The sequence below is a fragment of the Clostridioides sp. ZZV15-6597 genome, assembly GCF_020657815.1.
Lineage (GTDB): Bacteria > Bacillota > Clostridia > Peptostreptococcales > Peptostreptococcaceae > Clostridioides.
Genome location: NZ_JAGWCT010000001.1, coordinates 1 through 115,343 on the forward strand (window position 1 = coordinate 1; position 115,343 = coordinate 115,343).

The 115,343-nt window shown below is 26.9% G+C and carries 136 protein-coding genes (1 of these 136 running past the window's edge); 63 read left to right on the forward strand and 73 right to left on the reverse strand.

What is annotated here, in order from left to right:
• Window positions 1-303 precede the first annotated feature (303 nt).
• The 3 genes from KGF52_RS00005 to KGF52_RS00015 all read left to right on the forward strand — a co-directional run bounded on the left by KGF52_RS00005 (window position 304) and on the right by KGF52_RS00015 (window position 6,188).
• Window positions 304-2,181: a site-specific DNA-methyltransferase gene (locus KGF52_RS00005; protein ID WP_227838696.1), complete on the forward strand. Its 1,878-nt coding sequence runs from the start codon at window positions 304-306 to the stop codon at window positions 2,179-2,181.
• Between the two features lie 17 nt (window positions 2,182-2,198).
• Window positions 2,199-5,162: a DEAD/DEAH box helicase family protein gene (locus tag KGF52_RS00010; protein WP_227838697.1), complete on the forward strand. Its 2,964-nt coding sequence runs from the start codon at window positions 2,199-2,201 to the stop codon at window positions 5,160-5,162.
• A gap of 312 nt (window positions 5,163-5,474) precedes the next feature.
• The gene (locus tag KGF52_RS00015; RefSeq protein WP_227829035.1) at window positions 5,475-6,188 is read left to right on the forward strand and encodes a LytR/AlgR family response regulator transcription factor; all 714 of its coding nucleotides are present in this window, start codon (window positions 5,475-5,477) and stop codon (window positions 6,186-6,188) included.
• 462 nt (window positions 6,189-6,650) lie between these two features.
• Here the strand turns inward: KGF52_RS00015 and KGF52_RS00020 are convergent, their stop codons facing one another.
• Window positions 6,651-7,004 carry a helix-turn-helix domain-containing protein gene (locus tag KGF52_RS00020; RefSeq protein WP_227838698.1) on the reverse strand — a complete coding sequence of 118 codons (354 nt, stop codon included), beginning with the start codon at window positions 7,002-7,004 and terminating at the stop codon, window positions 6,651-6,653.
• 179 nt (window positions 7,005-7,183) lie between these two features.
• Between KGF52_RS00020 and KGF52_RS00025 the strand changes: the two genes are divergently transcribed.
• The 5 genes from KGF52_RS00025 to KGF52_RS00045 all read left to right on the forward strand — a co-directional run bounded on the left by KGF52_RS00025 (window position 7,184) and on the right by KGF52_RS00045 (window position 9,183).
• Window positions 7,184-7,354, forward strand: a complete 171-nt coding sequence (locus KGF52_RS00025) for a hypothetical protein (protein ID WP_227838699.1) — start codon at window positions 7,184-7,186, stop codon at window positions 7,352-7,354.
• Window positions 7,347-8,153: a phage antirepressor KilAC domain-containing protein gene (locus tag KGF52_RS00030; RefSeq protein ID WP_227838700.1), complete on the forward strand. Its 807-nt coding sequence runs from the start codon at window positions 7,347-7,349 to the stop codon at window positions 8,151-8,153. The genes KGF52_RS00025 and KGF52_RS00030 overlap by 8 nt, the downstream gene beginning before the upstream one ends.
• A gap of 63 nt (window positions 8,154-8,216) precedes the next feature.
• On the forward strand, window positions 8,217-8,441 hold the full coding sequence (locus tag KGF52_RS00035; protein WP_018112640.1) for a hypothetical protein: 225 nt from the start codon (window positions 8,217-8,219) through the stop codon (window positions 8,439-8,441).
• A 23-nt stretch (window positions 8,442-8,464) separates the two neighbouring features.
• Window positions 8,465-9,001 (forward strand): hypothetical protein, encoded by a 537-nt coding sequence (locus tag KGF52_RS00040; RefSeq protein WP_227838701.1) that lies wholly within the window; start codon window positions 8,465-8,467, stop codon window positions 8,999-9,001.
• Window positions 9,002-9,009: 8 nt separating this feature from the next.
• Window positions 9,010-9,183: a hypothetical protein gene (locus tag KGF52_RS00045; protein WP_227838702.1), complete on the forward strand. Its 174-nt coding sequence runs from the start codon at window positions 9,010-9,012 to the stop codon at window positions 9,181-9,183.
• Here the strand turns inward: KGF52_RS00045 and KGF52_RS00050 are convergent.
• Window positions 9,163-9,540: a DUF2513 domain-containing protein gene (locus tag KGF52_RS00050; protein ID WP_227825719.1), complete on the reverse strand. Its 378-nt coding sequence runs from the start codon at window positions 9,538-9,540 to the stop codon at window positions 9,163-9,165. The genes KGF52_RS00045 and KGF52_RS00050 overlap by 21 nt on opposite strands.
• A 136-nt stretch (window positions 9,541-9,676) precedes the next feature.
• Here KGF52_RS00050 and KGF52_RS00055 point away from each other — a divergent pair, with 136 nt between their 5' ends.
• The 47 genes from KGF52_RS00055 (at window position 9,677) to KGF52_RS00280 (ending at window position 38,307) form a co-directional block, all read left to right on the forward strand.
• Window positions 9,677-9,910, forward strand: coding sequence for a hypothetical protein (locus KGF52_RS00055; RefSeq protein WP_227825718.1), 234 nt, complete (start codon window positions 9,677-9,679; stop codon window positions 9,908-9,910).
• 167 nt (window positions 9,911-10,077) lie between these two features.
• The gene (locus KGF52_RS00060) at window positions 10,078-10,383 is read left to right on the forward strand and encodes a hypothetical protein (RefSeq protein ID WP_227825717.1); all 306 of its coding nucleotides are present in this window, start codon (window positions 10,078-10,080) and stop codon (window positions 10,381-10,383) included.
• Window positions 10,384-10,593: 210 nt separating this feature from the next.
• Window positions 10,594-10,809 carry a hypothetical protein gene (locus KGF52_RS00065; protein ID WP_227825716.1) on the forward strand — a complete coding sequence of 72 codons (216 nt, stop codon included), beginning with the start codon at window positions 10,594-10,596 and terminating at the stop codon, window positions 10,807-10,809.
• Between the two features lie 136 nt (window positions 10,810-10,945).
• Entirely contained in the window at window positions 10,946-11,347 is a 402-nt protein-coding gene (locus KGF52_RS00070) for a DNA ligase (RefSeq protein ID WP_227838703.1), read from the forward strand.
• Between the two features lie 99 nt (window positions 11,348-11,446).
• Complete coding sequence (locus KGF52_RS00075; RefSeq protein WP_227838704.1) at window positions 11,447-11,950, forward strand: hypothetical protein; 504 nt, start codon at window positions 11,447-11,449, stop codon at window positions 11,948-11,950.
• 103 nt (window positions 11,951-12,053) lie between these two features.
• The gene (locus KGF52_RS00080; RefSeq protein ID WP_227838705.1) at window positions 12,054-14,234 is read left to right on the forward strand and encodes an adenosylcobalamin-dependent ribonucleoside-diphosphate reductase; all 2,181 of its coding nucleotides are present in this window, start codon (window positions 12,054-12,056) and stop codon (window positions 14,232-14,234) included.
• Between the two features lie 37 nt (window positions 14,235-14,271).
• A complete protein-coding gene (locus tag KGF52_RS00085; protein ID WP_227821947.1) occupies window positions 14,272-14,646 on the forward strand; it encodes a hypothetical protein in 375 nt (124 codons plus the stop codon).
• Between the two features lie 12 nt (window positions 14,647-14,658).
• Complete coding sequence (locus KGF52_RS21315) at window positions 14,659-14,790, forward strand: hypothetical protein (RefSeq protein ID WP_021425183.1); 132 nt, start codon at window positions 14,659-14,661, stop codon at window positions 14,788-14,790.
• Between the two features lie 35 nt (window positions 14,791-14,825).
• Window positions 14,826-15,233, forward strand: coding sequence for a hypothetical protein (locus KGF52_RS00090; protein WP_227838706.1), 408 nt, complete (start codon window positions 14,826-14,828; stop codon window positions 15,231-15,233).
• Between the two features lie 22 nt (window positions 15,234-15,255).
• On the forward strand, window positions 15,256-15,792 hold the full coding sequence (locus KGF52_RS00095; RefSeq protein ID WP_227838707.1) for a hypothetical protein: 537 nt from the start codon (window positions 15,256-15,258) through the stop codon (window positions 15,790-15,792).
• A 20-nt stretch (window positions 15,793-15,812) separates the two neighbouring features.
• A complete protein-coding gene (locus tag KGF52_RS00100; protein WP_227838708.1) occupies window positions 15,813-16,211 on the forward strand; it encodes a hypothetical protein in 399 nt (132 codons plus the stop codon).
• Between the two features lie 53 nt (window positions 16,212-16,264).
• On the forward strand, window positions 16,265-16,486 hold the full coding sequence (locus KGF52_RS00105; protein WP_227838709.1) for a hypothetical protein: 222 nt from the start codon (window positions 16,265-16,267) through the stop codon (window positions 16,484-16,486).
• A 51-nt stretch (window positions 16,487-16,537) separates the two neighbouring features.
• Window positions 16,538-16,861 carry a hypothetical protein gene (locus KGF52_RS00110; RefSeq protein WP_227828928.1) on the forward strand — a complete coding sequence of 108 codons (324 nt, stop codon included), beginning with the start codon at window positions 16,538-16,540 and terminating at the stop codon, window positions 16,859-16,861.
• Between the two features lie 441 nt (window positions 16,862-17,302).
• Entirely contained in the window at window positions 17,303-17,713 is a 411-nt protein-coding gene (locus KGF52_RS00115; protein WP_227838710.1) for a hypothetical protein, read from the forward strand.
• Window positions 17,714-17,743: 30 nt separating this feature from the next.
• The gene (locus KGF52_RS00120; protein WP_227838711.1) at window positions 17,744-18,010 is read left to right on the forward strand and encodes a hypothetical protein; all 267 of its coding nucleotides are present in this window, start codon (window positions 17,744-17,746) and stop codon (window positions 18,008-18,010) included.
• Window positions 18,011-18,025: 15 nt separating this feature from the next.
• On the forward strand, window positions 18,026-18,169 hold the full coding sequence (locus tag KGF52_RS00125; RefSeq protein WP_227838712.1) for a hypothetical protein: 144 nt from the start codon (window positions 18,026-18,028) through the stop codon (window positions 18,167-18,169).
• 1 nt (window position 18,170) lies between these two features.
• Complete coding sequence (locus tag KGF52_RS00130; protein ID WP_227838713.1) at window positions 18,171-18,368, forward strand: hypothetical protein; 198 nt, start codon at window positions 18,171-18,173, stop codon at window positions 18,366-18,368.
• A 26-nt stretch (window positions 18,369-18,394) separates the two neighbouring features.
• A complete protein-coding gene (locus tag KGF52_RS00135) occupies window positions 18,395-18,745 on the forward strand; it encodes a hypothetical protein (protein WP_227838714.1) in 351 nt (116 codons plus the stop codon).
• Between the two features lie 11 nt (window positions 18,746-18,756).
• Complete coding sequence (locus KGF52_RS00140) at window positions 18,757-19,209, forward strand: hypothetical protein (protein WP_227838715.1); 453 nt, start codon at window positions 18,757-18,759, stop codon at window positions 19,207-19,209.
• 99 nt (window positions 19,210-19,308) lie between these two features.
• Window positions 19,309-19,593: a DUF5052 family protein gene (locus tag KGF52_RS00145; protein ID WP_227838716.1), complete on the forward strand. Its 285-nt coding sequence runs from the start codon at window positions 19,309-19,311 to the stop codon at window positions 19,591-19,593.
• Between the two features lie 11 nt (window positions 19,594-19,604).
• A complete protein-coding gene (locus tag KGF52_RS00150) occupies window positions 19,605-19,772 on the forward strand; it encodes a hypothetical protein (protein WP_227838717.1) in 168 nt (55 codons plus the stop codon).
• Between the two features lie 178 nt (window positions 19,773-19,950).
• Window positions 19,951-20,277 (forward strand): hypothetical protein, encoded by a 327-nt coding sequence (locus KGF52_RS00155; protein ID WP_227838718.1) that lies wholly within the window; start codon window positions 19,951-19,953, stop codon window positions 20,275-20,277.
• Between the two features lie 51 nt (window positions 20,278-20,328).
• Window positions 20,329-20,970 carry a class I SAM-dependent methyltransferase gene (locus tag KGF52_RS00160; protein WP_227838719.1) on the forward strand — a complete coding sequence of 214 codons (642 nt, stop codon included), beginning with the start codon at window positions 20,329-20,331 and terminating at the stop codon, window positions 20,968-20,970.
• Window positions 20,971-20,984: 14 nt separating this feature from the next.
• Window positions 20,985-21,194 (forward strand): hypothetical protein, encoded by a 210-nt coding sequence (locus tag KGF52_RS00165; protein WP_227838720.1) that lies wholly within the window; start codon window positions 20,985-20,987, stop codon window positions 21,192-21,194.
• 54 nt (window positions 21,195-21,248) lie between these two features.
• Entirely contained in the window at window positions 21,249-21,494 is a 246-nt protein-coding gene (locus tag KGF52_RS00170; protein WP_227838721.1) for a hypothetical protein, read from the forward strand.
• A 28-nt stretch (window positions 21,495-21,522) separates the two neighbouring features.
• Window positions 21,523-22,434: a PHP domain-containing protein gene (locus tag KGF52_RS00175; protein WP_227838722.1), complete on the forward strand. Its 912-nt coding sequence runs from the start codon at window positions 21,523-21,525 to the stop codon at window positions 22,432-22,434.
• 46 nt (window positions 22,435-22,480) lie between these two features.
• A complete protein-coding gene (locus tag KGF52_RS00180; RefSeq protein WP_413927379.1) occupies window positions 22,481-24,595 on the forward strand; it encodes a hypothetical protein in 2,115 nt (704 codons plus the stop codon).
• Window positions 24,596-24,697: 102 nt separating this feature from the next.
• The gene (locus tag KGF52_RS00185) at window positions 24,698-24,949 is read left to right on the forward strand and encodes a hypothetical protein (RefSeq protein WP_227828934.1); all 252 of its coding nucleotides are present in this window, start codon (window positions 24,698-24,700) and stop codon (window positions 24,947-24,949) included.
• Window positions 24,949-25,260, forward strand: a complete 312-nt coding sequence (locus tag KGF52_RS00190; protein WP_227838723.1) for a hypothetical protein — start codon at window positions 24,949-24,951, stop codon at window positions 25,258-25,260. The genes KGF52_RS00185 and KGF52_RS00190 overlap by 1 nt, the downstream gene beginning before the upstream one ends.
• A gap of 127 nt (window positions 25,261-25,387) precedes the next feature.
• Window positions 25,388-25,948 (forward strand): hypothetical protein, encoded by a 561-nt coding sequence (locus KGF52_RS00195; protein ID WP_227828936.1) that lies wholly within the window; start codon window positions 25,388-25,390, stop codon window positions 25,946-25,948.
• A gap of 11 nt (window positions 25,949-25,959) precedes the next feature.
• Window positions 25,960-26,628 carry a hypothetical protein gene (locus tag KGF52_RS00200; RefSeq protein WP_227828937.1) on the forward strand — a complete coding sequence of 223 codons (669 nt, stop codon included), beginning with the start codon at window positions 25,960-25,962 and terminating at the stop codon, window positions 26,626-26,628.
• Between the two features lie 45 nt (window positions 26,629-26,673).
• The gene (locus KGF52_RS00205; protein WP_227828938.1) at window positions 26,674-27,567 is read left to right on the forward strand and encodes a hypothetical protein; all 894 of its coding nucleotides are present in this window, start codon (window positions 26,674-26,676) and stop codon (window positions 27,565-27,567) included.
• A gap of 39 nt (window positions 27,568-27,606) precedes the next feature.
• Window positions 27,607-28,164, forward strand: coding sequence for an ERF family protein (locus KGF52_RS00210; protein WP_227828939.1), 558 nt, complete (start codon window positions 27,607-27,609; stop codon window positions 28,162-28,164).
• Window positions 28,165-28,225: 61 nt separating this feature from the next.
• Complete coding sequence (locus tag KGF52_RS00215) at window positions 28,226-28,759, forward strand: hypothetical protein (RefSeq protein WP_227828940.1); 534 nt, start codon at window positions 28,226-28,228, stop codon at window positions 28,757-28,759.
• Window positions 28,759-30,333, forward strand: a complete 1,575-nt coding sequence (locus KGF52_RS00220; RefSeq protein ID WP_227838724.1) for a DnaB-like helicase C-terminal domain-containing protein — start codon at window positions 28,759-28,761, stop codon at window positions 30,331-30,333. Before KGF52_RS00215 ends, KGF52_RS00220 begins: the two co-directional genes overlap by 1 nt.
• Before the next feature lie 9 nt (window positions 30,334-30,342).
• Window positions 30,343-31,407 (forward strand): CHC2 zinc finger domain-containing protein, encoded by a 1,065-nt coding sequence (locus KGF52_RS00225; protein WP_227838725.1) that lies wholly within the window; start codon window positions 30,343-30,345, stop codon window positions 31,405-31,407.
• The gene (locus KGF52_RS00230) at window positions 31,404-32,174 is read left to right on the forward strand and encodes a phage regulatory protein/antirepressor Ant (RefSeq protein ID WP_227838726.1); all 771 of its coding nucleotides are present in this window, start codon (window positions 31,404-31,406) and stop codon (window positions 32,172-32,174) included. Before KGF52_RS00225 ends, KGF52_RS00230 begins: the two co-directional genes overlap by 4 nt.
• 14 nt (window positions 32,175-32,188) lie before the next feature.
• Entirely contained in the window at window positions 32,189-32,443 is a 255-nt protein-coding gene (locus KGF52_RS00235; protein WP_227838727.1) for a hypothetical protein, read from the forward strand.
• Window positions 32,427-32,693, forward strand: a complete 267-nt coding sequence (locus KGF52_RS00240) for a hypothetical protein (RefSeq protein ID WP_227838728.1) — start codon at window positions 32,427-32,429, stop codon at window positions 32,691-32,693. The genes KGF52_RS00235 and KGF52_RS00240 overlap by 17 nt, the downstream gene beginning before the upstream one ends.
• Window positions 32,686-32,904, forward strand: a complete 219-nt coding sequence (locus KGF52_RS00245; RefSeq protein WP_227838791.1) for a hypothetical protein — start codon at window positions 32,686-32,688, stop codon at window positions 32,902-32,904. The genes KGF52_RS00240 and KGF52_RS00245 overlap by 8 nt, the downstream gene beginning before the upstream one ends.
• Window positions 32,905-32,979: 75 nt before the next feature.
• Window positions 32,980-33,819 (forward strand): PD-(D/E)XK nuclease family protein, encoded by an 840-nt coding sequence (locus tag KGF52_RS00250; protein ID WP_227838729.1) that lies wholly within the window; start codon window positions 32,980-32,982, stop codon window positions 33,817-33,819.
• A 29-nt stretch (window positions 33,820-33,848) separates the two neighbouring features.
• Entirely contained in the window at window positions 33,849-34,634 is a 786-nt protein-coding gene (locus KGF52_RS00255; protein WP_227838730.1) for a DNA methyltransferase, read from the forward strand.
• Window positions 34,635-35,207 carry a guanylate kinase gene (locus tag KGF52_RS00260; protein WP_227838731.1) on the forward strand — a complete coding sequence of 191 codons (573 nt, stop codon included), beginning with the start codon at window positions 34,635-34,637 and terminating at the stop codon, window positions 35,205-35,207.
• On the forward strand, window positions 35,198-35,692 hold the full coding sequence (locus tag KGF52_RS00265; protein ID WP_227838732.1) for a crossover junction endodeoxyribonuclease RuvC: 495 nt from the start codon (window positions 35,198-35,200) through the stop codon (window positions 35,690-35,692). Before KGF52_RS00260 ends, KGF52_RS00265 begins: the two co-directional genes overlap by 10 nt.
• Window positions 35,693-36,916 (forward strand): hypothetical protein, encoded by a 1,224-nt coding sequence (locus tag KGF52_RS00270; RefSeq protein WP_227828949.1) that lies wholly within the window; start codon window positions 35,693-35,695, stop codon window positions 36,914-36,916.
• A 212-nt stretch (window positions 36,917-37,128) separates the two neighbouring features.
• Window positions 37,129-37,638 carry a deoxyuridine 5'-triphosphate nucleotidohydrolase gene (locus KGF52_RS00275; RefSeq protein ID WP_227828950.1) on the forward strand — a complete coding sequence of 170 codons (510 nt, stop codon included), beginning with the start codon at window positions 37,129-37,131 and terminating at the stop codon, window positions 37,636-37,638.
• Between the two features lie 9 nt (window positions 37,639-37,647).
• Window positions 37,648-38,307 carry a hypothetical protein gene (locus KGF52_RS00280; protein ID WP_227828951.1) on the forward strand — a complete coding sequence of 220 codons (660 nt, stop codon included), beginning with the start codon at window positions 37,648-37,650 and terminating at the stop codon, window positions 38,305-38,307.
• A 74-nt stretch (window positions 38,308-38,381) separates the two neighbouring features.
• On the opposite strand, the gene KGF52_RS00285 is transcribed toward KGF52_RS00280, so the two are convergent.
• The gene (locus KGF52_RS00285) at window positions 38,382-39,560 is read right to left on the reverse strand and encodes a zinc ribbon domain-containing protein (RefSeq protein WP_227825685.1); all 1,179 of its coding nucleotides are present in this window, start codon (window positions 39,558-39,560) and stop codon (window positions 38,382-38,384) included.
• Between the two features lie 503 nt (window positions 39,561-40,063).
• Here KGF52_RS00285 and KGF52_RS00290 point away from each other — a divergent pair.
• The 4 genes from KGF52_RS00290 to KGF52_RS00305 all read left to right on the forward strand — a co-directional run bounded on the left by KGF52_RS00290 (window position 40,064) and on the right by KGF52_RS00305 (window position 43,965).
• Entirely contained in the window at window positions 40,064-41,176 is a 1,113-nt protein-coding gene (locus tag KGF52_RS00290) for a tyrosine-type recombinase/integrase (RefSeq protein ID WP_227838733.1), read from the forward strand.
• 43 nt (window positions 41,177-41,219) lie between these two features.
• Window positions 41,220-43,064: a hypothetical protein gene (locus KGF52_RS00295; RefSeq protein ID WP_227838734.1), complete on the forward strand. Its 1,845-nt coding sequence runs from the start codon at window positions 41,220-41,222 to the stop codon at window positions 43,062-43,064.
• Window positions 43,065-43,246: 182 nt separating this feature from the next.
• Window positions 43,247-43,387 (forward strand): hypothetical protein, encoded by a 141-nt coding sequence (locus KGF52_RS00300; RefSeq protein ID WP_021383152.1) that lies wholly within the window; start codon window positions 43,247-43,249, stop codon window positions 43,385-43,387.
• Between the two features lie 200 nt (window positions 43,388-43,587).
• A complete protein-coding gene (locus KGF52_RS00305; protein WP_227838735.1) occupies window positions 43,588-43,965 on the forward strand; it encodes a BlaI/MecI/CopY family transcriptional regulator in 378 nt (125 codons plus the stop codon).
• 400 nt (window positions 43,966-44,365) lie between these two features.
• Here KGF52_RS00305 and KGF52_RS00310 read toward each other — a convergent pair whose 3' ends face one another.
• The 21 genes from KGF52_RS00310 to KGF52_RS00410 form a co-directional block, all read right to left on the reverse strand.
• A complete protein-coding gene (locus tag KGF52_RS00310) occupies window positions 44,366-45,025 on the reverse strand; it encodes a hypothetical protein (protein ID WP_227838736.1) in 660 nt (219 codons plus the stop codon).
• 1,061 nt (window positions 45,026-46,086) lie between these two features.
• Entirely contained in the window at window positions 46,087-47,214 is a 1,128-nt protein-coding gene (locus tag KGF52_RS00315) for a homing endonuclease associated repeat-containing protein (protein ID WP_227838737.1), read from the reverse strand.
• A 13-nt stretch (window positions 47,215-47,227) separates the two neighbouring features.
• Complete coding sequence (locus KGF52_RS00320; RefSeq protein ID WP_227838738.1) at window positions 47,228-48,163, reverse strand: tyrosine-type recombinase/integrase; 936 nt, start codon at window positions 48,161-48,163, stop codon at window positions 47,228-47,230.
• Between the two features lie 33 nt (window positions 48,164-48,196).
• Window positions 48,197-48,508: a hypothetical protein gene (locus tag KGF52_RS00325; RefSeq protein ID WP_227838739.1), complete on the reverse strand. Its 312-nt coding sequence runs from the start codon at window positions 48,506-48,508 to the stop codon at window positions 48,197-48,199.
• Window positions 48,509-48,760 (reverse strand): phage holin family protein, encoded by a 252-nt coding sequence (locus tag KGF52_RS00330; RefSeq protein ID WP_009895116.1) that lies wholly within the window; start codon window positions 48,758-48,760, stop codon window positions 48,509-48,511. It abuts the gene before it with no gap.
• Window positions 48,761-48,771: 11 nt separating this feature from the next.
• Window positions 48,772-49,389 carry a glucosaminidase domain-containing protein gene (locus tag KGF52_RS00335; protein ID WP_227838740.1) on the reverse strand — a complete coding sequence of 206 codons (618 nt, stop codon included), beginning with the start codon at window positions 49,387-49,389 and terminating at the stop codon, window positions 48,772-48,774.
• Window positions 49,390-49,399: 10 nt separating this feature from the next.
• Entirely contained in the window at window positions 49,400-50,215 is an 816-nt protein-coding gene (locus tag KGF52_RS00340; RefSeq protein ID WP_227838741.1) for an N-acetylmuramoyl-L-alanine amidase, read from the reverse strand.
• A 114-nt stretch (window positions 50,216-50,329) separates the two neighbouring features.
• Entirely contained in the window at window positions 50,330-50,467 is a 138-nt protein-coding gene (locus tag KGF52_RS00345; protein ID WP_227838742.1) for an XkdX family protein, read from the reverse strand.
• Window positions 50,467-50,796 (reverse strand): hypothetical protein, encoded by a 330-nt coding sequence (locus tag KGF52_RS00350; RefSeq protein WP_227838743.1) that lies wholly within the window; start codon window positions 50,794-50,796, stop codon window positions 50,467-50,469. Before KGF52_RS00350 ends, KGF52_RS00345 begins: the two co-directional genes overlap by 1 nt.
• Before the next feature lie 20 nt (window positions 50,797-50,816).
• Window positions 50,817-52,868: a hypothetical protein gene (locus KGF52_RS00355; protein ID WP_227838744.1), complete on the reverse strand. Its 2,052-nt coding sequence runs from the start codon at window positions 52,866-52,868 to the stop codon at window positions 50,817-50,819.
• Between the two features lie 32 nt (window positions 52,869-52,900).
• Window positions 52,901-53,083 (reverse strand): hypothetical protein, encoded by a 183-nt coding sequence (locus tag KGF52_RS00360; RefSeq protein WP_227838745.1) that lies wholly within the window; start codon window positions 53,081-53,083, stop codon window positions 52,901-52,903.
• Window positions 53,083-53,376 carry a hypothetical protein gene (locus tag KGF52_RS00365; protein ID WP_227838746.1) on the reverse strand — a complete coding sequence of 98 codons (294 nt, stop codon included), beginning with the start codon at window positions 53,374-53,376 and terminating at the stop codon, window positions 53,083-53,085. Before KGF52_RS00365 ends, KGF52_RS00360 begins: the two co-directional genes overlap by 1 nt.
• A 13-nt stretch (window positions 53,377-53,389) precedes the next feature.
• A complete protein-coding gene (locus KGF52_RS00370) occupies window positions 53,390-55,081 on the reverse strand; it encodes a glycine rich domain-containing protein (protein WP_227838747.1) in 1,692 nt (563 codons plus the stop codon).
• Between the two features lie 14 nt (window positions 55,082-55,095).
• Window positions 55,096-55,635, reverse strand: a complete 540-nt coding sequence (locus KGF52_RS00375; protein ID WP_227838748.1) for a hypothetical protein — start codon at window positions 55,633-55,635, stop codon at window positions 55,096-55,098.
• Window positions 55,636-55,713: 78 nt separating this feature from the next.
• Window positions 55,714-56,034: a CD1375 family protein gene (locus tag KGF52_RS00380; protein ID WP_227828964.1), complete on the reverse strand. Its 321-nt coding sequence runs from the start codon at window positions 56,032-56,034 to the stop codon at window positions 55,714-55,716.
• An 11-nt stretch (window positions 56,035-56,045) separates the two neighbouring features.
• A complete protein-coding gene (locus KGF52_RS00385; protein WP_227838749.1) occupies window positions 56,046-60,830 on the reverse strand; it encodes an RCC1 domain-containing protein in 4,785 nt (1,594 codons plus the stop codon).
• 15 nt (window positions 60,831-60,845) lie between these two features.
• Window positions 60,846-62,915 carry a BppU family phage baseplate upper protein gene (locus KGF52_RS00390; protein WP_227838750.1) on the reverse strand — a complete coding sequence of 690 codons (2,070 nt, stop codon included), beginning with the start codon at window positions 62,913-62,915 and terminating at the stop codon, window positions 60,846-60,848.
• An 11-nt stretch (window positions 62,916-62,926) separates the two neighbouring features.
• The gene (locus KGF52_RS00395; protein ID WP_018112698.1) at window positions 62,927-63,082 is read right to left on the reverse strand and encodes a hypothetical protein; all 156 of its coding nucleotides are present in this window, start codon (window positions 63,080-63,082) and stop codon (window positions 62,927-62,929) included.
• A gap of 1 nt (window position 63,083) precedes the next feature.
• Window positions 63,084-65,006, reverse strand: a complete 1,923-nt coding sequence (locus KGF52_RS00400; protein ID WP_227838751.1) for a tail fiber domain-containing protein — start codon at window positions 65,004-65,006, stop codon at window positions 63,084-63,086.
• A gap of 1 nt (window position 65,007) precedes the next feature.
• On the reverse strand, window positions 65,008-66,723 hold the full coding sequence (locus KGF52_RS00405) for a phage tail protein (protein WP_227838752.1): 1,716 nt from the start codon (window positions 66,721-66,723) through the stop codon (window positions 65,008-65,010).
• A 517-nt stretch (window positions 66,724-67,240) separates the two neighbouring features.
• Complete coding sequence (locus tag KGF52_RS00410; RefSeq protein WP_227838753.1) at window positions 67,241-67,396, reverse strand: hypothetical protein; 156 nt, start codon at window positions 67,394-67,396, stop codon at window positions 67,241-67,243.
• Between the two features lie 258 nt (window positions 67,397-67,654).
• On the opposite strand from KGF52_RS00410, the gene KGF52_RS00415 reads away from it, so the two are divergent.
• The gene (locus tag KGF52_RS00415; protein ID WP_018112694.1) at window positions 67,655-67,816 is read left to right on the forward strand and encodes a hypothetical protein; all 162 of its coding nucleotides are present in this window, start codon (window positions 67,655-67,657) and stop codon (window positions 67,814-67,816) included.
• Between the two features lie 200 nt (window positions 67,817-68,016).
• Here KGF52_RS00415 and KGF52_RS00420 read toward each other — a convergent pair whose 3' ends face one another.
• The 6 genes from KGF52_RS00420 to KGF52_RS00445 form a co-directional block, all read right to left on the reverse strand.
• On the reverse strand, window positions 68,017-74,220 hold the full coding sequence (locus KGF52_RS00420) for a hypothetical protein (protein ID WP_227838754.1): 6,204 nt from the start codon (window positions 74,218-74,220) through the stop codon (window positions 68,017-68,019).
• A gap of 584 nt (window positions 74,221-74,804) precedes the next feature.
• The gene (locus KGF52_RS00425; protein ID WP_227838755.1) at window positions 74,805-75,083 is read right to left on the reverse strand and encodes a hypothetical protein; all 279 of its coding nucleotides are present in this window, start codon (window positions 75,081-75,083) and stop codon (window positions 74,805-74,807) included.
• A 267-nt stretch (window positions 75,084-75,350) separates the two neighbouring features.
• Window positions 75,351-75,488 (reverse strand): hypothetical protein, encoded by a 138-nt coding sequence (locus KGF52_RS00430; RefSeq protein ID WP_227838756.1) that lies wholly within the window; start codon window positions 75,486-75,488, stop codon window positions 75,351-75,353.
• Between the two features lie 575 nt (window positions 75,489-76,063).
• Window positions 76,064-76,237, reverse strand: coding sequence for a hypothetical protein (locus KGF52_RS00435; protein ID WP_021387274.1), 174 nt, complete (start codon window positions 76,235-76,237; stop codon window positions 76,064-76,066).
• A 290-nt stretch (window positions 76,238-76,527) separates the two neighbouring features.
• The gene (locus tag KGF52_RS00440; RefSeq protein ID WP_227838757.1) at window positions 76,528-77,838 is read right to left on the reverse strand and encodes a phage tail tape measure protein; all 1,311 of its coding nucleotides are present in this window, start codon (window positions 77,836-77,838) and stop codon (window positions 76,528-76,530) included.
• Between the two features lie 62 nt (window positions 77,839-77,900).
• Window positions 77,901-78,914: a CFI-box-CTERM domain-containing protein gene (locus KGF52_RS00445; protein WP_227838758.1), complete on the reverse strand. Its 1,014-nt coding sequence runs from the start codon at window positions 78,912-78,914 to the stop codon at window positions 77,901-77,903.
• Window positions 78,915-79,130: 216 nt separating this feature from the next.
• Here KGF52_RS00445 and KGF52_RS00450 point away from each other — a divergent pair, with 216 nt between their 5' ends.
• A complete protein-coding gene (locus tag KGF52_RS00450) occupies window positions 79,131-79,343 on the forward strand; it encodes a hypothetical protein (RefSeq protein WP_227838759.1) in 213 nt (70 codons plus the stop codon).
• On the opposite strand, the gene KGF52_RS00455 is transcribed toward KGF52_RS00450, so the two are convergent.
• The 8 genes from KGF52_RS00455 to KGF52_RS00490 form a co-directional block, all read right to left on the reverse strand.
• Window positions 79,333-79,482, reverse strand: a complete 150-nt coding sequence (locus KGF52_RS00455) for a hypothetical protein (protein ID WP_227838760.1) — start codon at window positions 79,480-79,482, stop codon at window positions 79,333-79,335. The two genes, KGF52_RS00450 and KGF52_RS00455, sit on opposite strands and share 11 nt — an antisense overlap.
• Before the next feature lie 61 nt (window positions 79,483-79,543).
• Window positions 79,544-80,077, reverse strand: coding sequence for a type III toxin-antitoxin system ToxN/AbiQ family toxin (locus KGF52_RS00460; protein ID WP_227838761.1), 534 nt, complete (start codon window positions 80,075-80,077; stop codon window positions 79,544-79,546).
• 369 nt (window positions 80,078-80,446) lie between these two features.
• Entirely contained in the window at window positions 80,447-81,901 is a 1,455-nt protein-coding gene (locus tag KGF52_RS00465) for a zinc-ribbon domain-containing protein (protein WP_227838762.1), read from the reverse strand.
• Between the two features lie 108 nt (window positions 81,902-82,009).
• Window positions 82,010-82,783 carry a hypothetical protein gene (locus KGF52_RS00470; RefSeq protein WP_227825787.1) on the reverse strand — a complete coding sequence of 258 codons (774 nt, stop codon included), beginning with the start codon at window positions 82,781-82,783 and terminating at the stop codon, window positions 82,010-82,012.
• Between the two features lie 20 nt (window positions 82,784-82,803).
• Window positions 82,804-83,991 (reverse strand): ATP-binding protein, encoded by a 1,188-nt coding sequence (locus tag KGF52_RS00475; protein WP_227825786.1) that lies wholly within the window; start codon window positions 83,989-83,991, stop codon window positions 82,804-82,806.
• A gap of 320 nt (window positions 83,992-84,311) precedes the next feature.
• Window positions 84,312-85,100, reverse strand: a complete 789-nt coding sequence (locus tag KGF52_RS00480) for a BRO family protein (RefSeq protein WP_227825785.1) — start codon at window positions 85,098-85,100, stop codon at window positions 84,312-84,314.
• 121 nt (window positions 85,101-85,221) lie between these two features.
• Window positions 85,222-85,392 carry a ribbon-helix-helix protein, CopG family gene (locus KGF52_RS00485; RefSeq protein WP_227825784.1) on the reverse strand — a complete coding sequence of 57 codons (171 nt, stop codon included), beginning with the start codon at window positions 85,390-85,392 and terminating at the stop codon, window positions 85,222-85,224.
• Between the two features lie 130 nt (window positions 85,393-85,522).
• On the reverse strand, window positions 85,523-86,353 hold the full coding sequence (locus KGF52_RS00490; protein ID WP_227825783.1) for a phage antirepressor KilAC domain-containing protein: 831 nt from the start codon (window positions 86,351-86,353) through the stop codon (window positions 85,523-85,525).
• A 260-nt stretch (window positions 86,354-86,613) separates the two neighbouring features.
• Between KGF52_RS00490 and KGF52_RS00495 the strand changes: the two genes are divergently transcribed.
• Window positions 86,614-87,024, forward strand: a complete 411-nt coding sequence (locus tag KGF52_RS00495; RefSeq protein WP_227825782.1) for a helix-turn-helix domain-containing protein — start codon at window positions 86,614-86,616, stop codon at window positions 87,022-87,024.
• Between the two features lie 112 nt (window positions 87,025-87,136).
• Here the strand turns inward: KGF52_RS00495 and KGF52_RS00500 are convergent, their stop codons facing one another.
• From KGF52_RS00500 to KGF52_RS00525, 6 genes are all read right to left on the reverse strand, one after another.
• Window positions 87,137-87,850 (reverse strand): BRO family protein, encoded by a 714-nt coding sequence (locus KGF52_RS00500; protein ID WP_227828975.1) that lies wholly within the window; start codon window positions 87,848-87,850, stop codon window positions 87,137-87,139.
• Between the two features lie 577 nt (window positions 87,851-88,427).
• Window positions 88,428-88,586, reverse strand: a complete 159-nt coding sequence (locus KGF52_RS00505) for a hypothetical protein (protein WP_227828976.1) — start codon at window positions 88,584-88,586, stop codon at window positions 88,428-88,430.
• A gap of 169 nt (window positions 88,587-88,755) precedes the next feature.
• Window positions 88,756-89,028 carry an STAS-like domain-containing protein gene (locus KGF52_RS00510; RefSeq protein ID WP_022620941.1) on the reverse strand — a complete coding sequence of 91 codons (273 nt, stop codon included), beginning with the start codon at window positions 89,026-89,028 and terminating at the stop codon, window positions 88,756-88,758.
• 14 nt (window positions 89,029-89,042) lie between these two features.
• Window positions 89,043-89,960 (reverse strand): hypothetical protein, encoded by a 918-nt coding sequence (locus tag KGF52_RS00515; RefSeq protein WP_022620940.1) that lies wholly within the window; start codon window positions 89,958-89,960, stop codon window positions 89,043-89,045.
• Between the two features lie 492 nt (window positions 89,961-90,452).
• The gene (locus tag KGF52_RS00520; protein WP_227828977.1) at window positions 90,453-90,626 is read right to left on the reverse strand and encodes a hypothetical protein; all 174 of its coding nucleotides are present in this window, start codon (window positions 90,624-90,626) and stop codon (window positions 90,453-90,455) included.
• Between the two features lie 119 nt (window positions 90,627-90,745).
• Window positions 90,746-91,033, reverse strand: a complete 288-nt coding sequence (locus tag KGF52_RS00525) for a hypothetical protein (protein ID WP_227828978.1) — start codon at window positions 91,031-91,033, stop codon at window positions 90,746-90,748.
• A 183-nt stretch (window positions 91,034-91,216) separates the two neighbouring features.
• On the opposite strand from KGF52_RS00525, the gene KGF52_RS00530 reads away from it, so the two are divergent.
• Window positions 91,217-91,468, forward strand: a complete 252-nt coding sequence (locus KGF52_RS00530) for a hypothetical protein (RefSeq protein ID WP_227828979.1) — start codon at window positions 91,217-91,219, stop codon at window positions 91,466-91,468.
• 59 nt (window positions 91,469-91,527) lie between these two features.
• Here the strand turns inward: KGF52_RS00530 and KGF52_RS00535 are convergent, their stop codons facing one another.
• From KGF52_RS00535 to KGF52_RS00675, 29 genes are all read right to left on the reverse strand, one after another.
• On the reverse strand, window positions 91,528-92,589 hold the full coding sequence (locus KGF52_RS00535) for a CFI-box-CTERM domain-containing protein (protein ID WP_227828980.1): 1,062 nt from the start codon (window positions 92,587-92,589) through the stop codon (window positions 91,528-91,530).
• A 198-nt stretch (window positions 92,590-92,787) separates the two neighbouring features.
• Window positions 92,788-92,991 (reverse strand): DUF4236 domain-containing protein, encoded by a 204-nt coding sequence (locus KGF52_RS00540; protein ID WP_227828981.1) that lies wholly within the window; start codon window positions 92,989-92,991, stop codon window positions 92,788-92,790.
• An 86-nt stretch (window positions 92,992-93,077) separates the two neighbouring features.
• A complete protein-coding gene (locus KGF52_RS00545; RefSeq protein WP_227838763.1) occupies window positions 93,078-94,112 on the reverse strand; it encodes a YHYH domain-containing protein in 1,035 nt (344 codons plus the stop codon).
• Between the two features lie 89 nt (window positions 94,113-94,201).
• Complete coding sequence (locus KGF52_RS00550; protein ID WP_227838764.1) at window positions 94,202-94,660, reverse strand: hypothetical protein; 459 nt, start codon at window positions 94,658-94,660, stop codon at window positions 94,202-94,204.
• A complete protein-coding gene (locus KGF52_RS00555) occupies window positions 94,661-95,110 on the reverse strand; it encodes a hypothetical protein (RefSeq protein WP_227838765.1) in 450 nt (149 codons plus the stop codon). It abuts the gene before it with no gap.
• 14 nt (window positions 95,111-95,124) lie between these two features.
• Window positions 95,125-95,913 carry a phage tail domain-containing protein gene (locus KGF52_RS00560; RefSeq protein ID WP_227838766.1) on the reverse strand — a complete coding sequence of 263 codons (789 nt, stop codon included), beginning with the start codon at window positions 95,911-95,913 and terminating at the stop codon, window positions 95,125-95,127.
• The gene (locus tag KGF52_RS00565; RefSeq protein ID WP_227838767.1) at window positions 95,897-97,306 is read right to left on the reverse strand and encodes a hypothetical protein; all 1,410 of its coding nucleotides are present in this window, start codon (window positions 97,304-97,306) and stop codon (window positions 95,897-95,899) included. The genes KGF52_RS00560 and KGF52_RS00565 overlap by 17 nt, the downstream gene beginning before the upstream one ends.
• A gap of 133 nt (window positions 97,307-97,439) precedes the next feature.
• Window positions 97,440-98,255, reverse strand: a complete 816-nt coding sequence (locus KGF52_RS00570) for a hypothetical protein (protein WP_227838768.1) — start codon at window positions 98,253-98,255, stop codon at window positions 97,440-97,442.
• Between the two features lie 41 nt (window positions 98,256-98,296).
• Entirely contained in the window at window positions 98,297-99,097 is an 801-nt protein-coding gene (locus KGF52_RS00575; protein WP_227838769.1) for a hypothetical protein, read from the reverse strand.
• Window positions 99,097-99,591, reverse strand: coding sequence for a hypothetical protein (locus KGF52_RS00580; protein ID WP_227838770.1), 495 nt, complete (start codon window positions 99,589-99,591; stop codon window positions 99,097-99,099). Before KGF52_RS00580 ends, KGF52_RS00575 begins: the two co-directional genes overlap by 1 nt.
• Window positions 99,592-99,606: 15 nt before the next feature.
• A complete protein-coding gene (locus tag KGF52_RS00585; RefSeq protein WP_227828989.1) occupies window positions 99,607-100,599 on the reverse strand; it encodes a hypothetical protein in 993 nt (330 codons plus the stop codon).
• Entirely contained in the window at window positions 100,592-101,227 is a 636-nt protein-coding gene (locus KGF52_RS00590) for a hypothetical protein (RefSeq protein WP_227838771.1), read from the reverse strand. The genes KGF52_RS00585 and KGF52_RS00590 overlap by 8 nt, the downstream gene beginning before the upstream one ends.
• A 44-nt stretch (window positions 101,228-101,271) precedes the next feature.
• Window positions 101,272-101,865 carry a hypothetical protein gene (locus KGF52_RS00595; protein ID WP_227828991.1) on the reverse strand — a complete coding sequence of 198 codons (594 nt, stop codon included), beginning with the start codon at window positions 101,863-101,865 and terminating at the stop codon, window positions 101,272-101,274.
• A 24-nt stretch (window positions 101,866-101,889) separates the two neighbouring features.
• A complete protein-coding gene (locus tag KGF52_RS00600; protein ID WP_227828992.1) occupies window positions 101,890-102,861 on the reverse strand; it encodes a hypothetical protein in 972 nt (323 codons plus the stop codon).
• 69 nt (window positions 102,862-102,930) lie between these two features.
• Entirely contained in the window at window positions 102,931-103,389 is a 459-nt protein-coding gene (locus KGF52_RS00605; RefSeq protein WP_227828993.1) for a hypothetical protein, read from the reverse strand.
• A gap of 39 nt (window positions 103,390-103,428) precedes the next feature.
• On the reverse strand, window positions 103,429-104,817 hold the full coding sequence (locus KGF52_RS00610; RefSeq protein ID WP_227828994.1) for a hypothetical protein: 1,389 nt from the start codon (window positions 104,815-104,817) through the stop codon (window positions 103,429-103,431).
• 12 nt (window positions 104,818-104,829) lie between these two features.
• A complete protein-coding gene (locus KGF52_RS00615; protein WP_227828995.1) occupies window positions 104,830-105,057 on the reverse strand; it encodes a hypothetical protein in 228 nt (75 codons plus the stop codon).
• Window positions 105,020-106,504 carry a hypothetical protein gene (locus KGF52_RS00620; protein WP_227838772.1) on the reverse strand — a complete coding sequence of 495 codons (1,485 nt, stop codon included), beginning with the start codon at window positions 106,502-106,504 and terminating at the stop codon, window positions 105,020-105,022. The genes KGF52_RS00615 and KGF52_RS00620 overlap by 38 nt, the downstream gene beginning before the upstream one ends.
• A complete protein-coding gene (locus tag KGF52_RS00625) occupies window positions 106,473-108,248 on the reverse strand; it encodes a terminase large subunit (RefSeq protein ID WP_227838773.1) in 1,776 nt (591 codons plus the stop codon). The genes KGF52_RS00620 and KGF52_RS00625 overlap by 32 nt, the downstream gene beginning before the upstream one ends.
• A complete protein-coding gene (locus tag KGF52_RS00630) occupies window positions 108,238-109,065 on the reverse strand; it encodes a hypothetical protein (protein WP_227828998.1) in 828 nt (275 codons plus the stop codon). The genes KGF52_RS00625 and KGF52_RS00630 overlap by 11 nt, the downstream gene beginning before the upstream one ends.
• A gap of 197 nt (window positions 109,066-109,262) precedes the next feature.
• Window positions 109,263-109,448, reverse strand: a complete 186-nt coding sequence (locus tag KGF52_RS00635; RefSeq protein ID WP_227838774.1) for a hypothetical protein — start codon at window positions 109,446-109,448, stop codon at window positions 109,263-109,265.
• 117 nt (window positions 109,449-109,565) lie between these two features.
• The gene (locus KGF52_RS00640) at window positions 109,566-110,405 is read right to left on the reverse strand and encodes a hypothetical protein (protein ID WP_227838775.1); all 840 of its coding nucleotides are present in this window, start codon (window positions 110,403-110,405) and stop codon (window positions 109,566-109,568) included.
• A gap of 156 nt (window positions 110,406-110,561) precedes the next feature.
• Window positions 110,562-110,840 (reverse strand): HU family DNA-binding protein, encoded by a 279-nt coding sequence (locus KGF52_RS00645; protein WP_227838776.1) that lies wholly within the window; start codon window positions 110,838-110,840, stop codon window positions 110,562-110,564.
• A 120-nt stretch (window positions 110,841-110,960) separates the two neighbouring features.
• The gene (locus KGF52_RS00650) at window positions 110,961-112,403 is read right to left on the reverse strand and encodes a hypothetical protein (RefSeq protein ID WP_227838777.1); all 1,443 of its coding nucleotides are present in this window, start codon (window positions 112,401-112,403) and stop codon (window positions 110,961-110,963) included.
• A gap of 2 nt (window positions 112,404-112,405) precedes the next feature.
• Window positions 112,406-112,633 (reverse strand): hypothetical protein, encoded by a 228-nt coding sequence (locus KGF52_RS00655; protein ID WP_227829004.1) that lies wholly within the window; start codon window positions 112,631-112,633, stop codon window positions 112,406-112,408.
• 104 nt (window positions 112,634-112,737) lie between these two features.
• Window positions 112,738-112,968, reverse strand: a complete 231-nt coding sequence (locus KGF52_RS00660) for a hypothetical protein (RefSeq protein WP_227829005.1) — start codon at window positions 112,966-112,968, stop codon at window positions 112,738-112,740.
• A gap of 192 nt (window positions 112,969-113,160) precedes the next feature.
• The gene (locus KGF52_RS00665; protein ID WP_227829006.1) at window positions 113,161-114,015 is read right to left on the reverse strand and encodes a hypothetical protein; all 855 of its coding nucleotides are present in this window, start codon (window positions 114,013-114,015) and stop codon (window positions 113,161-113,163) included.
• Window positions 114,016-114,376: 361 nt separating this feature from the next.
• Window positions 114,377-114,649: a hypothetical protein gene (locus tag KGF52_RS00670; protein WP_227829007.1), complete on the reverse strand. Its 273-nt coding sequence runs from the start codon at window positions 114,647-114,649 to the stop codon at window positions 114,377-114,379.
• Between the two features lie 12 nt (window positions 114,650-114,661).
• Window positions 114,662-115,343, reverse strand: the 3' portion of a protein-coding gene (locus KGF52_RS00675) for a ParM/StbA family protein (protein WP_227829008.1). Its footprint extends 233 nt past the window's final position; only the last 682 of its 915 coding nucleotides appear in the window; its start codon lies beyond the right edge, outside the window — the gene reads right to left on this strand; its stop codon occupies window positions 114,662-114,664.

The window sequence follows — 115,343 nt, forward strand, 5'->3', positions numbered from 1 at the left end:
CTATGTTGCAGTAACTATATTGTACAGATTTTTATTATTATCTAATTATTGATTTTAATTTATGTTCTTAATTACTGTTATTAATTTCTAATTTAAATTCCTATAACTATAGTGTTTTATCAAATATATCTCAAAAACAATTTATTTTTATGGTAATACTTGGAAATTATTTGTATCAAATATGCTATAATAAATAATGTTTAAATTTAAAAACTCATAAAAAATAGATTCTAATTTAAAAAATATAAATTAATTTTATTTAAATAAGAAATTCAATTAATGATTAAAAAGGAGGAAATTGCAATGACTGAATTGAATGGCCAAACACTTGATATTTTAGCAAAAAATATAGAAGAAATAAAATATTTATTCCCAGATGTATTTACAGAAAATAAAATTGATTTTGATAAATTAAAACAAATTTTAGGAGAATATGTAAATGATAATGTTGAACATTACAATTTTTCTTGGAACGGAAAAGGGAAAGCATTACGACTTGCACAATCACCATCAACTGGAACCTTGCGTCCAGATAAGGAAGAAAGTGTAGATTGGGATAACACAAAAAATTTGTACATAGAAGGTGATAATTTAGAGGTTTTAAAACTTCTTCAAAAAAGTTATTATGGTAAAATAAAAATGATTTATATTGATCCTCCATATAATACAGGTAAAGACTTTGTATATCCTGATAATTATCAAGATAACTTGGAGAATTATTTACATATTACTGGACAGTCTGGAGAAAATGGATCAAAAATTTCAACTAATACAGAAACTAGTGGTAGATATCATACAAATTGGCTTAATATGATGTATCCTAGATTAAGACTAGCAAGAAATTTATTATCAGATGAAGGAGTTATTTTTATCAGTATTGATGATATAGAAGCTGCTAATTTAAAAAAAATATGTTGTGAAATATTTGGAGAGGATAATTTTGTAGCAGATCTGATTTGGCAAAAGAAATTTTCACGATCTAATGATGCAACATATTTTTCTACTATGCATGATCATATTTTTTGTTTCTGTAAATTGAATATAAAAACAAGTGAAAATGGATGGAAATTAGGTTTACTGCCAAGAGGTTCAGAAATTCCTGATGGATATTCAAATCCTGATAATGATTATAGAGGGGTATGGACATCAGTAGTTTTATCAGCTAAATCTGGTTCGGAGAAACTTATTTATGATATTATAACTCCAAGTGGACGAGTGTGTATACCTCCAAGTGGACGATTTTGGAGTGTAAATAAAGAGAAATTTGATGAACTGGTAAAGGAGAATAGAATTTGGTTTGGAACAAAAGGAGACAGCATACCACGTTTAAAGACATTTTTATCTGAAGTCCAAGATGGATTACGACCAAATACAATTTGGTTTCATAATGAAGTTGGACATAATCAAGAAGGTAAACAAGAAACAAAAGAAATCTTTGATGGAGTAGGAGTTTTTGATAGTCCTAAACCAGTAAGATTGTTAAAATACATGTTAAAAATAGCTAATTTGAATAGTACAGACTTAGTTCTTGATTTTTTTTCTGGTTCATCTACAACTGCTCATGCAGTGATGCAATTAAATGCAGAAGATAATAAAGATTGTAGATTTATTATGGTACAATTTCCAGAATGTACAGATGAAAAAGATGAAGCATACAAAGTAGGATATAAAAATATATGTGAAATAGGAAAAGAGCGTATTCGACGTGTAGGTATAAATATAAAGAAAGAAGTAAATCTCTTAGACAAAAATATTGATGTCGGATTTAGAGTATTTAAGCTTGATACTTCTAATATTCGGAAATGGCAACCTAATTGTGAAGATTTAGAACAAAGCTTAATAAATTACATAGATAATTATGTAGAAGGTCGTTCTGATATAGATGTTATCTATGAAATTATGTTAAAGATGGGATTAGATTTAAATTACTTAGTAAAGGAAAATTATATTGATGGTAAGAAAGTTTATTGTATTGAACAGGGCAAATTGATAGTTTGTTTAGATGGTTATATTACTACTACTATCGCTGAAGGGATAACCAAACTTTATAACAAACAACAATTGAGATTATGGAAGATTGTCTTTAAAGATAATGGCTTTGTAAATGACAGTATAAAGGCCAATGTGTGTGAAATTTTAAAGTGTGCAGGTCTAGATGATGATTCATTTATTACACTATAGAAGGAGAGATTAATTTTATGAAACTACAATTTGACGCACATCTTGAATATCAAGAACAAGCTATTTCTTCAATAGTTGATATTTTCAAAGGTCAAGCACAGAATCAATTAAACTTTACTATTTCTTATAGTGCTGGGCAATGTGGTATATTTGACAGTAAAAATGGTGTTGGAAATAATTTGGAAATAAGTAATAAAAAAATCCTCGAAAATATTCAAAATATACAACTTCGTAATGGCATAGCTCAAATAAAAGAGTTGAATTCAATGGATTTTGATATTGAAATGGAAACTGGAACAGGAAAAACATATGTATATCTACGTACTATTTTAGAATTATATATGAAATATGGTTTTTTAAAGTTTATAGTTGTAGTCCCAAATATTGCAATAAAAGAAGGCGTTTACAAATCTCTACAAATTACAGAAGAACATTTTAAAAAAGTATATAATAATGTGATATATGATTATTTTATTTATGATAGTAATAAATTAGAACAGGTAAGAAATTTTGCAATAAGTGATAATGTTCAAATTATGGTTATAAATATTGATGCTTTTCGTAAAAGTTTTACAGATCCTACAAAACAGAATAAAGCTAATATAATTCATAGAAGTAATGACAAATTAAATGATATAAGACCAATTGACTTAATAAGAGAAACAAAACCATTTGTTATTATTGATGAACCTCAATCTGTAGATACTACACCAAAAGCAAAAGAAGCCATTAAATCATTAAATTCAACCGCAACTTTTCGCTATTCTGCAACCCATGTGAATAAACACAATTTAGTTTATAAACTAGATGCAATAGATAGTTATGATTTGGGGTTAGTAAAACAAATTGAAGTAGCAGGTTTTGTATCAAAGGAATCTCACAATAATGCATATATTAAATTTTTATCTGTAAATAATAAAAAAACTCCTATTAAAGCGAAATTAGAAATAGATAAAAATATAAAAGGCATTGTTAAGAGAGTAACTATAACAATTAAAAAAGGTGATGATTTGTATGAAAAATCAGGTGGACGTGATATCTATGAAGGATATATTATTAATGAAATATTTTGCGAGGAAGGTAAAGAGTATGTAAATTTTACAAGCAAACCTGAAATACTAAAGATTGGAAAACCTATAGGTTATGTTGACGATATAGTTATTAAAGAACAACAAATTCGTAAAACAATTGAAGAACACTTGAATAAAGAATTACTATTAAATAGATATGGAATTAAAGTATTATCATTATTCTTTATTGATCATGTAGCAAATTATCGTTATTATGATGAAAATGGAATACCACAAAAAGGTATTTATGCTAAAATATTTGAGAAACATTATAAAGAGCTTATATGTTTACCTAAATATAAGGCACTTTTTAAAGATATTGATTTAGATATAATAGCTCAAGATGTTCATAATGGTTATTTTTCAGTAGATAAAAAGGGTATATTAAAAGATACAAATGGTACAACAAATGATGATAATAATGCGTACAACTTGATTATGAAAGATAAAGAACGTCTTTTATCATTTGAGACTAAACTAAAATTTATTTTCTCACATTCAGCACTACGTGAAGGGTGGGATAACCCAAATGTATTTCAAATATGCACACTAAATGAAACAAATAGTGAAGTAAAAAAACGTCAAGAAATTGGAAGAGGTTTACGTTTGTGTGTAAATCAACATGGAGAACGTCAACATGGATTTGATATTAATACTCTTACTGTAATGGCAAATGAAAGTTATGAAGATTTTGTTTCTAAACTGCAAAAAGAATATGAAGAAGAAGAAGGAATTCGTTTTGGTGTACTTGAAACACATTCTTTTGCAAATATTCCTGTTAAAACTGTTGATGATAGTTTTGTCTATCTAGGTCAAGAAAAATCTGAACAATTATATAAATATTTTGAAATGAAAGGATATATTGATACTAAAGGAAATATTAAAGAGAATTTGAAAAAAGATATTAAAAATAATGAAGTCAGTATTCCTAATGAATTTGATTTATGTAAAATAAGTATTATTGATTTGTGTAAAAAAATTAGTGGAAATCTTAATATTAAAAATAATAAAGACAAGAAGAAAGTTAATTTAAATAAGCAAGTTTTTATTAGTGAGGAATTTAAAGAATTGTGGGAACATATAAAATATAAAACTACATATAATGTTGATTTCAATAGTGATACATTAATAAGAAAATGTTGTGATGAGTTACAAGAGTCATTAGTTGTAAGTTCTGAAAAGTTAGTATATACAAAAGCCAAAGTAGATATTAATGGTGGTGGCATAGAATCTGTAGAAACAGATAGAAGTACAGTTTTGACAACAAATAGTAGGGAGAAGCTTCCTGATATTATTTCTTATCTTCAAAACAGAACAAATTTAACTAGAAAAACTGTTGTAGAAATTTTAATAAAAAGTAATAGTTTATACTTGTTTAAGAAAAATCCTCAACGATACATGGAGGATGTTGCACAAGCAATAATTTCAATTATGAGAATTATTATTGTAGATGGAATTAAATATACAAAATTAGGTGATTCAGAATATTATGCTCAAGAATTATTTGAAACAAAAGAATTATTTGGATATTTGGGGCATAATATGATTTCAAGTGAAAAATCTGTGTTTGATTATGTTATATATGATAGTGAAAGTGAAGAAAATTTTGCTAAAAGTTTTGAGAATAATTCTAGTGTACAATTATATGCAAAATTACCTAATTGGTTTAAAATTCCAACTCCATTAGGTTCATACAATCCAGATTGGGCTGTATTAATTGAAGAAAATGGTGAAGATAGATTGTATTTTGTATTGGAAAGTAAAAAAAATATTCTTTCAGATTCACTTAGACCAAAGGAAAATGCAAAAATTCACTGTGGGTATAGACACTTTGAAGCTATTGATAAAGGAGTTATTTTTAAAAAAATTGATGATTTTAATATTTTTATTGAAGATGCGTATAGTAATTAAGATATTAGAGTAGAAGTATATAAAAAAGACAGTTTAACTACTGTCTTTTTTTGCATTTAGTACGATTGGTCATAAATATTGGTAATAAATAGAGAGCATAGTTGTATATTTGTATATAAACACTACATTTATCTTTATAACATTCAAGTATATTTTTTATGTAACAATAAATTATATTAATATAAAAATATATTCTACATACATAAAATGATAAAAAAACTATTTATAATACATTAAATTACAAAAAAACTAAAAAGGTATATGTCGAAAATATATAATATTCAATGACTATATACTTTAAGGAGTGATTTAATGATTATAATTATTTGTGAAAATGATGATATGCAAAGAGATATCATCTATGATTTTGTTAAGATATTTTTAACTAAAATCAAGATAAAACATTATGACATTTTAATGTTTAAGAATGGAGAAGAACTATTAGAAGAATATCCAAATAAAGTTGATTTAATTTTAATGGATATAAATTTAGGGGGCAGAAATGGATTTGATATTTCAAAAGATATTAGAAAATTTGATAAAGATGTAAGAATAGTTTTTGCAACTGCATCAGATAAGTATGCTATTAGAGGTTATGAGATAAATGCATTTAGATATATGATAAAACCAATATATTATAAAGAGTTTGAAAAATCTATGCTTGATTTTGCAATTGATTGGAGGAAAAGAGAGGCTATTATTACAATAAAAAGAAAAAGCCAAATAATAAAAATAGATGAGCATAATATTTTATTTGTTGAAATAGTGAATAGAAAACTAAGAGTTGTTACTAAGAATGAAGAGTATATAATAAATGATAAAATGGATATATTTGAAGAAAAATTGAAAGAGGATATATTTTTTAGATGTCATAAGAGCTATCTTATAAATTTACTAGAGGTAACTAATTTTAATTACAATTTTGCTTATTTAACAAGAGATAAAATAAAAATTAAAGTAGCTCCTAAAAAGACAAAAGAACTTAAAGAGAAACTAGCTGATGTTTTTAGTGAAATATTATGGTAAACCAGAAAGATTTGTTTTTAACAATCGAATGTATATTCTTAATAAAAATATGGATAAGAGTTATAATATTATTGTGTAGGAAAATAGGAAAAATATTAATATTTTTGAACATTTTGACATTAATTGTGATTTTAGTGTTGAATTTCTGTTAAAAAAATCTTATCATTTAATCAAGAAAATCTACTGTTATAGAGTAGATATATTGTTAATTATAAATAATTATTGAGATAAAATTTTTTGTTTCTATCAAGAACGAATGTTCTGTAAATAGGAATAGGGTGAGGGGATGTTTATTAAAGGATATTAGATTATTTTACTTATTTCATACTGCATATATGGGGGTTATATAATAATGAAAAAACAAGTAACAAAAGAAATACTTAAAATGCTAGAAAAAATGGATTTATCTTATTTACTCATAATCAAAAGTTTTGTATCTAAATTAAAATAGCCCTTATTGGGCTATTTACTAAGTTTATCAATTACTTTCTGTATAACTTCTCTTTCGTCATCAGTAAGTTCAGCAAATGTTAAGAATACTTTTTTTAAAAATTCATCATTGCTTGAGAATGTCTTACCCATCATTGCTGCTAATTCAATATCATCTATATTTTTAAACATTTCTCCATTTCCATTTCGCAACCAGTCCTCATTTACATTAAAAACTTCACATATTTGAAATATAAATCTATCTGTTAGCTTTCTTTCTCCTTTTTCAAGTCTAGAAATAGTTGTATCACTTACTAATAATTTTTCTGCAAATTCTTTTTGCGAGAGACCTAATTTAACTCTTAATTCTTTTAAATTTTCATTCATATTTACACCTCCTATTATATAGTATATTAAGAAAAATTGACAATGTCAATAAACTGAACCTGATAAGTTGCATAAAGCAAAAAAAATGATTGACAAATACAGGATGTGGTACTACAATGTAAATATACATAACGCAACTTTAAAATTGACAAACGCAAATAAAGTAGGAGGTGTATTGTTTGTATAATAGTACTGATAAAAAATTAATAAATTTATTTGAATCATTTAAAAAAATAGACTATACAGAACAAAGTTTAGTGTATTTTTTATCTTTAAGCTTTATAGTAAATAGAAAATGTTATAAAGATGCAAATTTATATAGTAGGAAAGGTGAATGTAATTATGAATGATTTAAATATCAAAGGAAAACAAAAATTCATGAATTTAGAAATACCTATTATTGAAGGTGGTTTTGGTGAAGATAAAAAATGTATGACGGATAAGACTATATCTGAAATACATAATCAGCCTAATTTTAAAATAAGAGAGAGGATAAAAGATAATATAAAAAGATTTAGAGAAGATATAGATATTATAGATTTAAAAGTTATCCGTGACACGGATGACAATTTAGAACTATTACAAACACTTGGATATAGTAAAATGCAAATATCAAAAGCTGATAATATATTTTTATTATCTGAAAGAGGATACTCAAAATTAATTAAGATAATGGATACTGATTTAGCTTGGGAAATACACGATAAAATAATGGATGAATACTTCAATATGAGAGAACAGCTTACAGATAGTTATATGATTCAAGATTCTATTGAAAGAGCTAAAAGATGGATAGAAGAAGAAAAAGAAAGATTATTACTTAAAGAAACAATTCAAGTTCAGCAGCCTAAAGTAGAATATCATGACAAAGTATTAAATCCTGAAAAATTAGTTACGACAACAGATATTGCGAAAGATTTAGGAATGACAGCACAAGCATTAAATAAATTACTACATTTAAACAGAATTATATATCCAGAAAGAATAAATGGTCGAATAAAATGTTGGAAACCATATAAAGATTATTTATGGTTGATACCTGAATATGCAGATTTTAAAATAACAGAACATGATACGCAGCTTAAATGGACTGAGATAGGTAGAAAATGGTTGATAGAATTTGTAGAGAACATTAAAAAAATAAGTTAAATCAAGAAGTTAAAATGTACTTTGAAAAGTAGATATTTAAAAATATAAAAGATAGGTGATTAAATGATAAAACAAATACTAAATAAAAGAGGTAGTCTATTAAATCTAGCAAGTGAGTATTTGACAGAACAAGACTACCTCAAGTTTCAAGGATGGTATACACATAGATATAGTAAGCTGGATGCTTATGATGCTTCTATAAATGAATATTTAAATTATAAAAACGACAAAAAATTAATAACTTATGTATTTAATTTAAAATTTCAAGAAGCTCTCATAGAAATATAATATTACTAAAAATGGTGATTGAAATGAATTATAATTATGTAACTAAAATTGACTTGAAATATGGAAATACACAATTTGGATTTGAGAAATATAGCGATGCTTTAGATAAGTACAGAGAACTTAAAGAAGAATTTAAGTATGTTCCATGTATTATAAAACTTCATTCATATGTAGCACATCAAGATTTATATGTGAAAGAAATTAAAGCTGATGGTTTTGAAAAGAAATATTCAGATACTAAAAGTTTAATAAATTTATTCAAGGAAGATAAACAAAGAATATTAAATGAATTAAGTATCTGTGATAGAAAAAAAGAAGAAATATTACATGTAATAGAAGAAATGAATTTAGATACAACTTCTTTAAATCATAAAATTGATACTATTAAAGAATTAAAAAATATTTTAGTTAAAAGGAGGCTAGTAAAATGTGAACTAAACAAGTACTTAGCATTTGATAATACTTTAAATGAAATTAATCAAAAACTAGATAAGTATGAAACTAAATATAAACCACTAGAGAATCAAGGGAAGAGTAAATTTAAGAAAAATAAAAAGTAGGTGATTAAATGCATGATATAAGAATAGAAACAAATCGAAATATAACAAAAGTTATAATTAATGGACATGATATAGGTGATATTATTGGGTGTAAAATAATAAGTTCATTTGTTGAAAGTGGAATGAAAAATGAACTTACTATTAAACTATCTGTGAAAAATTTAGAAATTATTACTAATTAGATTGGTTATAACATTAGATGCAATTTCAGTTAAAACATTAATAGATGTAGAACCAACTTTTGAAGCAACTTCTTTAGTTTTATTCCAATTTGTGTTTAAACGTACATTAGCTAAGAATTCATGACCTAAAGGTGTTAAATCATCAATAGTACAATGAGCTGAAGTCCAAGAAATTCTGGTAAAAAAACCGTATAAATTACATTGCCTTATATGATATGAAATCTCTTCATCATTATATCTTTGTAATAAGTCATAGTTGTTTTCTTCTTTTCTGTTATAATACATGACTTGAGAGAAACTTGTATTTTCTTCTACAGTCAATAATAAATCTCTAATACAATCAGGGTTTAGTTTCATAATGTTACCACCTTTTAAATTAATTTGAATTTCTTAAGTTAATTATATCAAATATATAGTTGGGGTACATAAATTTTTTAGGATGATTGAAAAATGTGGTTGTAAATGTAATAAGAAAAATTATAAGGAGGTATATATGGAGAATAAGGTTGAATTAACGCAGGAAGATGTCAAAAGTGTTTTTGTTGCTTTAAATACTATTAAATATATCTGTGAGAAATCTAAGCATTGTAAAAATTGTCCTCTTGGATATATGGAGAATGTAGAGGAACATAATTGTATGTTATATAGATTAATGAAAAATGATTTATTACCAGTTGATTGGTGTATAAAAGAGGTTCCAAGATTATTAGATACAACATCTATTTAAAGGCAATAAGGAGGTGTGCAAAATGAAAAATAAGCCTGTAAGTGTTAAAAAATGTGAATGTGGAGGAGATATATATGAACTTAATACAAAATTAGGCATTATATATCAATGTAAAAATTGTGGCGAGATGTATAAATAAATCAATAAGATATTGGGGGATTAATTATATGAGTAAAGTTTGGATAGATGCAGGGTCATTTTTAGAAAATGCTGAAGGTAAAGTACATGTATTTAAACATAATATAAATAGAAATGAACAAGAATGTTCAATTAATTTATATAAATTAAATTCTAAAGGTCAAGGGAGAAAAAGTAAAAAAATAGAATGTTTCAATATTAATACAGGAGAAGTTAAAGAGTTTTTGGGAGGTATAGAAGCAAGTGAATATTTGAATGTCAGCTTGAGTTATATTTTTCGTTTAGTTAAAGAAAATAAGGTAACCAGTCATGGGTGGAAAGTGAAATATGTTTAAGATATTATAGATAGAATTATTGAATATAAATCACGAAATTGAACAAAATTTAGTGTTTTCAATGATGACAAAAGTGTAACAAGGATAATAAATATATAAGGAGTGATTATTATCAAGAGTCTAAGGTGTATATTTAGACACAAGTTTTCAAGAGTAAAAGATTGTCAATTAATCACAACAAGAAGTCAACAATATACTTGTAAAATTTGGATGTGCAAATATTGTGGAGAGATTATAGCTGGAGCGACTCCTGTGTATCATCCTAATATGAAAATAAATGAGTATTGTATAAAATGTGAGTTTTTAGCATGTGTAAATAATTATGATGGATATTGTAACGCTAAAGATAGAGAAATTGAATTTAAGTCTATTTGCTTAGACGGTGATAAAGAGACTTTAGAATGTAAAAATTTTGATTTAGAATAAATTTAACTTAAATATGAGGATTTTAAAATATGAAAATAAATATATTTGTTAAAAAAGTATTTTTATATGATTTTACCTAGTAGATATAATAAGAATTTAAATCAAGATATACAAAAATTACAAAAGGAGGTTTTTAATGAAAGAACTTTTAGAAGTAAAAAATATATTTGACAGTTTAGCAGCTACATCTAGTAGAAAAGAAAAAGAGAGAATATTAGAAAAATATAAAAATAATAGAATGTTTGTTGAATGTTTACAATTTCTGCTAGATTCAAATATTCTAACTGGAATATCTAAGAATAAAGTATGTAAGAAGTTAAATAATACTAGTCATAATGAATTAGAAAACATATATGATATGATTGACTATTTAATTAAGAATAATACTGGCAGAAACATAGATGTAAAAACAATACAAGTATTTGCCAGTAAAGATGAAGAATTAAAGGATTTTATTTTTAATTTAGCTACAAAATCAATTAAATTAGGAATAACATATAAGACTGTAGATAAAATAATGCCAGGTTTAATTATCTAATAAATTTTGTATTTTTTAAAAAAACTATTGAGAACATAGAGGTTATATGATATAATAAAAATATAATAAGAACAGAGAAGGTAAAAAGGAGGTAATGAGATGACTGACAAAATAATAATAGCAAGTGTAGATGGAGAGGAAATGATATTTAGAACTGAAATGAAAAAGTTAGAAAAAGGAGACAGTCTTATAGTTTCTGTAAATGGTGTAAAAAGATTAGCTCTATTCATTAGGTATATAAGTACCTGTGAAGAATATATAGAAGATATAGCATTTCAAAAAGTAGATGAAATATTATATGAAAACACAATTGCCAAAGAAAAAGAAAGAGTTAAAAAGGTATTTAAAGATAAGTGTATGAAAAATTATAAACCTATTGTTAATATAGAAATAGACTCTTATTTGAGAGAATGTGGTTTCAATTGTGATGGCAGACAATTTTTCAAAAGTATAGATAATACACAAATTTTAATTAGTAGGGATTGTGATAAAGATGTTTTGATTGTATCGAAAGGTTTGACGATAACCAAAACAGATATAACAAATAAAAATTTAATTACAGTTATTAAAATAATAAATAATAGTCTATTAATAGTTAGGTAATAGAAATAAAGATTGGTCTTTTAAGAATAGAAAAAAATATTTTTAAGTGAATTAGTGTTCTAATGTATTATAAAAATATTTTTAAATAAAAGGGAGTGATTTAATGATAGGTTGGGAAATGAATGAAATGCAAAATGCAATATGGAATAATAAATATAGGAATAATAATGAAACCTTTAATGAATGGCTCAATAGAGTGTCTAATGGAGATAAAGAAGTAAGGAAATTAATGCAAGAAAAAAAATTCTTGTTTGGTGGTAGAATATTAGCTAATAGAGGATTACAAAATGATGGAAGAAAAATAACTTATTCAAACTGCTATGTTTTAGCAACTGGTGATTCTATTGAAGATATATACCAAACATGTAGTGATACTGCAAGAACCTTTTCTTATGGAGGAGGGGTAGGAATTGATATATCTAAGTTAAGACCTAGAGGAGCAAAAGTCAATAATTCAGCTAAATCTACAACTGGTGCAGTTTCATTTATGGATACATATTCCTTAGTTGCTGAAACAATAGGTCAAAGTGGTCGTAGAGCTGCTTTAATGATATCTCTCGATATTAATCATCCAGATATTGAAGAATTTATAAATATTAAAACAGATTTAAACAAAATTACTAAAGCTAATATATCTGTAAGAATAACAGATGAATTTATGCAAAAAGCTACAGGGATAGATTCAAATCCAATGTATAATTGTTCTTTTACAAGAGAAGAGACTGGTGAAATTATAGTTAAAGAAATAAATGCTAAAGAACTATTTAATAAACTATGTGAAAATAATTGGAATTATGCAGAACCAGGGATTTTATTTTGGGATAAAATAAATAATTATAATTTATTGAGCGAGGATGATGAATTTGAATATGCAGGCGTAAATCCCTGCGCCGAAGAGCCGCTTCCAGCAGGTGGTAGTTGTCTTTTAGGCTCATTTAACTTAAGCGAATATGTTAAAGAAGATAAAACTTTTAATTATAATGATTTTAGAAAAGATATAAAAATAGTAGTAAAAGCAATGAATGATGTTTTAGATGAAGGTCTACCTTTGCATCCATTGAAAATCCAAAAAGATACAGTTAGAAATTACAGACAAATAGGTATTGGAGTTATGGGAATAGCTGATATGCTCATAAAAATGAATGTAAGATATGGTTCAGAAATGGCCATTGAATTATGTAACGTGATAGGTAAATGTTTAGCAGATGAAACACTAAAACAATCAGCCTTATTATCAAAAAAATATGGTACATATCCAAAATATAAAGAATGTATTTTAAAATCAGAATTTATTCAAGAAAATGCATCTCATGAAACACTAGAATTAATAAAAAGATATGGTCTTAGAAATTCACAACTTTTAACAATAGCTCCAACTGGAAGTATATCAACTATGCTAGGAATATCTGGAGGAATAGAACCAATCTTCGCCTTTTCTTACACTAGAAAAACTGAAAGTTTACATGATAAAGAGAAATATTATAAAGTTTACACACCTATAGTTAAAAAATATATGAGAGAAAACAACATTGAAGATGAAAATACACTTCCTGATTACTTTGTAACAGCAACAATGCTAACTCCAAAAGAACGTATTTTAATGCAGTCAGCATTTCAGAAACATATAGATGCAAGCATCTCCTCCACTGTAAATTTACCATATGAAGCAACAATTGAACAGGTTGAAGAATTGTATTCATTAGCATGGGTTAATGGATTAAAAGGATTGACAATATATAGAGCTGGTTGTAAACGTGAAGGGATTCTTACAACTAATACTATAAATAACACACAAGAGCTTAAGAGAGGAGACTGGAAACCTGTATCAAATGATGCTGTTTTGTATAAGAAAGAGCTATATGTTGGATGTGGCAAATTAATTTTATTTATATCTTATTCCGAGACAGAAGAAGATATACAAGAGTTATATGTGACAAAGGCTGGTTCAGGTGGGTGTGAAAAACTTCTTGTGACTGCAACAATCGCAATGTCTGGAATGCTTAGACTTGGAGGAACTTTAGATAATATAGAAAAAGCTTTAAGGGGTGTTAATACTTGTCCTAGTTTTGCTACAAGTAGAGCAAAAGGAAATATATTAGACAGAGGAAATCATTGCGGTATTACTATTTTAAATGCTGTAAAAGATTTTCTTAAAGAAAAACAAGGAGAAAAAATAGAGGAATCTAAAGAATTTAATCCAAAATGTCCTGAATGTGGGCTAGAGATTCAAATGATGGAAGGATGTATGACTTGTCCTAATTGTGGGTGGAGTAAATGTAATTAAATTAAGAGGGATTATTCCCTCTTTGGAGGTGAATTAAATGGAATTTAGTGAACAAATTATAAAAATTTTAGATAATTTAAGTGATAAAGTTGGGATGACTATAGACTGGTCTAATACTAATGTAATTCCATATTTACAAACATTAACTACTAAATATATTAATTATGAGGTATCTACAAGTATATTTTGGATAGTTATATGTGTAATTGGAATAGTTGTTGGTGCTTTATTGATTTATATAGATTGGAAATATGATAAAGGGGATTTTCCAGTATTTATAGCTCTTGGTTTATTTTTTATAGTTCTTTCTGTTGTTTTTATAATTATACAATCAATAGATATAATAACAGCAAAGACATTTCCAGAAAAAATTATACTTAATTATTTATTAGAAATAAAAAATAATATTTAGAGGATGATTGTTATGACCAAAAAAGAATTTACTACTAAATTTCTTAAAGAGCAGCAGAGAAGAATAAAGGTTTTATATTATGAAGTTGAAAATTTCAAGATGGATAGAAGGTTTAATGAGAGGAAAAAGTCTAGGAGACATTAAAATGTTTCTTTTAATGTAAGGAGGAAAGTAGATATATGTATTTTGAAACAGATATTATAAAAAATAAGAATGCTGTAAATAAAATAATAAAATATTGTGGGGGAAATACTGAAAAATTAGAAGATTGGTTAAAAGAAATAGAAAATAAAAATATAAATAGTTTAGAAGAATTAAGAGAATATCCATTGAAAAGAAATTACATATTTGTGTTTTCAAAAGAGGAAGCTCCTAATTTAAATAAGCTTATAAAAATAAAGTTAAGAGAGAATTATTTAGAAAAACATGAGGTTTGTAGTTTAGAAAATCTCTTAAGTATGTTAAATGATGAGATTGTAGATTTAAGTAAAAGTGATATCTCTTATGAAGATAATATTGAATGGATTGAGAATTGTAAAAAAGAATTAATTAAATTAAAGGTAGGGAGTATTTGTATAGACTGGTAGGAAAAATTAAAGGAGTGATGTTGTGAGATTCTATTGTGAGAATTGTAATAAGTATTTTAATGTAGAAGAAACATTGGAAGAATATAATTATTTCTTAAATGAAGATATAATGATATGCCCTAGTTGTAAAAAGGATTTAATACCTATAGCTAGGAGAACAGAATTATCATTAGGTTTTGATAGTGATACAAACCAATTAACTTATGTTGAATATGATTCTAGTGATTATAGTCTACTTAGAAAGATAAATACAGATGTTGAAGATGTAGTAAAACCTATAATACATTACATAAAAAGTTTAAATAAAAAGAGTTTAGATTTAAATGGAATTACAATAACAATGAATGGGAATAGAGAAGGAAAAAGACTTGATGGATTAAGCCATGAAGAAGGATTAATTATGGATAATTTAATAAATGCATGGAATGGTTTTTGTAAATTAAAAAAACAACATCCTTCTGAATTTAATGATTTTCAAAATGCGATACATCAAGCACAACAAATATTAGGGTTAAGAGTTTTAAGAAATGATTATCCAGAAGGTTGGATTAAAAAATAAATATAACAAGGAGTGAAATCATGTCTACAAAAACTATATTAAAAAATATAGATATAAAAGATGAAAAATCAGCAGAAAGACTAATATCAGTTTTGGAAGAGTCGGAAAATAAACAAGATTCAGATTCAGTTATTAAAAAGATATTTGAATTAATAGATAGTTCTATTTCCTCTTATATTATATATGGAACTCCAAAAGCATTAAGTAAATTCGAAAGCATCTTAAATATCTTTAAAATAGACAAAGCAAATTCTCAACATGTTCAAAAATTTATAAAAGTACCAGCAATAGATTTAGGTAAATACTGTGATTATAAAAATAATAAAGCCCTTTTTGATGATAATATACTGTACATTATTCCAAAAGATACAAAATTAAAAATATATGAAGATGAATATAAGTATGTTGCTTTGGAATAGATGAAGTTGTATATGTGATTAAAAGACAGATTTTAAAAAGAAAGGATATTATAATGGAGAATAAAATAGAAGTTGGAAGCATATGGGGATTAGAAGATTGTATGGCACAACATCAATGTGTAGGAATAAAATTTAAAGTGATTTCTATTTCATATATAGAAGAATTTAATAAAAGACTTGTAACGTTTATGGAAATTGAAGAAAAAGAAGAAGACACTTGGATAGATGCAAATTGGGAAGATGTTTTTTTAGATGTTTTTTTTAAATTAGATTAATTAAAACAACAGTTTTAAGATGAATAAAATTTAAAAGGAGGATTAATAAATATGGATAACAAAGTATTGATACAGTTAACGAATGGAGCAATAGTAGACATAACAACAGAGCAAGGATACTCAAGTGGATGTGAAACATGTGACTATGGTAGCTGTTATACAACAGACTTAATAATAATATATAAGAATAAAAAGAGGGATATTATAAGAGATGAGTCGATGTATGATTATGGGATGTCTTTGTCGTCTATTATGAAAGTTGTCTTAAATCATCAAGAAGATATAGAAAAGTTAAAAGAAGAGGAGTTAGCAGAATTTATAAAAAATAAATTAGAAAATGAGCATGGTTGTGATGAATTAAAAATATTCAATTAAAATCTTAATTTTAAATGGAGGTACATATGAAATTTGAAAATAACATGATTAAATACAATTTAGACTTTAATAACTATGATATATAATATGAAACTAATAATTTATGAGGTGTAATAATAATGATAGATAAATTTAATTATGAATTATATAATGAGTTTCCGCATTTATCACCAATAATAGAATTGTATAATTTAAATATAGATTACATAAGAGAAGTTGTGAGTATACTTATCAATACAGATATGACATTTCAAAGGTTTAAATATTCCAAATCTAGGGTTGAGTGTTCTATGAAAGCGTATATTATTTCACCTAATAGTAGGCTAAGCGTTGTATTCGCATACGATTGTGAATTAAATGGAATTGACTTAGACAACCTGAAGGTAATTATATGAGTATAAACAAATAAAAATAATACTTTATAAGAAAGGTAAATTGAATATGTGTAAGTTTTGTGAAAGTATAATTGATAATACAAAAGATATACTTTTAACCTCAAGAAGTAGATTGTTAGAAGATAATACATGTGAAATTATAGCAGAAGATAATTGTGATAATTGCGATGATGGATGTTATGAATACTTTAAATTAAATGGATATAAAAGCAGAGGAAATATATATATTAATATTGACTACTACAAAAATATTAGAAAAGTAATAATTGCTCCATGTTCAGAATCATTACATATAAACTATTGCCCATATTGTGGCAAACAAATATCTAAAGATATAAAAGATTTTAATAATATTCCTGAACACATTGTAGATATTAGATATAAAAATGGTGATGTATATGATTATGATATGGAAAAATCTGTACAAGAAGTCATGGATAATACAAGCGATAATTAAATAAACTGATACTTTTAATAGGAGGTAAATGTGAATCTTTGGTCTAAAATTGAAGAACCAGTAATGAGAGCAATAAGTGGAATAATATTTAATATATGGGGAAGTGTTTGTTTTTCTATAGAGTACATAGAAGAAAATAAACAAATAGAGTTAGAAATATATGATAGACCTTATAGGTATGAAAGTAAAAAAATAGTTGTTGAGAAGTTATTTGATTACAAGTTAATAAATGCAGATTATAAAGAAGCTCATGATATTGTTTCTATGATAGAAAAATTTTTATTAGAAAATTATTAAAAGGAGATATTTAAAATGAATAAAGAAATTAAAAATTATATAACAGCAGTAAATTACTTACTTGATAATTTAGAATATATGATGGAGGATGAAGAATTCGATAATGAAAAGCTACAGAAAAGAATTGATGTAATTAGAAAATTTGAAAGAGAGTTATAAGATGAAAAAAACTGATAGCCAAAAAATATTTGAAGAAATAAAAAAAGAAAGAGAAAAATTAGTTAGATGTAAAAAACATGAATTTGAAATTATTAGTTTTGGAAAATATAAATGCTTGAATTGTGGCTGTATTGTAGATGGAAGTTTTGTAGCAGCTTATAACCAAGGGTTTCAACATGGACTTGATGTAATAAAATAAATATTTTAATAGGAGAAAAAATAATTATGAAATTAATAAATGGGAATAGAGGAAGCGGGAAAACTACTGCATTAATAAAGTATGCTTATGAAAACAATGCACTTATAGTATGTAGTTCTCGTGCTAATAAAAATTATATAATTAGTTTAGCAAAAAGAATGAATTTAGATATAATAAACCCAAGAACATTTAAAGAATACATGTTTAATAGAACTAAAATATATGATACAAAAGCCATAAATGGAATATCTTTAAAAATAGACCCTCATATAAAAATAGTAGTAGATGATATAGATTGTTGCTTAACATCCATTCTTGGGCAACATATAGATTGTGCTACTGGAACAATTCAAATAGAAAATCTAAATAATATTTAAAGGAGAGCTAAATGATAAAATATTGTAAAGAAAAGTGGATAAAAAATAAAACAAGATTGTATGAAGCATTGTTAGAGTCTGATTTCATTAATCATGATAATTACTGTAGTTATAAAGATTTGGTTAAATTATCTGTAAAACATATTTTGAATGACAATATCAATGAAGATGATGAGTGGAATATCGACAATATAAGTGAGATAGATGATGGACATTATCAAGGTACTTTATTATATTTAATACCTAAAAAAACATACCAACCTGATGAATATGAATATCTTATGACATATGTTGGTTATGGAAGCTGTAGTGGCTGTGATACATTAACAAATATACAAGAGAGTGATTCAGAAGATAACATCGAAGACTATATGTCTTTATGTAAAGACATAATATGTAATATTATAAAACCATACAATTTTGGATGGAGAGAAGATGATAAATATAATATTGTAAATGATTAATCAAAATTTCAATTCTAAGAAATTCATTTAAGCAATTCAAAAATTCTAAATATGTATTCTTATTTACAATTCAATTAAAAATAAAGGAGTGAAATTATATTGAAAAGATTTTTATTAATAGGGGTATTAGGAACAATGTTAATAGGAATGTCTGGATGTACAGGAATACAAAGTTCAATGAAAGATGCTGAAAGTGATGTATCAGGGCTTAATAGAACTGTAAATGTATATTCAGATAATGGCGAGGTATTAAAAACATATACAAGTAAAAGCATGAGAGTTAAAGATGGAGATGGTGGTACTATAACACTAGATTTTGATGGTAAAAGGGTGATTATATGTAATGCTCATGTAGTAATAGAAGAAAATTCATTTAATAAATAAAGGAGAGTTAAATGTTTAAAGTCTTAAAAACAATTCTTATAATAATTTGGGTAGTAGATATTTTAAACTTCCCACAATTTCAATTCTTAGACACAACATATCCAATCAATACCTTAGCATGGTTGCTAATCTGGATTCTTATACCATCAAGTAGTATATATATCAATAAAGGAGAATAAAAGAAAGGAGTATTAATTTGATTTTAAATATCGCTGCAATTTTTAATTTAGGTTGTATGGTGGCTAATTACTTGTAAGATAATACTAATGGGATACTACTTAATGGATTTTGTCTTATAGCACTATTATTATTGAATAATAACTTAGATTAAAAGTATTATTTTAAGGGGATTCATATATGATAAAAGTAAATATACTAGAAAACAAAAAATTTGAGATAAAAAATTATAACATTATATGTGCTATATCAATGAATCATAGTAAAGATGAAAATCAATTCGACCAATATAGACTATATGATGCTCAATATAATTTAGTTGAGATAGATGAGACATTAAAAGAATATGGATATATTTTAATCCATACATATCAAAATGGATGGGATTCGTGGGGTGACGAATATGTTTGTACTGTAGAAGATATTAAAAACATAATAAAAAATGCTAAAAATAAAGAGCATGTATTTATAAAGGCACTAGAAGAATATTTTGGAAAACAAGATTAAAATATTGAGGATATACTTATATTTGTTGTTGTTGCTATAAATGAAATATTGGTGAACAAAACAATAGATAAAATGTTAGATAAAAGGGAGATGATATTTATAAGCAGTACAAATAGAAGTGATGCCAGAAATTTTCATGTAAGCGATTACTATAGAACTCCGATTCCTAAAATAAAAGAATTTCTAAGTGAATTTAGTAAACATGAAAATATACTCAATTCAAAGATAAGGATATTAGATCCATGTGCAGGTGGAGATAATACTAATCAAATGAGCTATCCAACTGCAATTCAAGAATTTTCAAATCAAGATATTTCAATAGATACAATAGACATAAGAGATGATTCAAGAGCAAATCTAAAGCAAGATTATCTAAAGTTTCAACCCAAAGAAAAATACGATGTAATCATTACTAACCCTCCATTTAATTTAAGTTTAGATATAATTAATAAAGCTTTAAATGATGTAAAAGAAGGTGGTTTTGTTATTATGCTGCTAAGATTAAATTGCCTTGGAGGAAAAGTAAGACAAGAACTGTGGAAAAATAATATGCCTAAGTATATTTTTGTTCACAACAAAAGAATGAGTTTTACAGATAATGGGAAAACAGACAGTATTGAATATGCTCATTTTGTATGGAAGAAGGGATATAATCCGAATTTTTCAAAGTTAAAAGTATTAATAAGTAAATAAAATAGAGGTGTAAAATGAAAATTAAATATGTGGTATCTGAATGGGAGATTATATCAAAAAATGATGGCCAAAAACATTTTATAAATTTTAGGGATTTAATTAAACTATATGGAGTGTCGCCAAGAGAATGTATAAGAGCAAAGGATTATTATGAGAGAGATGGTTTAGACCTTAAAGATATAAAATTTCTATATCCAAGGAGTGATGGAAAATATAAACTATAAAATCATGGTTTTAAATGATTATAAAATGTCAGTTTTAAAGGGGGCTAATCATATATGGGTATTAAGATAGATATATGTTTGTTAGAGATGGAAATAAATAGAAGAAGATGTGAGTATACTGCCAGAACAGGAAGATATCCTAATTCTCTTATTTTGTGGGAAGGTTACTATAGCCTTCTTAATATCCAATGTATAGAGGATAAAACAAGAGGGTATATTACTAAATTTAATGGCATGGATGTTATAAAATGTAATGACTTTTTAAAAATAGAATTATTTGAAAAGAATATTAATAATTAAAATTTGTTTTTTAAGTTGAGGTGATGAGTTGAGATATAATAATTATCATAGTCATAAAATTTATTCAAATATAAGGTCGTTAGATGTAATTACTAAACCACAACAATATATAGATAGAGCAATAAAACTAGGTCATAATACATATTTTACGACAGAACATGGATATCAAGGAAATGTATATGAGGCAAAAACTTTATGTGATGAATATAGATTAAAAATGATTATTGGAGCAGAATTTTACTATGTAAATGATATAAATGAGAAAGATAGAGGAAATTATCATTTAATAGTAATCGCTAAAAATAATGATGGTTACAAGCAAATAAATAAAGCTTTAAGTTTAGCTAATAAAAATGGATATTACTATAAACCAAGAATAGATGAAAAAATATTATTTGAGATATTTAAACCAGGGGATGTAGTTATTACTACTGCATGTGTAGCTGGAATATTAAAACTTGAGAATAGAGAAGAATTAATAGTAAAACTAAAGAATTATTTTAAAAATAATTTCTTTCTTGAAGTACAATCTCATCCTCATAAAACTCAAGCTTTGCATAATAAAGATGTTTTAGAATTAAGCAACAAATATAATATAGATATAATACATGCTAATGATAGTCATTATATTTATCCAGAAGAATCAAAATATAGAACTAAATTTCTTAAAGCTAAAGGTATAAATTATCCTGAAGAAGACGGTTTTATTTTAGATTATCCGAATTCAGATGATATATTTAAAAGATATGAAAAACAAAATGTATTAACAAAGCAAGAAGTTGAAAGAGCATTAAAAAATACTCTAATATTTGATGAGTGTGAAGAAATCACCTTAATAAATGATGATATAAAATTACCATCAATATCTAAAAATCCAAATAAAGAACTGAAAGAAATATTAAATAAAGAATGGTTAGAGAAAAGAAAAAAATATCCCTAAAAATAGATGGAATGAATACCTAGATGCTATAAGATATGAATTTGATATTATAGAGGAAACTCATATGGAGGATTACTTTATTATAGATTATAAAATAGTTCAAAGAGCCAAACAAGAATACAACGGACTTCTTACTAAGACAGGTAGAGGTTCTGCTCCTTCATTTATAATAAATAACCTTTTAGGGCTAACTGAAATAGATAGATTAAATGCTCCAGTACCATTATTCCCTACTAGATTTATGAGTGCTGAAAGGATACTATCAGCAAAATCTTTACCTGATATAGATTTAAATGCTGAAGATGCAGAACCATTTATACAAGCAACTAGAGATTTACTAGGAGAAGAGAAATGTGCATGGATGATAAGTTATAAGCCATTACAAGATGCTTCAGCATTTAGGCTATGGTGTAAAGCAAATGATATGAAACTATCTGAGTATGATGAAGTAGCTAAAAACTTAGATAAATACACAAATGATGTTTTTTGGAAAGATGTAATAAAGGAATCAAAGGTATTTGTAGGAGTAGTAGAAAGTGTTTCTTTCTCCCCATGCTCTATGCTTATATATGACAAACCAATTGATGAAGAAGTGGGTCTATTGAAAACTAAGGATGGGGTATGTTGTAATATAGATGGATATTATTGTGATAAGTATAAATATTTAAAAAATGATTATTTAACAGTGAAAGTATGGTCGTTAATAAGAAAAACTTGTGAATTAGCAAATATTAGTATTCCTACAATTGAAGAACTAAACATCTTATTAGATGCTAAAACCTATGGCATATATAAGGATAAATTAACTTGCACTATAAATCAGGTAGATTCAGACTATGCTACAAACCTGGCATCTAAATACAAAATATCTAGTGTGGCTGAAACAAGTGCATTTGTAGCTAGTATTAGACCAGGGTTTGCATCTTTATTAGATAATTTTATTAATAGAAATCCATATACAACTAATGTTAAAGAACTAGATAAGTTATTAGAAGATAGTTACCATTACCTCATGTATCAAGAATCTATAATGAAGTATCTAATATGGTTAGGAATAGATGAATCTGAGAGTTATGATATTATAAAGAAAATAGCAAAAAAGAAGTTTAAAGAAAAAGAGTTAAAAGAATTGCATACTAAACTAAAAAATAACTGGGTTAAAAAAGTTGGAACTGAAAATAATTTTGAGGATACATGGCAAGTTGTAAACGATGCTGCCTCATATTCCTTTAATGCTTCACATAGTCTTTCATACGCATATGACAGCTTATACTGTGCATACCTTAAGTCACATTATCCATTGGAATATTATACTGTAGCATTCAATTTATATAATGAGGATACAGAGAGAACAAGAAAATTAACAGATGAAATAGAGTATTTTAGTATTAAATTAGAAAATCCTAAATTTAGATTCTCAAAATCTGAATACTTCTTTAATAGAGATACAAATAGTATTTACAAGGGAATTGAATCTATTAAATTTTTAAATTCTGATATAGGAGAGTACTTGTATTCTCTTAGAAATAATAAATATGATTCATTTTTAGAACTATTAATAGACTTACAAGGTCATATAAACTCTAAACAATTATCTATACTAATTAAACTAGATTTCTTTGAGGAGTTTGGAAAGTCCAACAAACTTTTAGAGATTTATGATATCTATAATTCAATCTATAGTAAAAAACAGTTTAAAAAGGATAGTTTACCATGCAATATGGAAATTATGAGAAGATATTCTAATAAAGAAACAGAAAAAATATTTAAAGAAGTTGATACAAAAAAGTTATGTTCATACCTTGAGAGCCAAATCGAAAATACAGAGATACCAGTCAATGAAAAAATACAATCTCATTTTGAGTTTATAGGTTCTTGCAATATAAAAGATATTAATTCAAATCCAAGGTATTGTTTAGTAATAGATATAGATACTAAATATTCTCCTAAAATTACACTGTATAATCTAAAATCAGGTAACACAAAGATTTTTAAGGTAAGTAAAGCTATTTTTGAGGATAATAAAATTAGCATTTATGACTTAGTTTATTTAAAATCGACTAAGGAAAAATCTAAAAGAAAAAAAATAGATGGTAAATGGATTAAGAGTAATACAGAAACAGAATGGTGGGTACAAGAATATTGGAAAGTAGAAAATTAAAAATATGACCTCATATATGACTTTCTAAGACTGTATATAAATGACAGATTGTGTTTATACCTTACAATCTTAAAATAGCGTATACAAGGTCGTTGAAAGGTAGTGATTTCAATACTTATAGACGAACAAAGACATCGTGATTTATTAGAGAGAAATAGAGAATTAAATACTAAAATAGATGAATTAAATGAAGAAATACTTTTTTTACAAGAAGAGAATAAAGAGTATGAAGGAGTTTTGGAGAAGTGGCAAAATGTAAAAGGAGAAATTAAATCTGCTTATGAAATTAGAAGAAGATTAAATAGAAAACATGGAAAGTTAGAAATGATATGGCGTAAAATCGAGGATTTATAATGGATACAAATAAAATATATGAGAAAAAAGAATATATTATTATTAAATCTAAAACTGGATATATTGTCTACAATACAAATAAAAAATTTGAAGAAGGTCATACTCATTTAAAAAGTTATAATGTTGCTAAAACAGCTATAGATTTAGTTATTAAGAGAAGAATTCCTAGAAGCTATTCTGTTTATTTTCTTACAAGTTTGATGAGAATATCTAATGATATACAGTATATAAATGATATTATGAATATAAGAAATAATAAAAGGTTAAAAGAGAAATATATAAATTCTAAGAATGTAAAAAAAAACTATTGAGAACTTAGAAGGTATATGATACAATATAGCTATAGATAAAATAGAGAAGGTAAAAAAGAAGAAAAGATACTATTGTTGGATAAAAAAGTAATTAAAATGATAATTTCAATATGATTAGGGGGTATCTATGAGGTGTAAGAACATGCTAATAACAGGAGCTTTAATAGTTGGTAGTACAATACATGTGTTTGCTAATACAGAAGATGTTATTAATAATAACATGAATAAGGAACTTATGGCAGGTACGGCAAGGAATATTAATTTAATGTATAAAAATGAATGGGAGAAATATAAGAATAGTTCTAAATATAAATTAGAAATTAAAAGAATTAACTTAGAAAAAGAATTAGGGATAAAAATAGAAAAATTAATTCCTATGAGATGGGAAGTGAGTTATTATACTTCTTTAAACTGTGAAAATAGTAAATATGGAGCTATTACAGCTACAGGAGAAAAATTACGATATGGGTTTGTGGCCAATAATCATCTTAAATTTGGAACTAAAATATTAGTTGATGGAAATTTAAAAGTAGTTAAAGATAGAGGTTCTAATAAGTATTTTGGTAATTCTAATGCTATAGATGTATTTGTACCAAGATTAGATGGAGAGGATGATTATAAGTATTATAAAAGGGTGAACAATATGGGAAGACATTACAAAGAAGGCTATATTATAGTAGAAAGTTAGGAGTTGATAAATTGAATGTAAGTGGAATAAAAATGCCAGGAATTATTGATGTTTCAAATGTGTATGTTTATGGAATTAAAGAAAGTATAATTGCAAGTGGTTATCCGATGCAACAAGATCAGATTAAAGATATGAAAAAAGTAAATATTTCAGAAAAAGATTTAAAACGCTCAAGTCAATTAGGCAAATCAAAACAAGGTTCAGGTCATGATTGCTTTTCTAAAGGAATTATCATTCAAATGGATTTACAATGGTCAGAATATATGTGGAGACAATGGGACAGATATCATCATAATGATTATGTATCTAGTCAAAGCAAAATGCATAGATTAACTAAATTTAATATTGATGGTATGTGTAATAAGTATGTTGATAAAAATACAATAAATTTCCTGAATGAATTGATTTACGATTATAATAATTTTCAGGAATTAAAATTAACCGCATCTGATGAAGTCACTCTTAGAAATGGAGAAAAAGTTGAAGCCACAAAAGAAACTCTTTGGAAAATTATAATATCAAATTGCCCATCAGGATTGATGTTAACTGCAAGAGTTACATTAAATTATCTACAAATAAAATCTATGATAAATCAAAGAGAAAATCATAAAATGGAGGAATGGAGAATTCTGTGTGACTTTTTTAAAACACTACCAAAATATAAAGAATTAATGATGTAATAGTTTTGTTAGCAATTAAATTTTAAATATAAAGGAGAAGTGGGTATGGCAGAAAAAAGAATAAATTATAATCAAGTATTTGTATCAGGAGAAGTTTTAGACATATTAAATATAGCTAGAATGAATCAAGGAACTAGTCAAGAAGCAATAAGATTTACATTGAAGGTTGAGACAGCACCAAATGAATCTGTAAATGTAGATTACTTTACATCAATGTTTAAGTCAGATGGCTCACCAAATCAAATGTTTTTAGGAATAGAGACAATAGCAAATGAAATAAAAACTAGAGCAGAAGATGGAAAAGGAGATATAGTTAGATGTGTTTGTTCATTAGATAATAACTTATATTATAAAGATGGTGAAAAGAAAGAGAGATTCCAAATATCAGGAACTTTTTGCAATAGAGAAAAATATGATGACAAAGGTAATCCAATTGATGACAAGGGAGAAGTAGTAAAATCAATAAAAGCAAGTCAAGTCTGGAGAGCATATACATTAATTGAAAATATAGAAGAAAAAGAAGATGGCTTAGGTAAGTATTTAGAGATTAAGGGTCTAATTAATAAATATGGTAAGCAAGGTTGTAATGTGACATTTAGAATACATAATGAAGATATGATAGAAGGATTTAAAAGTTTATATAAAATAGGAGATGTTGGTCTTCTTGAAGGTACAATAAAATCTATGGTTACTAGTAAATCAGCAGGGTTTGGTTCAAGAATTAAAAAAAGTGCTTTTACATTTTTAGAAATAGAAGGAGGAGACGAACCACTAAAAGATGGAGATGAAATATTAAGTGATAAAAATTGTCCTTTCACAGATAAAAATATAGAGGCAATGAGAGAAAAAATAAAAGAAAAAGATGAAAGGGAGAAACAAAGAGATATTGATAAAAATGGTAAGACTGTTGAGATAAGTGATGATGATGTACCATTTTAAATTATAAATTAAATAATCTATTAAAAAGGAGAGATGTGAATGGAAGTTAAAGAAGGAATAATTAATGATGATTTCAAGAAAGTAGTAAATGAGGAAATAAAGAAATATATGTCAAATTTATATTCAGATAGAATTGAAGGGTTAAAAGAAAGTAATAGCCAAATTGAGATAACAAAAGCATTAATAGCCTTTCATTTAGATATAGAATCAATCCCAAAAGACAATACCAATCCATTTTTTAGGTCTAAATACGCAAATCTGGATACAATTCTTAAAGCAGTAAATCCATTATTAGCAAAACATGATTTAATACTAATGCAATCAGCAGAAGATGCAGGTAATGATAAAGTATATATAAAAACCAAACTTAAACATTCATCAGGTGAATACATAGAGTCAAATTCTGCACCATTTAAACCAGCCAAGACTAATGATATACAAGCTAGAGGAGCATTAGAAACTTACTTAAGAAGATATGCAGTTCAATCAGTATTAGCATTATCATTCGAAGAAGATGATGATGGCAACTCTTTAACAAACAAATCAAAAGGCAAATCAGAGGAAGAAAATTCAACTGTTAAGAAAAGTAGAGTGTAAGTAAAAAAATGCTACCTCTTAATGGGGTAGCAATAAATACATAGCATAAGGAGGGGAAAATTTGAATTGTAAGTGTAAGGTTTGTAAGAAAAAATTAAATACAAAAGATGCTTATAAAGTAGAACATATTACATCTGGAGGAAAAAAACGAAATATATATTATTGTAATGAACATGAATATAGAAAAGAGCAGCAGGACATATATTTCTGGAAACAATGTCAACTTGGTATAGATTATATTATGGGATATAAAGTTATAAGTAATCAAAAAAATAAGATGTTACAAGAGATAATAAAAAGTGGTTATACAAGAGAAGAATTATATGACTGTGTACTTGAGAAAAAAGATGAAATTATAGAATTACTTAACTACAGAAAAGATATAGAAGAAGAGTATCCTAAATTATGCTATGTATTTACTATGTTAAAAGGGAGTATTAGAGATATAACAAATAGAAATAGAAAAGTAAAAGATGAAAAAGAAAATGAAAAGATGTACAAAGAAAGTGAAAAATATTATGAAGTAATTGTTCCGAAAAAGGTACTTACTAATAAAAGAAAAAGTCTATTTGAAAAAATTAAAGAGGTGGATTAATGAGTGCTTATGAGAAAATAACAAGTGACAGAGGTATTATAGAGACTTTAGTTTTAGGGACAATGCTAAAATCATTAACTCTTTTTAGTGAATATAAAATTAGTGAAAGTGATTTTATAATAGATAAAGTAAAATTCTTTTTCTCCTTAGGAAGAACAATGTCTAAAACCCATAGTGAACTTGATGAAACAAGCGTAGCTAAATTTGTATCTTCAAATAAACTTAAATCTGAATATGAAAAATATGGTGGTTGGAATAGCTTATCATCTGCTATGGAATATGGAAAAGAAACTAATATATCAGCATATATTGATGACTTGGCGAAAAATAATCTATTAATCGCCTTAGATGAAAGAGGTTTTAATATAATAAAAGAAATGGAACATAAAGGAGAGAAATTTATTCCATTTGAGTTATTCCAATCTATAAGTTGTAGAGAAGTTGAAGAGTTTTATGAAGGGTTAATATCTTCATGTAGTGTAAATTCTATAAAGAATAATATGAAGGTAGAAAATCTTTTACTTACCAAAGAAGATAGAGAAAAATTAAAACAAAAAACTGAAGCAGGAACACCTTATAATATCATTTTTGAATATAATGAAAAAGAAACAGGATTAAGTGATAGTGAAGAATCTAAATATATATATGGTCTACCAGTATTATCAAATAGAACTAATGGACTTGGTAAGGGTGGAGGAATAAATATAATATCTGGATTCTCAGGAATAGGTAAAACTACATTATTATTTTTTAATTATATATTAGCTATGATATACCAAGATGAAAAAGTAGTTATATTCGCTAATGAACAAAAGTCTCAATATTTTAAGAGTATGTTAGTTTCATTTATAGCATACAACATATTCAATTATCATGACTTAGATAGAAATAAAATTGATAATGGCGATTTCACAGAATTTGAAGAAGAGCTTATGGAAAAGATAGAAATGTTCTTGAAAAATAGAGGTTTTGAAGAAAGTTTAAAATTTATATATATGGAAGAGTTTGAAATATCTGAGATATTAAGAAAGAGCAAAGAGCTTGTGGCACATGAAGGATTTACTGCTATAGCAGTTGATACATTCAAATCAGAGAATTCATCAGATGCAAATTATACAGGAAGACTAATTGAGAACTCTAAGCTACTAGATAATTTTGGGAATAAATATAATGTAATAACACTACTATCTATGCAATTAGTTACAGCTCAAGAAAATAAAAGTTCATATTTATCGGCTTCAGACTTGTCAGAAGCTAAAGCTGTTAAGAATGTGTGTGGCTTATTAATGTTAATGAGGAAAGTAGTAAATGATTTAGAGTTAGATTCAACCAATAAAAAATTCTTTTTAAAACCATATAGGCTAAAATATAATAAGCTAAAAAAGACTACTGAAAGAGAGTATATCCAGTTTGATATAAAAGATTTACAAAAAGAATACAGATTATTATTTTTAAATAAGTCAAGAAGAGGTCAAGATGGAGATGTGATTCTACTAAGATTTTATGGTAAGACTGGTAGATTTGAAGAAATAGGAAGGTGTGAAAAAGTCTATAGAGGACAATTGTCATACTAGGTGATGACTATGGAAATAAAGGATTTGACTAATCAACAGGTGATAAATTTTATGGACTATTTAGGTTCGGACTTGTCTCCTAAAAGCAATGATAGACAGTTAATATTTAATACTTGTTTATGTCATAATGGAGATTCATATAAATTATTTTATTATACAGAAAGCAAAACATTTCATTGCTATAGTTCTTGTGGTCACATAGGGAGTTTAATAGATTTATTAATACATATAAATAAATATGAATTTAAAGATGCTGTTAATGAAATAAAAGATTTCTTTGGTATTTCAAATCAACCAATGCTAAGAAAAGGATTTAGAATAAAGAAAAAATTAAAACAAGATGATATTAAAGATATACAAATAGAATTACTTCCTACCCCTAAAAAGCCATATGTATATAAAACTTTTCAGCAAGTTCCAATTAAAGAGTGGGAAAAGGAAAACATCTCTTTTAAAGCTCTTAAAACATATCAAGTACATTATAATCCATATGAAAATCAAGTAGTGATTCCACATTTCTGTTGGCATGACAAAGATAGACCTGTTGGTATTAGAGTGAGAAACTTAGATGAAGATAAAGCTAAAAGTTTTGGCAAATATATTCCATTATGGTATGACAATAGGTGTTATAATCATAGATTAAGTCTTAATCTATATGGGTTAAATGTAAATAAAGAATCTATCAAAAATTTCAAAAAAGTTATTGTATTTGAAGGTGAAAAATCAGTGTTACAGATGGCAACTATGTATAAAAATAATCCATCTGTGGCTATATGTGGGAGTAATTTTAGTAGAGAGCAAAAGAAAATATTGATAGATTTAGGTATTGAAGAGTTAATTATAGCTTTTGATAGACAATTTAAAGTTAAAGCTGATGAAGAATATGTTGCATGGAAAAATAAAATATGTAAGCTAGTTCAAGATATTAGAGAAATAGTAAACATAAGTGTAATTTGGGATAAAGATAATTTGTTAGAGTACAAAGATAGTCCTAGTGACAAAGGGAAGAAAGTGTTTGAACAATTATTAAAAAATAGAATAAATATAATACAATTTGAAGGAGTGGTTAAATGAGTGAGGTTGCAAGACAGGTAGTAGATGAAATAGTTAGAATAAGTAGCTTAGAAGTTGCTAAGATGATGGGAATGACATCTAAAGATGGGCATAGAGATTTAATAAGAAAGATAGAAAAAATAAATATAGTTTTTGATTCGGAAAAAATTCCGAATGAAATATATTGGTTGGAGGGTGAATATGAGAATAGGGGAAAATTTTATAAAGAATATTTAGTATCTAAAAAAGGTTGTGAATTCCTTGCACATAAAACAACTGGAGAAAAAGGGGTATTGTTTACTGCTAAATACATGGAACGATTTGAAGAAATGGAAAGAATTATAAAAGGACAAAAGTTAGAGCTATCAGCAAGAGATAAAGGAATATTAGATATAGTTAATTCTAAGTCGGATATAGAGCAAGCAATAGCAATAAAAACTTTTGAAGAAGTTGTAACTGCACCTCTTATAGAAACAATAGAAGAACAAAAACCAGATGTTCAATTTGCAAATAGGATTAGGACAGATGGAAGAAAAGTCTATAGCATATCACAAGCTTCTAAATTGTTGAAACTTCCATATGGTAGAAATAAATTAATGGAAAATCTAAGAAATTTAAAAATACTTCAATCAAATAATGAGCCTTATCAAACATATATAGATAGAGATTATTTATTGGTAGAATTAAATGAAACTGGAAACAAATTAGTTATAACTCCTAGGATAACTGGTAAAGGAATGAAATGGTTAGAAAATAAATTAAGAGGTAAATTACTTGCGTTAGCATAATAGGAGGTGGATATATGATACAAGAAGTTAGAGAAGAAGTGTTATTACAAAATGGAGATATATTACATACAGGAGACATTATAAATGTAAAATATAAAACTATGGAAGATATAAAAGAACAATTTTGTAAGGGGAGATTGAAAAGTGTAGATGAACAATTTATCCAATTAGATACAAGTGAAAAATATAGTACATCAGAAAAAACAATCTATGTATGGGATTTAATAGAGATAAAAAAGGTGGGTGATGAAAATGAAAAGGATAATTAATAGTAAATATAGAGCATTATATTTATTCATGTTTTTTCTAATTTTTAATTTAATATATAGTTTACATTTTGGAAGGAGTACAGAAGTTGGATTTTATTCTAGTCCATCTTGTATAGAAGAATACATACTGGATATCATAACTTCTATAGGATTATTTTTCTCAATGATGTTAGCTGGGTTCGATGTTACAGAAAACTTTATAAACAGCTTAAGGGATTATTGTGAAGAAGATACAAAGCGAGGTGAATAAATTGGAATTAAAAGATTATATAAGTAAAATAGAATTAAATGACATGCCACTAACTTTAGATAATAAGTACATGCTAAATGAAATAAGCATATCTGAAGATAGCAAAATCTTTGCTGTAAAAGACACATCAGGAATAACATCTTATTATACTGAAATAGAATTTAATAAACTATTTAGAGGAATTAATAGCATCTTAGAGAATATTATCTAGTATATATTTTTAAGGAACTGAGGGTTGAGAGCTATTAATTAATAGCTCTCTATTTTTTTTGAAAGGGGAGAGTTAATGGAAAAAGAATTATATAGCTTTAGTAAATTAAATGCATTTCACATATGCCCATTTCAGTACTATCTTACATATGTAAAAAATTTAGATCGAGAACAAAATTGTTATGGTTATTATGGCAATGAATTACATAGTTTACTAGAACAATTACAACAAAGAAAAATAACAAATCAAGAAGCTATTCAAAAGTATAATGAAGTTATAGAATATGCAAATCTAATGGATTACAACTTTCCTACACCAAATTCAAGAATTAATTATTTAGAATGTATCTTACATTACATAGAAAATTTTGCACCAATCAAATGTGATAGATACTACATAGAAGAATACTTTGAGTTTGACATTAATGGAATTACAATGAGGGGATACATAGATTTATATTATATAATAGATGATAAAATTTATGTTGTAGATTACAAATCAAGTAGTAAATTTTCCCAAAAAGACCTACCTAAAAAATCAATGCAGCTTATCTTATATGCAATGTATCTTAAAGAAAAATATCCAGATAAAATAATTGAATATGTAGCTTTTGACATGTGCAAGTATATGAAGAATGAAAAAGGAGTATTAATTGATAGAAATAAGATTGACAGTATAGAGGATTATGAAAGAGCTATAGTAAAAATTAAATATACTAAAGAGCTAGAGAAACAATTAATTGATTTTGTTGTTGATACAGTTACTCAAATAAAACAGTTAGATTCCAACGATGAGAGCGTTTGGTGCAAAAGTGATGACAAAAGTAATCAGTTTTTTTGTAAAACTTTATGCTCTCATTATAACAAGGGTTGCAAACATAAGGAAAACAAGAGTTTTAGAAAATCAAAATCATAATAAAATGTGGATTTTAATAAGATTGGAGAGTGATTTTTATAGAGACAAATAAAATCTATAATATTGATTGTATTGAATATATGAAAACATTACCAGATGAATGTGTCGACTTAATAATAGCAGACCCACCATATTATAAAATATTAAAAGAAACTTGGGATAATCAATGGGATACAGACAATGACTATTTCAAATGGTGTTGTAAATGGATAAAAGAAAGTAAAAGAATATTGAAACAAAATGGCTCAATGTATATATGGAACTGGTTTGATAATATATGTGAAATAGGTCATATTTGTAGAGAAAATGATTTTTATATCAGAAATCTTATTTGTTGGAATAGGGGAGGTGGAAGAGAAAGAAATAATTGGGGAAGTAAAAAAGAAGACTTGTTGTACATATCAAAAACAAAAAATCCAATCTTTAATCTTAATGATGTCCTCCTAAGTGCGGATGATATAAACAGAAAAATGAGTAAACAAGCATGGGAAAGAGGAAAGTATGAGAGAAAAGGCAGAAAAAATTACAATCAAGAAAGTGTGAACCCATCTAATGTTTGGTATGATTCAATCTTAACATATAATTCAAAAGAAAAGGTGAACCATCCCTCTCAAAAACCATTAAGTTTATGCAATAAAATAATAAAAGCATCAAGTAATGAAAATGATTTAGTATATATTCCATTTGCAGGGAGTGGTTCTGAGATAATATCATGTATTAAAAATAATAGAAACTATATTGCAACAGAAATAAATAATGAATATATAGAAGAAATTATTATTCCAAGAATAAAGAATTTAAAGGAGAGTGTTTAAATGAATAAAATATTTGTATTTTTAGGATATTCAGGTTCAGGTAAAGATAGTATAGTAACAGAAATCTCAAAGCAATTCAATATTCCAATTCTAATATCACATACAACAAGACCTCCTCGTGGCCAATCAGAAATCATCAATAAAACATATCATTTTGTAGACAATAAATTCTTTAAGAAAGAAAAAAATAATTTTATAGAAATGAGAAAATATATAGTTCATGATGGTAGCACTTGGCTATATGGCATACATAAATCTGAATTAGAGAATAAAAGATATGCTTTGGCTATAGTAGATGCAAGTGGGTATAAGGCATTAGAAAAATATTTTATGGGAACAAAAACTAAACTAGTACCATTTTTTATAAATACAGATGAAAATATATTGAGAAAAAGACTTATTAATAGAGGTGATAATCCTAAAGAAATTGAGAGAAGATTGGGAGATGATAAGATAAAATTTAAAGATTTTCTAAATAATGAAAATTATATTGCAATACCAAATAATACTAATTTAATTAATGCAGTAGAGCAAGTCAAAATACATATGAAAGAAGGGATTGAATGGTCTTAGCCTTAGATGTATCCATGTCAGCAACTGGATGGGCAATTATAAATAGTAATAAAGAAGTATTAGAATATGGAAAAATAGTAACTAAAAAGGAAAATTTCGATACTGAGGACGAAAGAATGTGTCATATCTGTAATGCAATTCAAGAGATAATTACAAGTCATAATATTCAAATAGTATTAGTTGAAGACCAATTTACTTCACGCAACTCTAAAACAATTCTTAGTTTAAGAAAACTCTTAGGAGCAATAATGAGAACTGTTAAATTAAATAACATAGAGATTGAATATATGTATCCAGTTTCTATTAGAAAATATCTTATGAATAGTGGTAAGGCTAAAAAAGAAGAAGTAGCTGTTTATGTAAGAGAAAATATTATTGATATTGGAGAGTACATTGATAGGACTTGTAAGGCTAAAACAAGTGACATATATGATGCTATAGCACTTGGGATAGCTTATTTAAATAAAGTTGGTGATGCTAAGTAAATGAGTGTAACTATAGTTGATAGTATGTGTGGTACAGGTAAAACAAGTTGGGCAATACAAACAATGAATGAAAGTTTAGATAAAAGATATATTTACATAACACCTTATTTAGATGAAGTAAAAAGGGTTATAAAAGGTTGTTATATGAGGAAGTTTTATCAACCAGAATCAAAAAAAGGAAAAGGAAGTAAATTAACTCATTTTAATAATCTTCTCTCAAGAGGATGTAATATAGTTTCTACTCATGCTTTATTCAGAAATATTAATGAAGAGACTCTTAAGCTACTTAAAGATAAGAACTATACTCTGATTTTGGATGAAGTAATGAATATAATTGAACGTATTTCAATTGATAAAACTGATTTTAGGATGCTCTTTAATGATGGAGTTATAACGGTTGATGATAGTACAAAGAAAATGTATTGGAACTCTAGTGATAAGAATTACAATGGAGAGTTTATAGAATTAAAAAATGCAATAGTAAATGGAGATGTTTACTTTGTTAGAAATAGTCTTGCTATGTGGCATTTTCCAGTAACTATATTTAAGGAATTTCAAGAAATATACATAATGACATATTTATTCAAAGGTCAGATGCAGCGATACTATTATGATATGAATAACATAAGTTACAATTATAAATCAGTAAAAAATATAGATAATAGATATGAATTAATAGAATATAAAGATGCTAATAAAGATCCATATAAAAAATTAATTAATATTTGTAATAATGAAAAGCTAAATATGATTGGCCAAGAAGGCAAAAATTATCATCCTTTATCAAGCACATGGTTTGAAAAACAAGTAATAAATAAAACAGATGCTTTAGACGTATTAAAGAAAAATATTTATAATTATTTTACAAATGTATGTAAATCTAAAGCATCTGAAAATGCTTGGACAGTATATAAAGATTATTTACATAAATGTAAAGGTAAAAGATATACAAAAGGGTTTATAGCTTTTAATGCAAGAGCTACAAATGAATATAGAAATAAATCTGTGTTAGCCTATTGTATAAATTTATATATGAATCCTATTGAAAAAGGGTTTTTTATAGATAGGAAAATAAGTATCGATGAAGATTCATGGGCTTTGGCTGAAATGATTCAATGGATATGGAGAAGTAGAATAAGAGAAAATAAAAGTATAGATATTTATATACCTTCATCAAGAATGAGGAATTTGATGAAAAATTGGTTAAGCACTTTTGAAAAATAAAAAGTGCTAAAATCAAAAATTTTGCTCTTTTTAGCCTATAAATATAGGGTTTTAAAAATGAGGCCTTAAAAAAGATTATATAAAAGTGCTAATATTGAGATATATTATAGCGAAATCAACACATTTGGAGATAAAGGCGTGGAAGAGTGCTGTATTACACTAAGATATGCTTATGTCCTAAATGAGATTTTATAAAAAGGGAGATTAAATTAATGAGTATAAATGTTAAAATAAAAAAATTAAGTCCAAATGCAATAGTACCATCTTATGCAAAAGAAGGTGATAGCGGAATAGATTTATATACATTGGAAGATACAGTGATTCCAGCTAGGTCAGCAGTAGCAATTCCTACAGGTATAGCGTTAGAAATACCATATGGATATGAAATGCAAGTTAGACCTAGAAGTGGTATAAGTTTAAACGGTGTTAAAAAACTGTTTTTTGTTGAAAATAAAGCAACAGAACAAATTATTATGTGGCATGAAAGCAAGGATGGTAAAGTATATCCAACTGTAAGACTGGGTACAATAGATTCTGGGTATAGAGGTGAAATCAAAATAATTACATATAATGAAGAGGATTTTGAGATTGTTATTCCTGAGCATACTAAACTTGCACAAGGAGTATTTCAACAAGTTCCAAGAGCTATATTGAAAGTCGTAAATGAATTAACTAGCTCTGAGAGAGGAAATAATGGATTTGGAAGTACAGGGGTAAGATAGGAGGGGCGTATGTATACTGTTAAAGATGTAATAGATGTATTAAAATCTACTAGAAATTGTAATCTAAGGTGTAATAATTGTATATTAAATAAAAATATAATTATAGGTCAAATAGAAAAAACGTTATGTGAGTTGTTAGAAGAAACAAAAAAATCTCTTAAACTATCTTATTCAAGTGTTGACTTTGATAAGCAAATTGAAGTTCTAAAAGAAGTGGATGACATTATATTTAAATGTTATGACAAAACTTGTCATAAATGTGTATTTGGAGAAGAGGTAGGTAATTTATATAACTCTTGTGATATATTAGAAAAGATATGTACTGAATTGAACAAAAAGACATGTAGATTAATAGAAAAAATTAATTATTATTATTATGATACTTATGAAAAATTATATTGCTTAGAAAATATTGAAACTGGAGAGAAATTTGTTGTTGATGAAAATCAAATAAAGAGATATAATATCCTCAATACTAATTTTGGAGGTGCTAATATGTATAAATATGATGATTATGTTAATTTAACAAATAGTATAGAGTTACCAGAAGAAATTAGAAATAAATGTGTTAGAGTTGTAATGACATTAGGGAATATGCAAGATATTATGGTTGTTCATAAGTTTAAAACGTATATTGTTAATGAAAGATATATTGAAAAAGTAGCTTAAATAAAAAGTGGGGCTGTAAGCAGATTTGTGTAAAAACAAATTTACCTATAGCCTTTTGGTATACTTTGTATGATTTATTCTACTAAAAAGTCAATAGACGGTACTGCGTTAAATCCGTTATCTCCTATTTTTAGAACTCTATTAAATAAAAATTCACTTAGACTACTTTGAGGTAAATCTTTAATTCTTGAATATCCTTTAATTTCCCATTGATTACTTAAAGCTACCTCTCCATAACTTTGACATTTAGTTATAACCGAATTCGCAGCTTGTTTTTTACTAACATTTCCCTCTTGGTAATATCTAGTTGCATTTGTGATACTCCTATATATTATACTGTAAATTTGAGAAACTGAAAAATTGTCTAATAATTCACTCATTACTAGTATTGTTTTTTCACCAGGATTAAAATTAAATCCAACTTTATCCATTTGATAATTTAGATATTCTAAACATTCATTCATAGCGATATCATTCCAAATAAAATAGGCTTGTTGTTCATCAATATCTATTCTAGGGTTTATAATTTCTCTTATTGTTTCAGATTTATCATTTTCATACTTGATGTTTAAATGATAGTTAACTAGATTCATATAGAAAGTGCTTGGAAAATCTTCATCATTTTCAAATGCAGATATTTTAGACATAGGATGAACCCGAATAATATTTTTTTGATATAAATGTTTTAAAAGCTCATATTCAAGACATGCAGGAGCTAGGACTCCATCTAGATTTTCTAGGGGGATTATATTTGACATATCTTCACTCAAAGCATATCTTAGCAATGTGCCTAGGTAAACTCTATCTTTAAAATCTAATTCACTTATGTCTAATGGATTTATGATAGCTTTTCCATATAATTTATCTATTAAATTTCTTTTCTCTAATTCTTCTATCTTTTTTTTTTCTTCTAAATTTTTGATTTCACGTTTTCTTTCGGAGACACAGTTGTCGCAGTTACATTTCAAAGAATCTTTATGAGTACAATTAGAGCAAAAAGCGACATTATTATTTTGAGGATAGCTAGTTTTTGATGGTCTATTTATATAAAATTCAGAACCACAATAAGGACAATACTTAGCATTCACTTTTTCAGGTGGAAATAGTTTATATAATCTTGATGGAGAAATATTTATATTATAAAGCTTTATTAGTTCGCTAGCACTTTTTTTATTATCATAATATAACTTCATTAAATTATTTATAGATTCAGTATCTAAATGTTTTAATTTTTCATCAATATTAAAAATCATAATATTACTCCTTTAAATTATTTTCTGTAAAATAATTATAACACAGTTCATCATAAGCTTCATCCATATTATGACATATTATATTTAAATTAGTACTTTGTTAACATTTAATTATATTTATAAGTTTTTTACTTATGTATATTAACAAAATAATTAATTATAAAAGACATAATACTAATAATATTTCAGATATAATTTTTTAAATAACAAAAAATAAATTTACCTCTCAAATTCGATTTTAAGGCTTTATAAAAATCAACGCTTATAATTAATCCTGTTCAGAAATTTAACTGCTTAAATTGGAAACTATAAAAAAATAATAAAGTGATAGTGTAAAGGCATAGAAGGATTCATTCTATGCCTTATTATCATTAAAATAAGTAATTTCAATAATTATATAAATAAAATAATCAAAAAAGTCAGTTGAAAGTCAGCTAAAATGACTATTTTTTGCTTCCTCTGTATGTTATAATAAATATATGAATTTTGATAGGAGGGTAACTATGAACGCTTTTATAAGAAAAAGAAATAAAAATTATGTAGTGTACTTAGAATTTAGAGATGATGAATCAGGAAAAAGAAAACAAAAGAATATGGGAGCTTTTGATAAAAAGAGAGATGCTAATAAAAGATTAGCTGAGGTTAAAGACAGTATATACAAAGATAGTTTTCTTGTTCCAAATGAAATTACACTGTCTGAATTTTTATTAGACTTCCTTGAAAAGTATAAGGATAATATTTCAGCATCTACATATAAAAGCTATATTTCTATTTGTAAGAATCATATTAATCCTTCTATTGGAAGATATCGTCTTCAAGAGTTGAGAAATATTCATATACAAAATTATATAGATGATTTAGCTGGTAACTTAAATCCACAAACAATTAAAGTACATATAAACGTGTTGAGACTTGCTATAAAGAGAGCGTATAGAATTAAGTTAATAAAAGAAAATATTATAGATGGCATAGAAAGCCCAAGAGTTAAAAAGTTTAAGAATGAAATTTATGATAAAGAACAGATGTTAAAATTATTAGAGTTAGCTAAAGGAACTAATATGGAGCTTCCTATTAGTTTAGCTATAGGTCTAGGATTGAGACTTTCAGAAGTCTTGGGATTAACTTGGGACAATATTGATTTTGATGAGAATACAATAACTATAAGTAAGATAACTAGCAGATTGGATGGTTCTGTTATACTTAAAGAACCTAAGACAGAAAGTTCAATTAGAAAAATATTTGCACCAGTGGAGCTTATGAATTTACTAAAAGATTATAAGCTAGAACAGAATAAAAAATTATTGAGAAGTATTATTAGAAACGAATATAATTTGTTGTTCTTTGATAGAAAGGGTAATCCAATTGCTGAAGATGTAATGAGTAAGAAATTTAGAAAATTCTTAGAAAATAATGATTTACCTCATATTAGATTTCATGACTTAAGACATTCACATGTTACTTTACTTATAAATTCTAAAGTACCTATAAAAGTAATATCTGAAAGAGTAGGGCATTCAAATATTAATACTACACTTAATGTATATTCCCATGTGCTTAAAGAGATGGATAAAGAAGCTTCTGATAAAATCTCTGAAAATTTATTTAAAGCTAATTAATGGTATAATATATAATAGGCGGTCAAAGGAGGTGTTATATTCTATGAGAACAAGTAAAATCGCAAATACACACAAGGAAAACTTATCTGTTGCTGAGATTCAAAAACTATGTGCTATCGCTGGAAATATTGAGGCAAATATTCAATCAAATGATAAAACTCCGTCTTGGGATGGAGAACTATTTTTATATAAAAAAAATAAAATCGAGAAGGAAAATTGTTTAGATAATAAAAAAGAAAATTTATTGAAAAAAATAAATATACAACTTAAAGCAAATGAGGTGAAAAAGTTAAGTGGCAAAAAAAGAACTTTTTCAATGAATGTTAGTGATTTAAGAAACTACTATAACAATGAAGGTGTTATTTTATTTGTTGTTGAAATTGAAAGTGTTAACAAAATGAAAGTTTATTGTAGAAATTTACTTCCAGTTGATTTGATAAATATATTAAATGAAATAGATAGAAATAAGAAAAATCAATTGACCAAGTCTGTAGAGCTATATGAACTAAGATTTGAAAATAATCATTTTGAAAGGATAGTTAATTCGTTTTATCGTAATATAAATAAGCAAACAAAAAATTTAGTAGATAAACAAATAGAACTAAGTGAAAGAGACAAAGAAATTTCAATAGATATTGCAGAAATAGATAATAGATATGATTTATTTAATAGAGGTGTGTATGCTTACAAACCACTTAAACATGAAGATTTAGATACAATTGATTTACCTTGTGTGAACAAATTATATCTTAAAGAATTAAATACAAAAGCTATTGTAGATATTTTTATAAAAAATAATATTTATAAAAATAATGAATATATATTAACTTTAAATAAAAACAATCACAAAATAACTATCAATAATTTTATTGTTATTTATATTTACCGTATATTAGATGAGAAATTAATCAATAAGTCTATTGATATAAATTTTACGATAAAAGAACCAAGTGGGACTGTTGATAGTCATTTAAATAATTTAAAGATGTTATTAGATATATTCAAATATAAAAAAGTACTTATAAAAGAATTTTCAACAAAAGATGAACTTATTGATTTAGATTTAAAAACTATGCCATGTGAAGAAAATGATTTAATAGAAAATATATTATTTTTTGAAGATTTTAAGAATCTATTAGATATACTTGAAATAAAACAAGAAAATTTCTTATTAGATAATATGTCTCATGAAGATTATGGGAAAATAAATACACTTATAAATATATTTATTAATAATAAAACAATTAAAAGAAAGAATATGAGTAAAGATTCAGGATTTACATATATGAAAATTAATGAAAAGAAAATAATCTTATACAAGATAGAAACAGATAATAGTTGGAATCTTATTAATATTTTTGATGAAAAAAATAAACTTACTATTACTCAAAAAGAAGGAGATATGCAATGTAGTCCATATATACTTTTAAATTATAATGATATGGATAGTATTAATTTCGATGTAAATAAAGCAACTATAAATATTAAAAAATATAAAAAAACACCAGAGTATACAGATAGAGTCATGTCATATATTTTAGAATTAATTAAATACTATGATAAAGTACTTATTAAAGAATATTTAATTGAGGCACTAGAGTTATTAGAATGGATAGAAAATGAAATTGATGTAGATATAAATAAAATTAATAAATATCAAATAGTAAAAAGAATTAGAAATTTTAGTATTGATGAAATACTTGATTTAGATAATATTAAAAGAAAAAACTCAAAAGATATAATGATTCAATGTGCTATAAATATATTAATTGAAAAGTCTGAAGAAGCTAAAAATAATATGAACAATATGAGTAAAGAATTATTGAATAAATTTAAATTATATCCAATATATAATTTGTATGATAAAAAATCAAAGGTACAAACATAAAGGAATTTTTTTATAAAGTCTTACAATGGCGTATAGAGCGTCGGATTTTAGATGATATTTGAAATTTTATATTTCCAATATTTATGATATAATAAACATAGCAAGGAATATATATTTGAAAATCTAAGAGTGGTATTTCCATAAAGTCGCCTTAACTTTCTTTTAGGAAGGAGGTGAAACTTATGGTGAATCTAATGATGAATGTTATAGCAGGTTTAATAGCTTGTTGGATTTATGATAGATTAAAAAACCACTCAAAGTCGGCAGCTAAGAGTGGTTGGGAACTTAATATAAAGTTCCAGAAAAATAAATCTTCAAAATAATTTGTTGAAGGAAACATCACTCAAAGTTAAGTAAAATATATTTCCTTGCTTTTATTATACCACAAATTAAAGATATTAAAACAAAATTTTATAAATACTTACTTATTATTGTTCTAATTATATGGTAATAATTGGATTTGATTGTATAGAATTATTGCTGTAATATTTAGTTAAATAAACAAATGATTGGGGCGATAATTATGTATTTAAGAAGATTATCAAAGTCAGAATTAATTATAATGAAATTTATTTGGAATTTAAATACAAAAGTAAAATCATATGACGTTGTTAATTATATGAAAGAAAAATATAGTTGGTCAGAAAAAACAATACTAAAGACTTTATCTAAGTTATCAAATAAAAGATTTCTATATGTTCAGGAAACAAACAAATGTACATATTATACAATTGCAATTAGAGAAGATGAGTATTCTGAATTTGTATCAAAAAAAATACATGAACTTCTAGGTTCTAACTCTATAAAAAGCCTTTTAGCATCATTATGCCAAGAAGAATTAACAGATGAGAAGTTAATCTCATTAGAAGAATGGGTAAAAAACTGGGAAGAAGACGACTAAAGATTTCAAATATACTATTCTCTAAATTCGAATTTAAGGAACAATATTCATAGAAACATCTAAATCTATAACAGATGTCTCTATGAATAGTTCAAAACTGTATATTATAACTTTACAATTACGACTGTCTATTGCTAACTACTTACATTTTTTAGTACAAATATCTATACATTAAATAGAATTGTACCGTAAGTAGAATTATACTTATAATAATATAACTTTTCGGAGGTTTTTTTAATAGATTAGCGACAATAACAAACATGAAAATCAGGTTCATAAAAATAAAACTTAAAGTAATATTTTTATAATAATAAAACACATTTGATATAAAAAACAAAATAAATATTATAATTAACCTTAATTTCAAATTCATAATTTTATAACCCCCCCAAATGGTTTTCTAAATAACTCCATAATGAGTTATAGTTTTTTCATATGAACTCCAATTTCTATCTGAATATATAGCTAGGTCATATTTACGATAATTGCTGTTATTAGTTTTAAAATATATTGTTTCTTTAAATGAACAGAATCCGACAACACCTACTAAAAATCCAATTCCACTTATAATATTACCAACCTTTGTGTTAGTACACTTAGTTGCTATTATAGATGCTATAAGAGCTTTACTTTCTGTGCCTAGAAATTTGTATTTAAATTTATGTGTTCCAGTCTTAGTCCATACTCCTTTTGTCTGTATCATATTTGAATCAGGTACAAGTTCTTTTTCATCTTGTATAGTATTTGCATACTTGCCATCTACATATATCTCATTAGATTTTGAGTTAAAAGCTACAGTATTTGATTCATTTCCTCCTTGAAATTCTATTGTATGTAAATCCCCTGAAAATTTATGGTTAAATACATATTCTTGATTATCAATAGTAACTATTTCTGTAAAATCTTTTTTAGAACCATTATAAGTATCGTTTTCAGTTAGATAAGAATTGTTTGTATTTGTCAAATTAACACCGCTATCTGCGAATGATAATTCAACCGAACTTAATCCTATTGTTGTTACACAGGCTAATGCCATTAATCTACTCTGTATTTTTTTCATCTTGTTATACCCCCTACTTTAATTCTATTTTAATAGAATTGTATCATGTACGGTAACAATTGGCAATATAAATTTTTAATTGGTTTATAAAATAAAAATAAAAAATATATTTTTAAAAATATCTAATCTTTAAAATAAAATATAAATATTTGTTTTTATTTATTTTATTATTAATTTTTTCGTTTATTTAATCATTAATATTATAATATTAATGATTTTTTGATAAATATTTATTTAAATCGACTTTTAGGTTGTTTTTTAATACTTTCAATATAGTTATGCTTTTATATATATAATTAAGAAATGTTCATAAATAATTAAGATTAGTTTATGAATGCTTAAGAATTATTAATGAATGATTTCTTGCACATTCTATACTATCAGAGTAGAATTGAGATAGGTACCTAATTAAAATAAGTTTAATATATTAAATGAAAACGAAAGAATTTTATAGATACGTTTTTAATTATTATAATATTATTTACTATCATACATATTAGATTGACAAGAATTAATAAATAGATAACATATAATTATCTAGATAAAATTATATGTTAAAAAGTTTATCTAAAATTTAATTCTTATATTGTTATATGAGTAAAGGTGAGATTTGAACTGCAAAACTATTAATTTTTAGGAGCCATTTATGAAAAATAAATTTGATAAAATAAAAGTTGGAAAATATAATTATAAATATGCTCTTATAAAAGTTTGGAATCAATAATGGATTTTTATATTTTTTTTATAGCATGTGCTGTATTTTATGTTTCTGATATTTTATTTAAAAAATTTCAAATAAAATCATTTTTTTTGAAAAGTATTTTAAGTGGCTTAGCATTATACATAATTATAATTTTATATAATAAAATTAAATAAACATAAACAAAAAAATAAAGCCCTCTAAAGAAAACTCAATTAAGAGTAATCCCTAGAGGGCTTATTATTATCTATTTCCTTTTTTCTTACCTTTTTTACGACCTTTACATGCCATAATATCACTTCCTCTCAATTTTATAGTCCTATTAAATCTTTAGACTTAGAGATTTTACCTTTATCTTCTTTTAAGCAATTTTTTGCATAAAAAAATCGTACAACTCATTCAAATTGTACGAAAAATCTTGAGGATAGATATCTATAAGATTTATATTATTTTTCTTACAAATATCTATTTTCCATTCAGTTTTATTTCTATATTTTTCATATACCATTAGTCCAAATATTTCTACATAGTATTTTTTATTTTTTATGTTGATTTCAAAATCAAACCTATGATTAGTTTGGAAATTTGGTATTACATTCTTATAATATGTTTCTGTATTATATTCTATATCGTGTTCTTCCAACATATTTGCAAATAGTAATTCCCAAAATGAACGCATTTTTAATTTTTTTTTATCTGTATAATATAATCTATATCTAGGTAACAGATTTATTTCTACTAACAATTCCTCATAAGTGCCAAATTCTCTTTGATATTTAGTTAAACTTGAACACCATTCACACAAAGATATATCATGAACGGTTGGAATTCTGCCTAGTGATTTATATAATTCTAAAATATCATTTTTCAAATCATCCTTGGACTTTCTCCTACTTTTCATTCTCATATCTGTATTTATATTTAATTGTCTATGTAAGTTATAAAGATTCCCAAAATGATTTGTGTATGCAGAAGAACAATAAGATTTGCCTAATTTACTATACTTATCTAAATCTCTGTTAGTAGGATTTTTTTTAAGAATATTTTTTAGTTCTAAATATTTCTTTTTCATATCATTTTCTAATATCAAATTGGCTACTTCTTTTTTATCATATCCTAAATTTTCATACATTTCATCTATTGTAAGTCCAGTTTTTTTAAATACAGTTGATGATGCTGGTAGATAATTACAACTATTCAAATCATTTACATTAATTATCTTGTTTTGGGATAACTTATCTTCGATTAATTTCTTTATACCACTATTTATTTTTTCTAAAGAAAATGGTTCTCTGTCAAAATATCTTGATTTATTTTTATCATATAAATTAGCTGATTCTAAGGCTTTTCTAAAACTACCAAAATTATTAAAATATGTAACAGAACTTGGGTATCCTTTTTGTTTATTAATACCTCTTTGTGTGGGATATCCTATTTTTTCATTATATCTAACTAAATAATCTATTAATTCTTTTTTACTATATCTCAAATATCTAATCTCCTTATATAAATTTATCATATTCTTCAGCTAATTTATTTTTATTTTCTATTGTGTAGTGGTTTATAGTTACATCAACCCCACTGTGGCCAAGCAACTTTGATACTGTAGTTATTGGTACACCTCTATCTTTTAAAATATTAGACATACTATGTCTAAGGTCATGATTATATCCACCATCTATATCAATTAACTTAAAAGCCTTTTTAACCCATGAACTTAAGACATTTGAATTAACTTGATTATATTTACCTCCATATTTTGTAAAGAATATATATGGGTAATCTATGTCATGTTGAGATAAATAATCTTTCCATTTGATTAATAATTGTTGTACTTCTTCTGAAAATCTAAAATCTCTTGAGACACCACCTTTGGCTGTAATACCATGAATCCATCTGTTATCTAAATCTGTATTGTCCCATCTGAACTGACTTATCTCATTGCTTCTACCCATTGTTGCCAATCCTAAATTTATGTAGACTTCTAATTGTAGGCTATCCTGTTCTGAAAGTTTTTCTTTTAATTTAACTAGTTGATCCTCAGTTAAAAATGTTCTTTTCTGAACTTCCTCACCTGTTCCTGGTCTTTCTATCATTTCACACCAATTGTCAGTAATTTTTCTTTTTTTCTTTAAAAAAGATAGTAATGATGAAATGGAACTTATTCTACGTCTGATTCTTTTTTCATTATTCCCTTGCTCCATACAATAACCTATATAAGCTTCTATCTCTTCTTCACTTATATCAGTTAGTAATGCATCAAAACATTCTATATTTAAAAACTTAAAAAATTGCATTACATCACATTCATAGTTATATATTGTTTTTTCACTTTTCCCAGCTATTTGTTTTGCTCTTTTATATTGCTTCCATAATTTAATATTCTCTGGATTTGGTTCTCCAGTTATACTTATTCTCTTACTACGTTGTTTTGCCAAATACTTCACTTCCTTATAAAAAGACTAGAGAAATTAATCCCTAGTCTCTAATTTATCTTTAATTTTCGTTATATCTGTTTCGACCCTTTCAAGCCTACTATTATTAGTATTAAGAGCTTCAGCAAACTTATCTAATTTATCGTCAAATTTGTCTATCGTACTTCCAAATAAAACTCTTTGCTCTCTAATCTCTCTTGAAAAATATGCTCTTTCTTTTTTTCTATCATCTTGCTCTAGCTGTCTATTTTTTTCTAAATATTTTCCAAGCCATAACATCAGTACCATTAAAAGTATGGCTGTATATCCATATTGACTCAGTAGTTCAATCATTTCTTTTGATAACATCTACTTTTCCTTTCTATTTTGTACTTGTATTTGATTTATTCCTATAGATGCTCCCCAGCACAAAATACCTTCAAAGACAGCTTCTATTGATAGCTCTTTCATAAATAAACAACTGCTTATCATTGCTATAACTAATAATATGAAAGGTATGTATTTATTTTTAATATTAGATTCTTTTATAAAAGTTCCTAATATGTAAAGTCCACCTATTAGCATTATTAAATTTTCAGGTATAAATTGCATTATATCCATATAATTTTCTCCTATCCAAGAATTTCATTTAATTCTTTTACTTTAGTCTTTATTTGCTCTAATTTTATATCATTATTTTCTACTTTCATTGAACTTATCTTATTACATATGTTTACTATGCTTTGACCATAGTTCATATCTGGACACCATTTACCAGATAAACTTTCTACTGTTTTAGCTTCTCCATGTAAATATGGAAAATGTCTAGGGTCTAATGTAGTTCCATTTACTTTATATTCAACCTTACCAACTAATTCACTATACTTAGGATACCCCTTAGCTCCAGCATATAGTGCTAGATGGTCAATAAATGCTGATACTCCATCCTCCCAACAATTAAATCTTGTATGGGCTGTTGCGTCTAAATCTCCTCCACCTTTATTTCCTTTAAGTCCACATACATTGCAATAGGAAGGATTTAGAACTCTACCAAAATTAAAATATCCAGTTTCTACAAATGCTTGAGCAATTGCAATAACTGGATTTACACCTTTTTTCTCTGCTTCTTTATATATAATTGGGACTATAGCTCTGCATAAATAATGTGGTGGATTAGAGTTATTTTTTAATGTATCTAAATATGCAAATACTTGCTCTAGTGTTGCTGTTGATTTATCTAATATATTCAATTTATACCTCCTACTTACCTATAAAATTCAATACTTTATGAAGTGTAGCCCATCTATCATCACCTTGTAATTTAGTAAATCTCTCACTAGTTTTGATTTTGCTGGATGCTCCACCTATTACATATAGATTTTCACAATGTCCAGGAATATAATTTTTCAACTCGCATACATAAACTTCATTAGTTTTATAATTCATGGCCATTAATTGGGCTATAACTTTATCTACTTCCCCATCATAAACTATTGCGTATTTCACTTTGTCCTCTTGTGGTTTACTAACTACAGACTTATTAAATATTCCTTCAAAAATATCTATGGCCATATCTTTGGCATTGTAATTTTTAGTGTCAGATGTATCTACAAAGCAACACTCAACTAAAATTGACTTTGACTTTGTTCTTCTTAAAAATGCTAGAGTTTTCCTTTCTTTAACGCCTCTATTTTTAAAGTCCTTATCACCTTTTGTATGATAAGTTTCAGTTATTTTTTTACATATTCTTGATGCTATTTCAACAGTTTCTTTGTCATTTAAATTATATACTAAAACTTCTACACCTCTACCTCCACCTGAGTTAAAATGAATACTTACATTTAAATCTGTGTTATATGAATTACATTTATCTATAATCTTATTCAATATATCACTTTGAGAAGTTCCATTATTGCATGTAGTATCATATACTGTACATTCCTTTTTTACTAAAGGTATTAACTCTTTTAGTACATTTCTTGCTTCTGTAGATTCTTTTATATTTCCTACTGCTCCAGAACCTACTTTACCATCTGGGTTGTGTCCTGCATGGGCTGTTAATGTTTTTATATTCAAAATTACCACTCCTTTTAAATAACTAATATAAAAAGAGCCTATAAAACAAGGCTCTTATTCGCTCGATTTCCAATTAAAATTATGATTTTAATATGTTTTGTACATTAAAAAAGACTATACTATGTAGTCCTCTCCTGTTATTTCTTTATATTCTCCTTCTGTTATTTTATCTTTTAGTACTGCATTTTTAACCATTTCTTTACTCCACATTTTATTGTCATAATAGTATTTTATTTTTTCAAATCCTAACATTATATTAATCCTCCCATCATTAGTACATAGTTTATATTAGCATTTTCTAATTCTAATTCTTTAACTTTTTTAAGTGCTTCTTGCTCTGGAGTTAGTGGTATTTCATAATACTTAAATGTAACTTCTTTTGTAATTTTGTTAACTACTGTACTAGTACCAAATCCTTCACGAATTTCAGGAGTAGGTAAATTTTCTACAAATACTCCCTCGGCTTCTAATTCTTTCTCAGTTTTTCCTAATCCATATTGAGGGTCTAGTGGTTTGTAGTGTATTAAACCTACTTGGTATAAATCTCCTTCTAAATGTTGTAAATTTGTTAAATATATCATTATATATTTCCTCCTTATAATTAATTTAAATAAGCCACTTTCTTAATCGAATGGGTGTTATTAATTTTATATATTTTATCAGTCTTATTACTGACTATGAGACGATAACTATTATCTATAGCTATTAATTTTGAAGTTAAATCTATATTAGTGGTATCTTGTATAAGTTTTCCTGCACTTGATATTTTCTTTAACTCTGAATCTGTTAGTACATAAATGTAATCCACATCATCAACTATAAGACATCTAATATTTGAGACATTATATCTCCATACCTCAGTTCCAGTAGTAGTAGATGAAATTTTACGAACTGAATTACTATATTCTTGTATAATATTGTTCATACTATCACAGCCTAGTGAAACTGTACCATAATATGAACTAGTCCATACAATATCTCCATAACGAGAATACTTAGTAATTGGTACTTCAGCACTCCCTTCTCCTCCTATAATAATATTGTCATATTCATCAATAGTACAAGATGTTATAGGGAAAGTATGACTTGTATCTGTCCATACTATATCTCCATTAGTATTCATCTTAATAATTTTAGTACTATCTCCTACTGATATGATATTATCTTTAGAATCTACTACTAAGTCCCTAATGGTAGCTGTGTGTTCAATTTTACTCCATATTTCAGCTCCTGCTCTAGTTAACTTTTTAATAGAGTTATTATCAGTGGCCACTATAATTTCTTGCTGAGAATTTTCGGTTGATAATATAGCACTTGATTCTCTCACAAATCTTGACCACAACTGTTTATGACTAGTATCTAATTTATCTATACTCCTATTAGTATTACACATTACTATATCATTACTCTTGCATGTTGATATGTAGTTATGAGGAATCCTACTAGTTGTAAGAGTTGTTCTAAATATATTAGTATTATCTTCCTGTACGATAGTTTTTATATCTTGTATGTTATATACTTTATTAGTTTTATCATCTACAGCTATACCTCTATTATTAAATATCTTCTGAATACCACTTTTGTATCCTACAAATACAAGACCATCATATCCAGTACATACGCTGTAAGGTATCTCATCCTTGTATGTACCATAGTTTACATCATTAAAATCTTGTTTTACCTTAGATACTTTACTATCTGTACCATTTGTCCAGTATATGTATCCGTCATTACCCATTTGCACATTATTAAATTGACTATATGGACTTTCATAACTGCATACTAATTCATAAGTAGAACGTGAATATTTATGTAATGTAGTGCTTGACTTACTACTTGTATAGATATCTCCATATTTATCAACGACCATGTTATCACAGTTCTTACTTTCAGCTTTGAATGACTTAATTAAAGTATTTCCAGCATATTCTTCTACAGTTCCACCATTCAAAGCTACTAATGTACGACTACTATTAGCATATATCCCGCATACATAAGAACCCGAAGTTTTGTATTGTTTAGATATCTCACCTCCTGCATTTAGGATATATACATAACCTGCACTCGTACCTACATAAATATAACCAGTAGACTCATCCACCCATACCTTATTAGCTCCTGAAATGCCTTCTCTTCTAAATTCTCCTCCTCTTTTACTATACTTTTCTACTGTACCATTAAAGTAGATTACATAGACGTTATCATCTTTATCAGCATACATATCATATACTGTATATCCTAGACAAGAACCACTTAATACTATTGAACCATTATAATCATATTTAGTAAATCCTATTGTAGGGCTAGTATTATGAGTGTATATGTAATTTGGTGAAGATTTCATAATATAACGATAATCAGATACATTGTCAACAAGCCATTCAATTCTACCTGGAGGTGTTTGAGGTAATATCTTGATGTTGTTAATATTACTTGCCATAGTTTGAAATGTATCATTGCTACTAGTTGGTACATTCTTGTCAGTAATAGCAGTAGCAATTAATTGTTTACCATTACTGACAGATTGAAAAACCTCTTTTAATGCTCCTTCTACATTATCACTTGTAAAGTTATTTTCTGTATCTTCTATAGTTACATTCTTTGCTTCTAATACAAGATTTCTAACTTTATTAACTAACTCTTTAAAAGTCATTTAATCACCTTCTTTCAATAAAAAAGAACCATCTATAATGCCGGTTCTGTTCCTTCTACTACTCCACTTTCTTTAATTATATAATCTTCTACTGCCTTTCTGTACTCTACATTAGTTACATCATCTAACTCAAAAGGTCTATTTTTCAAAGGATTTAACCCTTTATTCAAAATCCTCTCTGCTAATATTCTTACTACAATATTATTTATATTCATTATAAAATTCCTCCTACTTTTTCATTTTCTGCAATTAGTAATTGATTTTCTAATTCTTGTATCCTCTTTTCTTCTTCTGTTACATATACTGGTATTTCTTCTAAAATTGGCTGTTTTGTTTCTATGTTTATACCTGTAATTCTATTTTTGGTATAATCTATACTTCCATATGGAATATCAATGCAATGTAATTCAGTTATTTCATCATGTTCTAATATATCTCCTGTTGCTTCTCCTGTTTGAATTAATATTTTGCCTGTTTGGTCATATATAATTCTATTTGCTCTATCCATTTTATCACCTCTTTTATATAAATTTTATAGCATACCAATTGTATAAGACTCCATCCACGTCTGGAATTATAGCTGGAACATAAGTATTATTTTCTATCCAAACACTTCCTTTATTGCTTTTGTATGCTTGCCCAAAAGCGGAATAATTTTGGTCTCCATATGGTTTACGAAATCTGGAAGTAACAACAAAATCAGTTTCTCTAGAGATTGAAGGGATGCCTGATGTACCAAAAACAAAATGTTTATAATATACACTAGAACTGTCTTTGTATTCGCATTCCGCAAAAAAAAGGTTAGGAACAAAATTTAATCCTTCAACTCCAATCCAAGCCTTAGGTTGACGTTCATAATTATTATTGTGGTTACTATCGTATAAATAAGCACTCCAAAGTGAATTTTGTATGATAGATGTAGTTCCATGAGCAATCTTATATTTTGCATTTAATTGAGATATTATATTATTTTTTTCTGTTAACTGGTTCACCAACTCTTGTACACTAGCATCTGAACTATCAAAAGAAGTCTTTATTTTCTCTGATAACTCCACAAGTGTATTATTTAAACTTGCTTCTATATTCTTTAATGCTAAAGTGTTTATAATACTTGTTTTACCATTTTTAAATCCTGCATTAACCTCTGTCAGTTTTGCAGATATATCTTGCAGATTTACATCTTCGGGCAGTGGCATTATATTCTTACTTATACTTAATACTTTTTCTGCTGTAGCATTATTACTGTCTGTAACAACTATTTTAAGTGTGTGTAGAGCATTATCTTCTAATGTATAGTTAATTGTTTTCTCTGTTGTTAAATCTGTTGTTATAGTTTCTTTTAGTACATCATCTATAAAGTATTCTATTTTAGTTAGTAGTGTAGGGTCTGTGTGGTCTACTTTAAATGTTGCTTGTGTGGAGTTATAAGATGATACATTTAAAAACGGTAATGCTTGAAGTAGCGTTATTTTAGCACGACCATCTGAATAATCACCTACGACAGTAGTATTTCCACCAGTTGTCATGACTACATTATCAAAATAATATTCTGATGTTGGAGTATATCCAGGTGGCTTATAACTATCTTTAGTTAGTACATAACCACTTCCACCACCACTTCCATATTTGCTGGAATCAGCACAAGCGCCACCATACCAGCCACCGCCTCCACCTGTATAAGGTGAAGGTTTACTAGGAGTAGCGCCTTTTCCAAAAAGACCATCGCAAGAACCATTATCAGGGATACTTCTGCCACCTTCGTATTGTGTACCACCAAAAGCAGGTCTGCCATTCCAGCCTCTACCAATTCCACCTTTTAAACCTCCACCACCACCTCCGGCATAAGCATCATAGCATCCACCACCACCTCCGGCAACAATTATACGAGATAGTAAGCTTTGTTCATTATCCCAAGTACCACCAACAAGTCTTATATCAGTAGCACCACCACCACTACAGCTAGTAGCATATCCACCACCATTGAACGAATAACCTTTTCTGCCATCTAAACCAACATAAAGATATAAAGTAGTTTCTTTTTTTAATGTTAATTCCCCAGAAGAATAACCACCTTTTCCATAATAAAATCCATCTGATAAAGGAGTACCTGTAGCACCACCTCTAGCACCCCAGCATTCAAGTTTATATTTACCAGGCTTAAGTATAATTTCTTGTGCTGAATTTACAGCATCAAAATTCCATTCAGTCTGCACTTTCTCACTCTCCTTTAACAATAAGTTATCAACTCATTTACACTTGTTGCAATATTAGATAATCCACCATTTACTTTTTCTTCTATATTAACCAATCTATCTTCAATTTTCTTAGATGAATAAGTAGTCATTTCAGACACTCTGTTATCATCTACAGTTGCATTTATAAAATGAGTTTCTGCATTTCCATTTATCACATAGACATTTAATTCTGACCTTGTTTCACTTCTAATTTCTATAGAATTATCATCTATAATTTTAAAGTTTGTAACTACATTTTCTTTTGTAGTAGCATCTATAATATTTACGACTATTCTCTGTGTTAGCAAACCATGTGTTACAGTTGCTTTAAACCCATTCTCTAAATCCTCCACCCAATCATCAATTGTTATTGTTTGGGTAGATGCCACATTTGAACCACCTGCGATAAGTTGGTCAATTTTAGTATTCAACTCTGTTTTAGTAGTTTCTATATTTGTATTAACTTTTCCAATTTCACTATTAGTGTCACTAGGTACATTTTTTAATTTTTTTACTACCTCTTCATTTAACAATTTATCACCTTCTTTTTTATTTAGAGAGCTACATTAGTAACTCTCTATTTTGAATATAAAAAAAGAACTCTTACAGTTCTATGATAATGAAATCTCTAGTGCTTCACACATTTTTCTTACCTCTTCTCTATATTTCATAGGTACTTGGTTAATTGTTTTTAAACCTCTCTCTATTAATCCTACATAAATTGCTGCCATACTACTTCCTCCTTCAAATTTTATATTTTTTAATGACATGGTAGATGCTTGTTGACTGCCTAATACCATTTCGCATATCTCCGCAGTTGCTAACATTAAATCTGTAATGTCATTATCTTGCGTTTTTTGACTTGTATTTAAATTATTTAAAGCCTTTTTTTGTTTGAGCTTTTCAATTTTTTCTTCATTTAAATTTAGCATTTAATCACCTCTTAAAGTGTAGACTCATCTATAGAAAATATCATAGATGGTCTTTTTATTGCAGTCCAATCATCACCTTTTTCAACTATAATTTTAGGTTCTGCTTGTGTCATTCCTTTTTCTTCTAACTCATAAATTTCTTGATACCCTGTGTCAACTTTTTTCATTTCTAATAAATTCATATCTTTATGCATACCTGCGTTATTTGTTTTGATTCGAACCTTCAATTGATTTATAAGTTGATAAATTATATCTCCTATATTTACGCTATCTTCTAACGCTCTATCTAATGTTATTACAAGCTTGCCATCAGCACTATTTGTTAAAGAATTTATGTTATACTTTTTATTCTTAATAAATAGATTAGCACCTTCTGAAACATTTATAGAGTTATTCTCTTTATTAATTGTTGCTCCTAAATACAGATTATCTCCAAACAGAGTATTAGCTTTAAAATATACATTATTTATGCCAAGATTTAGTTTTTCAAGTGGAATAGTGAACAGCACAAAATTATTGATAAATTCATCCTTTGAATGTATTAACTCATTGTTTAAATACATTTCAATTTTATCAATTTCATTATTTGAATCATTAACTTTTAACTTGATACCAGATATAGTCTTTTCAGCTAATTCTATGGATGGTTTTGTTGTAGGTGCTTGGTAAGTCATAAATAAAGTTTCATCTCTTCCAGCATCTAACCAAAGTAAGTCATTGTTAAATTCTTCTGGTATTTGAACTTTATTAAATATATATGGATTATTAGAGTTCATATTATAACAATCTCTTATCTTACCACATATCCAGAGTGATTTATCTAACTTTCTAAAAGATATATAATCTCCACCTATCTCTACATCTTCTACATCTACATCTAGTTTAGTAAATGTTTTTATTATTGTATTTGCAGAAGCTTCACCTAATCCAAAGTTACCAAATCTATTTAATCCTTGACCCCACACAGAGTTATCATTTAGTAATACTAAAGTAAATTTATCATCACACATTACTTTTTTTACATTGGATATATTTACTCTTTGTAATTCACTCACTTCATCGTTATGACCTAGCCCCAGCTGGTAATCGGAATTTAATCCTGCTGAATATAGAGTGCCATCATTTTTTAGAAAATATGAAAATCCAGCACCACATGAAGCTTGTCTTATATCTACAAAGTCTAGTTTAGTGAAGCTTGTCAATAAAGTTGTTGTTCTTGGATTTAATAACTGACCATATGTATTATCACCACATCCAAATAACTCTCCGGAAGTGTTTACAATTAACGAATGAGTCTTTGACATCCAGAACTCTTTTATGTTTTCTTGTAATTCTATTCTGTCATTATCTATATCATATTTTTCTTTATATATAGAACCTATAACATTTTTATAATTTATATCGCTTCGTGATGGTATTATATATTTATTATTTATTAAATTAAAATTATTGTTTAATATATAATTATTTAAAGTGTCAAATCTGTATAAGTAATGCCCTTCAACCTTAGTAATTTCTTTTACAGAACCATCACTTCCTCCTAAACCAAGTTGACCATAACCATTATATCCTACACTGAAAATAGCACCATCATTTTTAATTATAAAAGTAACAGAATCGCTACAAGCAATTTCTTTTATATTATCTATATCAACTTTTGTAAATGTAGTTCTCTGTGTATTATCACCTAAACAAAGTTGACTATAAGAATTACTTCCTGTACTCCAAATACTCCCATCTTCTTTTAATATAAATGTATGATTACTAGCACATATGACTTCTTTTACATTATCAATATCAACTTTAGTAAATACGCTTCTATTAGTAGTATCACCTAATCCTAATTGACCATAATAGTTATAACCACATGAATATAAAGTTCCATCATTCTTGATTATAAAGGTGTATGCCTGTCCACAAGCAATCTTTTTAACATTATCAATATCAACCTTTGTAAATACATTTCTTTGTGTAGTATCACCTAAGCCTAACTCTCCATAACTATTATTTCCTGTACTCCAAATACTCCCATCTTCTTTTTGTATAAATGTTTGATTATTTCCACATATAATTTCTTTTACATTATCAATATTAACCTTTGTAAATACATTTCTTTGTGTAGTATCACCTAAGCCTAATTGACCATTAGAATTAAGACCTGTACTCCACACAGTATTGTCATTTTTTAATATAACTGTTTGGTTCCAGCCACATATAACTTTTTTCACATTATCTATATTAACTTTAGTAAACACATTTCTATTAGTAGTATCACCTAAACCTAATTGACCATTAGAATTATTACCACTATTCCATACAGTCCCATCATTTTTCAATACAACCACATGCATTTTTCCACATACAACATCTTTTATATTTTCCACATTCATTCTAGTAAATACTCTTTTGCCAGCAGTATCACCTAAACCTAATTGACCATAGGAACTACTACCACTACCCCATAAAGTATTGTCATTCTTTAATATGAAAGAAGTATCTCCTAATACGATTTTATAATTGTTTGCATATTCTGTGAAATTATTTTTTAGTTCTATATTAACCTTAGTAAATACATTTTTATTAATAGTATCTCCCAAACCTAACTCTCCATCGCTGTTATAACCACACGAATATAATGTTCCATCATTTTTTACTATGAATGAACTAGCAAAAGTGTTACTATGAACTATATTTTTAACATCATCTATATTAACTTTAGTAAACACATTTCTATTAGTAGCGTCACCTAGTCCCAACTGCCCATATACATTATAACCACATGAATATACTGTATTATCATTTTTTAATATAAAAGTACATTCACTACTACATACAACTTTTTTAACATCACCTATATTAACTTTAGTAAACAAATCTCTATTATTATTATCTCCTAATCCTAATTGCCCATAACTATTTGCCCCACACGACAATATACTTCCGTCATTTTTTAATATGTATGTAATAACATTAGAACAAGCAATATCTTTAACATTATCAATATCAATTTTAGTAAATACATTTCTGTTAACTTTATCACCCAACCCTAATTGTCCCATTTCATTATAGCCACAAGCATACACTGTCCCATCATTTTTTAATAGAAAAGAATTAACATGTCCACAAACTATTTTATTTATATTATTAATATCTACTTTGGCAAACGTGTTTTTAGTATATGGAGTAGTACCAATTCCAAATTGTCCATAATTATTGTCACCAGACACCCAAACTGTATCATCGTCTTTTATTATAAACATATGAAGGTATCCAGTATATATTTTTTTTACATGTTCTATATCTATCTTGGTAAACACAGTCTTAGTTTCAGTAAAATTAAATTTTCCTCTGTTGTCTCCACATCCCCAAAGCGTACCATCATTTTTTAATAAAAGAGTATAAGCTCCATGACACATAACATCCTTAACATTATCTATATCAACCTTAGTAAATACATTTCTGTTAACTTTATCACCTAATCCTAACTCTCCATAAGCATTACGACCACATGAATATAATGTCCCATCATTTTTTAATATAAATGTATGTTGATATCCACAAACTATTTTATCATTTTTATTTATTATCAAATATTCGCCATCATCTTTTAATAAATATGTATCTCCATTTAAATTTACACTTTTGCTAAATCCTATGTAGTCATTATTTTTATACTCTGTAAAAGTAGTAAAGTTATCTGAATTATTAAGAAAATGTTGACAACCTAATTGCCCAAAATTATTAGAACCAGCAAATAATAGTTTATTATCTTCCTTCATTATAAAAGTATGAGTATTACCAGAGAATATTTTTTTTACATTATCTATATTCACTTTAGTAAATATTTTTTTATTTACTTTATCACCTAGTCCCAATTGTCCATAATAATTGTAACCAGTAGATAAAACTGAGCCATCAGTCAATATTATAAATATACCTTGATATGAGCATGTAACATCTTTAACATTATCTATATTAACTTTAGTAAATGTATTTCTATTAGTAGTATCACCTAATCCTAATTGTCCTTTGTTGTTTTCACCTACACACCATAAAGTATTGTCATTTTTTAATACAAATGTAGTTGTTCCACCACATGCAATTTTTTTTACATTATCAATATCAACCTTTGTAAATACATTTCTATTAACTTTATCACTAAAACCTAATTGTCCATAATTATTTAAACCACACGACCATACACTTCCATCACTCTTGATTATAAATGTATGAGAACTTCCGCATATAATTTCTTTTATATTATCAATATTAACCTTTGTAAATACATCCTTATCATTAGTATCACCTAAACCTAGTTGTCCACTACTATTCATCCCACATGAATATACTGTATTATCATTTTTGGTTATAAATGTGTGAAGTCCACCACATATGACATCCTTAACATTATCTATATCAACTTTAGTAAATACGCTTCTATTAGTAGTATCACCTAGTCCTAAAGCCCCACGTTCATTCAGCCCACACGAATATATTGTACCATCATTTTTTAATATAAATGTATTATAGCTATAAGAACTAATTTTTTTAGCATTATCTATATTAACTTTAGTAAATACTTTTCTATCAATAGTATCATCTAAACCTAATTGACCATGTCTATTATAACCACACGCCCAGATACTTCCGTCTATCTTTATACCGAAAGTATAACCACTACCTGGACTTATTACTATATCTACAAAATCATAATTATCAAAATCCTTGTTAAATTCATCAAAGTATATATCTGTATCTAAATATCTTCCACGTTGTAAGATTTTATTTTCTTTCATTAAATCATTCCTTTCTTATTTAATTTCATAAGAATATTTTTCAAGTTCTATACTATTAGCTCCAGCATTTGTACTGGTGTTTGAAATAGTTTCTATAAAATTGTCATCTAGCTCGTGTATGTATTTCACTTTATAACAAGTGAAAGGAATGTCTATTTTATTAAAAATAACATTCCCTTCACTACCAAATATTCTTCTTCTGTCTGTGTCTAATCTTAGACCTTCGATTGATAAGATACCTTTTGAATCAGTTAAATTGTCATACCATTGACCTACTTCATCTACTGCACCAGATTCTAATTCTAAATAAATTAATATATCTAAGACTTTATCAGATAGAGCATCATACTTGGCTTTTAAACTGTCTAATTGTTGACCTAAATTTCCACCCTCTTGTAAAACTTTAACACTAGCATCTAATTCATTCACTGCATCTGATATATTTTTAGATACTGTACTTAATTCACTTGAACCAACTTTATTTTGTATTAAATTTATCTTCTCTAAGTTAGTAGCTATATTACTTTTATTTTCATTTATCTTAGTTAGACTCTCATCAAATTTTGCATCAATTTTAACACTAGAATAAGTACTATCTAGTGTTGTTATATTATCATTTATTGTAGCTTGTATAACTTCTTTATTTGTATTACCATTTACAACAGTTACTTTTACATCTATAGCTAATTCATTAAAAATATCTATCGTATTATTATCTACTACAGTATAAGAATTAGTCATACTTTTTTTAGTTGATTCATCGAGTATCGCAACGAATATATTTTCTGTAACAAGATTATGATTAACTGTAAGTTTAAAATATTCTCCATCAGCAATCCAATCAGATTCGGAATAAGATTTACTAAATGCTATATTAGTTGCAGCAGATGTCATCTCGGCTATTTTTTCATTAACCTTTTCAAAATCATAAGTTAATCTATCCTTTAAAGTGTCCTTTACAGTTCCATCAATAGTTTCTCTAGCTTGCATTAACTCGCCTCTAGCATCAAGGCTTTCAAGTTCTTCAAATCTATTTTCAAATTCAGTAATCTTATTACTTACAGTAGTTGTCATATCTGTCTTAGCAGTATTTACTTCAACTATTTTGTCATCAACTTCTTTTATTTTTGTATCTAATTTTAAAGTACTTTCATCAATACAATCTTCAACATTAGATATAACCTGATTTACTTCGTCAAGTTTATAGTCAATCTGTTCTTGGTTATCTGTAAGTTTATCTTCAAATGTCTTATCATATAAATCAAAAGTGTCATTAGCTCTAGCATCTAAATCTTGAAATTTCTTATCTGTTTGAGCTTGCACATCAAGCATTTTGTCATCAACAATATTGTCTATTTCTTCAGATTTAGCATCTATCATTTCATCGAGTTGTAATTGACAGTCAGTAAGTTTGTCATCTACTTGAATTTGCATATTTTGAATGGATTCTTCACGATTGGCTTCTTGATTTTGACGTGTTAACTCATTAAACTCTCTTTCTTCTTCTTGTATGTTTCTTATATCTTCATTGTAAATTCTAATTTGTTCTGCTTTATCTCTTACTTCTTCATTTCCTAAGATAGTTATTTCAAGCTGTTCAACTCTTTTAGTCAACTCTTTATTATTTTTTATAATTTCTTCTGCTTGGGCTATTATTACTAATAAAACTCCATACTCATCAGTTGAAGTGATATCATCATCATTAATCATACCCTCTTCAACTCTATAATAAAGATTTGTAGTATTAATTAGAGTTCCATCTTTCACAAGGGATAGTTGAAATGTATTTATACCAACACTTGCTAATGCTTGTCGACTAAGTTCTATCTCTACAACTCCATTTTCTGCATCTACAACTTCACATTCACCATTAACCTTTTGTCCATCACTTTTTGTAATGCTAACTAAGACCCTGTCATATTCAGACAAATCTATTATTTCATCTTTATTTTTCAATATTGCTTCAATATAAGCTGTTTTAACATCATTTTCATTATAAATAAAATAGTCTAGTAATCTTTTGTTTATCCTATAATTACTAAAATCTACTTCTATGGTATGATTCTTTATTTCATAATTTTTCAAAGTATCACATCCTATTGTTCTTTATTTTGTTCTTCTAGTTCTTTTTTCAAGTTCTCAATTTCTTCTTGTTGTTGCATGTTAAGTGCCTTATAAAGTATTAGTTCATTATATAAACTTTTTATTTCTTCAAATGCTACTGTATATGCTTTTTGTAAATTTACTTCCATATTAACACCCTCCTAAATTATTAATTTTCTCATTTAATTCATTAACTAGTATTTCTAATTCTTCTCTCTTTTGTATTTCTTCTTGAAGTGCAGTTGCCACAACTGTTGTATAACCAGATGGACTAAACATTAATCCATTTTCTTCTCCATAGTCATATAGAAATGTTTTTCCAACATAACTATCTTTAAAATCATTAGCTATAAACCCTATTTGACTATCTGCAATTGTCCTATCTTTTTCTGCTATATAATCAAATGTTGCTGGTTTAAAATCATCTCTTATAAAATCTAAAAATGGTGTTGGAGTTATGCTTGAACGAGTTCTATTCTTAATATCTTTTATGTATACTATATTCTCTTTAAACTTTTTATCAGATTCACTCAGAGTAGAACGAGCATATAAATATCTCCATTTATACTTCTCACAACCTAAATCAGTTACAGAACGCTCTGGATAAAATGAATATCCTACACCTAAACTATCTCCATTTGTAAATGTAAAAGTAGCTCCTCCACATCTTACAAAAGTATCATCTCTTTCAACAATAAAGTGTTCTTCTCCATCAACATATATTTCAGCAGTATCATATCCTACCCAAAAATAATTATTGCTATCATATTTTAATCTTATAGCTGATGCTTGACTAGCACCATCTGATTGTCTTGCATCTATTGCAAATCCAGACCTGCTACTTCCAAATAATCGTATTATTGGTTCATGACCACTAGGAGTTGTCAATATATCACATGCTATAGCTCCTTGATTTACTGTTAATCCATTCCTATCTATTTCTACATAATTAGATATATCATTAAAACCAAATTCAATTTTATCGGGTTTAATTCCTATTATTGAACCACTGTTGTTCCTCGTGACCATCATAGTTATATCATCTTTAGTCAATTTAATTTGAGCAGAATTAGTTTTAGTTACACCATCCACTCTAGCTACTTCTAATTTTATTTCTTTAGCTGTAGCGTTTATTTGTGCAAATTCCTCTGATATACTTCCACCCATACCTGTTATATAAATTTTATCTACTGTATTTTTAAGTTCATTTATTTTTAAGTTGTATTGAGCAGTTGCATTTATAGCTAAAATTCTATCTGAAGGTGTAATTATACCATCTGAAATAACTGAATTGATTATAGATTTTAGATTGGTATTTGATGCATCCAATGCTGATTTTGAAGTGTTTATTGCTACCAAGTCTACACCAGTAGTTCTATCAATAAGTTTTTGTAACTCTGTATATAAACTGGCTTTATCTGTATCTAATAAATTAAGTTCAATATCTATCTTTTCTTTTTCTTCATCTGTAATCTCATTATCATTAAAATAATTAGACAGGTTAGAACTAAATGTTCCTAAGTCTGTATTTAACTTAATTATAGCCTTATTTATGTTTTCTCTTAATGTTATATTTTCTTGTGAGCCACCAAAATTTTTAGTTACTTCTTTTACTAATATGTTTACATTTTCAGCTCTCTGGTCTATAAGAGACATATTTTCTTTTATATGAGATGCATCTTCTTGTACTTCTAAAACAGTTTGATGTATTCCATCAATATCTTTTTCAATAACTACAAATTTTTCATTATGTTCTTCATCAGTCTCATATAATCCCCAAATCTGTTCTTCAGTATTTTTTCTTGAATTACCATCAAAAGATATATTAAATATTGGTGAGTTTATAGGAACTTCTGTATGCTTTCCATTATCATTTACAACTACTAAAAATTGACTACTTCCTTCTGGTAATCTTACATTAGATACCTTTAATGTTGCTGGATTATCAACATCCCAATATATATATTTTTTATTTGTTTCCTTGTCTACTACTTGATAAAGTGTGTTGTTATAGGTTACAATTACTCCAGTAATTCTTATCCAGCTATCTGCTGGGGAATTATCTAATATCAATTTATATCAACTCCTTTTGTATATTTTTCTTAGGAATATATTCGTCTGGTAGGTTAATTCTCTTCTTCTGTTGCTGAATAAATAAATGTCTTTTAGAGTTTAATGTTCTTGTTGCATGTTCAGCTTTAGTCAAATAATCAGCTATAGTCCTTTTATCATCTTCTTTTATTTTTTTGTTACTTAATGTTAATTCTAAAGTATCCAATTTACCATTTTTCAAATTCTGAGTAAAAGATGTAAAGTATACTAATTCTTCTTCTCCAGATTCTTTGCTATGTAACACTATAATATCTCCTAAGCTTAAATCACCCTTCCAATGCTGTCTAAAATTAATATCTATTATTCTGTCTAAAAAGTTTATAACATCTAGTGTCCATTCTTTAGTTGGGATACATTTTAAACTCAATTGTCTTTTACCTTCTGCTATTAAATCTTCAACTTTTAAAAAAGCATCATTTGTATAAGTATCATAATAGAGAAATTCGTTTAATTCATCTAATAGAGCTTCATTGAATATTAAATATCCATCCTCATCAGTTGAAGTTTCTCTCTTACAAAGAATATTTATATCTTTTATACTTTCATCTAACTTTGCTATTTCTTCTTCTAAATGTTTTATTTGAACATCTAATATGACCTTTTCATCTTCTAGCTTACTTATTTCTGCTGCTAACTTAGCTGATTCTATTTCATTTTTATGTTCAGGATTATCATATGTTTTCTTTATATCCTTCTTAGCTTTTATAGTCTCTATTACATGTAGCCATTCATTGCTTTTGCTGTCACGTTCTCTTTGTTTCTTAAGCTTTGTATCTATTAATTCTCGCCAAATTGGCTCTCTTATTTCATTCATTTCCTGGTATTTCTTTATAGCTCTACTAAGTTCTTCGCTCATTTCTTTATTATCTAAGAAATAAGAATAATTCTCAATGTAATTATATCCTGTAACTGTAGCTCCTATTATATCCATGTCTTCACTGCCTTCAAGCTTCAGTCTAGTTACTATATCATCACTATTTGTAGTTCTTTCAAGTGATTTTATATAGTTATCATGAGATAAATATAATTGAATATTATCTCCAAAACTATCTATATGATATAAATTAACTAAATTATTGTAAGTATCAAAATCGGCTATACATTCAAATTGTTCTTTTAGTTCATTATTAAAATAATCTAACCAGTTAGAATTAATACTCTCTTGCCATCTTACCTTTTCTCTCTTGTTACCTTCACTATCAGTTTCATAAGCAATTGAATCATCTACATGACCAAGTTTCCAGCCCGTTTCTTGTTTTAAATAATCATTAAGAGATATAATAGATGCTTCTTCATCCTCGGTGAACATCTGTAATCCATAATCCTCAATATTTACGTCAATCTTTCCTAATTTAACCTCTTTTGATTTAGCTGTTACTACCTTTAATTTATCATCTGTGGTTACAACATTCTTAACCACAAAGTATTCTTTGTTATTAAGACAAATAAGACGTTCTTCTTTCATTTCTTCAAATAGAGGATTTATTACTTTAGAGAATTGAAAACGTTCTGTAATATATTTTGTAATGGTAAGTTGTATTTCATCTACTCCACCAAGCTCACGCTTTATAGAATTTAGAAAATTGATTGGAATTTGACCTAAAAATGACTTGTTCATCTTGTGAATGGTTAATGTGTAATCAGATTTTATCTGTTTAAGATTCACATTAAAATGCATATTTTATCACCTTCTTTGTATTAGAAAAGCCCATCAATTAAGATGAGCTAAAATATTTTATTAATTGTAAAATTATGGTATAATCTAGTATAGTAAGGAATTTTAAATCGAAAGTGCTAAGAGTGGTTGTTTTCTATATTTAGCCTACTTCTTCAAAGGAAGGAGGTGAGCCTCGCTTTATTTTTTTATAGGGAGGTGAATTTATGGAAACAGTAGTGTTTAATATTTGCCTAAATATTGCAACAAGTTTAATAGCTTGTTACATATATGATAAAGCAAAAAACCACTCAAACGCCAATAAGAGTGGTTTCAAAAGATAAATTGATTTTTAATTAACTTTAAGGAAACAATCACTCTTTGTATTAAGTAGATTAAATTCCTTACTTTTATTATATCATAAATACGTTTTTTGTAAAACAGATTCGTTTACAGTTAATAAATAAAAAATCACTAGATAAAGACAATTACTGATATCAATTAATACATATTTAAAATAGGTATATTATAAATCATTTCATTATTCAAAATTCACTTCAATATCTTCAAGGTCTTTTTCATTAATATTTAGGTCTTTCAGAATCTCGCTTTGAGATATTAGTTCTTTTTCATCTATATCTTTCATTCTTATTTCTGTCTCAATAAGAAGTTTACAATCTTCTATATTATTTATCATTTGCAACACCTCCTTAAATATATACCAGAATAGAAAAAGAGCCACTGTTTAAGGTGGCATAGATAAGTAGTAATTCTTGTGTAAAATTTTTAAATTTTCTGTTATCTGTATTATATCTTTATTCTACTCCTGTCGTCAATATAATATTAAATTTAACATTATGGAAAAATATGGTATAATATTTTTAGAGACTACAGTTTAGACTATTAGGGTGATGGCTCTTTAGTTAAAATCCCCAGTAAGAAAGGGGGTGAGACTATGGAGTACTTAGTTTTGTTTTTAATAATGATAATTATGATTACAAGAATAATCAATCATTTGACAAAGCTAATAGATGCAATCTTAAACTTGAAAGCATCTATTAGAAAACTAAAGAATCACCAGACTGGCGGGTCTAGTGATTCTGAAAGTAATACATAAATCTATTCTTTTTATTGTTAACTTTAAGAACTACACCCTACAGCAAATAGTTTGTAGTCTCTTTTTTTATGTCCCTATGATATAACTTTATATCATTTATATTACTATTATACCATATACATATTATTTTTGAAATAAAATCTGGATTTTGTTAGAGAAATCCGGATTTCTATTTAAAATCCTTTGTCTACATAAATAATCTATGACTTAATATTTTCTACTATTTTTCTATATACTCTATTCTCTAAATCTCTACCAAACTTCTCTAAATCTTTCATAGTGTCTTTGGTTACATTTCCTTGAACAACAAAAAATGGGGAATTAAAATTAACTGCTGATGTTGGAGATGCACTTCTTGAACGAGAATTTGAAAGAGGATTATAATTAGGCATAGCAAATTTACTTAAATCTAACTCATCTAATATGTCATTAATATCTTCTAATGTCTCTTTACCTTCTTTTAACCTATCAAGCCATTCTTGTTTAGTAACAGAACCCATTGCCAACATACCATCTTCATATTTGTTTATATATTCAATGATAGCATCTTGAAGTTTCTTAACTTCTCCATCTAAACCTACAAACTTACCACTTGAAATTGCTTCATTAATTAAATCAACTAAGTTTTCATCTGAATATTTCTTCTCTAATTCTTCTTTTAATTTATCTGCTTCTTCTTGTAGTCTGTCAGATTCCTTGTCATACATATCATTGACTTGGTCGTCCACATGGTCTTGTACTAAATCCTGTAATTTCTTCTGTTCTTCTTTTAATTGTTTTTGTAAATCTTTAAGTTTCTTCTGACCACTTAAAGAACTATCTCTTTCAGCTATTGCTATTTGTTTTTCTAAATCACTTATTACATCTTGTTGCTCTTCATAATCATCTTGATATTTAGCTTCTTTTCTTGAATCATTGTAAGCATCTTGTTGCTTTTTAAGAGAATCAATTTTAGCTTTAGTTTCCTTATCTATTTCTTTAAGTCTCTCTTCAAGCTCTTTTTTATACATGTCTCTAATTTTCTCTTGTAGACTTTGAGCTTCTTTGAGCTGGTCTTTATAAGCATCTTGAATCTCTTTATTTAATGCTTCAATTTCTTCCTTAGATTCAGCAATTTCCTTATTGGCATCAGGTATTTTATTTATCAATAAATCCAAATATCCCTCTGCTGCCTCTTCCATTCTCTTAAATTCTTCATCAGTCATATTCTTTTTAAGTTGATTTTTATGTTGAATGAAGTTAGTTATATCACCATTATCTCTAAATGTAAATCCGTAGCCTTGTAGTTTTTGCTGTAGCTCTTTTTGTGTTTCTTGAAGATATGCTGTTGTTTCAGATAGTTCTTTAGCCTTCTTGGCCATTAACTCTTTTTTCTTTTCTAACAACTCTATCTGCTCATCACCTGTAGCATTTTTAAGTAATACATCTATCATTGCTATTTCATTATTTACTTGCTCTACATCTTTATACATAGAAGTCCATGTGGAATTCTTATTGAGTTTCCACATTTCTTCTTGAGCTTTCCTTAATTCCTCATTGTGTTCTTTAATTTTATTATTGTATTCTTCCCATTCTTGCTCACACTTAGGTAATTCTGTAAATGTAACTTTAATATATTCTTCAAGGACTTTCTTAGTTTCTTCTAACTCTTTTTTTCTGGATTCATCTTTTTTATTTTCTTTATCTCCAGACTTTGAATTTAATTTGTCTAATTCTTTTTCTATTGATATTAATTTTTCTTCGTAATTAGTTAGATTTCCAGTATCATCAAACTTAAAGCCCATTTTCTTTTCTTTTAATCTATTTTTAAGTCTGTTACTTTCAGCTTTATATCCATCTTGTTGTTGTTTTATTAAATCTTTTTGTTGAGCAAATAATTTATTTTGCTCTTGTAAATATTTAATCTTCTCATCACCTGTAGCATGTTCCATTTTTTTATCTAATAGAGCTATCTCATTTGTTACTGCTGATATAGCATTTTCTAACTCTTTAAATAATTCTATGCTATATTTTACAGATGAGTCTATTGTGTCATTATTTATTGTAACTTTAGGTTTGATTACTTTGAAAGCTGATGTGGCTCTTGATACTGCTCTTGAGAATAGAGATGGCTTTGTTACAGGAGTTTCGTCACTTATTGGTGCTGGTTCTGATGCTCTAGGTTGGGATAGATTAGCTGGGATTGGTTGAGATGACTCTAATAACGTTTTAGCACTTTTTCTATTACTTTTTAATCCATCTAGTACATTATTTGCAAATTGAGAAGCTATACCCCCTAGAGTTCCTACTGTACGAAGATGTGCCGTTATTGTAAAGCTCTTATCACTTAGTTTTTTATTCTCAGTTTGACGGATTGTAGCTAATGCAGCAGAATTATTGGCCTTAAGTTTAGCCCATTTATCTTTTAGTGTTTTTTTATCAACACTATCTATATCATTTATAGCTCCTTCAACTGCTGCTATTACTTCAACTTGTTTTTCAGGTGGTAATTTTTCTATTTCAGCAATTAATGAATTAATATCTCCATCAGCTAGTGATTTTATTATATTTATTTTTACATCTTTGTCTAAGTCTAAAGCATTTAAATTTTCAACTTCATCTAGTGCATCAGGATTGTTTACTATTAAATTAGCTATAATATCTTTGCTTTCAGGAAAATCATTATAAAGTTGTTCTATCAAATATAATTTATCTTCATTGTTTAACATAAAATTAAGAACTTGATTTTTTTGTTCATCTGAAGTTGATTCATATAATTTTGTGGCTCTCTCAAGTTCATCTGCATTTTCTACAGCAAAATTAACAACCTTACTTTTTGTTTCCTCTGGAGCATTATCATATAGTTTTTGAAATGCTTCAGCCTTTTCTGGATTTTTAATTATAACTTCAGCAAATACCTTTTTATCTTTTTTGTCTTCTAATCCATCATATATAGATTTCATTTTATCAAAATCATCTAAACCATTTAAATTTATACTATAGTCCATAGCTACAGTTGGATTATCCATGAGCCATTTTTGTACAGCTTCATAGTCCTTTAAATTTTTTAAACTATCAACATTATCAGTTATAAATTTATTAGTAAAAGTTGAATCTGATGGAAGATTTTTGACTATATCAGCAAAAACTTTAACCTGTTCGGTTTCAACACCTGATGATTCTAGTTTTAATTTAACATCATTTCTGCCTTCAAGCTCTTTAAACGAATCCAAAGTATTTCTAAGTTCTTCATTTTTCTTTAATTTAAGTTCAATTTGTTTTGTTGTAGGTGTATTTAATATATCTTCAACAAGCTTTTCGGCTTCTTTATCCCTTGAAAATGCAACACTTTTAGGATTCGGTTTGTCTTTTAAAACCTTTTTAGTAGATTCTTTAGCCTCTTTAACAGGGTCTTTTTTATCTTTGTCACTATTTATTTCTTTTAATTTTTTTTGAATCCATTCAATGGTATCTGATGCTAAATCTTTGACTTCTATAGTAAACAGCTTATTAGAAATACTTACAGAACTTATAGTCTCTATATTCCCCATAGCTCCTTCTATATCTGCTATGACTTTAACCTGTTGCTCAGGAGGTAAACTCTTAATAGCATCTCCTAAAGCATCAACATCTCCTTCTGATAATGCTTTGTAAATATTAATCCTAACATCTTTGTCCATAGGTATTTCATTTAATGATTTTATTAACCCTTGGACACCTTCTTTTCCTTCATTTTGCTTTAAATATATCTCAGTTATTTTTTTTTCTGGAATATGTTCTAAGGCATCTTTTACGCTAACAGAATTGTATAATGCATCTCCTGCTTCTGTTATAAGATATGTTTTAAGTTCAGATGGAATTTTCTTATATACATCTGATACTTCAACAGCTTTTTCTAATCCAACTCCGTCAGCTTCTAGTTTAGTTTTAAGTTCTGAAGGTACTTCAGCATATTTAGATGTTAAATCTAATATCTTTCTACCACCTTCATCTGCACCTTCTTCTTTTATGATAGTTTTTACTTCTTCTGGAAATTTATCATAAATTCTTTTTACTGAATCGGCTTCTTCTAATGTTGTAGTTGGATTAGCTTTTATGACTGTGATTACCTCTTCTGGAAGCTCCTCATATCTTTGCTTTAAGTTACTTATTATTTGTTCTGCATTAGCTTGACCTGAATCATCACTCAAAAGTATTTCTGGAGTTATAGTAAACTTACCTTTTCCAAATTTACTATCTAAATCACTTTGAAGTTTAGTTATATCTGGGTCACCAGTTTGTAATTCCATTAAAACATCCATTGTAAACTTTAATACATCAGTAGAATTTGCTCCAGTTCCTAACAAGGAATCTATCATGCCTTTAACTTGACTAGGAACTTCTTTAGTATTTTTAATATCAGTTAATATATTTGCGTCAACTTTTACATCTCCAGTTATTGTAGTTGTATCTAATATATTCTGAATACTATCAAACTGATTCTGGAGTTGCATTGCAAATTTATCACCATTTGCCAAATCTAATTTTGTCTTACCAAACTTCGCTAATAATGTATTTATTGATGTCATATCTTTAATTCCATTAGGATTAACTTGACCAAATAAATTTTCCCATATATTAGCATCAGTATTAGTTGCTTTAGCTATACTCTTAGCTGTTTTATCTATTGTTTGATTATATTTTTCTATATCTTGTGTTCTAGCAAATTCTTCATTTGCATCTTTAAGAGTTTTAGATAAATCTCCTACATCAACTTTTCCACTTCTAACAGCAGTAAGCAATTTGTTAACTGCCTGTTCTGTGTCTACTAGAGTATCTGGTGTAACTTCACTAAAATCAAATAAACTTTCAAGCCCAGCAAAATTAGACTTATCATTGCCTTCTAATCCACTATAAAGAGTTTTATTCTTAATGTTAGAAAATATTCCATCTCCTATTTCTTTCGAATACCCTTGAATTTTATCTACTTGATTTCTATACATTTCATCATATTTGAAATATATTTTTTCTTCTTCTGCTTTAGCTGACATTAATTCATTTCTGGCTTTATCTCTTGCTCTACCAGTTGAATTATTATATTTCTCGATTGCTTTTTCTTGTCTTTTTTTATTCTTTTCAACTTCTGCTGTATAATTTTCTTCTATTTTTACAAGCTTACCAGTTTCACTTTCTCTCATTCTTTCTTCTAAAGTTTTATTTACATCTTTACTTGGAGAATTTAATTTTTTAGCAGCAGTTTCTGCATTATCACGTTTATCATAGGACATTAATCTTTCTTTTGCATTAATAGCTCTATCTATTTCAGCAATTAAATCAGTAACCTGACCTTTTAAAATAGGTATGCCGTTTTCATCTGTTCCTATAACTGCATCTGGTTTTATTTTTGCAATCTGTTGTTTTAGTTCATTTAATCTATTATTATCTTCTTTAGACTTATTTTCTTTTTTAGATAAATTATCATATTCTTCTGCAAGTGCTTGTAATTGAACTTTTTGGCTTTCATATGAATTGATTTGTTGTTTTGAAGCTTGTATATTTTTCTTTCTAGCTTGATATGCATTTTCTTCTCTATTGGCATAATCATCTAATGCTTTTGACAATAAACTTATCCCAGCAAACACAGCAGTTAAAGCAAAAGTATTTCCTATAGTGGAAGCAAGACCCTTTCCAAAATTTACAATGCTACTTCCTGCAAATGCTTTCCCAATATTTTTTACGCCATCACCTATTTGAGTTTTTATATTCTTAGAAGGAACACGTAATGTTTGATTATATTTTTCGTAAGCTTTTTCATAATCTTTAATTACTTTTATTTCCCTATTCCTTACTCTTTCTAAATTAGATGTTGTAGCTGTAATTTTTGATATTTTACCTTGCTGAGATGTCATTATTTTTGTAACAACAGAATTTGATTTAGCATTTTTATTAGATGATTCTGTGTTTTTACTTATAGCTTTAGTATATTGATTAACAAATCTTGTTGCTTTTTGATAATCATCAAATCTAACTGATGTTCTTTTATTATCAAAAGCACTAAATCCTGCACTCCATAAATTAGGAACATTTTTATTCGTTCCCAGTGATTTTATTGTCATAAATAATGATGATAAAGTTCCTAACGCTAATGGAAGAGACATATGTATTTTATCTGCTGCCTTAGTTATATTATTTAATGCGTTGGTAATACCAGATAATCCATCTAGTGTACCTTTAAACATATCTGTCGATATAGTATCTGTAACTAATTGTTTAAGACTTTCTTTTAATTTTATAATTTTACCTTCTGCCGAATTTATGAATCTCTCATTTTCCTTACTGGAACTACCTAGCACTTCTCCACCAAGCCATGAACTTTGGAATTTTTTTCGATTGTTATTAACCAGTAGTTTTTTATCTACTGCTCTGGAGGTTTCCCTCATTTTCATCGACTTGTCATTTCAAGTCCAGTCTAGCATATCTTTTGTACTCATAACAAAGACCATAAAGCCACAGAGCCTCTTGGAGATATTATATTCTATTTCTAGTTTCAATCTCTATGCGTTGCGGATGGAAAGTCTTTTAAAACTTACCTTCACCTCTGATTAGCATATTTATTAAAATAAACTTAGCTTCCCAGATTTTCTCTCTGTTAATAATCTTAATTCTTCTATGGCAGTTGAATTAAGACGGCAATTTAAATTTACCTGATTCCAATTGTCCATAATAGCCATGAAAGTATTGATGTGGTTTTTGCCTGAACAAAATCTTCAATTAAGTTCGCTATACTTAACCCGTTCTCTTATGAACTGCTATATGTTTCCATATAGATGAGACTATATCTTCATCCTATAAGGATGCTCCCCATTTCCATATCCAATAGCTTGATATGTACGGTTTATAACCTAGTCGTTGAACCTTACTCTCTTGAGTCTTGGTTGCTGATTGTCCCTATCTTTTAGATTGTTACACTTTGGTACTAAAATCCTAACGGGAGTTTCCAGCAATTAAAGGAGTTTATCATTATATATTACTATATAAGGCGACTAAAATTAATCGCTTCGGCAATACCACTTTTTTGATTTTTAGTTAAGGCATCTTCTCCAACACTATGCCATTTCTCTGCCAACTCATCTAAAATTGACATCATATCTCTTACTTGGCCAGTTTGCTTATCTAACACATTTATTTTAGCTGTTTCTTGTAAGGTTTTTGCTGTTTTATTGAGTGAAATTTCTCCTGTAGAGGCGGAAGCCTTGATACCACTCATATTTATACCAATTGTTTTGAGTGCTGTACCTACTTTTTCCAATTTGTTATCCTACAGGCTTTTTATCCTATAGTTCTTATACTTCTTCTTTGTATAAGTTCAGCATATATTTTCATCTTCAGCATTATCTGTTAAAATGGAGGACACTCGTGGGAAAATTATATTCTATACTATTTTAAACATAAAAATAGCATAGGTTCATTTCCTATGCGTTACGGTGATTAAAGTCTTTTAATTCTTTAATTTACCTCGGTGTTAACATCTCAGCATCCACCGATTTTGCCCTCTCATAATATTAATTATTTCTAATTAACACGCCAAAAATTTAGCATTTTGTACAGATTCATTTCCTCCAATTATCAAAGCAACAGAGTCTTCCATTGAAACACCTGCTGATGACAACATACTTGCACTTCTTTGTAATGCAGCTCCTACCGATATCTTCACATAGATTCGTTACTTCTATGCAGTTCTCTTATGAACTTCTTTATATTTCTATAAAGACGAGACTATATCTTCATCCTATAAGGATGCTCCCCATTTCGATTCACTTGAATCTACATAATAGTCGTTGAACCTTCTCCTATACGGAGCTTGGATGCTGATTGTCCAATCCAACTAATTTTTAAACATTCACATTTATCGTTTCCAATTATGTTGTAGTCTAGTTAGCTCTAAGGAGTTTCCAGCAGTTAAAGGAGTTTTTAACTATATATTACTATATAGTGCGACTAAAATTAATCGCCAGTTGTTATTGCAAAATTATTCTTTTACACCCTCGATTTCTCGATATTTAAAAGGGAATAGACTATACCATCATCCATTTAGAATGCTCATTGGTAGTCGTTGAGAGCTTACCATATTCTTTTTTTTGAACTTAGGTCTATCTCTGCTGATTGTCCAATCCTTAATGTTTTCAGATGATATATAAGTTTCCAAATACATCTACTAATTAAGGCTCTAAGGAGTTTCCAGCATATTCTGAGTTCAGTTGTACATTACTGTACAAAGGGGCTATTTTGTTAACCTGCATAGTTTGATAAATCAAGAAACTTTGTAAGATTATCATAATCTTTACTCATTCCTTTGATTTGAACTCTAGTATCTTTAATTGGTTTTAATGCTTTTGTCATTCCACCATAAGCGGACATAACACTAGTTAAGTACTTATCGGCAGTTTCTTGGTCTAAATCCAATTGTTATTAACTCAAGGTTTTTTATCCTTGACTCTGGAGGTTTCCCTCATTTGCATCAGTTGGTCAATTCCAACTCAGTTTAGCATATCTTTTTTACTTATAATTAAATCATAAAGTAAATGGGAACTCTTGGAGATATTATATTCTATTTCTAGTTTCAATCTCTATGCGTTGCGTGTGACCAATCTTTTAAAATTAGCCTTCCACTCGGATTGGCATTTTAAAGCTTTCCCGTTTCTTTCCCATTAATAATCCTAATTCTCCTATGATTGTTGAATTAAGACGGCAATTTATTCACCAACATTTGCAAAAACTGCTGATTGTTTAGCTATCTTCAAACTGTCTGATACGGATTTTACACCAGTTTGCAGAGCTTTAGATGCCCCCTGAATTATATCTTCTGATGCTCTAGCCGTATCTTTCCCTATTGAGATTGCTTCATTTTTTACATTCTTTAATTGCTCACTTGTTCCTTCAAAATTATCAGGTGCTACTTTCATCATATCTCTTAAAGCACTATCTAATTCAACAATAGTTGTTTTAATATTTCTTACACCATTTGTAATAGACATACCTATCATATTACCTAAAGTATAAGTTCTCATCGAATTATATAGGTCACTAAAAAATCCACTTGTTGCTTTTACACTAGTTCCTAATCCTGTGAAATTAGATTTCATATTGCTTAATCTGCTTTTTATTGAATCTAATTCCTTTACTTTTTGACCTAGAGGCATACCATTTAATTGCATTAATTCTTTTTCTAGTTTATCAATTCCAGCAGTTGATTGACCCAATTCTAAACATTTTTGTCTAAGCCTATTTAAATCTGAAATTACTTTGGAAAGATTCATATTGAACTTAGCATCTAATTTAGTATTTTTAGTAGCATTTTCTACTTCTTTAACTTTATTTTTTAATTGTTCTAGTTTTTGTATTTCTGATTGTATTTGATTAGAAGTTAGATTTTTAAGATTCAAATTTTGAATTGACTTTAATGAATTTGATAAAGCTTGTAGTTTGGATGTATCTGCATATCCAGACTTACCCAATGTTTCTATTTTATTGGCTAATTTACCAGCTTCATTTTGAAGAGTTTTAAATTGAGAAGCCATTTTTGTATTCATATCTGGTATTTTCATATTAGCCAACTTAGACTGAACATTTGATAAATCTGATAAAGCTTTTGAATTTAGACCACCTAATTTAATATTAGATAATCTTTTCAATTCTCCTGATAATTTGTTAATTTCTCCTATTTGCTTATTGTCTAAAATATTTGTCTGAGTAAATTTCTTTAATTGTCTTTGAGTAGACTCTATTTTTTTCTTAAAGTTATCGTATTGAGAAGTTAATTTGTTTATATTCCCATTTGAATTACCTTTTCCACCAAATAATCCATTTTGGGTTTCCCTACTAAGTTTATTAATTTGTTTTAATATGTTCTCTAATTGTTTTAAATTGTTTAATGAGGATGTATTCATTTCTACATTTAATTTTATCTTATTTTCTTTTGCTGACGCTTGTAATGATGTCAATTGTTGTCTTGCTTTTTTATCATCAAGCTCAATACTGGTCTTAATTTTAAATTCTTCTGCCATTTAATCACTCCTTTTTTAAGCATAAAAAAAGACAACCTTAATTGATTGTCTTAATATCTTCTTTATTTATTTAATTTGCTTACAATTTTATCAAGTATATTTCTTACCAAATTATTTAATCTGTCTGCATTTTTTAACCATTTAGCAATTGGAGGACTTAAAGTATAATATACTTTTATAAAAAGCCTTCCTAAAAAAGACTTTCTCAATGTATTATCTCTAAAATATCTTAAAACCAATACTTCTGGTGCGTCATAAGAACCATATACAGCAGTAGCTATATAACAACCCCCAACTTGCCTTGTCATATTTATTTCAGGTTCTTTATAATATTTATCATATTCTTTTATTTTTTTTACTGTCTTATTATAAATAATCTCTATTCTATCTTTTGTATCATTATCTAAACATGCATTTTCACGGTCTTTAGACATCTCAATACAACAAGAAATAACTAAATTTAATAAATTCAAATAAAAAGTCAATGTTTTATTATCTTTTAAATCACAATAATTCTCTAAGAACTCAATATCATAGAATAAGATATCCATACATTCAATCAGATTACCCCAATAAAATTCAGCAGCATCGACACATTCCCAATTCTTAGAATAAAAATTACTTGCAGAATAAAAGATATCTTCTGAGACTTCTTGTAAGCCTCTTACTATCCTATATTTATGTTTTTTAATTTTTGATTCATCTACTGAGTTTTCATTCAATAATTTCCATGATTTATCTATATAAGATAAAGCTTCATTTTTACGCATATCTGATAAATCAGAACCTTTTATAGCACAAATTCCTTTAAAAAATAATGCTTTATAATCATCAGGATTATGTTCTAATAATTTACAATAATAATCATATGCTTCATTCATATTACCTGCTTCATATGCAGTTTGTGCTAACTTTAAGATATTTTCTATATTATCTGTATTGTTCATTTGAATTGCTAAATCAATATTTTTTAACGTAATCTTATTTCCACAATTAACACAAAAACAAGTTTCTTTAGAATCATCAACTTTTATTATTTCATTACAATTAGAACATTTTACTTTCAATATCCCCATAATACATCCTCCCCTATACTCTGATAATTCAATTATATCAAGTCTAAAGGAAAATTTATACTACAAAAGGAAATAGAAGCCAAAACTCCTATTTCCATAACATCATTTATTCTATGAGAGTAGTTTATTTTTTACAATTAACTATTAAATCATGATATAATTTTTTTAAAGAGTACTTTAAACTCTAATAAATTCTATTATAAGGAGGAGATTATTTTGATTAACACAGATTTCAGTAAACTTGGTACATATGACAAAGATTGTGATTTGGTGGATTTTTGTGATTCTATTTGTGATGGTATTTATGGTTCATGTAAGGCTGGGGCTTCTATTGGTGCTCCAAGATGCGATGCAGGTAAAAAAGCTCAATTAATATTGCTAAACAAAATTAGTGAACAATTAGAACGACTTTTAAATACTAACGAGTAGAGACTTTTTTAGAGATAAGTTCTTTTTCTAATTGTATCTGTGACAGCTTTTGAAATATATTCTCAAAAGCTGTTTCATCATTTATATTTATAAATTCTTTATATTCTTTTACATTATCAAATTCTAATGTTATTTTCATATTATCATCTCCTTTAATTAATATAATAAAAAGCCTACTTAAAAGTAGACTTTCTAAATTTCTATCCATTTGTTGCTAAACTTGTAAGTGCCACTTCTTGTAACACTTCGTACTCTTCGTATTTTTCTTCTAATAATTTAAAGTCACAGCTATTACTAACAAGTTGAGGACTAAGCTTTTTTGTAACTTTAGTATATGTTCTTTTTGCTAAATTTAATATTTTTTCTATATTTTTTAAACAAAATTGATATTCTATATTTAATAAAGTTCTATATCCAACATCGTCTTCCTTAGATATATCCTTATATTTTAAACAATGTCTAGGAACTGGAAACATATAATTAAATCTTATAGAAGATTTAACATCTCCTTTTTTATCTTTAATTAATATATTTTCCTTTTGTTTTATTTTATATGAAGATATAGGTGCATAGTAGTTAAATTTATCAATATTAAATACTACTCCACATACAAATTTATCATTTTTATTGTATTCATAATTTGGAATTTTAGTAAAACCTCTTTTATTTATCTCAGCTTTCCTTAGAAACTCCAAATAGTCTTTATCTACAGTATAAAACTTTAACCCATCCATTGTAATCCTCCATAACATAAGAAAAGATAAGGAATTAACCTTATCTATTATCCATTAAAATTCACGCTTAAAGTGGTGAGACACTCAACATTAAACAAGCTCTTAAGGTGGCTAAACACCCTACATTAAAATTCACGCTTAAAGTGGTGAGACACTCAACATTACTTTGTAATTTAAGTATATCATATTATAGACTTAAATTTAATAATAAAGCATACTTAAAACAATGTTTTTTATTGCACATTGTGAAGCATCTTTGTGACATGACAATGTTTCAGCCGTACATTGTGAAACGTATTTAATAATTGTACTTATATGGTACCACATTATAGCAATTAAGTCAATTTTTATGGAGGTTTAATTTTGCATTTATTTTCCTATTTCTCTATCTAATATTTCTTCTATATTATCAAAATCCCAATACCATATTTCTAATAACTTATATCCATTATTTTTAGCATATTCTCTTTTTCTTCTATCATGCTCTTGTTGTCTTTTATATTGTTCTTCATTTGGCATATTTGAAGTTCCATCGTGAAATTCGCCCTGATATTCTATTAATAACTTATATTTTGGAAAATAAAAATCATATGATAAGTTCCCACCCTTTAAACCTGTTAAATTTTTGAATTGCTTTTCATAAGTATATTTAATATTATTTTTACTTATCCATTCAACTATTTGTTTTTCTCCTTCAGACATAGAACATTCATTGCATAAAACATTTTTTCTTCTTTTAATATCTGCCACTACTCTTTCAAATTCTTTTCCACATTTAGGGCATATAAATTTATATTTCTTACCACTTGATTTAGAAACTTTAAAAGGTGATATTTCATTATTAAGACTCCATGATTGTGATAAATCAAAATTACTGTATCCGAATGAATCATATACATGAATTTTGTATCCTGATGATGGACTGCAAAAACTACATCTTTTCCCATTAGTAAAATGACTACAACTAATTAAATAACTCTCATGATATTCTTTAATCTGACATTTTATCCACACTTTTTTATGTGTACTTTTGCTTATTGAAAATGGATTAACTATATTTTTTTTATAATCCCAGTATTTTATTAAAAAATCTTTATCAGTGTTATCTATATGGTAATTCGCAAATGAGTCTTTAAAATGTATTTTCTTTGAAGAGCAATATGGACATCTTTTACCAGACACAAAATTACTACATGATATACAATAACTTCCATGATAATCCTTTTCTATACATTTAATCCAAATTTTCAAATCTTCTTTTTTAGAATTTTTAGAACTTCTATTTTTGCTAATATGATATGGATTATCTACATTTTTTTTATAATCCCAATATTTTTCTAGTGGTTCACATAATTCTTTTTCAATGTAATATGCAAATGAATTTTCATATGACCCACAACATTTATCACACCTTTGGTTTTGATTTATAAAGTTATTGGCATTTACATTGTAAATTCTTCCACAGAATTTATGTTTGATTTCTATTCTTACTTGTCTATATGCAACAACTTCGCCGTTTGGCAATATATCTCCTGATAAAAAACATCTTATATATTCATATTCTCCATCTTTTTCAACTTCATATTTATATCTTTCTTGTATTTTTATTCTTTTACATTTATTGCACCTTAAAGCTCCTTTTCCTTTTATGGTCTGCCAAGTTCTCTTTTCTATTATATTTCCACACTCACATTTCCATTTATGATTAAAGTTATTCCCACCATATACCTCATCAACCAACTCTAAATCAACATCATGTTCCTTCAACAACCTATTAACTTCATCTCTCCACATACCCTTCTTCAACTTAACATCTTTAACCATAATCTCACCTTCTCCAAAAGGAAGGTAACCTAAATTACCTTCCTTTTATCCTAAATCACCTCTATGTAGTCTATCATGTAGATTTAAATGAAAATACCCTAAATTGATTTATAGATTTATAGGTTGAATAACTATTGTTTCTATATTTTTATTTTCATCACATCTAGTATATGTATTAACAAATGCCAATTTATTTTTTATAACTCTATTTTTATCATATATAAAGAAAAATATATTCTTATAGTTATAGTGAAATCCATCTGAACCTATTTCTTCTGTTAGCTTCTTTTCAGTCATAGATTCTCTAGAACACTTAACTTCTATAACTAAGTCATATTGTTCTATAAATATATCATATCTAATGGACGCATTTCCTGTATCATCACTGACCTCTACTCTTGAGTCTGGAAAAATAGGTTTTATAATTGAATATAAAATCCTCTGAACATCATATTCATTTCCTATTTTTATATCATTTAATTTATCTTTAGTTATATGTGCCTTCCCATGAGTATTAGCTTCATACATTTCATATATATGCATATAGAAATTACTCAGCACATTTCTTATAATCATTTTAGCGACATCTTCAGTAAATACACCCATATTACTTAAATTAGTTTTATTTTCAATGTTATTTAACAATGACCTTAAGTAAGTAGTTAACCTAGACTTAGCAGATAAGATACTTTTTCTAGTAGCCATATTAGAAAAATCATTTTCTTGATACATCAATAATCTATCAATATCAGATTTTTCAGTTTGGCTAAAAGGAATATTTAAACTATCTATATTGTCTATATACTCTTTAATTAGTCTTATATCACTCATTGCTTCTAATTCATTAAGCAAGTTTGAAATTAATTCTACTTTTTGACTCAATTTAATTTACCCCATTCTAATTAATATGTTCCCCATCTCAGATAAAATAAAAATAATGGGTCTAAAATATGAACTACATTATCTTTCCATTCTAGTACTTTATAAATACCATCCTTTTCAGTTATAATGTTTTGTATTTTATTAAGTGATTCTCTAATGGTTTTTTTATCTGGCTTTTTTATATCACATATAATTAAATCATCTATTCTTCTTTTAAGTTCATCTAATGTTAATCCAACTAAAGGAGGATTTTTCCTTATAGATTCTACTATTAATCCGTATATATCTAGTTCTTTATCTATATTAGTTTTATACAACTTTCTCTTATTTCCTCTTGGATTAGGGCCTTCCTTTAGTATTTTTACAACATCATTATAATTTAAATTTATAGTTGTAAACTTATATGCTATTTCCAAAACATCTTCTGGTACTTCTTTAATATTTCCCGCATCTGAATCTATTAATGTGCATATGCTTAAACATATATACTGCATTAATTGAGGAGAGGTTAAACTTTCTATAGATATCTTTCTCGATATATCGCTTTTTATATTTATACCCAGTTCTCGAAATCCTTTTATTGCAATTTGTTCTAGCTCTGATTCTTTCCAAGGTTCTATGTTTATTGAATTAATCCTACCTGTCAAGTCTGCATTTTTTCTTATAGCATCATCTGCTCTATGAGGAAGTGATATTACTATTGCTTTAAACTCTTTTCTTATAGCATCTTTCAATTGCTGAGCTATATGTATTTGAACATCTTCTGAAGCATAATGAAAATCATCAAGTACTAACACTAATCCATTATCTTTAAAATATTCGATTACTCTGTCTTTATTTAATACAAATTTTTCAGATTTATTAATTTCTTTTTTTGATTCCATATTTCCCTTTAGATTTACCTCTCCAAATTCTCCACTAACAGATAAACCCACTTTCACTCCTATAATGTTCCAAAAATCTTCGCTATCTTTAAAATCTACTCCCGACATTTCTATAAGATTTTCTAAAGCTATAACTTTTTCACATAAAACAGTCTTACCCATCTTAGATGGCCCAATTATAGAAGTCAAATAACCAGAAACCTTTAAGGCTTGTCTTAGTCTAAGTTCATAGTCTATATCTAAATCAGTTGATTTTCTTGATACATATGTATATTCTGGAAAAGCACCTGGCTTAAAAACTTGTTCTGCCAATAATCTATTCATTTTATCACTTCCATTCATCAAATATCTATTATAATATATAAATTTATTCTTTATTTTATATATTAACATATTTAAGTTGTCTTATACATATTTAAGTATATTTTAAGTATGTTAAAGTACTTATTTATAGTTGAAAGTACTTTAACATATATAATACATACTATTCCACCATATATTTAATCAACTAAATCTAATTCCATTCTAAATCACCTTCCACATAATTACTTAAAAAATACAGATACAAAAGAATATACTATACTCACAAAACCATCATCCAACAAATCAATTAATCTTTTCAATTCATCTCTCATATTACCCTCCTAATGAGTCCAAGTATATACATCTTCCATACTCTCAATTCCATCTATCATAGCATGAACCTCGTTAAATTTAGTAACTGGTATATCTTCCCACTTAGTCACATTATATTTTGAAAATAATCTTGTAACTGCTGTTCTATATGTATAATTATAAGCATTAATATCGTGGCCTTCTATTTCTGATAACTTTGCTTTTAGTAATTTAGATAACATCATAGTATTTTTAGTCTTAAAGCCTATCATTTCTTTAATCTCTTGGAATTGCTTATCTTGTTTTTTATATTTTTTATCTAATTTAGTTTCTATCTTATTAAATCTACTATCTATTTTTTTATCATTTTCTATTGCAACTTGTTTAATTCCAGCAAGTATACCATTGAATATCATTGGAGCAACTGTTTTTTCTAAATTATTTATATTCATATCATATGAACCAGTTTTTCTTATAGTATCTACAACATCCCATACCCAGTCCATAAAATCATCAGCTTTGGGTTGTCTGCTATATCTGCATATCTCCATTACTCCTTTTGTATTATAAACTATAGTATCTCTTAGTACTTCTCTATTCCCCTCAACTGTAACCAACTTGACTACAGTTGAAAATTTATCAAGTCTATCTTTATTACGTTCATGTATTTTGCTTATTGCTATTCTTGGTTCTGAATATTCTAAAGCCATTCCTATTTGCTCTCTAGTCATTAATATGTCTTTAGTATCATTTTCATAAAAATTACACTGTACTCTTCCAAAATTTTCTGATTTAACTAATTCTAAATTATTCATCATATAAAATCCTCCCTAAATTGATTGTAAGAAGTATCACTCTATGATAGAATATTTCATAGAGAATAACTTCTTGTATAAAGTAGTCCATTTGCTTTGGTCGGTGTGTGGGCTACTTTTTATTTTATTTTTGTAAAAGTAAATGGATTCCCTGACGTATAGCCTCTGCTTTTGTAAGGTTATTTTTTTTGCAGTACTCCTCTAATTTTTTATGAGTTTCATTATCCACTCTAACCTTAATGTCATTTGTCTTAGGGCTTCCAACAACAGGTCTTCCCATTTTTTTAGGACTCATATCATCACCTCACTTTTGAGTTCCATAATTGGATTATATAGTTTTGGAACTCAAAAGTCAATGTATTATCCAAATTTTTCTGATTTTTTAAATCAATTAATCTTTTTAGTTCATCTCTCATGTCATTCATCTAACAAACTTCTTCAAGTTCTATAATAGGTAATACTCCAATAGATTTCAATTTCTTATATATCATCAATCTTCCTTTTTGAGTCCACTTAGTATTCATTTTAATATCAGGAGTTCCATCAGCCTTTACAATATCTATTGTTTCTGAGTGAGTATATCCTTTAGCTTGATAATCGCTATACAACAGCCATTGTCCGCTCTGCTTGAATTGAATTCCTAACTCATGTAGTTTCTTATTCATAGCTTTACCACTCATTCCATAATCTTTAGCTATTTGAGTAATAGTCACCAACCCTTTATTTCTAAGTATTAAGTCTGTATAATCTGCCTTTGGTTTAAGTTCACCTATGATTTGCTGTTGCTTATTATTTGTTACCTCTAAAGCTTTTCTCTTTTCTCTCTCTTCTTTTAGGTCTGTGGCAAGTCTTATGATTGTGTCTGGATTAGATAATATTTCTTCTATCTTTGTGTCAGTTAGATATGCTCCATGTTTACGGATAGTTGGTATTACATCTGTAGCTAACCATTTTTGAAATTTTAATGCTGCTTCATTTTTAGCTTTCATTCCTAACATGTAAAACAATGATTCTGGTATGTAATCATCTTTCGCCCACAAGTGGTCGAAACCAAACTCCTTAGAAAAATCATTCATTCTTTTCCATCTTACTGATTTATATTCTTTTTCACCTTTTCTCTCTACCTTGCACCATCCAAATCCTATAGCTGTGTCTTCAGCATTAATACCTATACTTCCGTCTTCATAACTTATGGTTCTAACACTTGTACCTAACTGTTCATTTGTAAATACTTCATTTCTTTTTTCATTACTCATACACACATCTCCCTTTTATTTGAATTTTTATTAAGAGACTGATATAATAAAATTAGTGTTATTGATTATTATATCAATCTAATTAAAGGTTCTACTGCTCGGCAAAGTTTGTAGAATCTTTTTAATTTCACACATTTAGTTGTTTTATAACCTTTATCGTGTGATTTATTTATATCATATATCATTCGTTTTGTGTTGTCAAGATTTATTATATTATATATCACCTTTTTTGTGGTATAATACAAGAAAGGAGTGATATCATGTTTGGAGAAAGATTGAAAGAATTAAGGCTTAAAAAAAAATTAAAACAATCTGAATTAGGTAAAGAGATAGGTATTTCTGCAAGCACAATAGGTATGTATGAACAAGGTAGAAGATTTGCAGACCAATCTACGTTAATAAAATTAGCACAATATTTTAATGTTACCACTGATTATCTTTTAGGATTTTCTGAGACAAACTACTCAGTTAATGCAACTATAGCTGGATTATCACCTATTCGAGAAGATGAAATTATAACTAATGAATCCATAAATGAAACAATAAAATCTAAACAAAAAGATGTTCTTATAAAAAAGTTATATTCAGAATCTCAGAAATTAAATAACAATGAATTGGAAGCAATTATTAATATAATTAATATCTTTAATAATAAGAAAGAGGATGATTAAAATACATTCTTCTCTTCTCACAATTATACTTGTCACACTTATGTCATCATTGAAACAACTATAAAACAACATAAAATTATCCATTTTTAAAATCCCTAACACTGGGGATTTTCTAATTCTTCCAAGTATATATATCATCTACTTCTTCCAAACTGTCAATCAGAGCATGTACCTCATTAAATTTAGATACAGGTATATCTTCCCACTTAGTTACATCATATCTTGCAAAAATTTTAGTAGCTGTAGTTTTATAATCATAATCATTTGCATTAACATTATATCCTTTAATATAAGATAATTTTAACTTTAATAATTTTGATAACATAGCTATATTTCTAGACCTAAATCCAATTAAATTTTTCACTTCATTAATTTTATTATCTATTTTCTTATCATTTTCGATTGATAATTGTTCAAAACCTGCAATCATACCATTTAGCATGATTGGTATTAATATGTTCTTTATATTATCATGATTCATATTATATGTACCAGTTTTTCTTATAGTTGGTAACACCTCATCAGTTACCCAATCTTGAAATCTCTCAGCTTCTTCTTTTCTTGATTTAAATATTAGTTTATATACTCCACTTTCAGTAAGAAATTTCTCTCCTGCATTATTTAATTTTCGGATGTCCGAGATAAGGACATCTGAATTTCTTAATAATATAGCTTGTTTACTATTCATTTTAGACAAATGGTTTCTTGTTGCACTTTCACTTAGTTCTAGACATTTTGCTACATGCTTAGGATTAAATAAAATCTTTCCTTTAAATTCAAACACTTCAACTTCTTTCCCTTCAAATATCATTAAGTTGTTACTCATAAAAAATCCTCCCTAATTAAATTGAAAAACATAAATATTCCTTCTCTGTTCTTACTATACTTTTATAATACTATAAAACTTCTCTGTTCTCAATACTTTTTTAAAAACTTTTAACATTAGTATACTTCAAGTATATTTAAAATGGAACATTTCAGATATATTTGTTAATACATAATCTTTCAGAAATTATATTTATAAGTTGTTCAAATTTAATTACTATATAATACTATTGAATTATGATATAAAACAGAAAGAACCACTTTTTAATTATATAAAAACTTTTAATATTTTTAAATTTTAAATTTAAGGCTAGTTAGAAGCTACGGAATTTAATTCACATGATAAATCATTCCAGTAAATCATCTACTCTCAAGTAATAGCTCCTCAATCCTATCAAACTCAAAGTGGTGACCACTCAAACATCAAAATAAGCTCTTATGGTGGCTAAACACCAAACAAAGTGTTCCTCTCAGGAACACTTGTTGAAATTCCAATACTTTCAATCATAAAAATCAACCTTTTATGTTCGATTCTAAGCAATAAAGGTATAAACACAAGCAATCATTTTTGCAAAGCCTTAAAAAGTCCTACACAAGGTTATAATTTTCAAAAGTCTTTCATTTCTTTCTATTTCCTTTTGACTTGGCTTCCTGAATACTTGTTTTATAAATAATTCAGCATCTTTACCTGATAGTTCAGGAGTTGCTTGTATTGGCTTAAATTTATATTTACTCATATTATCACCTCCATAATTTTTAACACATAAAAATAACCCCTTATATTCAAAATAGTAAGAGATTATTTTTTATAACTTTTAAAAAATATATGTACTACTTTATAAGATAATATTAATTATTTTTTTTAATCTATCTTGAAAAATCATTTTCACAAAATATATAAACATATTAATATTTTCTTAGTACAGACTTTATAATAATTCTTATATTATCATTTGTATCTTTAAACTCAGTATTATTAACTAATGTTTGTAGCTCCATTTCTTCTAGTATCTTACCAAAACATTCATCAGCAAAAGAATTTGAGATAATTGATACACCATTAAAATCGAAGATTACTTTTTCCCCTTTTTTTATACTATTTATTATGTCAGTTCTTATTTTTTTCCCTAATTGTCTTGTTCCTAAAGACTTTCCAAATTCCAAAAACTTTATAATCATAATTTTATCACTCCTTATAAATATCCATTTAAAATATCATCTGATTCATTAACAGAGATTGGAATGTTTTCTTTTCCATCAAATATATCATTAATATCTACACTTTTATTTGTATTTATATTAAAGTAAACAATTAATCCTTGCCAAAATCCAGAAGAATAAGTTTTTATTCTTCCATTATTAATGCTTAATGTACTATTACCTGAATGCATAGACATTATTCCTTTATTGTGTTTCATAAAATTTGAAGTATGATATAAACCATATCCCCTCTTTTGAAACCTTGAATTCTTTTCTTTTATTGAACACTTTAAAGCATCACTCTCATTTATATTTTTATATTCTTCTTTACCTGAATTTTTTAACGTACTATATATACCCAACCCGCTATCTACTATTGCAATTTTTAGTATATTTTTCTGAGGGTAATTTTGAACTACAATGTAACCGCCAATTGGAGATTCTGAATGCTCATTTATATTATCAACAACTTCAAATAAGCAATAATTAAGACAATCAAAAACAGTATCATGTAATTCAATATTACATTTGATTACATTCATTATATTATTAACTATATAATTTGTATTTGTATTGTCTATTCTTGTTATTTCAATGAATTTTCCACTTCCATTATGCCTATTAAAATTTTCTATATAATTATATCCAATTTCATTGTAAAAATTAATTCTTGAAACATAATCATTTTCGTTCAATATTTTCTTTACCACTTTTATTCCTTTATATTCTAAAAATTTAATCCAAGAAACCAGTATACATAGGTATTCAGGAAATATCATGCCATTACAGTCTATGTTTAAATATAAAGTATCATTACTTGATAATTCCTTATATTTATCTAATACATTTAATAAACCTCTTATGTTACCTATTTTACTTAAAGTTATACACTCAATATTCTGAGAATTCATATAAAGCACCTCATTTGCTATAGTATTAATATTATTATAACAAATAAGTTAACCAAAAACATTTTTATTAATTAAATTTATTTACTATTCTATCCTTTTACTTTTAATTATATACAACCTATAAAATATTTTTATATCCCTATGAATATAATTTTATATTTTATCAAAATCTAAAAATCCATTTACGTTTTCAAATTTTAAATTCAGTTACATGTAGAAATCTCTTCAATTTAAAAAATAATCTAAATTGATTATCTTTAATATTTATTAATACATCTTGATATTTATATTACAATAGAATAAACCTTCCATTATCCTAAAATAATAGAAGGTTTATTCTATCTCCACACCTTAAAGGTGTACTATGGCCACTCGCCTTATCTATATTAATATTATTATATCAAGAATCCTTCATAATTGTTTATTTATTAAGATTTTTATCAATTATTGTTATAATTAAACTATCTGAGGAAGTCATCTCTAAGAGATTTTTTAAAGAGATAAGTATTGTTCTAATAATCGCTCACATCTTGCCATTGCTTCGTTTGATGCTAAATCTTTATCTATTGGAAGAGGTTTATTTTCTGATAAGTAAATATCATTAAATTTATCTATTTCTTCTTTTTTATTTATGACTATTCGCTTATCAAATGATACTGTTGCCATAATATCACCTACCTTTACATATTTGGCTTATTTTAAGTATACATCTAACAATTTAGAATAGTCAAGACCATTACTATTATAAAAATAATTATAAATAAATGTACTATAAATTTTACAATTTAATCTCTAAGACCTATCTTATAACTCCTAAATTCATCATCTACAAAATAAATTATATTGTTAAACATAAAGAAGCTATAATCATTTTTCTTTGCCTGATTAGCCATTTTTATTATATCTCCAGTCCAAATATCATCATCATAACTATATATTAAATGTTTTGGAATATTGACTTTATTGAACAATGATTTGTTTTGGAAAATTTCCTTATTTGTATAAAGATAATTAAATTTCTTAATAAAATCTAAGCATTCATGACTATCTTTAAATTTAAGTATTAACTCCATACTTACACCTCCTTAATGTAGAAACAAAAAGATAACCACCTCTCTGTATTTCAAATATTTATCTTTAAAATTAGATATGTCATACATCTGTCATCATTGAAATCACTAGTTTATATTAAAATAATTTCAAATTACCCATTGTATGGTTTATAATAAATATATAATATAAACTGGAGGTATCTCATGAAAAAGAAATCCTTATCTGATTTAGCATTAATAATTTCAGTAATATCAATGATATTAGTAATTTTAGAATTATTAAATATAATTAAAATACCATTAATAGTTATAACCTTATTATTCATAACCCTATTAAGTATCATGACATGGATAAATTATAAAAATAATAAAAAGATACAAATGTTTATTGGAATTTTAATACTTATCATATTTATTATTTTTATAATTCATAATTTACTTTTTAATAATATGTAAAAATATTATATTTTTTAAATAAAAAAAGACAATCTTAATTGACTGTCTCTATTGAATCACTATTTATTACTTAATCTATGTACAAACTTATCAAGAATATTTTTTACTAATAGATTTACTTTCTTAGCATCCTTTAACCAATTTGCAACAGGTGGACTTAAAGTATAATACATTTTTATAAATAGTCTACCTAACAAATGGTTTGCTAATGTATTATCTCTAAAATATCTTAAAGCTAATACTTCAGGTGCATCGTAGGAACCATATACAGCAGTAGCTATATAACAACCTGTATTTATTCCAGGAGCTTCATAGTCTGGTTCATATTTTTTTATATCTGACACTGTCTCATTGTATAATGTAGAAAGTTCACTACGTGTTTTTGTTTGCACTTTAATATATTCCACAATCTCTTGATTTTTATCATAATTAAAACCTTTTACACACTTACGAATTTCATAATACTCTATGATACATTTAATTAGACTTTTAGCAGAATCTAAGTATATATTTCTTAACCCTTCATCTTCTCCAATTCTATAGTCTTGTAGAAAATTAGCATTATATGAAAACATTTTTTTACATTCTTCTAAATTATTCCAATACAAATATATATGATCTTCAGAAGTTTGATCTGTAAAAAAGTATCTCTGAGCATAATTAAATCTTTCAATTGCAACATTGTATAATTCAGTTGTCATTATACGTTTCTGTCTAAAAAGTTTTTCAGTATTAGGATTAAATTTTACAAATAAGTCCCAAGCTTTTTCTATATAATTTAAACACACATCTATATTTAAATCCTCTAAATCACAATATCTTATCTCTGAAACAGCTTTAAAAAATAAAGCATTATAATCATCTGGATTAGATTCTAGTATTGTGCAATAGTAGTCATATGCTTGGCAACAGTTGCCTGCATCATATTCCAATTTAGCTAATTTTGCAAGTTTTCTATATTTATCACTTTTATACATATCAAAATCAGGAGATGATTTTTTTAGATTTATACTTTTTAAATCTATCCTTTCTCCACAATTTATGCAGAAACAAACTTCTTTAGAATTGTCTACCATGATGCTTTCTTTACATTTAGGACACTTCACTTCCTTTTGACCCATAATATCCCCTCACATTCAATATTCTATAGTTAATAGAATTATAGCATATATTGGCATATTATGTATATTTCATACTCACCATTATTACGGCTATATATCAAATCATTTTTATAAAGCCTCATAGGGTTATAAACTATATAATATCTTTAAAATAAAAAAGACAACCTCAATTGACTGTCTTTTAATACATATTTCCATCTATTTAGATTTACGTTTCTTTGTGCTAGTTTTTGTATATGATATTCCAGTTCCAGGTATACTCAATGTGGCTGATTTTCTTCCTTTTGAGTTAACTGACACTCGAGCACCTTTAACACCAGCACTTATTCCTACACTTTTCTTTCCTAAATTTAATTTTACTCCACCACCTAGATTTATACTTTTTCTAAAATTAAATCCCATAGATGTAACCTTCCCTTCTATATTTCAAATATTTATACTTAAAATTATATTTGTCATACACTTGTCATCATTGGTATATCTAACATCTATATCTTTTTACGCTTTTTCTTTTTATATACTACTCCAGCAACTACAGCTGCTGTTCCAGCTCCAACCCCATAAGTAGCATTTCTACTTTTCTCTTCTTCTCTTTTTTCTAACCCTTCATCATATACACCTTTTAATTTAGTTTCAATAGACTTCATTTCATCTGGCACACTAAAATCTTCTTCATTGTAACCTTGATTATATACACTTTCTTTTACTTTAGGTAACTTAACTTTACCATTATCGTATCCTTCTTTAAACCAATTAGAATATTTAACATTACCTATAGTTGATGTGTCAAATTTTTCTCCTTTGATAGCACTCTCAAATCCTTGAGTAGTATAATCATTTTTCAATTGTTCTTGTATTTCATCATAAGCATTATTATAAGCATCTTTAAACTCAGAATCTATATTTTCTTCAAATGTCATTTTTTCTTTATCTTTATTACTGTCCTCTATCCCTTTAGCTTTATATTCTTCTATCTTTTTAGTCTTATATTCATTGTATCCAGTTGAATATCCAGTATCATAAGCACTTTTTAAAACTTCTTTTTCATAAGTATTATTAGGTTTAGCACCTGTAAGTCCTAAATTATATCCAGCCTCTTCAGCTGCCTTTTCTTCTTCTTCTAATTTAGCCTTGCCTTTTTCATATCCTTCTGAGTACTTTGATTCATATGTATCGCTATAATCTCCACTATAACTTGGTGAACTATAGTTTCCTTTATAACCATCCTCATATCCTTGATTGTATCCTTTTTCTCCAACAGATTTCTTTTGTTTTTCTTCATTATTAACTGAAGTCGTTGTTCCAGAACTACTTCCACCTCCAGTATAAGGACAAACCCCATTGTTATGTAAATGAGCTGGATATCCACCACAATGATAGTGATAACTTCCTAAACCAGACTTATTTTTGTTATCACGATGACCTCCTGATGAATCGGTTCTTCCTGAATGAGCGTATGAAAAACTCCCTATACTAATCATAGTTATACTCATTACTACAGCTATTAACTTTTTCTTAAACATAATATATTTCCCCCTAAAATATTCTATGATTTTATTATATCAGTCAATATATTATGTTTAAACCGTTAAAATTCGACAAAGATAAAACATTATTCTATTGGTACACCTAAGCCATTCACTGTAGATTTAAAACATAAAGGAATCTCAGCTCTTACTTTAGTCTCACTTTCAGTCATTATATTTGTTTTTGGTCTAAAATTAGGTTCTTTTCTAGTACCACCTGCACCCCAAACTGTCCCTTTTTCTAATCTTTCCATTGGAAATGCTGAATCTTTACTAAACGCATCAAACCATTTTCCATTATTTTGTATCTCAGATGTAACAAAATTAGAAGACATATCAGTAACATCTACAGCATTTAATAAGTCATAAGTTCTGCCACCCCATAAATCAGGATGCCATACACCGACTGGAGTATAACCAGAATAAACTTGTTTCTTTATTTCTTCTTTCATTATCTCTTTCATTTTTTTACCAACTTCAGGCATAGATGCTTTAATCTGATTTTTAGTATAAGCAACTAGTTCGTCTAATGATTTAAATACCATCTAACTCACTACCTTGTCTTTGATATTATTCATCTTTTCAATTTCCTCAGTCTCTTTAAGTACTCTATCTTGTAATATTTCATTTTTTAACTGACCTAACTTAACCTCAGTATTCATTAATAAAGATGCAGTTAATTCATTCTCTATTTGACCAATATGATACATTACAATCTCTAATTCACTAGATACTTCACCATTTTTCAAATCTTCTATCTCAACATTTAGCTCTATATTAGTCAACATATCAATTAGCATTTTAAGAATATCTTCTTGAGACAATGCTAAATCTGGATTTTCCATACCAGCCCATATTTTATTTAATATCTCTTCTTTAGTTTTCTTATCAGGATTTCTAACTTCTATATATTCTTCTTTTCCATTTTCATCTGTAAATGGTATTATTGCTCTCACTTCATCTTTCATTAATTTATCTACTTGTATTTTTTTCATATTATCATTCTCCCTTATTTTATTATTGGATATTTACATTTAATAGCAACTTTGCAGTTACCAGTAAACTTCAATATATTTACACCTCTTCTTAACCTAATCCACTTTCTATTAACAATATTAAATCTATTCTCTCCATTGTCGTTTAAAACAGTATAGTACAAATTATCTATTGTTATTTTTTCGTTTAATTTCAATCCAGTTATAACTAAACTATCTTCTTCATTATCACTTATAGTAGAATTTCTAATAGTTATATCTCCTTCTTCAAGACATTCAATATCAATTACTGGAGCATATTCTTCATCTACATTAGACACATTATTTAGTTTAATTTCTCTTGTATCCTTGACAGTTATAACCTTTTGAAAGCTTCTATAAGCATAATTTGTATATGGCTGAAACTCTATTTCTAACACGCCATAACCTAAGTGATTAAATTTTTTAGTTATTTTTTTCATTTTAAAATAATAAACATTTTCTATATTATCTTCACTAATAAATTCTTTAAATTCTGAGGTTGTAAGCCATCTACATATATCTTCCAATATGTAATCATTCCACACTTCTGGATTATTGTATTTATCAACTAAACATATCATTACTGTAACAGTTTCTACCTCAGATTCATCTGAAAAATAGTATGGGTTATTATTAAAATTAGCTTCCGACTTCAAAGGCTCACTATAAGACAATCCATAGTTATTTAAAATATCAGAATCCATAGTTACTAAAATCACACCATTATCTCTATTATATCTTCCATTAAAGTAAAAATTTTCTGAATTAAAAATAATACTCATCCTCCTTATTGTTATTTATAACAATACACCCATCAAATAATAACATCTTATTTTTCAACCTATCAGATATATTTGAATCAATTTTATTATTGTTTTGTTCTATATTTCTATAATAAGAACTTCTTGAAATGCTTAAAAATTCACATAAATGATTTATCGAAGGAAAGTTTATTTTTTTACCATCTGGAAATACCAATATTTTTTTACTGGATTTGATTTCAGATGCTTGAATGCTAGGATTATAATTACAAATCTTTAATTCCGCTCCTATTTTTAAATATCTACATATAGTGCTAATGTTTAAATTTAATATATGTCCTATTTTTTTAGTACTTCTAGTTCCATTATTCCATAGTTCCCATGCTTTAACACATAGACTATTCTGACTTTCTTGCCATGCTTTATTCCAGTCTATATTACTTAAATCTAATATATTTCCTAGCGACTTAGTAATATTTTCTTTTAACCAAGCCAACTCAGAATTTCTACAATCTATAACTATATATTTTTTTTCTTCTATTCCATTTTCTATAGCTAATTCTTTTTTAAATTTATCATTGATTTGTTCTTCTTTTAGACTTCTTACTTTATTTTTTACGCCCTTTCTAATCATTTGTTCATAGTGTTGTTTACCATGTGTTTCAATTATTATATTTAATTTCTCTATATAAAAATCATATCTTATATTCTTTGTTATCCATAAAAAATTTAAATTCGATAGTTGTGTAATGAATTTTAAATTTAACTGATTTAATATGCTAGACATAAATTTTTCTGGTACTGAAATACCATCTGAACAATATTCACAATTATAATTATCTTTATTTGAAAACTTAAATAGATTTTTGGGCTTGCTACTAATTTTATTACATCTGGGACATTTGAAATAAAATCTTTTATTTGAATTGGCATATATTAATTTAGGATTAACATTATTTTTATGCTCATCCATATATATTAAATTTGCTATATGTTTATTTTTATATAGAATTGAATTTTCATATTTTTGACAACACTTTGGGCATCTTTGACCTGTATTTATAAAATTATTTGCATTTACTTCATATATGTTACCACAATACTTGTGTTTTATTTGTATAAAAGGATTATATACTATTTTTCCATTTGGTAATTTTTCTCCAGCTCTAAAACTTTTTATGTATTCATATTCCCCATCTTTTTCTACCTCATATCTATATCGGTATTCTATTTCTTCATATTTACATTTTTTACACTTAAACATCTTATCATATCTTATATTATGCCATTTTCTATTTTCTATAAGATTTCCACATTTACATCTCCAATTATGATTATATTCTTTCCCAAAATAAACATTATCAATTAATTCTAAATACTTATTTATTAAATTGTTTACTTCTTGCTTACTCATTCCTTTTCTTATTTTTATATCTTTCAGCTCTATAAAAAATCACCTTCTTTCATTTTTTTAAGTTCAAATCCGATTAAAACCACATTTAAACGTAAAAAAATAACCCCTACTCAATTAAGAGTAGGGCAATTCACTATTTCTTAGATTTAACATCCTTTTCATCTATTAATTCAGCACCTAACATAGTAGCCATTCTAACAGGGCTAACATCTTCATCTCCAACAAAGGCAAATACTACATATTCTTTATTTTCATCTGGTAAAACATCAAGAGTCATATTAAATCCAGATGGATTCTCAGCAGTAAGATTTAATTCTATACTTCTTTGTGCTTTTGCATTTGGTATAGTCATATATAAGACCATATATTCACCATCAGCAGTTTTAGCCATAACATCTGCTTCTATTATATAGTTTGGAGCAGTAGACTCTTCTTTTATTTTTATAACTTTTGCTTTTGGTAGTTCTTCTAAATAGAATACTGCAACTTTATCACCTGCATTAAAATCAGCAGTAGATATTGTTATCTCTGTGTTAGAACCTGTTAAAGTTGAAGTAAACTGTAATTTCTTAACTAAAGATATACCATCTTTTTCTACGCTATATACAGATATACTATTAGTAACTGGTTTTATATTTTCTAAAGTAACTTTCTTAGTACCATCAGAAGTTAGTAATTTTCTTTTACCAACCTTAGCAGATTCTTCAACCATATCAGAGGCTAATAGCATTGCTAGTTGTGGCATTTGTATTACCTCTTGCTCAAGCGATAAACTTGCTGTTATCGCTCCATCAAATGCAATCGTGTTTGCCCCTTTTGCTTTTGCATAAACTGATTCTGAATCCAATTTAAAGTTAAAAGCATTTAAATCTGCTGTATAAAAAAGTGGTTCCCCAGTTGTTTTGTTTTTTACTATTATATTACTTGCATCTTTTATCGCAAATCTCATTATTTCATCATCCTCTCATTTTTTACATAAAAATAACACTGCTATTTAACAGTGCTAGTTTGTATTTTTATTTCTTTAGACCAATGTTTCATCTTATCTGCCCCAATTTGGTATTTAAAAGACCATGCATAACCTAAGTTTTCATTATAATTCTTAAATTGAATTTTAGTCTTATAAATATTAATCAGTTGCCAATAAGTCATTTTTAATATTTCATTTATAGGAATATACCCATCTATATTTTGAACTATATTTATATAATCACATAAATGATATGCTTCCTTCTCTCTTTTCTTTCTTTCCTTCTCTTTGAAGTGTTCAATTAACTTTTTTTCTCTCTCAGAACCAGTATTTTCAATCCATTTATCCTCATCATCTTTAAGACTATTTTTATCAATGCAAAACATTTCTAAAATCAAATCTGATACTAGTCCAAAATCTTCTCTACTTATAAAAGCATTTTTCTTCTTATCATCCGATTTAATTAAAATTCCTATTTTAATATTATTCATATATTCAATATTCTTAATATCAGTTTTATACAATATAGATAAAGATTTTTTTATCTTATCACTAAGTAATTCAACTTTCTCTGAAGAGTCTTTTCTTGATGTTAACATCATTAAATCCAAGATAGGTATGGTATCATATTTACATTTTAATTCAAATGATTCCTCGTTACATAGCTGAGAATAACTTTTCTCAAGTATTAAAAAAGGGTTAACTATCTCTAAGTTAACCATATCAAGTTTAACAAGTTCTCCAATAGTTGGTTGATATATAGTACCCATCATATTATTTAAAACTATTGGTAGTCCTGTAATATAATAATTCTCTAACATTACATATCACCAAAACTTTCAGCAGATACAGTTATAACAAATCCATTGTAATCAGTGCTTAGATTGTACATTTGATATACATTTTCTAGCTTAATCTTACCTATACCAGCTATTTCCTCATTTTGAGTTATAATATCAACTATACAACACACCAATGCAACATCTCTTAGACCATTTGCTGTATCCTGACATTCATCATGACAAACAACACCAATTTCTATCTTTGTTTTTTTAACTGTCCTACTTCCTTCAGAACATGGTCTATACTCTGTCATTATTATAAAAACTGATATATCTGCTTCTTTTAATACTTTTTCTACTCTTCTATTTAGAAATACTTTCTTGTTTCTAAGCTCTTTAACTGGATTTTTTATATCAGGCATGGATAAAATATCTTTTTGGGATTCATCATTATAAATCATAAACTTAGCGAAGTTTTGATTTGACATTAGAGTTGTTCCAATATTACTTATCATCTTGTTAGGGAAAGCCATATAAGCTAATAATATCTACCCCCTCAGTGTTATCTTTTTAGTATCTATAGTTTCATTTGTTTCTTTGTCTTTTGTTAATAATAAAACTTCTAATCCAGAGTACTTAGCCAATGTTCCACTCTGTAACGTGCATGTTTTCTCGTTTTGATTAATTATATTACAAAATTTATACCGCTTGTCTAAGAGCCAATCAACGCCTTGAGCATGGTCTATAGTGTATTCATTTTCTTCACCTAGATTAATAAATTCGTCACCCATAATCTTACTAAAAGGTGTAACTGTATTATCATTTTCAGATAAATCATTCCAAGCAATATTATTTATTGTATCATCTTTTGAAATTAAAGCATCCTGTAAACATATAGCTTTAATAAGACCATCTGCCCCTGTTTCTCTGCCATTATACTCAAAATCATTAACAGATGTAATTCTAAAAACGGTTTTACCAGTTAACATTATTCTAGTGTCAATATCTATAGTCTTAGTTATATAATTACTTCCAAAGTAAAGCTGTCTTTTTGTATCTGCTACAGATGTATATTTATTATCTGCCATACCATCAGAATATAAAGTTAAGTTTTCTACTGAGAGTGGAATTTTATATGTTTGACCTTTATATTTATAATTAAAGAATTGATTACATCTTTTTATTATGAAGTGCTTATATGTATCCATTTCTTTATGTTCTTTAAATATAGTCAACCAATAACAATTATCAAAAAAAAGATAACAACCTACATCTACATTTAAATCAGACTCCACTAATAGATTTTTTTCATCTAGTGACCTTTTATCATTATTAGTTATATCATTAATTGCAACTACAGCTCTTTTAGTCTCTTCTGTTATACAAATTTCATCTATATCAGTTATTGGTACTTCAATACAGGTTGGTGTTTCTTTTAAATATTTCTTAAAACTTAATCTTAATTGTAAAATTCTCTTTTCTTTAGGGGTTGAACAACCAAGTCCAATTCTTTTTTTATAATTATTAATATAACTACTCAATTTTATCCCAACCTTTAAAACCTTTATATGAATACCTTGTTTTATATTTGGCAAGTTGCTCTCTAATCTGAATTTCTAATGAACAAAGTTTTGCTAACATATTAGCACCAGACTTAGTATTATAGTCTGAATCTGTTAACATCTGCTTTAAATTTTCTTCTCTAAGAATCTTAGGTTGAAGCCACCAAATCATCATTCCATAAGCTAATATAATTATTTCATCTAAATCAAGGTCTGAAATTATTTCACCTAAATATTTACTCTTAAATAAAATTTCTTCCTCTGTTTCTGTTTCAAAGGTTATTATGCAGTCTTCTTCTCTAAACTCTATAGTATAATCTTTATTTATTTCATATTCTTTATTTGTAGATTTACCAATTAAATAAATATCATAATTTTTATTAATTTGATTAACAACATATTCTAATTGATTTATTGGAATTGTAATACATGATTCTTCTTGTCCTATTATAGATAAATCTTTTCTACATTCGTAAAAATCAAATGTAGCTTTTTGAAGATATGAATACATCATTTCCTCAATTATTTCTTCTTCAAGTAACAACATCTCCTCATCATTTATCAGAGAAAGAAATTGTTTATATATATCTTTTACTGGCGTAGCCATATCATCACCACTCTTTTATAAAATAGGTGATGTATAACACCACCCTAATCCTCAAATAAGCTTTGTAAACCTAGTCTAGTAGCTATTAAATGTTCCTTATAATGGGAATCAAATTTACCTTTTTTATATAATTCGATTACTCTTGAACCTAAGCATTCTATTAAGCCATAATTAGCCTTTTCTACTAGATTAACAAACTTATCATTATCTAATTTTAATAATATATGATTTATATAGTCTAAATCATATTCATCTAAATACTCATATATATCTTTTAAGTTCAAATATTCTAATATATCTTCAACAGTATAATCATCACTATCAACATCAACTATAGTTATAAGATAGTTTTCAAAATACCCTCTATGTTTATTTGATATCTCATATAAATCAGACAATAATATAAATGTTTTTTCTCCAGCTTTATTCATTTCAAATATTAATCTTTCATCTCTATCTCTATAAAGAACAGTACCAGTATCTAAGTTCATTATCTCAACTTCTATTTCGTCTTTAAGTTTCCTTAATTCACTTCTCAATTGTTTATATGTTTTTCTTGAACTCTTCTTTTGCAATATTTTATTTTCATTAATTTGTTCAATTTCATTTGAAACTTCTTTTTTTGCTTTTCCAGCCATTTTTAATCTCCCTTCTAATATATGTTATTGTATCTTGTACATACCAAATTTAGACGCCACAACAACACCTAGATGCATTTTTCTTGACATGAACATTTCTATTTGTTGGTCATCTCTAACTGCTCCATCAGTATTTTCTATTATTAATGTGTCACCTTCAAATCCTAATTTGATTATCTTCTCATCATTTGGTATAACATATAAAATATTATTGCTTAATGCCCATTTATCTCTCTCAACATCATAATAATTAGGTAATTCTATTACTGGTGTTCCACTAAAGTTTTTAACATATCCAAAGTTCCTCTTGTCGTCTTTATCTAAATCAGCTCCAACACCTTCTATATTTCCTACTGCCTCTGGAGTTCCATATATAGCTACAGATTGTCCAGTAGCACCTTTTACTTTATTAACTATTTTCTTTAAGTCCTTATCTGAATAAGCAGCACTAGTCTTTAAATTAGTATGTACAGATGTGTAAGCCCCTTCCATAGTAGATGCTATTGCTTCTGCTATATGATGTTGGAATGTAGAAGATACTCTGTCTACCATTTCAGACCAATCTATTCTTCCAGCTATAAATCTATCAAACTCTTCATATATAGCTATTGCTAATTTAAATGCAGATGTAGGAACTTTTTTACCTAATAGTCTTTGTCTTCTTGTACTATTTTTACCTTCAGCTATATTTGCAATTCTTAATAAATCAGTATTTTTGACTGTAAATTCTTTTTTATTACCTAAATCAAAGTTTTCTACATCACAAAAATCTGAAAATGCCTCTTCAGTTAATCTATTTACTTTATCAGTTATTGTTTCAGATAATATTTGGAATATCTTATATTTATTTTCAAAGAACGTATATTGTCCCCATTTACCTCCACATATATCTATTATTTCTTTTCTTAATGCATCTTCGCATTGAGCATAATTTTTTACTTTTCCATTTAATATATCATTTGATAAATCTTTTAATGCTATTATATCTATAGCCATCTTTTTTCCACCTTTCATTAGTCATTTTTTGCATAAAAAAAGAACTGTTTCCAGTTCATCTATTTGTTATTACATAAAAGATACATATACGGACTCTTGTCCATTAAAGTTATACAATTCCTCAACTCTTGCAACTACTGAACCTGTAGTTTTTTTTGTCAATTTATATGTATCTGCCTTAAGTTCTAATTCATCTCCAACAGCTACTACACCATCAAAATGTTTTTTAGCTAAAGTCATACATAATCCCTTATGAGGTAATCTAACTCTATCTATTTCACTTGCTTTTAATTCATAATCTCTTTCATCTAATCTTTCATCATATTGAAGTGCAACACTGTCTAAAATTCCAAATCTACATCCTTCTGTTAATTTTTCTATTTTATAGCAATCGTTTCCTAGCTGTGAATCGACTAAACCGCCTAATGCAACTATTGCACCATTTTCTAGTACATCACTTCCATTTTTTGCTGTTACAACATCTGGATATTTATCTATATCACAATTTAATATCGCTTTATCTGCCATTTTTATATCTCCTTTTCTATTTTTTATAAAAAATAAACACTACTTATTTGAGTGTTTTTTTAATATTTGTTCATATGATTTTGTATTTTTATTTTCATCTTCCAATGTAGATGAATAATTTATTTTTGCTTCCTCAAGAATTTCTTCTTTCTTATCTTTTGTACTAAATTTCTTTGTGTTTTCTTTTAACTTAGCATAATCAAGTAAACTTAATTCTTTTCTTAAATCCTCTAAAGATATATCTTTATTTATAGCAGATTCTTTAAAAGTCTTAACTTCATCTTCTGTTAACGAACTAAATTCTGAGATAACACTAGAAACTTCTGCTTTATATTCTTCCATTTCTTTGTCAGCCTTGAACTTTCTTAAACCTTCCAACTCTTCAGTCAGATTTTTTATCTCAGTTTCTTTTTCATTAAATTTTTCAAGTACTAATTCTTTTAAAGTATCATCTTTAGAAAAAGTTTCTATAACTTCTCCTTCTTTTTTCTCTCTCCATTCTTCTATATATGATTTTCTTTTTTCATAATCTAAAACAACATCATCACCATCTATAGAATATGGTATACCATAATAGTTACAATAATTTATATTGTCTTCTAATATAGCTATTTTTTCTTCTGGTAAAATAGTTCTTAAATAATATTCTCTAGTTGTGTATTTACCTCCCCAATAAGGGTCTTCAACCTCAACCATTTTATTTTTTAATTGACTATTAATAGAAATATCTATATCTTCTATTGATAATAAATCATTTTTCTTTTTATCCAATAAATTTTCCTCCTTCCCTTTAAATGAATACATTTCTTTGCAAATATCATAAATTGCTTTTTTATATTTTGAAAAATTACTATATGTATTTATAGATGCACCTTCAATTCCAGGAGCAACATCATCTCCTAAAATAGTAATTCCTAAAAAACTAAATTTTTTAATATTATAATATCCATCAGCCTTATCAACCTCTCCATCTTCAACTGCTATTTCCATACTTACACTTTTTGATTTTGACTCTGTCAATAATTGATATGCTGAATTTGAATAGTGTTTCCATATAAGCCCTGTACAATTTAGATATGTTTTTCCATCTTCTTCTGTATAAGTTATTTCAGTATGGTTTGGAATCACACCAAGCGGTCTTTCTAAGAATTTATACTCTATAGAATAACCCTCATCATTCTTTACAACTTTAGTTATCATATTATGTTCATCAAAATCTACTGCATTTTCTTCTTCATCATATTTTATATATCCAAGTATTGGTATATCTGATAAAGTTGATTCTGCATTATTTATAGTTGATAAATCAAACTTAGTTTTATTTAAATTTTTACCTTCATGTAAAATCTTTAATTTTACATTTAATTTTCTATCATCTTCTTCATTAGAAAATGTCTCAAATCCACATGGAATACTAACTACTTTCAACCTCTCACCTCCTTAAATAAACATTACATCACTAAAACTTATATCTTTAAAATCTGCCTTACTAAAATTAAGTATTTCAGTAGGCTTATTTTCAAATAAATAAAATGATTCTTTACCATATTTATTTTCATTAATAAAAGTAAATCCTTTTTTCATTAATTCGTCTTTTTTATCACTTGTAAATGCAATAATAAACCTTTTGTTATTTATTCTCATCTTTTCTATCTGCTTTGTTTCCATTTGTATCACCATCACCCTTATCTTCATTAGTAGGTCTTCCAGCGTCAGTATTTGAAAATGTATATGAAGCCTGTTTTACTGGCAATAAATCATCTATTTCCATTAATTGTTCTGCCTTATATAAATTAGCAATTTCAATTGGCTCTTTTCCAGTACTAGCTAAATATACTAGTCTACTATCTCCTACACTATTTATATTTTCTCTAAGTTGTTGTGATATCTTAGATTGGTTAAAATGAGTTGTACCAACAAAGTAAAGTTGAAATGCTTTAGATGGGTTCTTTTTATTTAATTCATAATTTATCCATATCTCTATTTCATTTTGAATCCTCATTGGTATTAAACTATCTGCTATAACACCATCTGCAATTGATTCTGTATTTATTTTATCTGAGTTAAAAAGTGCTGTATTGATTCCAGCATTATCAAATATAAATTCTTTTGCTTCTTTAACATAATCATTAATCTTTGATTTTCCATCACTTAGATTAATCCCTTCCATATCTAGTGGAGTTACTGCTACAGATGTCCCTGCTGGTAAATTAGATTTTATATCATTGTAGTAAGCACTTAATAAATCAAATGCAACTAATGGCTCATCATTTTTACCATAAGGAACTTTCCCATGTATTAACTTAATACTTTCAATAATAGCGTTAGAACCCTTTAAATCTTTCATATCTTCAAGTTCCAAAATATCATCAAATAAAAAGCTAAAAAATGGTATTCCTTTTGTTGAATCAATGTCTATATTAAACGCTACAGCATTATCACTTAATTCATAGTACTTATTTTCTATTAAGTCTTCATTCTTCAATTTTCCATCTCTTAATTTTTTATATGCTTCTTGAACTTCTATTGGAAATGCTGATAAAGTCTTCCTATTTATTTTTCTTAAATCAATTCCATACCTTAATACCCCATTTACTTTGGATGTTATTGTACAATAAGAAGCTGGTATTTGTTGCATCATTATGCATTTTGAATCTTCAATTTTATATAGATATACTTCTCCTTGTTCTAATACTTTTTCAGTTATCCAAGGACAAATATGTTTAAGTTGATATTTTTTTAGAAATGTAGCGGATTTAAAAAAAGAGTTGATATACTCATCTTTATCTTTGAATTTAGAAATATTTGCTGGTATTATATAATGGTCAAATGTATTCATGGTTGAAATCATATTTAGAATTCTTTTATATGTACCAGATGTTTCTTTAAGTAAAAGACTTACCTTTTGTAGTAATTCTACGTTTTTGTAAGGGTCTGTCATAGCTTTTCTTACTTGGTCTCTACTTATATTTCTTATCTTATACATTTCATTTGACAGATTTATAGTGTTTTCTATCATTGCATAATTTCTTTGTCTTAATTGTTCATTTAAGTACTTTATTTGGTCTAAAGTATAATCTTTTTTATCTCCTTTGAGTTCTATTATGGTTTCCACCTCCTGACCAGAATGAAATTATTTGTCCACTTTCTTTGCTATTTCTCTTTTTTAATTCTCCATCTAGTAAATTTGCTAGATAATTTCCATATGCTAAGGAAGAATATCTATCTTTCCTTGCTTTTCCCTTTTCTTTAACTTTAAGCCACTTTTGACCATCATTTTTAACAGTTTCTAAGTTAATTAATTCGTTTACAAGTAGCGTAGTTTGTTTATATGGTAATATCATTCTTGCTTGGTCTGTATAATTTTTCTTTGCATATCCAGCTGTACTACTTAACATATCATTTGCTTCTACATCATTTATAGGTAATTTTATTCTATTTTTTAGGAAAACATCAAGTAAACCAATTATACAATCATGATTTATTTGTCCATATGCTTTAATCTCAAATATAACTGGATAATTCTCTTTTGTAGTAAAATTATTATGTAAATGATTTGTATTAGCGTGAGAAAATGCATTATATTCTTTATTTCTAGCATCATCATAATTAACCCTAAGTAAATCAGATAAAACACTTTGTCCTACTCCTTGAGTATCTATAACTAAGAAATCTGCTTCAAAATCAAAGAACAATTGCTTTAATTTTATTGCTTGTTTATCTGGCTTCATACCATTATGAGATTCTATATGAACAACCATTCTTTCATAATAATCTTTCTCGGGCAATAACCTCCAGCATGTATATACTGAGTTATCATTATTTTCTCCTTCTGCAATAGCAATGTCAGCAGAAATTATCCTTAGTTCACCTTTTCTTTTTTGTAGATTACACTTTACTTTTCCATTTTTAGCCGATAATACTTCTAAATCTGTTGGAGGATAAAATGGATTTTTTAATGTCCTACATGGATTTACATAAGATGACTTAAATATTGCATCTTCATTCTCTCCAAAGAAAAGTGATTCCATCTCCATAATCCAAGAAACAGCATCCATTTCTCTTTTCATTTCATCTGCTCTTTCTTTATCCAGTATTCCATGATGAAGAGAAAGTTTATAATTACAATTAAGTACAAATTTATCTCTACCATCTATCATATCTTTAACATACAATTTAAATTTGTCATATGCTTCATGCATCCTAAACCATGCACTACTTAGATACAATTCTTTATTAGGTTCTGGAGGGTAATCTTCATATTTTCCATCTTTTTTAAACTTTAGATTTCTACTTACATTTAGAAATGGCTTAAGAATCCTATCTTGTATTTCTTTTTTTACTAATCTAAACTCATCTACAATAAGAATATTAAAACGAAAACCTCTTGACTGTTCATTTGAGACTATAGCTTCTATAGTGCTTCCATTATGAAATGTCACCTTAGAAAATTTGTTATTATATTCTATCTTTTTAATCTCTCTAGCTAACATAGGAGATTGTTTTACTAATTCTTTTTCTATCTTTTCTCTTATAATAAGTTCTGCTTGTGATTTAGTAAATGCAGCTATACCAATTTTAGAATTTGGATATAAAACAGCTCTACAACATGCATATACAGCAGCAATCCAGCTCTTTGCAAATCCTCTGGCACATATAAGCATTGCATAGTTAACCTTATCAAACATATATATTAAAATACTTTGAACCAAATATAAATTAAGGCCAAAATAATCTATACAAAATCTGTGAGGATTTTCTCTATAAAACTTAGTCCATTCAATTACACCTTCTTCAAAAGCTTTAGTTTTATCTGAATTAATCTCATTGTTATTTAATTTTCTAGTTTTAGTTATCATTTGGATTATCCTCACTAGCTAACTGAAATACTTTTCTCATTTGTCCTATAAACCACTTATTAATATATGTTTTTATTTTATCTACATCTTTAAATTGCTCTGAAGGCTCTCCTATTGGTCTATAATTCTCTATTTTATCAATCCATGTACCCCATGTAATAGTTTCATTTTCTGCTAAACTTGCTTCTTGAATAGGTTTTATATTTGCATCATTCATAAGTTTTGATATTAAGGTATTCATTTTCTCAAATCCTGTAGCGTCACCATTTCTTAGTGCTTCATCACTCTTTAATAAACATTTAGAAATTTGCTCTAACAACATTTTTTCAGCAGGTCTTTTACATTGATATGCAATAGAAAATTCATTAAATTTATTTTCTAAAAACATATAATCTTCTTTTCTTAACCCTGCTCCCCATCTTTCAATCATATCATTACTTATCTTTACTTCTTTTAGTTCAACCTCTATATCAAGTTTATCTTCAATAGAGTTATCAAAAGAAGTTTTGCCTCTATATTTTGAATTTCTATTAACAATTTTCATATATTCATCAATAGAATCTTCACATTTCTTTCGCATAGATTCTTCAGCCAAGTTATCGTCAAAATAAATATCAAAATTGAAACAAAGATGTTTTAAGGCCTTTAAACTACTATTGTATTTTTCATTTAATCTATTAAACATTTCTTTGAAACAATCCTTGCACACAGGTAATCTACCATTATCTAAATATATATCACTATAACTTTTCCAAAAGTATCTCTCTTCATATTTCTCTTGTTTACAACAAGAACATTTTTTCTTATTTACTGCCACATATTATCACCACCATAAAAAAGACCACTAGAGAACCAACCCTAGTGGCTAATAGGGAGATTCAGTTCAATTAAGAGCTGAATTAAGTTTACTTTATAAAATTAACTCAGCTCTTAATAAAATATCTCCATTATATTATCAAACAAATATCATTATCAATATATTAAGTAAAAAATAAATAGTCTAAGAACTTAATCTTAGACTATTGTTTCACTTAATCTTATCGTTATATTTAAATCTGTATTACCAGCATATTTATCTAAAATATCACTAAGTAATACCTCGTGGTCTCCATCTTTTAAATGCTCTACAATCTTCACTGTTCCATCTTCTTCTTTTACTATCTCACATTTTTCTAAGACTGTTCCTTTATTATTTTTCATATATTATCTCCCTTATTTTTTTATTTTGTAGAGTTATAGTTTAGGTAGGATGAAAAAACTATAACTCTACTAGGAATGTATTAATATCTTTATCTGCAAGTGCTTCACTTCCAGAAATTATATTATGAGTTTAAAATCTATATCATTTTCCTCTAACCAACTTTTAGCTATCTTCTCCATCTTCAAGATTTCTTCATATGAAAATCTAGCTAATCCTTTACCTTTTCGATTTCTAACATTAATGCCAAGTTTATAGTTAATGAATCTATAAAATTCATCCCATGCTTTACCAAACATACAACTAAACTTTTTAACTGCTATTGTCCTAACACATTTATTAATAATAGCTTTACTTTCTGTTATAGTGACTGAATTAGTTATAACATCTTCTAAATGAGATATTCTTTTATTTTTCAACCCTATTAACTCAGTCTGTAGTACAGATAATTTATTATGGTCGCCAGAAATTATCGCTTCAAGCATATCTTCTTTTATATTTTGTTCAGTTCTAATTTCTTCTATTACATCATTTACAATTTCAGTTTGTTCTTCTGCATCGTGTACAATATCTAGTAATCTAGTTCTGATTTCTTTAGCAACTTCTGAATCTCTAAGTAACATGCCTATTCTAAGAATAGCTCTTTTAGGTATTAATATCAGACCTCTTGGAGGAATTTTAAAAGTGACATCCAGTCCCTTTTTAGTGTTTTCAAGTACTTCAGCTATATCATTATATTTATATAACTTAAGACCATCTAATTCTAATTCAATTCTATTTCTCTGTATAAGTTTTTTTATTGTATCTCTATCTACTTCATAATACTCAGAAACAAGTTCTACTGTACTAAAATCTGTATTTGCTAAAGTCAATATCTCTTTCACATGTTCCAATACATCTACTCTATCTATATTTCTATCTCTTAATTCTTTATTTTCTATAAGTTTTTCACCATTCATTTTATCAAATCTCCCTTTTAGTATTTATTTAAAAGGAAGAAAGACTTACTGCTATCTCACGACATGTGCTTTCTTCCAACTCTGAAATGATGGATAATTATCCCACAAATTTTATTACAATTATCCATCTCGTGAATAATATATTTGTCTAATGTATTATTTTATTGCATCTTTTAAAGATTTAGCTGCTTTTACTTTAGGAACTCTTTTGTCCTCAGTCTTCCAAGGCTTTTTAGTTCCATCTTCAAGAGTTATTTCACCCTCTCTACCTTTTTGTACCTTAGTTAGATACTTAACCCCCATTAGAGTTAATTCATCACCATTTTTTAATACTTCGTTTCTTTTTTCTTCAATCACATCCAGTATTTCTCTCGCTTTTACCTGTGATATATCCAATCCCTCTGCTACTATTTTTATAAATTCTTTAGTTTTCATATTTTTCAATCTCCCTTTTCTCATATAATTTTCATTTGATAATAAGAGGTTTTATTTTTATCCCCTTACATTATTAATATGTTTTAAGCAGTCCTTTTTTAAAGCACTTTTCCCCACCACTTAGTTACACTCTTTGCAATTTGAGCGATATCCCTTTTTTCCATTCTTATCAAATTTTGATATTAGTTTTATCTCTTCGCATCTACTACATTTTTTATATTTGCCTTTGCAAACAGATATATAATAATAATTATCTTCATAATTTTTCTCATATGTATCAATTATTTTACTTACTATTTTATTTATTTGGCCATTAACTGCTTGAGGTGTTATATTCATTAAATCTGAAATATAGTCTAATGACTTATCTTTTCTATATAAATCTAATATATCTCTTTGTACCGTTGTAAACTCTGTTTTAGCTATGATATTATTTAAATCCATAACAATACATGATAAATCATCTTGTAAATCATTTCCTTTTTGAACTCTTAAAAGTTCTCTTACATGCAACTTATCAAACATATCCAGATAATCCCAGTCAGGGCTTCCTGAATCAGCTAATGGTGCTTTCCAAACAATAGACATTTCTATTAAACTTTTAGCATCTACCATATCATTTTTAAATAATTTTAAATTCTTTCTAATTACTCTTTTAAGTTTCAATTCTTCTTTATTTAATTGTTTGCTCCCTAGCTCTTTATATTTAGCTTTATAGCATTCATAAGTCTCTGAATATGTTTTTATAATTGGGTATTTTTTAATATCTTTAGGTTTGACTTTTATATCTTTTACTTTTTTATAATTATTAGGTAATTGAAAGAATGCAAATGAAGTGTCTTCTTTAAATCCATCTTTATTAGAAGTTTTTGAATTGATGTTTCCTCCATTGACTGTAGCTACTTTATTTAGAAAGGCTTCTTCTTGACATGCTCTTTGAAATAGTTCTTTTGAGTTATATATTTTTATTTTAGTTTCTTTTTGTTTATCATCTACAGCTAATATATAACTAGCTAGTATTTCTAATGTCTTAGCTATATTAGAAGTTGAATATGTACTATCATTTTTATTTAACATCAATTTTATTTTTGATGTATCTTGATGAGTATAATCCCATGTACCATCACTATTACTAAAGGGATTAACTACACCCATATATTCATTTGGATTCACCCCTCTTGACTCACACCACTTAATAAAATTTTTATGCCCCATTATAACCTCTTTACCATTATCATCCACATAATATATTCCATCTTTATCTAGTGGACTATCTGAAGTTTGTTTAAATATTTCTTCCCAAAATTTATCACCGAATTGTCTTTTCTCTTGATAATTTACTCTTGTAACAACAGTCTCGTTTCTTTTTGTAACAGAATTATAATATTTATTGCTATAACTTTTCTCCTTTTCCTCAAACCATGTACATTTAGTTCCTAATCGTTCTTCCACATATTTAATTCTATCTGAACAATTATCTACACTGTAATCTAAATTCTTTATGTAATCTTGCGCATATTTACCATTTATGCTTTCATAAAAATTGTTATTATTATATATCAATATTATATCTCCTTTCCTTGTAACCCATCATCATAGTTTGTATCATCATAATCCCATATTTTATCCTTAGAATCCTCCTCATGCCTTCTATTTACTATTTCATATGAAGATCTTTCACTCATCTCCATATACATATCTATTTCTTTTTCATACTTATCATCTTTATGTAAATTTGTCTCTTCTGATTTCTTTAAATCCTCTAAATATATTAGTTCTATTTTTCCGCTCATAATTCTCCTTCTTTAATTTTAAACTTGATTTGCAAAGATTTGCTTTCTTTGACTTGAATTTATAGATTTGTTATTATTGATATGCCCAAGTGATTATATATCATTTATAAATTTTCTAATTTTAAGATTGGTTTGAAAAATATCTGTACACACTTAAATAATTCTTCATCTGTACCTATTTTCTTATTGTTATAATATACATTTCCATTTTCCTCAAATCTCATTACTTGTTTATCAGATATAATTTCTATTGTACTATTTCCATGAAATCTTATTGTTCCACCTAAAGGTTTTCGTCTAACATCAACACTAAAATCTGTTTTAATCTTAAACACCTCTTTCCTATTTTTATCTAAATAAAATTTAATTTTATATTCAAGGTGTAAACTTTTTACGCCACTTTTTTGCCCAAAAGTAAACTTTTTACGCCACCCCTAAATTTTATTTTTTACCTATTTTTAAACGTTTTTTGCTATTTTTTAGAGTTCATTACCTCTTATTCTGAGACTGACCTAACTAGGTATAAATTAAAAAAAACATAAATTAATTGTTTTCTTTACTTCACTTAAATTATTACCTCTCCAAATTACATAAGGATTTATAATAAAATAATCAGTATTCTCATAAGAGTTTTCAACAATTACATATTTAAAAAAATAATATTTATCTCCATTTACTTCTATATAAAATTTAAGTAATTCTTTTTTAAATTTAATCATGTATTGCTTTGAAGAATCAATATTTAATAACTCACAAATTTTATTCAAACTAATTTTCTTTATTTTTGAAATATCTGATTCGTAAGGATTTAAACATAAGATATTACTCTCGAAATGTATATATGGTATGAGTTGATATATATAGCTTAATTGTTTATGTTGTCTTGGTGTACAATGTTCATAGAGAAATCTACTTGTGTTTATATAGATTCTTGTATACTCTTTATTTTCAAATTTAGAAATTCCTTTTGTAAAATACTTTGGATTTATATAAAACTTATTACTAAATTCATATAACAATTCACTTTTCTTTACATCTATTAAGAAATCTCTAAATGCTCTATCCTTAAGGCTTAATATTTCTTTCATATTTTTCCTATCTATAGGAATTATTTCTTTAAATTGAGAATATTTAACCAATAAGTTTTCTTCTCCTGTATTATAGTTTAAATATGTTGCAAGATATATTAGTCTACTTATATTAGCTCTGCTTATATTTACTTCATTAAATAATAATTCATTTTTTACATAAGCACAAAATACAAAACCTCCTAACTTAAAATTATGATATGGTAACTCCTTTTTACTATTCATGATAGCTTTTTGTTCTGGTGAAAAACTTCTTTTTCTCTTACCAATTTCAAGTACTTCTCCTCTTTTCATCCCTCGATGTTCTACTACTTCTCCAGTTCTCTTATCTGTAACAATAATGTCTTTTATAAATTCATTTCCACTTATTATAAATACTACCTCCTTTCATTTTTTTTAACAAAAGTGCTACCTACACTTTAAAAAGCCTATTTTTCCTATACTAAAAACAATGTTTCTTAAAAAAAGATATTATAAAAGTGATAGCCCAATCGCAAGATAAAAAACATCTTGCAATTGTTCTTCGCAACAAGTTGCTTCAGAAATTTCATTACCCTCTATGTTCTATCCATGTTTTAAGTATAACATATACCTTCTTTGTTCTCAATAGTTTTTTTAAATATCTACCCAAATTTTCTTGAGTAGATATTTTCATTTAATCTGGCATGTTATTAAATATATTTTTAATAATAGGATTTTCTTTTTTTATATCTTTTTTCTCTTCAGTAACAGTTGTTTCTTTATTTATTGTATATACACCATTACCTAAACATTGTTTTAATAATTTATTTTCTTCTTGAAGATTCTTCCACTCTAATATTATTCTTTCCAAAGCTGTATTTCTACTACTTATATTTTTATCACTCTGGTATTTTTCTATTTCATCAAATATATCTTCTTCTAAATAAAAACTAGATGATTTTTTCATATAATATCACTCCTAGAATTGTTCCATACCTACTTCAAATAGTCCTTTAGCTGTAGCCATTTGAGCATCTTTAGAAACTTTGAATCTATTATCAAATGTCATATGTAATGCAGTACCTCCACTTACATACACATCCATTTCGTCTATATTTTTCCACTTAGAAGCTATTCTTTGAGCTGTACTTTCAGATGCCATAATATAGGCAACCTTTTTAAGTTCATCATAATCATTAGAACTATCTATCTCATTAAGCTCTCTTATTATTCCTCTATCTTTTAGTTGCTTTTGAACCATTGTTAATGCATCCTGATTTCCAGCCTCTAATGTGTCTGATAGTTTATCATTAAATACAAAACCTTTTTCAAAGAAAGACATCTCAGTACTTCTAAAACCTATTGAAACCATGCCAACCGCTTTATCTTCATTTACTTTTCCTTCTAATGTATGAAATAATGCAGCGTCTCCTTCTCTAAAAATTGATATATCAGATATTTTTATTTCTTTATGTCCACCTTTTATTTTATCTTTTACTTTAAATGTTTTACCTTTATATGTGTCTACAACTTCTTTTAATGTTGTTTTCCTAAATGATTTATATGGAACGCCCATCATTAATTTTACTTCATCAGCTACAGCTATTTCATTAAGAGCAGCAGCAACTAATATTCTCATTGTAAAAGATACTTTAGAATCA

Bases quoted from the DNA above. Each gene is read 5' to 3' on its own strand.
- KGF52_RS00655 (WP_227829004.1), bottom strand. From the start codon at position 112,633: ATGAGCGGAAAAATAGAACTAATATATTTAGAGGATTTAAAGAAATCA.
- KGF52_RS00240 (WP_227838728.1), top strand. From the start codon at position 32,427: ATGAAAAGGATAATTAATAGTAAATATAGAGCATTATATTTATTCATG.
- KGF52_RS00545 (WP_227838763.1), bottom strand. From the start codon at position 94,112: ATGTTTAAGAAAAAGTTAATAGCTGTAGTAATGAGTATAACTATGATT.
- KGF52_RS00565 (WP_227838767.1), bottom strand. From the start codon at position 97,306: ATGAGTAAGCAAGAAGTAAACAATTTAATAAATAAGTATTTAGAATTA.
- KGF52_RS00395 (WP_018112698.1), bottom strand. From the start codon at position 63,082: ATGGAAGTAAATTTACAAAAAGCATATACAGTAGCATTTGAAGAAATA.
- KGF52_RS00250 (WP_227838729.1), top strand. From the start codon at position 32,980: ATGGAAAAAGAATTATATAGCTTTAGTAAATTAAATGCATTTCACATA.
- KGF52_RS00290 (WP_227838733.1), top strand. From the start codon at position 40,064: ATGAACGCTTTTATAAGAAAAAGAAATAAAAATTATGTAGTGTACTTA.
- KGF52_RS00140 (WP_227838715.1), top strand. From the start codon at position 18,757: ATGATAAAATATTGTAAAGAAAAGTGGATAAAAAATAAAACAAGATTG.
- KGF52_RS00635 (WP_227838774.1), bottom strand. From the start codon at position 109,448: ATGAAAAATAATAAAGGAACAGTCTTAGAAAAATGTGAGATAGTAAAA.
- KGF52_RS00235 (WP_227838727.1), top strand. From the start codon at position 32,189: ATGATACAAGAAGTTAGAGAAGAAGTGTTATTACAAAATGGAGATATA.
- KGF52_RS00280 (WP_227828951.1), top strand. From the start codon at position 37,648: ATGTATACTGTTAAAGATGTAATAGATGTATTAAAATCTACTAGAAAT.
- KGF52_RS00410 (WP_227838753.1), bottom strand. From the start codon at position 67,396: ATGATAAATAATATAGAAGATTGTAAACTTCTTATTGAGACAGAAATA.
- KGF52_RS00040 (WP_227838701.1), top strand. From the start codon at position 8,465: ATGAATTATAATTATGTAACTAAAATTGACTTGAAATATGGAAATACA.
- KGF52_RS00495 (WP_227825782.1), top strand. From the start codon at position 86,614: ATGTTTGGAGAAAGATTGAAAGAATTAAGGCTTAAAAAAAAATTAAAA.
- KGF52_RS00355 (WP_227838744.1), bottom strand. From the start codon at position 52,868: ATGACTTTTAAAGAGTTAGTTAATAAAGTTAGAAATCTTGTATTAGAA.
- KGF52_RS00295 (WP_227838734.1), top strand. From the start codon at position 41,220: ATGAGAACAAGTAAAATCGCAAATACACACAAGGAAAACTTATCTGTT.
- KGF52_RS00440 (WP_227838757.1), bottom strand. From the start codon at position 77,838: ATGGCAGAAGAATTTAAAATTAAGACCAGTATTGAGCTTGATGATAAA.
- KGF52_RS00615 (WP_227828995.1), bottom strand. From the start codon at position 105,057: ATGGAAACAAAGCAGATAGAAAAGATGAGAATAAATAACAAAAGGTTT.
- KGF52_RS00325 (WP_227838739.1), bottom strand. From the start codon at position 48,508: ATGTTATCAAAAGAAATGATTGAACTACTGAGTCAATATGGATATACA.
- KGF52_RS00285 (WP_227825685.1), bottom strand. From the start codon at position 39,560: ATGATTTTTAATATTGATGAAAAATTAAAACATTTAGATACTGAATCT.
- KGF52_RS00525 (WP_227828978.1), bottom strand. From the start codon at position 91,033: ATGGAGTTAATACTTAAATTTAAAGATAGTCATGAATGCTTAGATTTT.
- KGF52_RS00445 (WP_227838758.1), bottom strand. From the start codon at position 78,914: ATGGGGATATTGAAAGTAAAATGTTCTAATTGTAATGAAATAATAAAA.
- KGF52_RS00060 (WP_227825717.1), top strand. From the start codon at position 10,078: ATGAGTAAAGTTTGGATAGATGCAGGGTCATTTTTAGAAAATGCTGAA.
- KGF52_RS00100 (WP_227838708.1), top strand. From the start codon at position 15,813: ATGTCTACAAAAACTATATTAAAAAATATAGATATAAAAGATGAAAAA.
- KGF52_RS00275 (WP_227828950.1), top strand. From the start codon at position 37,129: ATGAGTATAAATGTTAAAATAAAAAAATTAAGTCCAAATGCAATAGTA.
- KGF52_RS00035 (WP_018112640.1), top strand. From the start codon at position 8,217: ATGATAAAACAAATACTAAATAAAAGAGGTAGTCTATTAAATCTAGCA.
- KGF52_RS00065 (WP_227825716.1), top strand. From the start codon at position 10,594: ATGTGCAAATATTGTGGAGAGATTATAGCTGGAGCGACTCCTGTGTAT.
- KGF52_RS00030 (WP_227838700.1), top strand. From the start codon at position 7,347: ATGAATGATTTAAATATCAAAGGAAAACAAAAATTCATGAATTTAGAA.
- KGF52_RS00155 (WP_227838718.1), top strand. From the start codon at position 19,951: ATGATAAAAGTAAATATACTAGAAAACAAAAAATTTGAGATAAAAAAT.
- KGF52_RS00330 (WP_009895116.1), bottom strand. From the start codon at position 48,760: ATGGATATAATGCAATTTATACCTGAAAATTTAATAATGCTAATAGGT.
- KGF52_RS00505 (WP_227828976.1), bottom strand. From the start codon at position 88,586: ATGAGTAAATATAAATTTAAGCCAATACAAGCAACTCCTGAACTATCA.
- KGF52_RS00600 (WP_227828992.1), bottom strand. From the start codon at position 102,861: ATGGCTATAGATATAATAGCATTAAAAGATTTATCAAATGATATATTA.
- KGF52_RS00645 (WP_227838776.1), bottom strand. From the start codon at position 110,840: ATGAAAACTAAAGAATTTATAAAAATAGTAGCAGAGGGATTGGATATA.
- KGF52_RS00005 (WP_227838696.1), top strand. From the start codon at position 304: ATGACTGAATTGAATGGCCAAACACTTGATATTTTAGCAAAAAATATA.
- KGF52_RS00075 (WP_227838704.1), top strand. From the start codon at position 11,447: ATGACTGACAAAATAATAATAGCAAGTGTAGATGGAGAGGAAATGATA.
- KGF52_RS00070 (WP_227838703.1), top strand. From the start codon at position 10,946: ATGAAAGAACTTTTAGAAGTAAAAAATATATTTGACAGTTTAGCAGCT.
- KGF52_RS00455 (WP_227838760.1), bottom strand. From the start codon at position 79,482: ATGAAAATAACATTAGAATTTGATAATGTAAAAGAATATAAAGAATTT.
- KGF52_RS00305 (WP_227838735.1), top strand. From the start codon at position 43,588: ATGTATTTAAGAAGATTATCAAAGTCAGAATTAATTATAATGAAATTT.
- KGF52_RS00050 (WP_227825719.1), bottom strand. From the start codon at position 9,540: ATGAAACTAAACCCTGATTGTATTAGAGATTTATTATTGACTGTAGAA.
- KGF52_RS00530 (WP_227828979.1), top strand. From the start codon at position 91,217: ATGAAAAAGAAATCCTTATCTGATTTAGCATTAATAATTTCAGTAATA.
- KGF52_RS00670 (WP_227829007.1), bottom strand. From the start codon at position 114,649: ATGAAAAAATCATCTAGTTTTTATTTAGAAGAAGATATATTTGATGAA.
- KGF52_RS00230 (WP_227838726.1), top strand. From the start codon at position 31,404: ATGAGTGAGGTTGCAAGACAGGTAGTAGATGAAATAGTTAGAATAAGT.
- KGF52_RS00475 (WP_227825786.1), bottom strand. From the start codon at position 83,991: ATGAATAGATTATTGGCAGAACAAGTTTTTAAGCCAGGTGCTTTTCCA.
- KGF52_RS00195 (WP_227828936.1), top strand. From the start codon at position 25,388: ATGAGGTGTAAGAACATGCTAATAACAGGAGCTTTAATAGTTGGTAGT.
- KGF52_RS00490 (WP_227825783.1), bottom strand. From the start codon at position 86,353: ATGAGTAATGAAAAAAGAAATGAAGTATTTACAAATGAACAGTTAGGT.
- KGF52_RS00415 (WP_018112694.1), top strand. From the start codon at position 67,655: ATGGAGTACTTAGTTTTGTTTTTAATAATGATAATTATGATTACAAGA.
- KGF52_RS00020 (WP_227838698.1), bottom strand. From the start codon at position 7,004: ATGAATGAAAATTTAAAAGAATTAAGAGTTAAATTAGGTCTCTCGCAA.
- KGF52_RS00420 (WP_227838754.1), bottom strand. From the start codon at position 74,220: ATGAAAATGAGGGAAACCTCCAGAGCAGTAGATAAAAAACTACTGGTT.
- KGF52_RS00055 (WP_227825718.1), top strand. From the start codon at position 9,677: ATGGAGAATAAGGTTGAATTAACGCAGGAAGATGTCAAAAGTGTTTTT.
- KGF52_RS00150 (WP_227838717.1), top strand. From the start codon at position 19,605: ATGTTTAAAGTCTTAAAAACAATTCTTATAATAATTTGGGTAGTAGAT.
- KGF52_RS00665 (WP_227829006.1), bottom strand. From the start codon at position 114,015: ATGAAAAGAGGAGAAGTACTTGAAATTGGTAAGAGAAAAAGAAGTTTT.
- KGF52_RS00265 (WP_227838732.1), top strand. From the start codon at position 35,198: ATGGTCTTAGCCTTAGATGTATCCATGTCAGCAACTGGATGGGCAATT.
- KGF52_RS00595 (WP_227828991.1), bottom strand. From the start codon at position 101,865: ATGGCTGGAAAAGCAAAAAAAGAAGTTTCAAATGAAATTGAACAAATT.
- KGF52_RS00480 (WP_227825785.1), bottom strand. From the start codon at position 85,100: ATGATGAATAATTTAGAATTAGTTAAATCAGAAAATTTTGGAAGAGTA.
- KGF52_RS00220 (WP_227838724.1), top strand. From the start codon at position 28,759: ATGAGTGCTTATGAGAAAATAACAAGTGACAGAGGTATTATAGAGACT.
- KGF52_RS00085 (WP_227821947.1), top strand. From the start codon at position 14,272: ATGGAATTTAGTGAACAAATTATAAAAATTTTAGATAATTTAAGTGAT.
- KGF52_RS00535 (WP_227828980.1), bottom strand. From the start codon at position 92,589: ATGGGTCAAAAGGAAGTGAAGTGTCCTAAATGTAAAGAAAGCATCATG.
- KGF52_RS00560 (WP_227838766.1), bottom strand. From the start codon at position 95,913: ATGAGTATTATTTTTAATTCAGAAAATTTTTACTTTAATGGAAGATAT.
- KGF52_RS00010 (WP_227838697.1), top strand. From the start codon at position 2,199: ATGAAACTACAATTTGACGCACATCTTGAATATCAAGAACAAGCTATT.
- KGF52_RS00190 (WP_227838723.1), top strand. From the start codon at position 24,949: ATGGATACAAATAAAATATATGAGAAAAAAGAATATATTATTATTAAA.
- KGF52_RS00130 (WP_227838713.1), top strand. From the start codon at position 18,171: ATGAAAAAAACTGATAGCCAAAAAATATTTGAAGAAATAAAAAAAGAA.
- KGF52_RS00380 (WP_227828964.1), bottom strand. From the start codon at position 56,034: ATGCTAAATTTAAATGAAGAAAAAATTGAAAAGCTCAAACAAAAAAAG.
- KGF52_RS00115 (WP_227838710.1), top strand. From the start codon at position 17,303: ATGTGTAAGTTTTGTGAAAGTATAATTGATAATACAAAAGATATACTT.
- KGF52_RS00090 (WP_227838706.1), top strand. From the start codon at position 14,826: ATGTATTTTGAAACAGATATTATAAAAAATAAGAATGCTGTAAATAAA.
- KGF52_RS00015 (WP_227829035.1), top strand. From the start codon at position 5,475: ATGATTATAATTATTTGTGAAAATGATGATATGCAAAGAGATATCATC.
- KGF52_RS00170 (WP_227838721.1), top strand. From the start codon at position 21,249: ATGGGTATTAAGATAGATATATGTTTGTTAGAGATGGAAATAAATAGA.
- KGF52_RS00555 (WP_227838765.1), bottom strand. From the start codon at position 95,110: ATGAAAAAAATACAAGTAGATAAATTAATGAAAGATGAAGTGAGAGCA.
- KGF52_RS00080 (WP_227838705.1), top strand. From the start codon at position 12,054: ATGATAGGTTGGGAAATGAATGAAATGCAAAATGCAATATGGAATAAT.
- KGF52_RS00270 (WP_227828949.1), top strand. From the start codon at position 35,693: ATGAGTGTAACTATAGTTGATAGTATGTGTGGTACAGGTAAAACAAGT.
- KGF52_RS00570 (WP_227838768.1), bottom strand. From the start codon at position 98,255: ATGAGATTTGCGATAAAAGATGCAAGTAATATAATAGTAAAAAACAAA.
- KGF52_RS00640 (WP_227838775.1), bottom strand. From the start codon at position 110,405: ATGAATGGTGAAAAACTTATAGAAAATAAAGAATTAAGAGATAGAAAT.
- KGF52_RS00300 (WP_021383152.1), top strand. From the start codon at position 43,247: ATGGTGAATCTAATGATGAATGTTATAGCAGGTTTAATAGCTTGTTGG.
- KGF52_RS00135 (WP_227838714.1), top strand. From the start codon at position 18,395: ATGAAATTAATAAATGGGAATAGAGGAAGCGGGAAAACTACTGCATTA.
- KGF52_RS00510 (WP_022620941.1), bottom strand. From the start codon at position 89,028: ATGATTATAAAGTTTTTGGAATTTGGAAAGTCTTTAGGAACAAGACAA.
- KGF52_RS00550 (WP_227838764.1), bottom strand. From the start codon at position 94,660: ATGGTATTTAAATCATTAGACGAACTAGTTGCTTATACTAAAAATCAG.
- KGF52_RS00205 (WP_227828938.1), top strand. From the start codon at position 26,674: ATGGCAGAAAAAAGAATAAATTATAATCAAGTATTTGTATCAGGAGAA.
- KGF52_RS00460 (WP_227838761.1), bottom strand. From the start codon at position 80,077: ATGGATGGGTTAAAGTTTTATACTGTAGATAAAGACTATTTGGAGTTT.
- KGF52_RS00260 (WP_227838731.1), top strand. From the start codon at position 34,635: ATGAATAAAATATTTGTATTTTTAGGATATTCAGGTTCAGGTAAAGAT.
- KGF52_RS00165 (WP_227838720.1), top strand. From the start codon at position 20,985: ATGAAAATTAAATATGTGGTATCTGAATGGGAGATTATATCAAAAAAT.
- KGF52_RS00360 (WP_227838745.1), bottom strand. From the start codon at position 53,083: ATGAATATAAATAATATTGTAGTAAGAATATTAGCAGAGAGGATTTTG.
- KGF52_RS00125 (WP_227838712.1), top strand. From the start codon at position 18,026: ATGAATAAAGAAATTAAAAATTATATAACAGCAGTAAATTACTTACTT.
- KGF52_RS00520 (WP_227828977.1), bottom strand. From the start codon at position 90,626: ATGGCAACAGTATCATTTGATAAGCGAATAGTCATAAATAAAAAAGAA.
- KGF52_RS00350 (WP_227838743.1), bottom strand. From the start codon at position 50,796: ATGATATATTTAACAAATTTACAACATTTAGAAGGAGATTTATACCAA.
- KGF52_RS00625 (WP_227838773.1), bottom strand. From the start codon at position 108,248: ATGATAACTAAAACTAGAAAATTAAATAACAATGAGATTAATTCAGAT.
- KGF52_RS00465 (WP_227838762.1), bottom strand. From the start codon at position 81,901: ATGGTTAAAGATGTTAAGTTGAAGAAGGGTATGTGGAGAGATGAAGTT.
- KGF52_RS00385 (WP_227838749.1), bottom strand. From the start codon at position 60,830: ATGAAAGAAAATAAAATCTTACAACGTGGAAGATATTTAGATACAGAT.
- KGF52_RS00500 (WP_227828975.1), bottom strand. From the start codon at position 87,850: ATGAGTAACAACTTAATGATATTTGAAGGGAAAGAAGTTGAAGTGTTT.
- KGF52_RS00045 (WP_227838702.1), top strand. From the start codon at position 9,010: ATGCATGATATAAGAATAGAAACAAATCGAAATATAACAAAAGTTATA.
- KGF52_RS00345 (WP_227838742.1), bottom strand. From the start codon at position 50,467: ATGTTAGGATTTGAAAAAATAAAATACTATTATGACAATAAAATGTGG.
- KGF52_RS00515 (WP_022620940.1), bottom strand. From the start codon at position 89,960: ATGAATTCTCAGAATATTGAGTGTATAACTTTAAGTAAAATAGGTAAC.
- KGF52_RS00540 (WP_227828981.1), bottom strand. From the start codon at position 92,991: ATGGGATTTAATTTTAGAAAAAGTATAAATCTAGGTGGTGGAGTAAAA.
- KGF52_RS00485 (WP_227825784.1), bottom strand. From the start codon at position 85,392: ATGAGTCCTAAAAAAATGGGAAGACCTGTTGTTGGAAGCCCTAAGACA.
- KGF52_RS00105 (WP_227838709.1), top strand. From the start codon at position 16,265: ATGGAGAATAAAATAGAAGTTGGAAGCATATGGGGATTAGAAGATTGT.
- KGF52_RS00210 (WP_227828939.1), top strand. From the start codon at position 27,607: ATGGAAGTTAAAGAAGGAATAATTAATGATGATTTCAAGAAAGTAGTA.
- KGF52_RS00580 (WP_227838770.1), bottom strand. From the start codon at position 99,591: ATGGCTTTCCCTAACAAGATGATAAGTAATATTGGAACAACTCTAATG.
- KGF52_RS00225 (WP_227838725.1), top strand. From the start codon at position 30,343: ATGGAAATAAAGGATTTGACTAATCAACAGGTGATAAATTTTATGGAC.
- KGF52_RS00405 (WP_227838752.1), bottom strand. From the start codon at position 66,723: ATGCATTTTAATGTGAATCTTAAACAGATAAAATCTGATTACACATTA.
- KGF52_RS00110 (WP_227828928.1), top strand. From the start codon at position 16,538: ATGGATAACAAAGTATTGATACAGTTAACGAATGGAGCAATAGTAGAC.
- KGF52_RS00605 (WP_227828993.1), bottom strand. From the start codon at position 103,389: ATGGCAGATAAAGCGATATTAAATTGTGATATAGATAAATATCCAGAT.
- KGF52_RS00365 (WP_227838746.1), bottom strand. From the start codon at position 53,376: ATGGATAGAGCAAATAGAATTATATATGACCAAACAGGCAAAATATTA.
- KGF52_RS00310 (WP_227838736.1), bottom strand. From the start codon at position 45,025: ATGAAAAAAATACAGAGTAGATTAATGGCATTAGCCTGTGTAACAACA.
- KGF52_RS21315 (WP_021425183.1), top strand. From the start codon at position 14,659: ATGACCAAAAAAGAATTTACTACTAAATTTCTTAAAGAGCAGCAGAGA.
- KGF52_RS00575 (WP_227838769.1), bottom strand. From the start codon at position 99,097: ATGTTAGAGAATTATTATATTACAGGACTACCAATAGTTTTAAATAAT.
- KGF52_RS00590 (WP_227838771.1), bottom strand. From the start codon at position 101,227: ATGGCTACGCCAGTAAAAGATATATATAAACAATTTCTTTCTCTGATA.